Here is a 102337-nt window from a genome sequence, read left to right as displayed (position 1 = left end):
GGCGGTTCAGCCGTGTGTGGGTCGGCGACGTGCCCGTGCCGCCCCGGCCGTCGCCGGGGTCCGCTCGGTGTGCGGGGCGGTGCGGTACAGGCGGGACTTCCCTTCTGGCCGGCCTCGTCGCCGAACGGGTGCTTCGCCGTCAAGGGACCAGTGCCTTCGGCTTCGGGCGGGACCAGGCGCCCTGTTTCGACGACGAGGCAGCGGCTGACCGGCAGCGCCACACGGTGGGCCCGACAGAACCCGACTCCTTCTCGGGGCAGGCTCCCGGCAGCAAGGACGGAGGATCACTTCCGTGCGCGGGGCGGACGCCCGGCTCACTTCAACGGCATGGTCTGTCCGAGGAGTTGTCCAGCGGCTTCGGCGGGCCGATCGGCTGGTTCGGCGGGCCGGGTGGTGTGTCGCCGAGGGTCGAGGCGCGGGCCATCAGGGTGGGGCGCAGGCGGCGGGAGCGGCCCGGTTTGCCGTTCAGCATGTTCACCAGGGTGGTGGCGGCCACTTCGCCCATCCGGTACATCGGGGAGCGTACGGAGGTCAGTGGTACCGGGAGGGCTGCCGCGAGCGGGACGTCGTTGTAGCCGACGACCGCCACGTCCTGGCCGACGGTGAGGCCGGCGTCCCGGACGGCCGCCATCGTGCCGATCGCCGCGAAGTCGTTGACCGCGAAGACGGCCGTGGGACGCGGGCACAGGCCCAGCAGGTGGTCGGCGGCCGCGCGGCCACCGGGCACATCGAAGGTGGAGCCGATGACATGGCTCTTCGGTACAGGGAGGCCCGCCTCGGTGAAGGCGTCCAGGAAGCCCCGGGTGCGCTCCACACCGGTGCTGGCGTAGGGCTCTCCGGCCACCACCGCGACCCGCCGGTGGCCGAGGCCCAGCAGATGCTCTGCGGCCAGCCGTCCGCCGAGGGCGTCGTCGGTGGTCACCGACACCCGGCCGGGCAGCCTGCGTGACACCAGCACCAGTGGAATCCGCTGGCGGGCCAGCTCGGCCACGAGATCACAGTCGGAGCGGGCGTCGCCGAGCACCAGACCGTCGACGCGCCGGGCGAGCAGCGCGTCCGCCCGGCGCTGCTGCATCTCGGGGTCGTCGCCGGTGTTGGCGACGACGGTGTGATAGCCCGCGGCCGACGCGGCAGCGTCGATCCCTTCGTAGATGGTGGCCAGCACGATGTCGGTCAGTCGCGGGACGAGCACACCCAGCATCCGGGAGCGGCCGGTGCGCAGTGCCGCTCCGGCCGGGTCCCGCTGGTAGCCGAGTTCCTCGGCCAGCCCTCGGATGAGTGTGGCGGTCTCAGCGGCCACTCCGTCCCGCACGTCGTCGTCCAGGCTCAGTGCCCGTGACACCGTGGAGACGTGGACGCCCGCCTGCCGGGCTATCTGGGCGAGCGTGACCGGGGCACGACCGGTCTGTGTACCGGTTCCCACCCGTGCTCCCTGGCGTTGCACTCCCGCTACCCCTCTTCTCGAATCTGCTCGGCTTTTCGGGTCCTGTTGGGCCCTGGCCGGTTCTGCTCGAATTCGACAGCTGTTTACCGTCGTTGTGTTCCCGAGCCTCGCATACTCCCGACCCTCGGGCCAGACGAGTGTCCAACAACCATTGACCAAAGAGCAATCGTTTGCGTAGCCTCACCGCAATCGTTTGCGAAGAGGCGAAGAGAGGGTTCATGCGTCGAATCCAGGTCGTGGCCACCGGCGGCACCATTGCAAGCCGGGCCGGGGCGGAGGGCCGCCGGGCGACCGTGCTCGCGAAGGAACTGCTCGCGTCGGTCGGTCCACTGCCGGCGGACGCCGAGGTGAGCGCGCGGGACGTCGTCACCCGGGGCAGCTACGCCTTCGACACCGCGGACCTGCTGGCGCTGGCCCGCGAGGTGCGTGGCGCCCTGCGTGAGGGGGCCGACGCAGTGGTGATGACGCACGGCACCGACACGATGGAGGAGACCGCCTTCCTGTTCGATCTGGCATTCGACGACCCGCGGCCGATCGTGCTGACCGGTGCGCAGCGCCCGTTCGACGACCGTGCTGCCGACGGCCCGGCCAACTTGGGCGACGCCCTGGCCGTCGCCGCAGCCGACGCGGCCCGCGGGCACGGCCCCCTGCTCGTCTTCGACGGCTTCGCGTTCCCTGCCCGCGGGGTCCGCAAGAGCGACACCATGTCGGCGCATGCCTTCACCGCGCCCGGGCGCGGACCGGCGCTCCGCGTGATGGACCGGCTCGTGACACCGCTGTGGCAGCCGAGGCCCAGTCCCCGGCTCCCCCTCGATCTCGACCTCCCCCGGCTGCCCCGGGTGGACGTGGTGCCGGTCTACCCCGGTGCGGACGGGCTGTTCATCCGGTCCAGCCTGGCGGCCGGCGCCGCGGGAGTCGTGGTGGAGGCGGTCGGCGCGGGCAACGCGGGGCCGGAGCTGGTCGAGGCGGTCGCCGAGGCGGTGGCTGCGGGCCACCCGGTGCTCATCTGCTCACGGGTGCACTCCGGTCCGGTCGCCCCCCTCTACGCGGGGGGCGGAGCCGAACTGCAACGGGTCGGCGCCGTGTTCGCCGGCGACCTCAACCCCTGGCAGGCCCGGCTGCTGCTGGCCGTCGCGAGCGCCATCCCCGGCCGGTCGCCGGAGGCACTCGTCCGCGCCTGGCTCGCCGGAGAGGACCCACTGTCCGGCTCCGGAGCCTGATCACCACAGACCACCCACCGCCCGCCCCACACCAACTTACTGACACATCCACACCACCTGCACCACAGTCATCAAAGGAGATGTCGATGCCCAAGGAAATTCTCGTCGGCTTCGGAGTGGACGTCGACGCAGTCGGCGGCTGGCTCGGTTCCTACGGAGGCGAGGACTCGCCCGACGACATCTCCCGCGGCCTGTTCGCGGGTGAAGTCGGCGTGCCCCGCCTGCTGGAGCTGTTCCGACGCCGCGGCCTGACCCAGACGTTCTTCTGGCCCGGTCACTCCGTCGAGACCTTCCCGGAGGAGTTCGACGCCTGCGTCGCCGCCGGCCACGAGATCGGCGTGCACGGCTACAGCCACGAGAACCCGATCGCCATGAACCGTGAGCAGGAGGCCGCGGTCCTGGACCACTGCATCGAGCTGATCGAAACCCGCTCCGGCCGCCGTCCGACCGGCTATGTGGCGCCCTGGTGGGAGTTCAGTCCCGTCACCAACGAGCTCCTGCTGGAGCGGGGCATCAAGTACGACCACTCGCTGATGCACCGGGACTTCGAGCCGTACTACGTCCGGGTCGGCGACACCTGGACGAAGATCGACTACAGCGCACCGGCCGAGACCTGGATGAAACCCCTGGTGCGCGGCCAGGAGACGGACCTGATCGAGATCCCGGCCAACTGGTACCTCGACGACCTGCCTCCGATGATGTTCATCAAGGCCAGCCCGAACAGTCACGGCTTCGTCAGCCCCCGTGACATCGAGCAGATGTGGCGCGACCAGTTCGACTGGGTCTACCGGGAGATGGACCACGCGGCCTTCACCATGACCATCCACCCCGACGTGGCCGGACGCCCCCAGGTGCTGCTGATGCTGGAGCGGCTCATCGACCACATCAACTCCCACGAAGGCGTCCGCTGGGTGACCTTCGACCAGATCGCGGACGACTTCGCCGCCCGCAACCCGCGCCAGAAGGGTGACAGCAGATGACCACCGTGCAGCAGGACATAGCCCACGAGAACGAGTGGCCGCGCAGCGGAGCGCCCTCGGACGAGGTCCTCCTCAAGGGCCCCCCGACCCTCAGCCGGCGCACCATCACGACCACCACCGTGGTCTGTTTCCTGGCCTGGGTCTTCTCCGTCTACGACTTCGTGCTCTTCGGCACCCTGCTGCCGAAGATATCGGAGACGTTCGGCTGGACCACCGGGCAGGCCACGGCGATCGCGACCGGCGTGACCGTCGGCACCTTCGTCGTCTCGCTGTTGGTCGGTCCGATGCTGGACCGCTGGGGCCGCAAGCCGAGCCTGATCGTCACCACGGCGGGCGCGGCGCTCTCCTCCGGCCTCACCGCGCTGGTCGGCGGCGCCGCCTCGCTGATCGGAGTCCGGGCCATCTCCGGCCTCGGCTACTCCGAGGAGGTCGTCAACGGCGTCTACCTCAACGAGATGTACGGCAAGAGCCGGCGACGCGGCTTCATGTTCAGCCTCGTGCAGAGCGGCTGGCCGGTCGGCGCCCTTCTGGCGGCGGCGTTCGCCGCCGTGCTGCTGCCGGTCATGAGCTGGCGCTGGATCTTCCTCCTCGCCACCTTCCCGGTCATCGTCATCCTCATCGCCGGGTCCAGGCTCCGTGAGTCGCCCTCCTTCGTCGCCCTCAAGCGGACGCGGGAACTGCGCAAGGACGGACGCGACGCCGAGGCGGCCCAGCTGGCAAAGCTGTACGACCTCGACATCAGCCGGGACAACGAGTCCGGTCTGCGCCAGCTCTTCGCCCCGGACCTGCGTCGGCACACCCTGTGCCTGTCCGGAGCGTGGCTGTTCAACTGGATGGGCATCCAGGTCTTCTCGGTGCTGGGCACCACCATCCTCACCGACGGCAAGGGCGTCTCGTTCTCCAGCGCGCTGGTCGTGCTGATCCTGGCCAACATGGCCGGCTTCCTCGGCTACCTCTTCCACGGGTACCTCGGTGACCGGATCGGCCGGCGGACGACCATCATCGTCGGCTGGACCATCGGCGGCGTCGTGATGACGGCGATGCTCTTCGGTCCGGACAGCGCCGCGTACGTCATCCCGATGTACGCCCTGGGGCTCTTCTTCCTCCTCGGCCCGTACTCCGCCATGGTGTTCTACATGGGTGAGTCGTTCCCGGCCCGGGTCCGGGGCATCGGCTCCAACACCGCCCACGTGATGGGACCGGTGGGCGCGATCGTCGGCTCGGCGCTGCTCAGCGCGATCATCGGCCTCGGTGCGAACGCCACCACCGCCGCGTTCGTCGCGGGCGCCCTGGGGATGTTCATCTCCGGCGTGCTGATGCTCGGCGCCCACAAGGTCAGCCAGGACGAGGACGACGAGCCCGCACCCCTGGCCGCGGCACACTGAGCCGTCCCTCCCCTCTCCTACCCGGCGCGTGGCGTGCCCCGCCACGCGCCGGGTAGCCCATGAAAGGCAGGACATGTCTTCCAACGAACCCACCACACCGGTTCGCGACGACGGGCTGGCCGGCAAGGTCGCCGTCATCACCGGCGGCGCGAGCGGCATCGGCCGCGCTCTGGCCGTGGCGTACGCCCGTGCCGGGGCCGACAGCGTCGTCGGCTTCTACCCCAAGGACCCGCACAGCGCCGACGAGACGGTCCGGCTGGTCGAGGCCGCCGGTGGCCGCTGCACCGCGGTCGCGGTCGACGTCCGGGACAGCGGGCAGGTCGACGCCCTCGCCCGGGCGGCCGTCGAGACGTACGGACGGCTGGACATCGCCGTCGCCGGGGCCGGTGTGCTGCGCCGGGCCGCCCTGGCACAGCTCGACGACGACGCCTGGAACGACATGCTCTCGGTCGATCTGACCGGCGTACTGCGCACCTTCCGCTCGGCCGCCGCCGTGATGTCCGGCCCCGGCTCCATGGTGGCGGTCTCCTCCATCGCCGGCGGGGTGTACGGCTGGGACGACCACGCCCACTACGCCGCCGCCAAGAGCGGGGTGCTGGGGCTGTGCCGGTCGCTCGCGACCGAACTCGCCCCGCGCGGCATCCGGGTCAACACCGTCATCCCCGGACTGATCGAGACCCCGCAGTCGCTCGATGAGACCAACTCCCTGGGCCCGGCCGGGCTGGAGCGGGCCGGCCGGAGCATCCCGGCGGGCCGGGTGGGCCACGCCGACGAGGTGGCCCGTGCGATCCGCTTCCTCACCAGCGACGACGCCGCGTACATCACCGGCCAGGAGCTGATCGTGGACGGTGGCCTCACGGTCCGATGGCCGGAGTGACCGAGCGGCGACAATCCGAGCGGCGAAGAACCGAGCGGCGAAAGACCGACCGGCAGCACATCAGGCAGCAGTGAACAGAGCGGCAGCGGACAGCGCCGCGGCGAGAAAGGCGAACGGCATGGGAGTCCTCCAACAACAGGTCGCGCTGGTGACGGGCGCGGCGAGCGGCATCGGGTCGGCGATCGCCGACGCGTACGCGGCCGAGGGCGCGCGGCTCTTCCTGGCCGACCGCGACGCCGACCGGCTCACCGCCCTGGCCGAGCGCTACACGGCACAGGGCACGGAGGTGGCCACCGCGGTCGTCGATGTGGCCAACGCGGAGCAGACCCGCCAGATGGTGGAGAGTTGCGTGTCCGCACTGGGCGTGCCCGACATCCTGGTCAACTCCGCGGGGATCCTGACCGAGGTGCCCCTGGTCGACATGGACGTCGAGACCTGGGACCAGATGATCGCGATCGACCTCCGCAGCGTCTTCCTGTGCTGCCGGTGGACGGTTCCCCACATGGTCGCCCGCGGCAGCGGGCGGGTCATCAACATCGCCAGTCAACTGGGCATCAAGGGCGGCGAGGGACTGGTCCACTACTCGGCCGCCAAGGCCGGCGTCATCGGCCTGACCAAGGCGCTGGCCAGGGAGGTGGGCCCGAGCGGCGTGCTGGTCAACGCGATCGCGCCCGGCCCGGTGTTCACCCCGCTGGTGGACGGCATCAGCGCGGACTGGAAGAAGGCCAAGCAGGCCGAACTGCCCCTCGGCCGGTTCGGGGTCCCGGCGGAGGTCGCCCCCACCGCCGTACTGCTGGCCAGTGATCCGGGCGGCAACCTGTACGTGGGGCAGACTCTCGGCCCCAACAGCGGCGACGTCATGCCGTGAGGCACTGAGAGGGAGGAGAGGGAACCACGATGTGCGGAGCCTGTGGCACGGGACGTTCCCTACCCCGCTGGGAGGACATCCTGGCCCCGCCCACCCGGTCGGTGCTCGCCGCCCGAGCGGCGAGCACCGACCGGCTCCTGGACGGCGGGTCCGGACTGCAAGTCCGGTCCTGGCTGTCCGCGGGATACCTGCTCAGCGACCGGGTCGGCCGCACCACGCACGCGGCGGACCTGGACACGCTGTGGCGTGCGGCCGGGGAGCGCGGTGCCCGCCCCAAGGACTGGCGGCCACTGCGGGGCGCGGACACCACCACCGTGTCCGTCGAGGCACCCGGCGGCTGGGACCTGGCCACGGCCGCCGTCTGGTTCGCCGCCGTGGCCAGGTCCGAACCGGACACCTCACTGGAGATCACCCTGCCCGACCCCGGCGGAGCGCGCACCCTGCTGGTGACCATCGACTCCGGCGCTGTACGGGCCACCGTCGTGACCGATTCCGGGGACGGCCCGCCGCCCGAAGCGACAGCTGTGGTCAGCGGCGCCGGCGCTTCCATGGCGGCCCGGCACCTGGAGAAGTTCGGCGGACGCCGCCCGCGTCGACGGGCGTGAACATGCGGGCCGGACACTTCGGCCGCCGCGCGCCTTTCAGCAGACCCCGGACGGCATCGGGCGAAACCGCCCGGCCTTCTCGTCCACCGCCCGCAACGACCAGGCCACGTACTCCCTTTTGAGGACGACGTCGACCGCGCGGTGCAGCTGATGCACGGCAAGGCACTGCGCCGCCTGCCGGTCATCGACAACGGGCAGGCTGCGGGCATTGCCGCCCTGGGCGACCTGGCCGTCGAACGCGATCCCGACCCCGTCCTGGGTGGGGCACATCAGCGTTGCCGACCCCAACGCGTGAGAACGGCGCTGTCACGTTGTTGGGTGTGTGAGTGCCTGACGGTGTGCCGGGTGTGGTGGGGCCGGGCGGAAGTTTCGGGTCAGGCCGCGGCAGGCGGGCCGGCGAAGCCGGTGATCTGGTTCCAGACGGCGAAGCGGGTGGTCATCTCGGTGCGGTATTCGGTGGCGGTCATCAGGTGCCGCCGGGGCCGGAAGTGCGGTGAGATGCCGCTGAACGCGGCCAGGAACCGCTGGGCTGCGCCGACGGAGCGGAAGCCCTTCATGGCGCGCTCGCGCTGCCTCGTCGGCTGATGACTGTTCTCCGCCCGGTTGTTCAGGCCCTTGTGACAGCGGTGCTCGACGGAGGGCATGACCTCGCGGTGGGCGGCGCCGTAGGAGCGCAGCTTGTCCGTGACGACCACCCTCGGCGCCGAACACGTCTTCTTCATCAGGCGGCGGAAGAAGCACCGGGCCGCGGCGGTGTCCCGGCGGTCCTGCACGAGGATATCCAGCACGTTGCCGTCGGCGTCGACGGCCCGCCACAGGTACTTCCGTTCCCCGTTGATCTTGATGAAGACCTCGTCCAGATGCCATTTGCCGCCGGGCCGGGGCCGCCTCCGGCGCAGGCCGTTGGCGTAGGCCTGCCCGAACTTCGCACACCAACGCCGGACGGTCTCGTGGGAGACGAGCACGCCGCGCTGCAGCATCAGCTCCTCCACCTCACGGAACGACAGCGGGAAACGGAAGTACAGCCACACGCAGTGCGCTATCACCTCGACCGGGTACCGGTGCCCCTTGTACGACGGCGGCGCGGACGACACGAGCGAACCCCTCCCCGGCACGACCAACTCCAAGATCATCTCAGGTCGGTCCGCTAACGTGACAACGCCCTCCGGCTCGCTCAGCACTCTCGTGATTTCACCTGAACCCACGGATGCACAGACCTGAAGCACACCGCTGGACCCGTGGGTTCGCGCTGAATAGTCCTCGGTTTCCCTGAACCCGCGGGGATCTCGGCCCTGTACTCCCGAAGCTACGGCGAAGTGACAAGTAGCTCAAAGTGACGATCGCAACGCTCTGCAATGACGGCCTCTTGGCCCTCGGACCGCCGGCCCGGCTCGTGCGCGGCTGCCGTCACAGGCTCAGCAGCAGGTCCCGGACCGCTGCAGGCTGGGACAGGAACGGGTGGTGGCCGGCGTCGAGCTCGACGACGCTGCCGGCCCGGCGGGCGAACTCGCGCTGCAGCCGCGGTGGGGTGCCCCGGTCCTGAGCGCAGACGAGGTACGTTGAGGACAACTGCTGCCATGCGGCCGCCCCGACCGGCTGCCCGGTCACCTGCACGCTCTGCCGGGCGAGGTGGTCCGCCGCCTGCGCCTGGACCTCGGGGTCGCAGTCCTGCAGGAACGTGTCCACGAGCAGCTCGGGGCGGACCCCGAACGTTGCGTTTGCCGAATACCTCATCCATGCTGGTCAGGCCGCATGTTGGTACTCGTGGAGGGTGCCGCCAAGCCGCGCCCGCCGTCGTATGTCCAGACGGGCGATCCGGTCCGGGTCCTCGATCGGAGCGGGCAGCGGGTGGAGGGGGCGGGCGTTCGCAAGGCCCTGGTGCGGCCTGTGCTCGTTGTAGAACGTCTCGAACTCGCGCAGGGCGTACAGGAGGTGATGCTGATCCCAGATCAACACGCGGTCCAGCAGTTCTCGCCGGCAGGTCTGCGCCCACCGCTCCATGATCGAGTTCATTCTCGGCATCCGGACGCCGCTGAGCACGACCTCGATGTCCTCGTCCTGGAACACCTTGTCGAACAACCGCGGGAACTTCCCGTCCCGGTCCCTGATCAGATAGCGCGCCCGGCAGTCGGCGTCCTCGAGGTCCATGACAAGATTCCTCGCCGCCTGGACCACCCAGGACGCGGTCGGATGCGCGGTCGCGCCCAGGATCCGGATCCGCCGGTTCGCGTGCTCGATCGCGGCGAACACGTACAACCGTGCCCCTGACAGGGTGACCGTCTCGAAGAAGTCGCAGGCCAGTAGGGCGTCGGCCGAGGAGCGCAGGAAGTCCGCCCACGTGCTGCAAGCGCATGCGGGTGCCGGGTCGATTCCGGCCTCCTTCAAGATCTCCCAGACCGTGGATGCCGCCACCTTCACCCCGAGCGCGAGCAGCTCACCATGCACGCGCCGATAGCCCCAACTTGGATTTTCCCTGGCCAGGCGCAGCACCAGCCTTCGGATCGAGCGCACGGTGCGCGGCCGGCCCCCGCGCTTCGGCCGGGACCGGGCGGCGTGCCGGCCGGCGATGAGGTTACGGTGCCATCGCAGCAGCGTGTCCGGCCGCACCAACAGCCGCATCCCGCGCAGAACCTTCCGCGGCAGGCCCTGGAGCAACGCCGCCAGGAACGCCCGGTCGCTCGCGTGGAATCGGACCCGCTGCCCGTTCAGCTGCCGCTCCAGGAGCGCAATCTGATGGCGCAGGGCCAGGATTTCTACATCCTTCTCGCGGCCGCTCATCGGCAGCAGCCGCAGCATCGCGAACGTGTTCGTCATACCCAGGTACGCCAGTCTCAGCAGCACGACCGATCATCATGCCGCAACCACCGCCAACCGCGCGAGAGCGCCTACTCGGGCAACCACTGGCCGACACCCAAACCCGCTCCCACCTGCATGGATGAGGTATTCGGCAAGGGTAGGCTCCCTGGGCGGCATGAGGCACCGCCAGGGCGCCGCACGCCGCCCAGGGGCCGGGACGCGACAAGGGGCGCGCCTACGGTTGCGCCATCTGTGGACCGGTCTGCGTGGTGGCGTGGCCTGCGGTGGTCGGGGGTGTGGTCGGTGTCTTTAGACCAAGGCCGTGAAGTTACGGACTGATCGTCGGCGTCAAGATGTTGATGCTGAGGGTGGCCGTGTAGGTGCGTCGGTCGACCTTGAGGCTCTTGTACGCGTATCGGGACAGGGGTCGTTTCACTGCGCGGGGGCTGACGCGGAGGCGGCGGGCGGGCATGAGCTGGTCCAGGACGGCTCGGCCGATCGTTCCGACGAGGTCGATCACGGTGTCGGCGATGATGCCCGCGGCCTGAACGATCTGATCGCGGGCGCATCGGAGCGCGACGCTGAAACTGCCCCGGTCCGGATCCGCTCCGGGTGTGGTCTCGGTGGCGTCGGCGATCGCGATCCGCAGGACCTGGTAGGCACTCAGCAGTGCGTAGACCTCCTGGGCGATGCCGGCCCAGGTCTTCGAGCGCAGGACCCGTCGGCCCAGCATCGACTTCTTGATCGCGAAGTAGGCGGACTCCACTTCCCATCGCTCGTGATACAGGCTGACCAGGTCGGATGCCGGGTATCGGTGGGGGTCAAGGAGGTTGGTGGCCAGGCGGTAGAGCCCGGTCTGACGGCCCTGGCTGGTGGTGATGGTGATCTCGCACTCGATGATGCGGACCTCGACGCCGCCGAAGCGGGAGAGGTGGGAGCCGTCGTCGAAGCGGGCCAGGACCGGGGGTTTGCGGGCGGCCGAGACGCGCGCCAGGAAGGCGGCCTCGGTGGCGGCGACGGCAGCCAGGAACGTGTTGCTGGAGAAGCCCCGGTCCAGCAGGACGATCATTCCGGCGTGGAGGGAGCGTGTCAGTCGCTTGCCGTAGACGGTCTCGCCGCTGGAGCGGGGGCCGAAGGCGGCGTCCAGGACCGCGCGGGTGCCGCAGGCCACCAGCGCGGTCAGGCAGATCTGCGGGTAGCCGGAGGTCGCGTACTGGTTGGTGCTCTTGCCCAGGCGGGCTCGGTGCAGCGGGCTGTCGGGGACGTCGGAGGCAGGTGCCGTCGATCGCGACGGTCAGCAAGCCCTTGAAACGGGCGCCGACGGTCCGGATCGCCGTGGCCGGCCCGCGCAACAGGTCGAACAGGGCCCGCATGGGGCGGACCCCGAGACGGGTCCGGGCGTCCCAGAGTGCCGTGCCGGTGACCTTCGCGACCGGTATCGCCTCCAGCGCGGCGGTGAGCTTGCGCCAGACGGCCAGGTAGCCGCAGTCCTCGAACAGGGCTGCGGCCAGCAGCAGGTAGACCACCACCCGGGCCGGGATCTTCCGCAGCCGTTGCTGGACGGCACCGGTCTCGGTGAGGACCGCATCGACCATCTCGAACGGGACGATCTGGGTGAGTTCTCCCAGGTGCCCGGGGGCGAACAGGCCCTTGGCTACCGTGATTTCACGCGTGATGACACACTGATCGGACAGCGGAGCCTCCGGTGCTGTGAACGGCTGTCTTGGTCGACTGCCAGTTCTACCGGGGCTCCGCTTCTCACGTCCGAAGCCGCCGCAGATCAGAGCGCACTTGCCAACGTCCCCGGAGCCGTAACTTCACGGCCTTGGTCTTTAGACCCACTCGACCCGTTCGACAGTGTCGTTGTGGCCGGCGGGCTCTTCCATGGACTCGCCGGCCTTGAGGATCCGGGTGCCCTTGCTGCTGACCAGCTTCGCGTCACTTTGGGTCTTATTGACCCATGAGGACACGTTCTTCGTCATGCTGCCGCCGTCCGCGGGCAGCTCACTGAGGGACACCGTGTACCCGGCGCCGATGCCGTAGGCGGGGCCCTTGCGCCCGTAGTGCTTCCACAGCCCCAACGTCGCCGGAGGGCACTCGCTGTCCTCGATCATGACCACGCCGGCAGGCAGCCTTGTTCCTTGAGTCGTCATAACCCGTTCCCTTCTTCCGGCCCGCCGGCCTGGTGGCAGGCGGTGCCGCTCCCCATCTCAGTGGAAAGCAGCCCAAAGCGCATGTCGGCCAGGCAACAATCCGGAAGAGAGGAAGGAGAATTGAGGCCGATCGGTGGAAGGCCCGGCCTCCGCAGGGCTGCGGGCCGGCGCACCTGTGAGCGCTGCTGCGCAGGGCACGCACGCCCGACAGCATTCTGCGCGAGGTGCTGACCGCCCGCGCCCAGAGCACCGACGCCGTACCCCCGGGGAAGTCCTGAACGTCCTGTACCCCGCTCACTCATCGCGGCCCGGTGCCCCTTTCGAACCGTACGTCGTGCAGATGTGGACTCCGCGCCGTGTACCGAGCAGGGGACAGGGCGCCGTTGAGGGTGGGGCGCAGGTTGCCCCGTTCCGGTTGCCGGACCGGTGCCCAGTGGTGCCCGGCACAAGGTCACCCGTTCGGCGTAGCCGGTCGGGCGCTTCCTGCTGTGATCGCCCAGCATCGGTAAGGGACAGCCGCAGTGGTCACTCCCGTGTTCCACCGTGCTGAGAGGTGGTCGTGATGAGCCGGGGCTTGATCGTGGTGGATGTGCAGAACGACTTCTGCGAAGGGGGCAACGTTCCCGTTAAGGGTGGGGCGCGGATCGCCTCGGCGATCGCGGACCTGGTGGAGCGCAGTGCGGGGCGTGACTACCGGTACGTGGTGGCCACCCGGGATCATCACATCGATCCGGGCGGCCATTTCTCCCAGACCCCGGACTTCCGGGACAGCTTCCCCGTCCACTGCGTGGCAGGAGGCGAAGGAAGCGATTTCCATCCCCATTTCGCACCCGTCGTCACGGACGGCAAGGTGCACGCCGTTTTCTTCAAGGGCGCCCACAGCGCCTCCAAGAGCGGCTTCGAAGGCGCGGACGCGGAGGGAACGTCCCTGGCGGACTGGCTGCGCGCCCGCGGGGTCAAGGGCGTCGATGTGGTGGGCATCGCGACGGACCACTGTGTACGCGCGACCGCCCTGGACGCCGTCGCGGCAGGCTTTCGTACACGCGTACGCCTCGACTACTCGGTCGGGGTGGCCCCGGACACGACAGCTGCCGCCCTGAACGACTTCCGCCGGGCCGGCGTTGCGGTTTCCGGCAAGCCACCGGTACCGAAATAGTCCTGGCACCGGTGTTCCGGGATCATCCGTCGGCGGTTGAGGGGCACGCGTGGTGAAGCGTGCGCTGAGCCGTTGGCGTCCCGGACGTCTCTCAACTCTGTGTTGCTTCTACTGCTTGGCGAGCTGGTGCTGACTCTTGCTTCCCTGTCATAGGTGATCCTCATTCCGATGTCATTTGAGATGGCTCCGTGGCCCGCTAGATGTATGAGAGATGCGGGGTTGCTGTCAGACATGACATGAGAACTATTGATGTTGAATCGCCCCGGGTTCGGTAGAGACCTCAGATTGTGGTTGTGACCTGGGGTTTTGTGAGTTCCGTGTAGTAGTTGGTCTCGTACTCGACGGGTGGGACGTGGCCTATCTCACCGTGCAGTCGTCGGTGGCAGTACCAGTCGATCCACTCGGCGGTGGCCAGCTCGACCTGGGAGAGGGTCTTCCAGGGCCGCTGCGGCTTGATCAATTCGGTTTTGAACAGGCCGATCGTGCTCTCCATCAGGGCGTTGTCGTACGCATCTCCGACAGAGCCGATCGAGGCCGCGATGCCGGCCGCGTCCAGGTGCTCGGCCAGCCGGAAACTGGTGTACTGGCTGCCCACGTCGCTGTGATGTATCAACTCGCCGCGAACGTGGGGGTGTTCATCGCGGTCGCGCTGCCACAGTGCCATCTCCAGGGCGTCCAGGACGAGCCGGGTCTCCTTCGATGTCGCGGCGGACCAGCCGACGATCCGGCGGGAGAAGGTGTCCACGACGAAGGCGACGTAGACCACTCCGGCCCAGGTGGCCACGTGCGTGAAATCCGCGACCCAGCAGCGATTCGGCGCGCCGGCGACGAAGTCGCGGTCCACCCGGTCCGGTGCCCGCTCGGCCTGCTGGTCCGGAATCGTGGTGACCACCCTCTTGCCGCGGACGGCGCCGGCGATGCCCAGCTCGCGCATCAGCCGTTCGACGGTGCAGCGGGCCACCGTGTGACCCTGCCGGTTCAGCTCCCGCCAGATCTTCCGGGCCCCGTAGACACGGTAGTTGTCGGTGTGGACCTGGCGGATCAGCTCCTTGAGTTCCGCGTCCCGCACGGTACGGGCGGACGGGGCTGCCAGGCGTTTCTTGTGGGCGTAATAGGTGGAAGGGGCGATCTTGCAGTCGTGCTCGGTGAGGGTTCTGCAGATCGGCTCGACGCCGCCGAAGCGGTCCCGGTGCTCGTCGATGAACGCTACGAGCGTGTGTGTGGCCGGTCGAGCTCGGCCGCGAAGAAACTCGCCGCCGCCTTCAGGATCTCATTCGCCCGCTTCAGCTCGGCGTTCTCCTTCTTCAATGCCTTGAGCTGGGCGGACTCCTCCGTAGCCGTCCCCGGACGCGTCCCCGCGTCGATCTCGTGCTGCTTCACCCAGTTCCGCAGCGTCTCGCGGGACCCGATGCCGAGCTTGTCGGTGACCGCCTGCAGAGCGGCCGTCTCGTTCGGGTGGTCGCCGCGCACCTCGGCGACCATGCGCACCGCACGACGGCGGAGCTCAAGGGGGTAACGGGAGGGTCGTGCCATGACTCGATCCATTGAGCCCTTCCCGGTAAGCGGTGGTTGCTCGCTGTGATCGCGATGCCGGCACTGCGGCCCGTGGCATCCCCAAGTCCGGGCAGGCGTAAGGCCCCTGGTAGGAACGATCTTGCGACAGAAAGATCCGACCGAGGGGCCTTACGTGCCGACCAGTGTCACATACACCGCCGTACTCGATGTGAAGCGGTCCACCGCCGAGCACCTGGCCCGACTGCTGCACGACCACCGGATCGCGGCCAGGACCCGCAAGGGACGGCGTGCACTGGGCTGCTTCAAGCAGGCGGTGCTCATCCTGCGCTGGTTCACCGACGGCACCCGCCTGTCCCAACTCGCCTGCGACAACGGACTGTCGACCTCCACCGCCTACCGCTACCTCCATGAAGGACTGACCGTGCTGTCCGCCGGGGCGCCGGATCTCGCGACCGCGCTGGAGCGCGCGAAGGCGGCCGGGCTGACGCATCTCAACCTCGACGGCACCGTCATCCGCACCGACCGCGTCGCCGCCCCCGGCCCCAACGGCGCGGACCTGTGGTGGTCCGGGAAGCACAAGCACCACGGAGGAAACGTGCAGGTCATCGCCACCCCGGACGGCTGGCCGATCTGGGTCTCACCGGTCCGGCCCGGCCGCGAGCACGACACCACCTGCGCCCGCCGCCACGGCCTGATCGACGCCCTGGGTCGCATCGCCGCCGAACTGGACATGCCGACCCTGGTCGACCTCGGCTACCAGAACGCCGGCGACGGCTTCCGCCACCCGCACAAGAAGCCCGCGGGCGGCGAGCTGACCGCGGCCCAGCAGACCTACAACAAGGTCATCCGCGGTATCCACGGCGTCTGCGAGCGCGCCAACTCCCTGCTCAAGACCACCTTCAAGGCCCTGCGCAGGGTCAGCCTCGACCCCAGCCGGATCACACAGATCGCCGCCGCAGCCCTCGTCCTGCTCCAGCTCGAGTACGACCGCACCATCTGAACGATCACGCAACGTCATGATCCGTTACTGGCAAAGACTCATTCATGAAATCGAGCCTCCATTTGAGCCGGAACGGTTCAGCGACGGCTGTACTGTCTTGTGTCCTCGGCAACGGCACCGGCCAGGGCCACGTCAGCCCTCAGTCCCCAGCCGGGCCACGATGTCCTGGCGCAGCTGTGCCTTGTCCGTCTTGCCGACGGCGGTCAGGGGGAGTGCCGGAACCCCGACGAGCCGTTCGGGCAGCTTGAACCGGGCCAGTCCGCTGCCCTCCAGATACCCGCGGAGTTCCGGCAGGGACGGTGCTCCCTCGTCACCGCCCACGACGTACAGGCACACGGCCTCACCCAGTACACGATGGGGCATAGCGACGGCTGCGGCGGCCCGCACACCGGGGTGCGCCAGTACCAATGCCTCCAGTTCGTCCGCCGGGATCTTCTCTCCTCCCCGGTTGATCACGTCCTTGACCCGCCCGGCGACCACAAGGTTCCCGGACGCGTGGCGACGGACGAGGTCGCCGGTGCGGTAGAAGCCGTCGGGAGTGAATGACGCGGCTGCCGCGCCATCGTGGTACTCCGTGATGACACCCGGCCCCCTGACGAGAAGTTCGCCCATCTCGCCGTCGGCGACGGGCCGGCCCTCACCGTCCACCACGAGGATCTCGTCACCGGGCGAGGAGGGACGTCCCTGCGTGGTGAACGCCACCTCGGGCGGATCATCGAGCCGGGTGAAGTTCAGCAGTCCTTCACTCATGCCGTACACCTGCTGGATTCGGCAGTCGAAGGCACGGCTCAGTTGGGCGGCCGTGGATTCGTCCAGGCGCGCCCCGCCGACCTGCAGGACTTGCAGGCTCGACAGGTCAGGACCGCTGGAGGCGGCGCGGGCGAGAAGCCACTGCCGTGCGAGCGCGGGGGTGAGCGCACAGTGGGTGACGCGTTCTTGCTCGATCAGCGACATGGCGGCGGCCGCATCGTTCGGGTCGGAGAGTACGACCTTTCCGCCGCAGGCGAGCGTGCCGAGCACTCCTGGAGAGGCGAAGGTGAAACCGTGTGTCACCGGCAGGACGGCGAGGAACACGGATTCGGGTGTCAGCCCCGAGACCGCTGCCGCGCAACGGGTCATGTGGCCGATCGCCTCATGGGTTCGGGCGATGGCTTTGGGGGCGCCCGTGGTTCCACTCGACAGCAGGAAGAGGGCGGTGTCCGAGGGATGCCGGCCCGGATGGGCGGGAGGCGGGTCACCGGCCTCGAGGAGACGGTCGATGTCCACATGGCCGACAGCCCGGTCGCCGGCATCCGAGACGAGCAGGGTGCGCACCGACGGGTGCCGCTCACGGAGCTTCTCGGCGAGCCGCAGGTGGTCGAAGCGCTGATGCCGGGCTGGTACGGCCAGCGCGGTCGGCGCCAAGGCGGTGATCACCGTCTCGAGTTCGTGCTCGCGCAGGGCGGGAAGGGCGAGAACCGGGCGCGCACCGAGCCTGACCAGCGCGAGTGTGAGGATCAGGATCCGGGCCTGGTTGGGCAGTTGCACGAGTACGGTGTCGCCGGGCCGGATGCCCGTGTGCGCCAGCCGGGCGGCGCAGCCGGACACCGCCGCGTCGAGCCCGGCCCTGGTGAAGGTGTGCTCGGCGTCGACCACTGCCGCCCGGTGCCCCGCGTGCACGCGGGTGCTCAGAACGATGTCGTCCAGGAACTCTGGACGCCACCAGCCGCGGTCCCGGTACTCTCCGCAGGCCCCCGCACCGGGCCGGCGGTCGCCGATGACGTCGGCGAGTTGCCGCACGGTGAAGTCGTGCTCTGTCCAGAGATCGACGCGGGTGTCGAAGCGCTCGGTCAGGGCCAGCTGGATCTGCGTGAGGTCGACGGAATCGAGCCCGAGGTGCGCGCGCAGCTGCGCGTCCTGGCGCAGCAGCTCTTCCACGATTCCCAAATCACGAAGGATTTTTCGCACTTCTTCGATGCCCGTCAACCGGGCCTCCTTGCCTGAGGTCACGTGGCGAGAACCGGCCAATGCGACCGGTATGCCCAGTGCGTCTGACCGTGAGACCGGCGCACGGGAGCAGCGGGAGGTGCACGCGGCCACGGTGCATCCACGAAGTCAGCAGCCGCACCCCCGCGCGCCCTGCACTGTCCGTATTCACCGTGCGACGCTGTGGCATCACACTGATCGAGCCTCTGGAGTGTGATGAACCCATTGAACAGCGGGACGCTTGCAGTACCGGGCGCCAAGATCTACTTCGAGGTACGAGGTGAAGGGCCTTTCCTGCTCCTCATCGGGGGAGGAAACTCCGACGCGGCGGTGTTCAAACGCCTGGCCGACGTCCTGGCCGACAGCCACCGCGTCGTCACCTACGATCCGCGCGGGAACTCACGCAGCGTGCTCGACGGCCCCCCGGTGGACCAGAGGGTCGAGGAGCACGCCGACGACGCCTACCACCTGATCGAGCACCTCACCGACCCGGACGAACCCGTGTACGTCTTCGGAAGCTGCTCGGGCGGGCTCACCGCGCTGGAACTCACCATCCGCCACCCGGACGATGTCCGGCTGGTCGTCGCCCACGAGCCGCCTGTTCTGAGCATCCTTCCGGACGCCGACCAGCACTTGGCACTCCTCGACGACATCTGCGGGACCCATCTCCGTGAGGGCATGGCGCCGGCCCTCACCAAACTGCAGGCCCTCCACGGCGGCCGCCCCGCACCGGCCCTCCCCGAAGTGCACGACAACACCAACTTCTTCCTGACCCACTTCCTCCGGCCGTTCGCGCGCTTCACACCCGACCTCGCCGCGCTGGAGGAAGTGGCGGACAAAGTCGTGTGGGCCGGTGGCCATGCCTCACGCGAGGACCTGGTGCACCGCCCGACGCTCGCCCTCGCCGGCCGGCTCGGCCGCGACGTGGAACTCTTCCCCGGCGGGCACGTCGGCTACGCGAGGTACCCCGCCGACTTCGCCGAACGGCTCGTCGAGGTGCTCACCCCCGCGGTCGATGCGGTGCACGCCCGGCGGGGAAGCACCGGCGGAGGGCAGTGACGTGCGGATCGTGATGGGGGCGCAGAACTGCGGCTTCGGTCCGGTCTCCGAACTCGTCGCGGTCTCCCGGCCGCTTCATGAGCACGAGCGGGTGTTCGTCGGGGACGGCGTCGCTGCTGTCTTCGCCCGGCGCAACCCCGACGCCTTCGACGCCACGTACGACATCAGCGGGCTGTCGGAGAACGCCAGATCTGCAATGATCGACGACCTGCTGCGGAGCAGCGATCACGTGGTCTCGGTCATGGACGCCGAGTTGGTGCTCCGGTCCGTCGTGGCACGGCGGACCGTGACCATGGTGGACAGCCTGTTCAGTTTCTGGCAGATGACGCAACCGCTGACCGAGATCCGCGACTTGTGCACCGCCATGCCACGTTCCCGCTTCGCGGCCGCCGACCAGCACCTGTCAGGCCTTTCACCGCACGAGCGGATTGTCGCGGCTCACCTGCTCGCCACACACAGTGTCGTGCAGAACTTCCCCGGCGTCACCGAGCGCGCAGCCGGCTTCGCCGCCCTCGGTGAGGGGCCCCGAATACATGTGACCGGCTCGATCGTCGACGTCGAAGGCCTGCGGGACGTCGTGCGCACCGCCGAGCCGGAACACGACCTGTTGATCAACATCGGCGGGTTCAAGAACTTCCTCCTGGACTTCGACGTCAACAACGACTACCTACGCCTGCTTCACCGGTGGATTCCGGATCTGCTGCGTGACTGGCCCCGATTCCGTCGCGTACTCGTCTGCGGCGGCCCGTTCGGCGAGGGCCGGGAACAGACCATCCGGGCCGCGGGCGGCCGGGCCGAGTGCCGTCTCCTGCGCCAGCGTGAATTGCTCCAGGTGGCGGCGACCACCGCGGACTACCTGATGGCACCCGGGCTCACGGCACTCCACGAATCGATCACCCTGGGGCGGCTTCCCCTGGCGATCCACGAGCAGCACTACGCCCATGTCTTCACCATGCGGGCACTGGACGGCACATTGTTCGGCCGTTCCGGGGGCCGGTTCACGGATGTGGTTCCATGTCACCCGCTGCCGGAGGACGACTTCGCCGGGACCGCCGCCCTGGTCGAGCTGGCCGACCGTATCCGGGAGAACCAGGAACTTTACGCGAAGTATCGGCAGACATTCAACGAACGCATCGAGCAGTACCTCACTCTCACCCCACCGCAACGACAACACGGCATCGAGGAACTCGGGAAACTGCTGTACGGCATCCCGACCCACTCGGTGATGACCGAGATCCTGGGCATGCCGCACGTTACGTGATGTGGAGAAGACCCAGCCCAGGGCTCCGACCCCCTCTCACGCATTCGGCCTGCCTTCCCCAATGCTGCCGGCTCGCGCCGACCGCACGGCTACGCCCGCTTCCTGACCCAGGCCACGCCGGGACGACCCTGTGGGGCTCGTTTGTCCATCGCTGCAAGTGAGGACGCATCTCGGGCACCTTCAGGGGCGGTTGGGATCATGTACGAGTGATCGTGCCGTCGCTGTACAAGATGACCCGAAAGCTGCTGTCCGTCCCGACGGTGCTCCTGCGCCGCGACACGACCAAGGACGCGGAGCTGCTCGTGCTGCGGTACGAGAACGCGGTGCTGCGCCGGCAGCTCAAGGGGCCGGTGTGCTACGAGCCCGCGGAAGCGTCGTCGTAGCAGTCCTCGGGGGTGACGGTGCCCGGCTCGGGCAACGGGTCGCGCAGGGCGGCCAGTTCTTCCGTGACAGTGCTGGCCATGTACCTGCCCCGCCTTGACCTGGGCCATCGGGCAGTTTCTGTCAAAGGGCTCGCCACCGGGTTGACCGCACCCGAAACTTCGGCCTGATTTCGTCTGCAATAGAACGATCCGGCCAACATCCCATGGCTTTCCACCTTCCGGACAACCGAGCGTCCGGTCCGTTCCTCTCACAGCGCGGGCACGACAAGTGCCCGTCACTCTGCCTGCGCGGCGGCTTTCCTGGCCTGGCCGACAAGCCGAGCCGCCGACCGCCTGCTTCCTTTCCACAGCATCCGAAGGACGAGGGATCGATGACCAGAACGCGCAACATCCGGCCGCGGCGTCCGCTGCTCGCCGGCACCACGGCTGTCGCCGCCATGGCCGTGACGGCGGGGCTCGTGGCCGCCACTGCGGAGCCGGCGAAAGCAGCGACAGGGCCCAAGCTGAGCCTCATCGCCGCGACCACGTCGATCACGCTCACCTCTTGGAAGGAGGAGCCGGGCGTCTACCTCGACCTCGGTACCTACCTCACCGCCGAGGGGAGGCCGCTGGAGCTGAAGGTGACCCGGAAGTCCTACAAGGACCCGGTAACCATCACCCAGACCGTGTACGAGGGCGGCAAGGCCAAGGCCAAGGTGCTGCCCAAGGGCACAGTGAAGGACTTCTCCGGACTGCGGGACTTCGCGGAGATCACGGTCACGGACAAGGCGGGCAAGAAGGTCCTCAGCCGTAGCGAGGACTTCTGCCCGAACAACGCCAGCGGCCGGGTGCGACCCGACGCGCCCGCCACCTCGAAGTATCCGGAGAGCTGCCCCACCAATCCGTTCACCCTCGGTTCGGTATGGGGTGTCGAGAAGGGCTGGGCGGCCAACACCTACGCGGGTTCCTACACCGAGCCGGCCATGCTGGCAGCCGGCACCTACACCGCCAAGGTCGGGGTCGCCAAGAAGTACCGTGACCTGTTCGGCATCGCCAACAAGCCGGCCACAGTCAAGGTGACGGTGCAGGAGCGGAGCTACGAGGACGAGCAGAGCGCCACCGGGCCGGCGTCCCGGTCCTCCGCCTCGGGCGAGCACGCAGGTCACGGAGCCGCCCACCCGGCGCCGACCGCGCATACGGGCCACGGGCCGGGACACGCCCCGACGCCCGCCCAAGCCGCCGCGCCGGTCACGAGCGGCGCGGGCCCCTCGTACAACGTGGGCCACGGGCCGCTGAAGGCGGCGCCACCCACCCTGCCGTGGGCGCTGAAGAAGCAGCAGGCCGCGCGCTCGATGCGGGTCGGCGACACGGGCGGCCAGACCGACGGCTCGCGCAAGGCACCGGCGCTTCAGCCGCTGTCGAAGCGGCCCGCCGGCAAGCCCTCCGTCCCGGACGTCCCCAAGCCCGACCTGCGCTCGCTGCCGGCCTACGGCATCGTCGTCAGCGACGGCGAGAAGGACATCCCCGGCAAGGACTATCTGGCCTTCAGCGCCAACGTGTGGAACGCCGGTCCGGCGCAGCTGGTGGTGGACGGCTTCCGGTCGCCCGGCAAGGCCAAGATGGACGCCTACCAGTACTTCTACGACGCCAAGGGCAAGCAGGTCGGCTACACCCCGACCGGCACCATGGAATGGGACCCGCGTCCGGGCCATATGCACTGGCACTTCACGGACTTCGCCAGCTACCGGCTGCTGAAAGCGAACAAGAAGGAGGCCGTGCGCAGCGGCAAGGAGGCTTTCTGCCTCGCGAACACCGACGCGATCGACTACACGGTGAAGAACGCCAACTGGCATCCGTTCAACACTGATCTGGCCACCGCCTGCGGTGCGGAGAACTCGATCTCCGTCCGGGAGGTGTTGGACGTCGGCTCCGGTGACACGTACTCACAGGACCTGCCGGGCCAGTCCTTCGACATCACAGATGTGCCCAACGGCACGTACTACATCCAGGTGCTGGCCAACCCGGAGAAGCGGCTGAAGGAGACCAACGTCGACAACAACAGCGCTCTGCGGAAGATCGTGCTCGGTGGCAAGCCAGGTAAACGGACGGTGACCGTACCGGCACACGATCTGGTCAACGAGAACTGACCACACGTCGAGGCGTCGAGCCTGACCCAATGGCTGGCGAAGCGACAGAAGAATTGCTGACGCGGGCGTTGTCACGTTGGTGGGGTGTTGATCGGTTCAGGGCGCATCAGGTCGGGCGGGGGCCTGGGTCACGCTGCGGTGAGCGGGGCGGTGGCGCCGGTGATCTGGTCCCAGATCACGAAGCGGACGGTCATCTCGGTGCGGTGGGCGGGGGCGGTCATCCGGTGCCGGCGGGGCCGGAAGTGGGGTGAGATGCCGCTGAACGCGGCCAGGAATCTCTGGGCTCCGCCGACGCTGCGGAAGCCCTTCATGGCGCCTTCGCGCTGCCTCGTCGGCTGATGACTGTTCTCTGCCCGGTTGTTCAGGCCCTTGTGCGAGCGGTGCTCGACCGAGGGCATGACCTCGCGGTGGGCCGCGCCGTAGGAGCGGAACTTGTCGGTGACCAGCACCCGGGGCACTGCGCGGGTCGTCTTCAGCAGCCTGCGGAAGAAGCGCCTGGCCGCGGCCTTGTTGCGCCGGTTCTGGACGAGGATGTCCAGCACGTTGCCGTCCTGGTCGACCGCGCGCCACAGGTAGTGCCGCACCCCGTTGATCTTCACGAAGACCTCGTCCAGGTGCCACTTGTCACCGGGGCGGGGACGTCGGCGGCGCAGCGCGTTGGCGTAGGACTGTCCGAACTTCAGACACCACCGGCGGATCGTCTCGTAGGACACGATGACGCCGCGCTGCAGCATCAGCTCCTCCACCTCACGGAATGACAACGGGAAGCGGAAGTACAGCCACACGCAGTGGGAGATCACCTCGACCGGGTACCGGTGCCCCTTGTACGACGGCGGCGTACTGCCCACGGACAACCCCCTCCACCATGATCAACCCGAAGATCATCCCACCCGGTCAGCCAACGTGACAGTGCCCGGCTCGTGGCTGGTCGACCTGTCCCACGTCGACCTGTCCCGGGTGAAGGCCGGCAAGGACAAGTGGGCGGAGCTGGACGGCGGCCTGCTGCCCAGCCCGTTCACGCCCGGGGGTGAGCGGCCCGGGGGCCCGGCCTGGTACGCGACACCCACCGTCGCCTACGCGGTGGAGCTGGGCTACGAGGTGCGCCCGATCGAGGCCTACGTGCGCTATGACAACGGCCGCTACCTGGACGGCTGGTACCACCGGCTGCGCGACGCCTACCTCGCCACGATGGCCGACCTCGGCGTCGACGCCGACCTCGCGCCGGCGGACTTCCTCGCCGCGATGGACGGCTACAAGAGCCGCGACCCTCAGCTGGCGATCGTCGTCTCGGCGATCAAGGCGACGGTGAAGGGCGGCCTGGGCAAGCTGCGCGAGCGCCCGCGGGGGGAGGGCTGGCGGCCCGGTGAGCCGTGGCGGGCCCTGAAGCGGCCCACCTGGCGGCCGGACATCCGCGCAGCGCCCCCCAGAAGCTGGACCGCGACTGCGGACCGTCTCCGGCAGAGACCGCACGTCCGGGTGAGCCGTGATGGCGGGCAGAGCAGGATCCGGCGAGGGTGGAGTGGTGATCGATGTTGCAGTCGGCCGACCCCCTCTGTCGTTTTCCGAAGGAGCACCGTCATGTCCGGACGCAATACCTGGATCCGCAGCCTGCACGATGTAGGTCTGGCAGCCTGGTTCGGCGGCTCACTCATGGGCGCGGTCGGCCTCAACGGCGCGGCCAGAGGCGAAGGCGGAACCGACGAGACCAGTGCACGCATCGCATCGTCGGGCTGGGCGAAGTGGGCACCGGTCAACGCCGCCGCCATCGGCGCGCACCTGTTCGGCGGCGGTGGGTTGCTGGCCGTGAACGCCCACCGGGTCGCCACGCAGCAGGGCGTGGCCGCCTCCACCATGGCCAAGACCGGCGTCACCGCCGCGGCCCTGGCCGCCACCGCCTACGCCCGCGTCCTCGGCAAGAAGATCGAACTGGCCTCCTCCCAGGATTCTGAGGAGCACGAGAAGACGGCCCGGCACCCCGTCGACCTCGACCAGGCGCGGCGTCAGCTGGCCTGGGCCCAGTGGGCGGTGCCGGCGCTGACCGGATGCCTGGTCGTGCTCAACGCTCTCCACGGCGAACAGCAGCGTCCTGCCGAGCAGCTGCACGGCATGTGGGAGCGAGCCCGCTCCGCCTACCGGTGCTGACTAGCACAAACACCGAGCCGTGATACCGATCGGCACCACAACGGCCTGGCGATTCGAACGGTGCCGCATAGGGCATAGCGTCGTCGACGCGAGGATTCACGCCCGGACCAACGCGTGATCAGGATTTTTGACACAGCACCACCGCCGTCATCACCCGTTCAGCCCACGCCGCCTTCACCGCGGCGCCCACCCGGGGCCGCGGGGTCGGGCCGCCCCCGGAAGGTCTTCCCCACCTATTGCCTTGAGCCCCACAGGGGTGGCAGGCGGCAGGCATGAGGCGTCCCGGCCGGTCTTGGCCGTACCGGACGCGAACCGACCGCCGGGCAATCTTGCCGGGGGTCCCACAGGATGGTCCCTGGTTGCCAGCCCTCGGCAATGCCCGGCAGGCAGCCGATTCCCGAGGCGCGGCGAGCGTGGGCTGGCCGCCTGACCCCCACCCCAGGGAGAGCACCCCATGGCAGTGATGACGGACGCGCTCGTACCGGCGCTGGAAGACGCCCGTGAGGCGCATGAGGCGCTCGTCGACCGATTGCGGGCGGATGCGACGGTCACGCCGCCCGGCCCGTACCGGCAGATGCTCGAGCGCCAGGTGGACGACGTCCAAGACAGCCTCCAGCGCATCGATCACCACATGCGCGATCTGCGGCCCCGCAGCGGGCTTGTCGGCGACAGCATCGATATCGCGCGGTTCATCTCGCGCAGCGCCGTGCGCACCGCCATGCTGCCGCTGACGATCGGATCCACGCTCGTGACGGACATGCTGCGCGGCCGGCGGCCCAACGACGAGCGGCGGCTGCTGAAAAACGCCCAGGACGAGTACGCGGTCACAGCCAGGGCGCTGGCGGCCTGCCGGGCCGGGCAGAGCATCGCCGAAGAGGCCCACGACCAGGCCACCGCCGACCTGCTCGCCGCACTGCGCCACCAGAACGAGGAACTGCTCGAAAGACTGGAGGACAGCGTCGCCCAGAACGCCCGGGCCGTGGCGGCCGCGTCCAACGGCTTCATCCAGGAGAACGGCGGCGACTGGGCCGACGCGGCCGCCCGCGCCGTGCGGACCGCCGCCGACCGGGTGCAAGACGTCGCCCAGACCGGCAGCCAGCGGGCCCGGGATGCGGCCGGGGGCGCGGTGCGCGAGATGCCCGAGCCGACCCGCATGGCCGAAGAGGTCCAGGGTGCGGTGACACGGGAGGAGGAATTGCCGATCCCCCGCTTCAGCCAGCTCAGCGTCGACGAAATCCAGCAGCAGCTGCGCACACTCTCCCAGTCGGACCTGACGGTCATCGAGGGATACGAACGCACCCACTCCAACCGCCCCCCGGTCCTGGACGCCATCGAACAGCTGCGCGGCAGCGAACCCTGGCCCGGCTACGACACCATGAGCCGGGACGAGCTCACCACCCGGTTGCAGAACGTCCCCGCCGGCGTCGCCCACCAGGCCCAGGAGTACGAACGGCGCCACCGGCAGCGCCAGAAGGTCATCTCCGCCGCCGAAACACGCACCACCCCATGACGCCAACAGGGCGAAGGCTGCCTGATACGCGCCCTGGCCGACACAAAGGCACGACGGCGGTCGACCGGGACCCGGTACCGGCCGAAACACAGCAGAACCCCGCCCGCGACGAGGCGGCGGCCCTGCGAACCGAGCTGGGCCGGCTGCGCCACGAACCCGCCCTGGCGCTCGCCGACGAACAGCCCGCCCGTCAACTCGCCGAGGCCGAGGCCCGGCACCTCAAGGCGCGCCTGGACGAACGCGGCGCCCACATCGAGGATCTGCAGCGCGCCCTGGCGGCCCTGACCCCGGCCCCGGCCGAGCAGCCATTCCCCAGCCCGCACCGCCGTTCGAGGCGCCCGTCGTCCCTACACCGGCCCCGGCACCCATGGAGGCCGGGGAGACTGTGCACGGCTCCGCCGCGGGCAGGCGGCGCCGCTGGTGGCCACGCCGGGACTGATGAAGACCCTCAGCCGCCCACCAGCAGGAAGAAGAAGGGAGGGGGCGGGGCTGGACAGCGGTCGACTCGCCAGGGGTTCGGGAGGCCAGGGCATGGTGTTGCGCGTCGGCCGGGCGTGCTTGCCCGGCCATTGGAGCGGCCGGGCCGCGGGGAAGGAGGGGCGGAAGCCGGCGGTACCTCGGGTCGGACCGGCTGTGCCCAAAAGGGGTGTCCCAGGGGAGTGGTCGGTGCAGGCCGGGCCGGTGACGAGACCTTGATCGCGCAGGTCAGAGACGTCGGGCCAGTGCCGGACGGTGTCCTGGGCCAGCGAACCTTGACCGCTTGCCATCGAAGATTGAGCGGTGGGGGCCAGGCGCCCTCCGGCGAGCTGAGCCTGTCATCAGGCGTGACGGCTCGGTCTACCTGACCGGACCTTCATCTTCTCCTGGCTGTTCGTCAGGCATGTCCAGGATGGTCTCTCGGGCGTACCGGGGGCTCCCTGGGGTGGGGGCTACCCCAGGGGCCATGAGTTCGGTGAGGAGCCTGCTCGGGTCCTCCGTGGATAGCGCCAGGCCCAGGGTCTGCACGATGCGCAGAGCACAGTCCCGGATGGCCTGAGCGTCCTTCTCGGGCGCCGCCGTGCTCCTGATCTCGTCACACACTCGGCTGAACTGCTCAGCGCTGATCGTTGGCCGACTTACCGGTTGCGCCATGGTGCGCTCCTCCTAAAAGAACGGGCCGTTCCACCCGCTCTTCCAGGAAGCGCTGAGCACACCCCGACGGCAACTGGAGAGAGCCAGCGCGCAGGCGCTCGACCAGAGCCGCTCAGCGTTGGCAGGCGCGCAAGGTGCGCCGTCACAGGACACCAGTGTCTCGCGGACGTGACCTGGAGCCCAGCGACAACAGGAGGTGCGGAGCCGGCGTGTCATCCGTGCGGGCGGTGTTCGTCGGCAGTGGTTCCGGCCCGTGGGCCGCCTTTCGGGCGGCACGACCAGGTGTGATCGGCGGCCTACGTGCGGCGGCGAGCGGGAGGTAGGATTATGCGGATGGCGGGTCATGATGAGTTGTCATTGCGGATGGGAGGGGCGTCCGCGCGCTGGGCGACCGCGCTGTCCGCGACGGTCGCGGTCGCGGCGGGGGTTGCGGCAGGCCTCGGTGTGCCGGACGCCGAGAAGTGGGGGGTCCTTTCCGGGACCGTGGGTGTGGGGGCCGTCGGGTACGCACTCGGGGTGCTCAGGCGCCGGGTGGAGGCGGGCCCGGACGGGCTGCGGATCCGCGCAATGCTGCGTTGGCGGCGGCTGGAGTGGGACGAGATCCTCCGCCTGGAGGACCTGCCGATAGCTGCCGACCCCCGAGCCCGCAGCGGCCCCCGGCTGCGTGTCGCGGCCATGCTGCGCGACGGCTCCGTGGTCTGGCTGCCGGTGCCGTACGTTGGCGCCGCTGACGCGGGGGGCTTTGAGAAGCAGCTGACCCAGCTGCGTGCAGTGCACCGCCGTTACGCGCGAAGCACCCCGGGGTCGTAGCTCCGGGCGTTTGATGATCTGCGTCGGTTTGTCGGTGTGGTTTTGGCGTTGATGTGTCAGTGATCCGGGGTGGTGTCGGCCCTGGCCGGGATGGTGACGGCCGGTGTTGTGCCGCTGACATCGGTTGCAGATACAGCACTGACGTGTTTGATGAATTGTCAAGCCCCGGGTTTTGTGGATGGTGGGTTAGTGCGTTGTGGCAAAGGGAGTCCCTGTTCGATGAGCAGGGGCTTCTTCGTGTGCGGGGCATGATCGCCTTGGGGTAGGGGCAGGCAGCGGACGGCTTGTTATGGATCGAGGAGGGTGCGATGCCGTCGGTGCTGGGGTTGATGGAACAGCGTGAGGCGCGGGCGAGGCAGGATCTGGAGTCCTGGACGGAGGTCCTGGAGCAGGCTCAGGCGGAGGTGGATGCCGCGCGGGAGCGGGTCGAGCGGGCCCGGGTGGGGCGTGAGGAGCTTGTGTCGGTGCTGGCCGGGGAGAGCCCGGTGAATACGCCGGTTCCGGTGCCGTCCGGTGGTGAGATGGCTGCCGCCGTGGGATCGGGCGGCCCGGGCTCGGGGCATGGCGGGCGGCCGCCGGTGTGGCGGTCGGGCATGGGTGAGGAGGTGCTCAGCGGCCTGTATCGGGAGGTGTTCGCCGCGGTGGTGGCCGCTTCGGGGCCGGTGAACGGGGTGGAGCTGACGCGGGCGGTGGGCCGGGAGGCGGAGATCAAGAACGAGGTGGAGAAGATCCGTCACCGTGCCTATGTGCTGGAGAAGCGGGGCTGGCTGGTGCGGGCGAAGGACGGACGGTTCATGCCTGAGCCCGGAGCAGTCGGCCGGGACGCTTCTCCGGCCAGCGCGGAGCGTCTGCGGCCAGGCGCCGGGACAGTCTGATCACGGCGGCCCACCACACCATCTGGGCGTGGTGGTCGGGGCGGCGTTCGTGGTCGCGGTTGAGGCGGCGTGAGCGGGAGAGCCAGCTCAGCGTCCGCTCCACGACCCACCTGCGGGCCAGTACGACAAATCCGCGTTGTCCGTCGGAGCGGCGCACGACCTCGGTCCGGACTCCGTGACGGGCGAACGCCTTCGCCAGCGCCGGACCCTGGTAGGCACTGTCGACCCACACCAGTTTCAGCAGCCGGCCCGGCTGCTGCATGAACGTCTCCAGCAGTGCGGGGGCGGCCTTGGAGTCGTGCACATCGGCCGTGGTCACGGTCACTTCCAGGAGCAGGCCCTCGGTGTCGGTCAGGATGTGACGCTTGCGGCCGTCACGTGACTTGCCGCCGTCGTATCCGCGACTGTCCTCGCCGACGGTCTCGGAGGCGTCCACCGACTGACTGTCGATGACTCCCGCGCTGGGCTCGGCGTTGCGGCCGGCGCGCTCCTCGCCGAACGTCGCAGGCGTTCGTAGAGTTCACGCGCATAGTCGTAGGCCCGCCAGCGGCGGAAGAAGTCGTAGACCGCCCGCCAGCAAGGGAAATCGACCGGCAGAGCCGTCCACTTCACTCCGTTGTCGACCAGGTAGCGCACCGCGTCGAGCATTGTCCGGTGGCAGTACGCCTCGGGGCGCCCGCCCCGCTTCAGGAGCCAGGCCGGCACCGGCATCGCGGCGCGGACCTCGGCCCACTCCGCATCCGTCATGTCACTCGGATAGCAGCCTGCCCGCCGTCCCGGAGCGAGCGAACCGAACCGGTGCACGTAGCAGTCACACCCAGGGGTGACCGCGGTGGACGCATGCACAGAGATACTGCTCAACTGATCAGGCAACGGGCTTCCTTGGTCGTGCTGGTGTCGTAACCGCGTCACTACCAAGGGGCCCGTTCTCTCATGCCCGCGACCGCACCCGAACCTCCGTCCAGATGATCACCCGCTGCCGCTCGAACAAGATCCGGTTTGCCACAACGCACTTAGCTGGTTTTGAGGGAGAGTTCTGGGGCGGCCGGAACCTGTCAAAGCGATCAAGGCAGGTAGATCGTTCTAACGTTGTGCCGGGATCAGTGGGCCGTCTGGTGTCGGCTTGTTGATCCAGGCCACTTGGGGGAGTTTCGGCGGCTCCGGTAGCTTGCGGACGAAGCGTTCGGGGTGCTTCGCGTAGACCGCCCGGAGGACGTCGGCACGCATCTCGCGGAGCTGCCCGGCGAGACCGAAGTGCACGTCGTAGGGCGTGTGCAGGCCGATCCCGGAGTGCCGATGCTCCTCGTTGTACCAGGTGAAGAACTGGGTGCACCACGCCCGGGCGTCCTCGAGGGATCCGAAACGCTCGGGAAAGTCGTGCCGGTATTTCAGGGTCTTGTACTGGCTCTCGCTGTACGGGTTGTCGTTCGACGTCTTCGGCCGCGAATGCGACTTGGTGACGCCGAGACCGAGCAATGCTCAAGACCTGTGGATCGGCCTCGGGAGGGGTGCCTCGCGGAACGCGGAGGGCGTACCTTCCCGAGTGATCGATTGATGGTCACCGAGTAGACCCGCGTTGCTGCGCGGGTCGGGAAGGCACGCCCGTGCTCAGCGTAGTCAGCAACGACGGAACCACCGAGACCGGCTCCCTGATGGACGACATCGTCCGTGAGGGTGCCCGGCGGATGCTCGCCGCGGCCCTGGAAGCCGAAGTCAACCAGTACATAGCCGAGTTGGCCGGTGAGCGGGACGAGGCCGGCCGCCGTCTGGTGGTCCGCAACGGCCATCATCGCGAACGGACGGTGACCACCGCCGCCGGGCCGGTCGCGGTGAAGGCGCCCCGCGTGAACGACAAGCGCGTCGACGTGGAGACCGGTGAGCGCAAACGGTTCTCGTCGAAGATCCTCGCGCCGTGGTGCCGGAAGTCCCCGAAGATCAGCGAGGTGCTGCCCCTGCTCTACCTGCACGGACTGTCCTCCGGGGACTTCGTGCCCGCACTCGAGCAGTTCCTGGGCTCCTCGGCCGGCCTGTCGGCGGCGACGGTGACCCGGCTGACGAAGCAGTGGAGCGACGACCACGCCGCCTTCCAGGCCCGTGACCTGTCGGATTCCGACTACGTCTATGTGTGGGCCGACGGCGTCCACCCCAAGGTCCGTCTCGGCCAGGCCCACTCCTGCGTCCTGGTCCTCATGGGCGTGCGCGCGGACGGCCGCAAGGAACTCATCGCACTGGCCGAGGGGCTGCGCGAGTCGACCGAGTCGTGGGCGGATCTGCTGCGTGACTGCCGCCGGCGGGGCATGCGTGACCCCGAGCTCGTCGTCGGCGACGGCGCGATGGGCCTGTGGCGGGCCCTCGCGGAGGTGTTTCCGCAGGCCAGGCACCAGAGGTGCTGGGTTCACAGAAGCCGTAAAGAATCAAGGTGCTGCTTTACAGGGACAGGCTCGTTGTCAGGGTATGGCGGTTCCGGAGGAGATCTGTTCCCAACTCCAATGCAGGTTCTCGGTGTTGTTGCCGCACTTGAACGAGCGGCAGCGGCGGCTGGCCCTGGCTACCGAGGCCCGGCTGCTCGGGCACGGCGGCGTACGGGCGGTAGCGCGGATCGCGCAGGTCAGCGAGACGACCGTGCGTCGTGGAGTATCGGAGCTGGAAGCGGGTGCCGGGCCGCTGCCGGACGGCCGGGTGCGTGCACCCGGTGGAGGCCGCAAGCGGGCTGAAACCAACGATCCTGCCCTGCTCAAAACCTTGTTGGGCCTGGTCGAGCCGGACGAGCGGGGAGATCCTCAGTCTCCGCTGCGGTGGACGACGAAGTCGCTGCGCAACCTGGCCGAGGAGCTGACCCGGCAGGGGCACCCGGTGTCCGCGCCGACGGTGGGCCGGCTGCTCAAGCAGGAGGGCTTCAGCCTGCAGGCGAACGTCAAGACCCTCGAGGGTGCCCAGCATCCCGACCGGGATGCCCAGTTCCGCTACATCAACGAGCAGGTCAAGCAGCACCAGGCCGATGGCGAGCCGGTGGTCAGCGTGGATACGAAGAAGCGAGAGCAGATCGGACGGCTGCCCATGGCCGGCCGCGAGTGGCGGCCCAGGGGCGAGCCGGTCGAGGTGGAGGACCATCATTTCTTCTTCAGCGGCCCGGACGTTCAGCAGGCGATCCCGTACGGGATCTACGACATCGCCCGCAACACCGGCTGGGTCAACGTCGGTGTCGATCACGACACGTCGGTCTTCGCGGTCGAGTCCATCCGCCGCTGGTGGCGCTGTCGCGGCAGCCTCGACTACCCGAAGGCGTCACGACTGCTGATCACCTCGGACGCGGGCGGCTCCAACGGCTACCGCTACCGAGTCTGGAAGAGCGAACTGGCTGCCCTGGCCGCCGAGACGGGCCTGACAATTACGGTGTGTCACTTTCCTCCGGGCACAAGCAAGTGGAACAAAATCGAGCACCGGCTGTTCTCACACATCACCCACAACTGGCGAGGCAGGCCGCTGACCAGCCACGAAGTCGTAATCGAGACGATCGCCGCCACCCGCACCCGGGCTGGTCTGCGCGTCGAGGCCCACCTGGATCCCGGTGACTACCCCACCGGCATCGCGATCAGCAAGGACCGCTTCGCCGCGCTGCCGCTGGTCCGGCATGAGGTTCACGGCCAGTGGAACTACGCCCTGCTGCCCGAACCCTCTGCGCCGCAGGTGTCGCCCGCTGGCGAGGCACACGGCGTCGCCGACCGCCGCCGCGAGCTTGTCACCCGTCTCGCGGACCCACGCCTGACCGGGCTGAGTAGCACGGAACTCGCAGAACTATGCGCTGAGTTGGCCCCACTGCAGGCCGCCCGGACCCAGGAACGCTACAGCGAGCAGCGCGGTGGACGCGCCCGGCGCGCAACCGGAAACCAGCGGGCCAAGCCGCTGTTCGACGACGCCACCCGGGTGATGCTCACCCTCCTCTACCAGCGCCAGGTCTGCTCGATGAAGCTGCTGGGCGACATGCTGGAGGTGACCCCCACCTGCATCGGCCACCTCATCGCCGAGACCCGCCGGGTCCTGGAGGACCACGGCCACCAGCCCGGTTACGCCCCCAGCCGGTTCACCACGGCGCACACGCTGATGGCCTTCCTCGACACCGACAAGACCCCGCCGCGCACCCGGATCATGGAAAGCCTGTCCCATCCGCGGCTTACCGGCATGTCCCGCACGGAGCTGGATGCGCTCGCTCGCCGCCTCGCCCCACGCCAGGTCGCCCAGGTCGAACGTGCCTCCTACCAGCTCCGGGGTGCCGATCGCCAGCCGGGCAGCCGCGGCGGCGTCTTCCCGCAGAAGCTCGGCGACAGAGAACGCGTTGTCGTCGCCATCCTCTACCTGCGGAAACTGTGCACCCTGGACATCCTCGCCGACGTGCTGGGGGACGTGAGCAGGTCCTCGATCGGGAACGTCGTCCGCGAGATCCGGCCCCTGCTTACCGAAAGCGGACTTCTCCCACCTCCGGCCACCACCCGCTACCGCACCGCCACCGAACTCCTCGCCGCGGCGCATGAAGAAACCGACACACCGACAAATTGATTCTTTACGGCTTCACAAGGTCCGCAACGTCATGAATGCACTGCCGAAGTCGGCCCAGCCCGGCGCGAAGAGGGCCCTGCAGGAGATCTACAATGCCGAGGACCGCGACCACGCCGAGAAGGCGATCAAGGACTTCGAGCGCACCTACGGCGCGAAGTGGCCGAAAGCGGCCAAGAAGGTCACCGGCGAGGCCGACGAGCTCCTCGCGTTCTACGACTTCCCCGCCGAGCACTGGGTGCACCTGCGCACGACCAACCCCATCGAGTCCACCTTCAGCACCGTGAAACTCCGGACCAAGGTCACCCGCGGCGCCGGCAGCCCGGCAGCGGCCCTGGCGATGGTGTTCAAGCTCGTCGAGTCCGCCCAGGCCCGCTGGCGGGCGATCACCGGGGCCCATCTGGTCGCACTGGTCCGCGCCGGCGCCAGGTTCGAGAACGGCATCCTGGTCGAGCGGCAGGATCAGGCCGCGTGAATCACCACAACACTCCGCAGGAGGAGCCCGCCGAGCACCTCCGCTTCGCGGCCTACCTGAGCAAGCTGGAGCAGGTGACCGACGCCGACGAGGCCGGCCTGGTCAGCGAAGTCCTCACCGATCCGGACCAGACGATGGCGCAGTCTGCCGTCCTGCGGCACCTGGACCGCCGGGCCACCGACCTCCATCACGGACCCGCCTACGAACCGTGGACCGAGTCGATGACCCAGGCCACCATCCGCTACCCGCTCCTGACCCGACGGCTTCGGGAGTGGTCCCTCCTCCGCGCCATCACGCTGGGGCGGCCCTGGCACCAGGACGCCTTGCTCGAGTCATCCGACTGGCTCCAGCGTAAAGCGGCCGCTGCGTCGAACTCCGACGCCCTCGAAATCCTCGCTGAGCGCGGGCGCACCAAGCGGATCCGCAATACCGCGAGAATCACCCTCAAGCAGCAGCGCTCGCGCTGAGCCGCGAGTAAACCGATCCACAGGTCTTGACTATTGCTCCCGTCAGGTCAGGCCACACCGAGCCATCATCGTCGATGAGCAGAAATCCTGCGGCGTGCAGGGAATGCAGCGACTCAATGGCTTCGTCCTCGGTGATGCCCTCGTGAGAGGCCGTATCGGCGGCCATGCCAGAGATCCGTGCCAGTGTCTCCAGGTGGGTGGCCGCGGCTACGGGGATCTGCGTGCCGTAGATGTCCGCGTAACGCAGAAGCGTCCTCATCGTGTCGGCTACGCCGGAGTCAGAACCGAATTGGGCCTCAACCGCATCGACCGGACTGACACCAGCCATGCCCAGCGGCACAGTCAACCGGTCCCACTCGCGGTAGAAGGCACCGGGCGGGTTGAGGTCGTACAGCGACGCCAGCTTGCGCGGACGCGGTGCGCGCTTGGGGCGCGGACCGATGCGCTCAGCGGCCGCAGCGCGGCGCGTGGCCTCCCGAGCCCGCCGCTGTGCGGGGTCATTTCGTTTACGTGCCATGCCTGCGTAACTCCTGCTGAACACTGCCGGTTGCGCTCACACCACACGGATGGCTTACCGACCGCGCCCTGCCGCCGCTTCACCAGTCGGCGGCACCGCCTTCGTGTTCCAGCAGCTGCTCGCCGACCGCTGAACGACGGCGACAACGGAGCAGACGAGGCAAGCCGCACGCGATCCCGGCGTACGGCTGCGCGAGCGGCCCGGCGAGCGGCAGGGAAACCCGGAGTGTGGGCCCATACAGCTTCGCTAACTTGACCTGATGACACCTTCGATCCACTTCTGGTCCAAGGCGCCGCCCCGATCCGGCTGCACGGACGCAACGCCCTAGCGGACCGGGCGGGGCTCGCGCGGTTGATCAACGAAGCCGCGCCCCAGGCTGTGGCTGCCGGACTGCGGCTGCCGCCAGCCGACCTGCCCATGGACGACCAGGGGAAGCCGAGCGCCGACTTCCTCGTGCGTACAGGGATGTTCGTTCCGGTGGACGCATCGGCCACCTGGCGCCCGCTGTCGGAGCGCGGCGTGCAGGCATTTGCCGACGCGCTGAACAACTCCCCCCTGCACCACGCCCTGTTCTGCTGGTGCGCATCGATCGGCGAAGGCGGCATGAATCCCTTCCACCGGTCGGGCTTCAACCGGGCCCGCAAGGTCCGGCTGCTGTGGCAGGGCGGCCCGCACGGAGCGCCGGCCTTCCCGCTGGAGGCCGTGGCCAGGATCGACTTACCGGACGCCTACGGGGCTGCCGTCTCGCACTTGCAGGTCTCCTTGCAAGTCGTCGCGCGCTTCCGGCACACCCTCGGCCGCGCGGCGCCCCTGTCCATCGCCCGCCTGCACGAGCTGGTCGACGCCCTGACGGCCACGCTGGTCGATGACAAGGTCACCGGAGCGCTCGCCGCTCTGGCGGGTGTCGATCCTCTCGTGATGCCCCAGCCGCTCGGCCTGGACCTTCTCAGCAGCACGGATATGGCGGACCTGCTCGCCGGGAACGGACTGACCTCGGTGCCGGACGCTGGCACATCACGAGGGGCCAATCTGCTCGCCGACCCGGGCGTTGACCAGCGCGACCCTGCAGAGCGCCGTGCCCTCATCGACAGTTGGCTCCAGCAGATCAGCCAGGACGCCGGCCTGCTCGGTATGGAGAAGGTCCTGGAACAGCTCCACAGCACCTCCCCTGACCCTCAACCGCGACGTCTTCGCCGCACAGACGCCCTGTAAATGTCCGAGAGGCGGCGGGGCCGGGCAGGGTGTGCCGGCCCGGCGCCCCGCCGCCGGTTCAGCCGATCAGCTTGTGCAGCACGGGAACTTCCAGTGCCAGGATGAAGACCGATGGCACGCACTGGCCTAGCCTTGGCCCAGGTGCGCTTGCCGACCAGGCGCGGCGCCGGGGGAGGGCAAGGGCGCGTGTTCGACAAGTGGCTCAAGCCGCAGGACGTGGAGCAGCCGGACGGGCTGCTGGAGTACCAGCTGCTCGCCGACGGGGGGCTGATCGAGGACGGCGAGCTTGTCGAACGGCTGGGCCATGAGGTGATGCGTAACTACCTGGCTCCCGGCGAGCTCGCCAATGTCTTCGACGACCTGGGTGCGCCGGAGGTTGCGGGCTACTTGCGGAAGAACAAGCTTCCCGCGGACCGCAAGATCCGGCACGGGGACTTCGGGGAGATCGTCACAGGCGCGCTCTACCGCAGGGTGCGCCGGTGGTGCGTCCCAGTCCTGAAGCTGCGCTACAAGCAGACCCCGGCCCAGGCCGTGCAGGGCACGGACGTGCTGGCGTTCCGCTTCCGGCAGGATCCTCCGGCGATCGCCGTGCCGGAGGTGAAGACTCGCGCCTCCCGGGACAACAGGGTGGGGAACGAGGCGTACGACAGCCTGGAGAAGGTTCTGGACAGGCTGGACGAGAGCCTCCACTTCCTCATGGCGCGCTGCGCTGACCGCGGGCAGGTGTTTCTCGCACGCCGGCTCGGCGCGCTGCTGCGCGAGCCAGGGCGGCGCCGGGTGGAGCGGCACATGCTCTTCGTCCACGACGCCAAGTCGTGGAAAGAGGACATCGTGGCCGGGCTCGGCGCGATGGTGACCCAGCGCACCGAGCTGACCGTCGTCAAGATCGACGATCTCAAGGACTTCGTCGGCCGCGTCTACGAGGCGGCGGAGACGGCCCCCGGCAGTAGCGGCAAGGACAACGGAACGGCGGCGGGAACAGCGTGAGGGACGACGACGGGACCGTACGGCGCCTTGGCGACGAGGCACTGTCCACGGGAGAGGCATCCCCGGTTCTGCGCGGCCAGCTGCGCTCCCACGTCCTGGCCGAGCAGATCAGCACCGAAGGGGCAGCCGACTACACCTACGACCCCGATGCCCTGCGCCGAGGCCTCTCCCTTGCCCGGCTCGGGCAACTGGCCCGCACTCCGCGCGAGCGCCGCGCGGACCCAGGGCCCCTGCCGGACATCGCCCAGGCCTACGCCGACCTCGCCGCGCGGGCGAACGAGCCGGAGACACGGATTGAACTGCTGGCGATCTCGGCGACGATGTGGAGCCTGGCTGGCTACCAGGCCAACGCCACCGCCATTGCCCGCACCTTCCAGCAGGAAGTCGGGGAGCTGTTCACCTACGGGGACATGCCCGACACCGACGGGCTGACCGCAGTCGCCCCGCACCGGATCGCCGAGGCCGCCGGCGCGGTCCTGCGCCGCGACATCGACACCGCCGCCCGGCTCGGCGTCGCCGCAGCGAGCGAACTGCCGCGCCTCGGCCGCGCACTCACCGCCGCGCTCGCCGCGGGCCGGGCCGAGCAGGCGGACCTTGCCGTGGTGGCCGCCTACGGCCTGGTCGGCCGCTCGGCACGCTCCCTGGCCACCCTGTGGCGTACCGGCGACCGCGCGGCCGGGCGCGCGGCAGTTAGCGACCTGAAGCAGGCCGCTGCCATCCTCCTCCAGGCCTCCGTCGTAGACACCTGGACCCTGGTCGACTCCCTCGCCCACGCTGTCGAGGACATCGTCGCGACCTCCCCGTGGCTCCTGCTGCGCCGCGCCTCCAGCTGGTCGAGGACCTGGGAGCGCTATATCAAGTCCCTGATCGTCTCCGACCGCCCGCTCACCCAGGTCTGGCCCTCCCAGCGCACCGCCCTGGACGCCGGACTCCTTGACGCCCGGGCCCACAACTTCACGGTCACCATGCCCACCTCCGCGGGCAAGACCCACATCGCCGAGTGGGCCATCCTCCACGCCCTCGCCGACACCGGTGAGGCCGACGACAGCCCCCTCGGGCTGCTTCTGCGCTTCATGGACCCGCCGCTGGCCGTGTACGTGGTGCCCACCCGCGCGCTCGCCGCCCAGGTCGAACGGCACCTCGCCGCCAGCCTCGAACTCGTCGGCCTGCGCGTCTCCTCCCTCTTCGGCGGCGCCGAACACGTCCGCTACGAGAACCACCTCCTGGACTACACTGACGTCCTCGTCGTCACCACCGAGAAACTCGACTTGCTACTGCGCAACACCCCCGAACTCGCCGGCCGGCTGCGCCTGGTCCTCGTCGACGAAGGACACTCCATCGACCGGTCCGTGCGCGGGCTGCGCCTGGAGATGGTCCTCACCCGGATCCGCCGCACCACCCCGCAGGCGCGGATCGTCCTGCTGTCCGCGGTCCTGCCCAACGGCGAAGACATCGCCCGCTGGCTGGAGCCCACCGCCCACGGCACCAACCACGCGAAGATCGACTGGTCGCCCTCCCAGCTACGCACCGGGATCTTCTCCTGGCAGGGGCAGGAGAAGGACGGACAGACCGGCAGCATCCACTACGGCACCGCCCAAGGCAGAGACTTCTTCGTACCCAAGGTGCTCACCCGCCACCTCGTCCGAAAGCGATTGTCCCCGCGCGACGCCAAGGACGTCGCGGCCGCACTGACGCTGCACTTCGAACACCTCGGCCCGGTACTGATATCCACCACCCAGCCCGCCTACGCGCAGGCCACCGCGCGCGCCCTGCAAACGGCACTGAAGAAGACAGACACCCCGGTGCTCGGCGTGCGGAACCAGCGGGATCAACGCCTGGCACTCTCGGAGCGAATCGCCGAGCACCTCGGCGAGGAGCACGAACTCACCGTGATGGTGACCCAGGGCATCGCCTACCACCACGGCACGGTCCCGCAGCCCGTCCGGCACCTGCTGGAGCGCGCCCTACCGCGCCGGCGCACTGCGCGTGCTGTGCGCCACCAGCACCCTCTCCCAGGGCATGAACCTGCCGGTCAAGACTGTGCTGGTGCACAGCACCTGGCGGAACCAAGAGCAGATCGACGTCCGCGAGTTCTGGAACGCAGCCGGGCGCGCCGGCCGAGCCTTCCAGGAGACCGAGGGCCACGTCGTCCTCATCGCCAAGGACGCCGCGGACGCCCGAAAGCTTCAGCGCCGCTACCTCGACAAGGGCAACATCGAACCGGTCCTGTCCACCATCGGCGCGCTCTACCACCGCCTTGCCATCCCGAGACTGGGCGCCCGCCCCGCCTCGGGACAGAACCTGACGGACATCGAACTGCCCGACCCAGAAGAGGAAGAGCTGACCGACTGGGCGCAGGCGCTCGATCTCCAGCTCCTGACGATGCTCGCCGAAGAAGTCGTCGACACCCCCGACCAGCAGCTGCTGGAGGACGCGGCACACGACCTGCTCACTCACACCCTGGGCGGCCACCAGATTGGCGCCCAGGAGTGGTCCCTCAAGCCGCTCGCCCGGTTCACCGCCCGCCGCATCGCCGCTCTCGCCCGACAGCTCCCCGACCCGGCCGCCCGCGCGGCGATCCTGCGCACAGGACTGAGCCTACAAGGCGGCCTCGACGCGATCATCGCCGCCGAGCAGCTCGCGAACACCCTCACCGAGCACCCCGGGCTCTTTGCCTCCGCGACATGGCCGGCACTGCGCGACATCGTCCTGACCGCTGCCACCAAGATTCAGGAACTCCGCCGGAGCGCCACTGCCAAGGACCGGCCGATCGGGGCGGTCGTCCCTCTCGCTGGGGACTGGATTGCCGGCTGGACGCTCCAGGAGATCCACAGCCACTACGAGCTGCTCCTTGACGCCAAGGACATCACCGTCACCTCGGACTACATCGACAAGGTGATCGTCCAAGACCTGGCCTGGGCCGTCTCCTCGATCCTGCAGATCCTGGAGATCCGCCACGGCATCACACCCGAAGGCTCACTCGCCGCCCTGCCGGCCATGCTCAAGTACGGTGTTGACACCGCCCCTGCCTGCTACGCCGCCAGCCTGGGCATCCACCAGCGCAGCGAGGCAATCGACCTGGCCGCACGCTGCCCTGTCCCCGAGCCGTCCTTCTCTGATTTCACCGGCTGGCTCGGCAACCTCACCACCGACGAGATCACCGCCATCACCACCCCCAGCACCGCGTCCCTGCTCATCCGCAGTGCCGAGCGGCGCAGCCCCCGCACCGTCCAGAAGACCATCCTCAGCGGCCGCGGAACATTCACCACCCCCCTACGCGGCGTCCGGCACACCTACAGTGATGGGTACCTCGCCGGCCTGCCCGCGGGAACCGTCCTCGACCTCGTTCGCGATTACGACAACCCGACTGACCCAAACGCCATCCGGGTCGAGCACAACGGCCTCCCTCTCGGCTGGATCGCCAAGGGCACCGCCCGGCCGCTCGCGCTGGCCCTCGACGACCGGCCCGCCCCCTTGGTCACGGCCCTCCTGCACACCGACACCCGGTCCCTCGCTGACACCGCAGGCACCGACCAGCTGGCTGGCTACGATCAGGTCGATCTCACCATCACCATCAGTCCCGGGGCATAGGGTTCGGAGCCGTCACACGCATCACCTTGGCCGCTGGACGCTGTCGCAGACAGAGTGCTGATGTCCGCCCCCGCCACACCGCCGTCCGGCTCTGGGCCCGTGCAGATCACCCTGCACGGGCCCGCTGCTTGTCGCTACGACCACCGCATCCCGATCGCGGACAGCTGCTCCATCCGCTCCGGCGTCAGCGTCGCGGCCCTGCTCCGCTGATTGCCGATCCAGGCACCCAGCTTCAGCTCCCGCGCCTCCTGGTCCTCGCCGACGATCCGTTCGATGTGCTTCCTGGGGACCTGAAGGTGCCCCTCACGCTCGTAGTACTGCCGGGCGGCCTCGTAGTTGATCGCCCATTTGTCGGCCTGAGTGCGGCGCGGCTTCGGCTTCTCGTCCTCGGCTGCGGGCTCGATCCCGAGGATGTGCTCGCACATCCACTGCTGGACGGTGGTGAGGTTGTCCCAGCCGAGCCGGACCGAGCGCACCCACCGCCCGAGGTCCTCGCCCTGGTGCACGACGTCGCCCGGCGACGTGGGCAGCGGGCGGCCGGCCTCCAGGTGGAGCCGGACGAGGTGGAAGGCCCGCTGCCACGTCACCGGCCAGCTCGGGCACCACGACGGGTCGATGTCCTCGAGCTGCTCGCGCCGCTCGTCCGACAGCGCGCCGGCCGACGACCCCGCGGGCAGGCCCTCGGCACGCCGCTGCTCGACCTCCTGCGCCTTGCGGGCGGCGGCCCGCGCGTTCTTCAGCCAGATCCCCACCCGGTAGCCCTGGAAGGTGGCGTCCAGCGGCGCCAGCAGGTGCCCGTGCTCCTTGGCCCACCCGCGTGCCGCCGCGAGACCTTCCTCCCACGCGACGTCGAAGTGCGACCAGACCATGCCCAGCTTCTCCAGCTGGGCGACGCGGTCCTCGTCCATGTCACCGCGGGCGTAGAAACGCCGGTTGTCGGCGATCCACTGCCCCAGCGGGAATCCGGCGAGCGAGGCCGGCCACCCCTCGGACTCCACCGCCTGGTCCTTCCCGCCGGGCACCCGGTAGGTGAAGGGCGCCTTGAGGTCGCCGCGGGTGCGGGCGTAGATGACGGCCGCCTCCACGCCGCGCCGCCAGTGTTCGTGCTCGGGGTTCAGGACCCGCAGGTTGATGAACGCGGCCAGCTGCCCCGGGTCGCGCGGGGTGGAGAACTTCAGCAGCTTCCGCGCGGCCGCCGACGGCCCGCCGGACCCGTTCCCCTCGCCCAGGCTTTCCTGGTCTTGCTCGGCTTTCGAGGCGGGCTTGTAGGCGCTCGGGGCCTGCTGCTCGGCGAGCTGCTCCACTACCCGGGCGTCGTGCGCCCTGAGTGCCTCCAGCAGCTTGGCCAGCCCGCCGAACGCCCTGCTCGTGAGCATGTTGTCTGCCGTCTCGCCCGGCCCGAGCAGGACGGGCACGACGAGCGAGGCGACCTTGCCCTCACCGGGCTGCATGCGCAGCGCGCGGCCGACGGCTTGGACGAGGTCGGGCATGGAGCCGCGCACGTCGGCCCAGTACACGGAGTCACAGTTTTTGGTATCAACCCCCTCGCCCAGGACCTTCACCGAGCACAGGAAGCACTTCTCCACCACGGTGCCGTCCGTGGCAATCCCGGCCGCGAACTCGCCCAGCAGACGCCGCCGGTGGAGCGGCTTGTGATCCCCGCACAGCCAGTCCGCCCAGATCGCCTTGGGGTACAGCTCAGGGTCGCTGGCGTACAGCTGCGCGGCGACGTCGGGGAGGCCGGCCGCGAAGGCTTCGGCCTCCTTCACCATGTGGTGGAAGACCAGCGTGCGGCGGAAGCCCTCCTCAGCGGACGCTTTCACCAGGGCGGTCTGCAGTGCGGCGAGTCGTGCCCCGCGGACCTCTGCCGAGCGGCCCTCCGCGCCCAGGAGCTGTGCGGCCTGGAGCGCGGTGTCGGTGACGTCCACGCATACGACCTGGTAGGGGGCACAGATTCCCCTGTCGATGGCCTCCGAGAGCGTCAAAGTGAACGCCCTGCTGCCGAAGGGGCTCTCGGGGTCGTCTTCCATGCTCGCGACCAGCTCGCCGGGGGCGCCGGCCTCGTCCTCGTCCCCGAGCTGCCACAGCCGGGGCGTGGCCGTCATGTACAGACGGCGCAGGGACGGGATCTTCTGGTTGTCGTGCACGACCGCCCACGGCTTCCCGATCCGGCCCGAAACCCGGTGGGCCTCGTCCACGACGATCAGGTCCCAAGCCGACAAACCCGCAGCGTGCAAGTCTGTAGGGGAGTGTCAGTTGAGAATCGTCATTTGAGCGTCAGTGGTATGGGCCCGGTGACCTGGCGGTTGGCGCTGACGGATGGTGCTCATCTGGTGCTGACATGAGTGACGAACGGCCATGTCATTCTTGTGCAGACTGCTATAGCGGGTGGCGAGTTTGCGCTGGTCAGAGGCGTCCGATCGGGAGAGGCCATCTGTCCCCGCGGGCCTGTCACTTGTGCGCGCGGATGGTGTGGTGGTCGGCGGCCCAGGGGTATGCCGAGGAGGTCGCACGGCCAGGCCGGTTCGCGACGGGCTTCGATGTCTTCGTCGGCTGGGCAGGCCGCCTGTGCGGTCACTCCGGGAAGGTCACTGCGTGTTCCAGCCAGCCAACCGCCTTCAGGTCCCGGGCTAGCCAGCTGTAGGCGAGGTTGGTGGCCTGACGTTCCAGCCCTGTCGACAACTCCTCGTGATGCACTGCTGGGCGATGGAACACCCCTCTCTGTCAGCCTTGGGTGAGACGTCCCGCTTCGGCGGGTTAGCCTGAGAGGGCACGACAGGAGAACCACCCCCTCATGACCAGCAGCAAGTCCGCCGGATCCGACCCGGCTCCCCGGCCGAAGCGCCGCACTTTCAGCCCGGAGTACAAGCTGCGGATCGTGGCCGAGTACGACGCCGCCCCGCAGAACGAGAAGGGCGCGGTCCTGCGCCGCGAGCGGCTGTACCACTCGCATGTGAAGGAGTGGCGGGCCGCGCGGGATGCCGGGGCTCTGGAGAAGCTGGTCGACCAGCGTACCGGCCCGGCGAGGCCGAAGAAGTCTGCTGCCGAGGCGGAGAACGAGAAACTGCGCCGCCAGGTGGAGCGTCTGGAGAAGGAACTGGCGCGGAACAAGGCCGCGCTGGAGGTTATGGGAAAAGCTTCCGCGCTCTTGGAAATGATCTCCGAGGGCGCGGACTGAACGCTGCCGTCACCCCGGTGGCCGATGACGCGTTCACCGGCGTCGAGGGCGTGCTGGGTGTGACTGCGGCGTGCCGGCTGACCGGCCGCTCGCGGGCCACCCACTACCGCCGGCTGCGTCCGGCGCCACCACGCCGGCCCCGCAAGCCGCAGGTCCAGCCCTCGGCCCTGACGGCCGAAGAACGGTCTGCGGTAATGGAGTTGATGAACAGCGACGAGTACGCCGAACTGGCGCCCGCGCAGATCTGGGCCCGCGAGCTGGATGCCGGGCGCTACCACTGCTCGGTCTCCACGATGTACCGGATCCTGCGCGAGAAGGGCCAGTCCGGCGAGCGCCGAAGACAGGCCACCCACCCCGCCCAGGCGGTGCCCGAGCTGGTGGCCACCGCCCCGTCGCAGGTGTTCACCTGGGACATCACCAAGGCGGCCGGACCGGCAAAGGGCATCTGGTATCACGCCTACGTCATCATCGACATCTTCAGCCGCTACATCGTCGGCCACACCGTCGAGGCCGCTGAATCGGCCGAACGGGCCGAGGAGTTGATCCGCGAGACCATCGTCCGCAACGGGATCGTGCCCGAGACCGTGCACGCCGACCGCGGCACCTCGATGACGAGCAAGAAGGTCTCCCAGCTGCTGATCGACCTCGGGGTGACAAGGTCGCACTCGCGGCCGAAGGTCTCCAACGACAACCCCTACAGCGAGGCCCAGTTCAAGACCACGAAGTACATGTCGGACTATCCCGAACGGTTCGACTCGCTGGCCCACGCCCGCGAATGGTTCGACGCCTTCATCGCGTACTACAACCACGAGCACCGGCACTCGGGCATCGGCTGGCACACACCCGCCTCCGTCCACTTCGGGACCGCCGAGGAGGTCCGCGACCAGCGCGCGGTCACCCTCGCCGAGGCATACGCCCGCCACCCCGAACGCTTCGGCCGCCGCCCCCGACCACCCGAGATACCCCAGACGGCCTGGATCAACGACCCGTCCAAGCGCCGCGAACCCGCACCACAAACCTCATAGCATCACGACCGTCTCACTGGACTTGAAATCTTCCGCACCGAGGCGTGGTCCTCTTGCAGACTGCTCCACAGGGAGCTGGGGATGTTCGGCTCCTCGGCGAGGTCGAACTCCACTGCTGGCGCATCCTGCATACGAGATCCGGCATTAGTGCGCAGGGTGTAGGCAACGTTGGCGCTGTAGGCCTTGGTGTTACCTGGCTCCGGCATGATCACTAGGCCGTCGGCGCGGACCGGGAAGATGCTGTACAGGCCGAGCGCGGCCCCGAACCGGGGAAAGTTGTGCTGCACCAGGTCGCGGTAGCCGGCGAGGGCGTCGCGTACGACGTCCTGGGTGATGGATCGGGTCAGTTCGGGGGAGTAGGTCTGCCAGAGGTAGCGGCCTTCCCCTGGGCGGTCGGCGGGCGGGCGCGGATCGGTGAGCTTGTCCTCAGGCAGGTGCTGCAACTGGGCGTGGAGCCAGCGGACGTCGGCGGAGTCCACGGTGTATCTGCCCCACTGCCACCGCGACCATCGCGTTGTCTCGACATGCGCCATCAGCGCATCCACCTCCGGCCGGAGGTCCTCCAAGGAGATCTCCCGGCCGAGTCTGCCAGGCCGCCCCTTCCCCATGATCTGCTGAGCGAGGAACCATGCCCGTTCGGCCGCCAGGGGAGAGGCGGCGTCGACCGGGAGGGTGCGGTTCTTCACCCGGCGTGCCAACGGCTCACGCAGCCGGTTGCGGGACCATACCCAGCGAGTCAGGGGTGCGTCGGAGACGGCGAAGCTTTGGCGGTCATGGAATTGCGCCATGGGGAAGGACTGCCAGGGGTGGATGTCTGGCCGGACGACGAGATCGGCGTCCAGGACTCCCTCACGGGCCTGCGCGACGGTCATCCACCTGTCCTCCTGATCCATGAGTACACCCCACGGCGCGAGCGCGCCCTGATCATGCGGCGCCAACAACTTCCCCAGCTCGCCCAGCCCTTCAAGCCACGAGAGCGTCGCCTCACGCAGCCGGCCCCCTATCGCGAGAGCCGGCTCGGGGTCTTCGTCGCAGGCTCCGGCCGATCCGCCCGCCGGTCCGTTCGTGGAAGCCGGCGGCAGCGGGCCGGTGTCGTGATCAGATGTGGTCTCGTCAAGGACCCAGGATGCGGCTGCCGGGTTGGTGCAGGCCAGGCGGCTCAGGAACTCCTCCGCGTGGCCACTTGTCGCGGTCTCCACGGCGAACGCGATCGCGTATCGCCAGCGCGGGAAGTGTTCGGCTCCCGCAGCGGTTTCGAGCTGTGCCTCCTCGTCTTGCAGGGCCTGCGCGGCGAAGTGCTGCTCGAACAGGGGGAGAGCAAAGCGCAGCAGTCCGTCGTCGTGGACGACGAGCCCGGTCGCTTCCAGTTCCCAGATCACGTGCTGGCGGGCGAAAGCGCTCGCTGACACAGGGCTTTGCTGGTCCAGGATGCTGGCGGCGAGTCGGGGCAGGCTTGTCCATACCTCCGGTGAGGCTTCGGGGTGTTCGCGCTGGAGGATGGCGCGGGCGAGTCCTGACAGCAGTTCACGCGTGGAGACCTGCGTGTCGCCGCCGGCTCGCAGACGGCTGGCGAGGGCGTGGACTTGCAGGGGACTGGTCAGCAGCTGCTGCATCTCGTGCGTGTCCAAGCCGGGCACGTAGTCCTCGTTCAGCACGGTGTGCAGCAGGTCCCAGCCCCGCTGTACCGGCCATGCCGGCACGTCGAGGCGTTCTGCCGCATCCACGTTGCCCGCGCCCGGGCGGGTGGTCGCCAGGATGTGTACCTGGGGCCAGGTTGCCACGAGTCGGCGCGCGTCGGTGAGGAGTTGGTCGGCCCTTTTCGGGCTCACCGCGTCGAGGTTGTCCAGGACGATCCGGCAGTCGCGCACCGGATCGGCTCCCAGTGCCTCCTGCACGGTCCCGGCCAGCGTGGCTGCGACCTCCCGTGCCTCCAGCCACACAGGGATTTCGACCTGCGGATCCGTCCAGGCCTGGGTCAGTCCCTCGCTCCACCAGCGTTCCGCCTCCTCGCTCTTGCCGGCCCCCATGGGGGCTACCAGGACACGCAGCGCGCCAGCAGGCACCCCTACCACCGGATCGGCTTGCTCTGTCCTCCACTCCAGCGCTGCCTCTACTCGGTCGGCGGGGGTAGCGCGCAGGCGGACGACGGTGCGGGCACGGCTGCTGTTCGATGCCAGGGCCAGCGCCTCGGCGCGTGAGCGTGAGCGTGAGCGTGCCGAGAACGGCAGCAGAGCCGTCAGCCGCTCCAGGAGGTCGTCCGTGCCGAAGGACGCGGCGGCGACCTCGGCTGCTTCGGTGTCGCTCAGAGTCCGAGCCACAGCCTGGGAGTGCGTCTGGATCTGCTTCCTTTTCCAGGTGCGAAGGCGATCCGCCGGATAGTGCTCCGGCGTGGCGTCGATCTCGAAGGCATGCCGTCCGCACAGCGGGATGAGGTTGTTGAAGCTGCGGTTGTCTTCCTCGCTCATCTCGGGATCCCACCGAGGTCCGCCTTCGCTGCGGGCATGGATGTGCGCGACCTGGCTGTTGAGGACGCGCTGGCCGGTGGCCGGGTTCTCCCGGTACAGCGGCTCCCCGCAGTCGGGGCAACCACAGGTCAGTGCGGTGGCATACAGCTCCTTGAAGGTGCTCTCCGTGGGAGTGGCATGCCGGCGGGGAACACGGCCGGCAGACGGGACGTCGGAACCCATGTGCACAGTGTGACGGGCCCGCCGCCACCCGCGCAGACAGAACGCGCCGCGCTGCATCCGGCTTTACCTCAGGCTGATCCGGTCAGGATCTGGGCCGTGGCCCTCCCGGCTGGCTTCGTGGGCAGCGACGTCGGGCTCATGATCGAGCCACTGCTGGCACACAGTCCAGTGGATACGAGGACTGCCCGCGTTGCGGAGGAAGACATCGGCGACGAGGTCCCGCGAGCAGGACCTCGTGCCATGGGCACTGCATACATGGTCAGCGCGCTGCGGCTGCGGCCTGCTCCACCGGACGATCTGCACGATCCGTGACTTCATGCCTCGCACCGTAGCCGGGAGCGGCCACAGGAACAGGGTCGGATACACAACCCGCCCGTGCCAGGGCCGTCACGGACCGGTCGGGGGGTCCTTGTAGGCCGCTTCGATCGCGCCGGCATTGATCAGTGCGATCCGCAGCTGTTCATGTTCGGATGTGCCGTCCGCCGTGCTCTGGGCGAAGAGCCGGGCCGCATGCCCCTCAATCTCCCGCTGGTGGAACAGGTCCACTTGGGTGCCGAGCAGCGCTGCGGCAATACGCAGGGCATCAGCGGAGTCGGGGTGCCGGCCTGCGCGTTCAGCGACCTGGTAGGGCGCCTCCAGCGCCGGCTGCAGGGCCACGGTAAGGGCGGTCAACTCCAGCCAGGTGCGGTCGTCGAGACGGTCGGCATAGGCAAACCGCCCCGCCCCGGTGAGAGCAGCGGGCTCCAGCTGCGCATCGAGGGCACTCCGCCACAGCGCCGCGGCGCGTTCGGGCCACGGGCTTGTTTCTTCGCATTGGATCAGGGCTCCGGCGCTGCGGCACAGCACCTCGGACACGGCCTGGGGGCCGCCGTCCTGCGCGGCGAGTTCTGTCAGCAGTACGGTGGCCGGGCCCAGGGCCTCGGAGCCGTTGAGGAACGCCAGGATGATCTTGTCGATGGCGGGGATGCCGTCCGGGCCGGCCGCCGTTTGCAACAGGGCCGTGCGGTCCAGGCGTGCCAGGACGCCGGTGTGCGGGCGCCCGTGCCGCAGCCAGGTCGCGGCCAGTCGCCACGGGGCGTCAAGGGAGTAGAGCCGGTCGGCGTGCTCCTCGGCCCATGCCGCGTCGACATGCGTCAGTTGGCCGAGGCAGAAGCCGATCACCGCCAGGGCCTGGTCGTCGGGCTCGTCCTCCAGCAGCCGGGTCAGTAGCGTGCGGACCGGGTCGGCCAGGGTCTGGCCGGTGCGGTGAGCTTGCTTGACCGCCCGGGCGATCAGCGACAGCAGCCCTGCCCCGCCCGGCTGGTCGATGGCCGTCAGCAGCGGCTGCCGGGTGTCGGCGCGAGGCTGCGTCCAGTCGGTGACCAGGCCCTCCATCCACGCGACGGCACTGGCTTCCTCCCCTGATGCGGTGTCCAGCAGCAGATCGCTCTCCCACGCCCGGTGCAGCAGGTTGCAGATCACCCGCTGCAACTGCTCCGTGCCCGGGCCGTCTTGCCCGGCTGCCGGGCGGGCGGCGAAGGCGGCCAAGGCGATCGGAGCGAGCTCGCCGTCTGCGAGTTTTCCTTCACGGGCGGCCCGGTGCAGGGAGTTGAAGTAGGCGGCCAGCACGGTCGGGGCGCTGGCCGCAGCCGCCGCCACACCGTCCGGGTCGCGGGCCCACAGTGGCGGATCCTGGGCCACGAGGTCACTGATCAGACCGGCGCGAGCACCCTCGGCGTCGACGTCGGTGCGCTTGACGGGCGCGGCGACCAGCTGGCCGACCGCGGCGGCGGGCCCATCCTCTGCCGCCCGGGCAGCGAACACGTCCGCAGACAGCCCGCCGTGGCTCTCGACCCACGACGTGACCTGAAAGCGCGGAACGGGACGCGCCGGTGCGGCCCGCCCCGTCAAAGCGGTGAGCATCTCCAGCAGCGGCCGCCACGGCTCAAGTACCTGCGGGGCCAGGACCGAAGACAGCGCCCAGACGGTGTCCCAGGCATTCGGCAGCGGCTCGGACGCCGTCTCGTAAGCCTCCCTCCAGGCGGAGACCTCCTGAGCGGACGGTGCCTCCCCCAGACTCTGGACCAGCACCTCGTGCAAACCGCCACGGTGCTCGTCCGGGCAGGCGTCCTCGAGCAGGGCAAGGAAGTCCGCGACATCCGCGCGCGGGGATCCAGCAGCCGCCAGCCGACCCGCCAGCGGCAGGGCCTGGTCCCACCAGGTGGCGGACGACTCCGCATCGGCCCGGTCGTCGTCGTAGTTCTCCAGAAGGACGACCGCGCGCAGCCGGTCGGCCGCGGCGCCGGCCGGCAATTTGTTGTCCAGCACCCGCCACCGCTCGGACAGCGGGACGCCCAGCCGTGCGTCCTGCCGGGCCAGGTCGAGCACGGCACGCATCAGTGTGAACAGCACGTCGCGCGGCGGATCAGCGAGGGAAATCTCCCGCAGGTCGTTGACCAGGCTGGTCTGCCACGCATCGACCTCCGCCAGAGGCGCGGCGAGCACAGACGCCAGCACAGACCGGGTGATCACCCCCAACCGGTCCCCAGCCGGGCGCAGTTGTCCCTCCGGGTGGGCCGTCTGCACCAGGGCATGCGCCAGCTGCGCCGCCTCCCAGGACTCGTCGGTGCCGAAGGACGATGTGCGCAGCACCTCTTCGACGACGCGGACCCACTGCCCGCTACGGTCGGACATCGGGACGTCCCGGGCCCAGTAACTGATGCGCAGCAGCACATGGCGGTCCTCGTGCGTCCTTGCAATCTGCTGCAGCAGCGCACACGCCGTCATGCCCGCCTGGGCTACCAGGCTCACCGCCATACCGGTCGCGCCGCCACCACGCGCCTCGATCGCGGCGAGATGCTGCTGCACCCACGCGCACACCTGTGGTGCCTCGGCATCCAGCAGCCGCCGCAGATAGGGCAGGGCCGGCCAGCGAGAAGCCTCCGGCAGCAGCCGGTCCAGCGGCAGCAGGCCAAGCCAGCGCCGGCTCACCGCCGCGCGGAAGAAGTAGCCGCCGGCGCGCGGATCCGACATCGACGCGATCTCAGCGGCATCCTCCGGCGAGGGCTGCTCACTGAGCGCCAGCTGCCGCAACCGTTCGGCACGCTCGGGCAGCCCCAGGAAGAGCTGCTCGAAGGAGGCCACCACCCCCTCGAACCGCTCGCGGGACTCCTCTGGTGTGGCACCCGAACCGTGCAGGACACCAGAAGTGTCCCGATAGAAACGGGTCCAGGAGTTGCGCACGGCCTCCACCTCGGCCAGGCCCATCTCCTGGCGCGTCAGTTCCTGCACCAGGTGCCCGATCTGGCGGATGCGCCGCCCACCCGGATTGGCCTCCTCTGCCCGCAGCGCATCTACCGCGGCAGCGAGCTCGTCCAACAGCCATTCCGAGACCTGGTCGTGGGCGCGCCATGCCTCGACGGTGGACTTGGCGGTATCCGTGACCGCGCCCCTCGCTGCCTCGATGCCCTCGATGTCCCTCGGCGCCAGGTTGAGGATGCTGTCGATCGCTCCCCGGCAGCAGGACTGCGAGACCTCGTACGGTGCGTGCCACCGGCCGGGATCGGACAGGACCGCCGCCGCATCCCGCAGGAGGTTCAACGCCCGCTCACCGTGGGGCCCTTGAGCGGTCAACGCCGTGGACAGTTCAGCAGAGACAGCGAAGCCGGTCTGGCCGGCGTCGCCGCCCGGGGAGTCGTTCGCGACAGTCACCCTGTCACCGTAGCGGCCCTGCGACCACGGCAACGGCCTCGCATCCGGGCGGGCGGAATGGAGCAGCCCTCGGACCCCGCCGAGTGATGTCGTCGCCGGTCACGCCACGCTGAGCGCGGTGGGGTGGGTGTTGATCCACGATAGGCCGCCGAGGTCGAGTTGGTGGCGGGCACGGGTGACGGCGACGTAGGCGAGGCGGGCGTCGGTGTCGTTGACGGGTTCCGGAACGGGGCGGCCTTGGGCGTCGTGTTGGTCGGTGTCCTTGGGCGGGGGAAGTCGTCGCCGATTTTGACGGTGAGCCATTCGCGGCCTTTGGCGGTGTGGGCCGTGGAGACGGTCACGTCGGCCTGCTGTTCGTCGGTGAGCTGGTCGACGGCGGCGAGGATGGCGTCGGGGCCGTGGGTGTCGATGATGTCGGCGAAGGGTTGGACGTCGCGGCCGGCGGGGTCGTGTGCGGCGTAGTCCTGTAGTTCGCCCCAGGAGTTGAAGAGGACGAGTTCGGGGTGTGAGGTGCGGCGGCCGCCTTTGAGGTCGCGGGCGGCGAGAGCCAGTGCGGCCAACTGCTGCTTTCCCCGGGTGAGGGCGACACGGTGGCCGGCCGACAGCAGTCGCATGACTTCGGCCATGGCGCCGATGTTGGTGCGGCACAGCACCGCATCGGGGCAGTCGAGATCGCCGACTTCGGTGGGGATGGTCTCCGTGCCGGTCAGGCGGATGGGGGCGTCGGCCAGAGTGAGCCACCGGTTGGCCTCTTCGGCGATCAGCGGGCCGAAGTGGAAGGAGCGGGTCAGGGTGAGAGCCGTGGCGTCGAAGCCGGTCATCACGTCCTCGCCGTGCCAGCCGTAGATGGCCTGGGCGGAGTCGCCGACCATGACGAGCTGGGCGTGGCTGCGCTGGGCGTTGAAGACCTCCTCAAGGACGGGGTTGGCGTCCTGGGCTTCGTCGAGGAAGAGGAAGTCGGCTTCGAGTCTCGGCTCGGTCAGGGCCCACATTTTCAGGTAGTGGTCGTGTTCGAAGCGGACCGCACCGCGGTCAGGGCTGTGCAGCCGCAGAAGTTCGCTGGGTCGGTCGTTGTGGCGCTGAGAAGCGCGGTGCCCTTAACGGCTCAGGCCCTGACGGCATGCTCTTCGTGATCGGCTGGCACTGTTCAACCTTGCCGAATCGACGGATGAGCCAGCGCCAGCCGGGGTACGGTGTTGTCCAGTCAGGCCCGGGCCATCGTTCGCAGCTATGGCACCAGCCGACCCCATCAACTTCCTTTCCACCGCCCGGGGATGCGCTCGTACCGCGTCAACCAGCGGGTATCCCATTTCCGTGCCCGGCACGCCCGCCGTTCGGGCCGTGCACGGACATGCCATGTGGAGACTTCGCTATGACCGCATTGCCCCGTACAGCCCAGGCCGTCGACTTCCTGTGCGAGCACACCCCCAGCAAGAGCCGCGTGATGGCCCTGCTTGACCACGACCACGGCCCCCGTTCCCTGGCCGCGGTCCTGACCTGCAAGGAACCCGACCACGCGCACGAGGCTGTCGACATCCTGCGCCGTGTCCTGGCCAGGCGCGAGGCCACGTGCGCCGACGACGAACTGCGGGCATTGACCGCCGTCATGCCCGACGCGCCGGCCGGCTCGCTGCGCCAGGCCGTCACCCACGCCGCGACCGGCACCTGGCCGACCGGCCCTGGAGTGCTCTACGAAGTCGTCGAACCCGAAGACCTCGAATCCGACGGTGCGCAGGATGCCGCGCCCGTGCCGTTCGAGCCGTCCAGCCACCCGCGGCTCAAAGACCTGCCGGGGAAGGTCGTGCGGATCGCCCGCCTGTATGAGTTCCATGTCACCGACGAGGACGCCCTGATCCGGGCCGCCACCGATCGCGGATGGGAGCCTTTGCCGGCAACCGACCTGGGAGACGACGACCCGCGTGACCTCGTCGGCGCCGTCATGACGCTCACCGACGATCTGAATGTCCCCGGCGCACAGACCCTGGAGGACCAGAGCGTCGCCGAAGTCCTCAGCCCCGAGGACGGGGACGAACTCGCCGACTGGAACCCGTCCCCGGTGGCGATCCGGTTCCACCACGGATGGCGGCTGCGCTACGAGCGCAGCCGCCCCGCTGCCAAGACGCCGACACCGAACTTCGCGGCGCTGTTCCCAATCCGCGAGTGCGACTGCGCCGGCGAGTCGGAAGACTGCGAGAGCTGCGGATGGCAGCTGACCCCTCGCACTGCTGCCCTGCTGAGCACAGCCCTGTCCGTCCTCGCAGACCAGGCCTTCGACGACGCCGCGCGGCTGGGCGATCAGTACCTGCCGGACACTCACTCCACCGGCTGGGCCGTCTTCGACCGTCTCCCCCCGCTGACCCGGTCCGCTGATCACCGCTGGCGTCGGCGGATGGCCAGGGCCTTCGACGACCTCGCTGACGACCTGAACAAGGGTCGCTGGCCCGAACCCACCTGCACCGCCGAGGAAATAGCCCTCCACCTGGCCATCGAGGACGCCCCCACCTACCTTGAGGACCGGCTCGCGGACGATGAACACCACACCCTGCCCCGGCACGAGGACGACTACAGCTGGGATGGCTGCTCCGACCTCCTCTTCCAAGACCACGACGTATTGATGCTCTTTGACGCCTCCCTTGCCGGGATCGAGGAGCCCGGCAACCCGGCGAACCAGCGCCTGGGAGCGGGGGACCTGCGTGTGGACTCCTGGTTTGAGCCCTTCGACAACGGTGTGGCCCGCAACCCGCAACGAGGCTTTCGCCGATAGCAGACCCGCAGTTTTCTCCGGCCTCCAGCCCGTTTCCAGCCCCGCCGCAGCCGGCCGCACCGGTCCTGTCGCGGTGGCATGCCGCCACCGGTGGCCGCGCGCATGCATCGCTTCCGTGGGTCATCCGGTGGCGTCGTCGCTGTCCCAGTCGATGGTGCGCCGGTATTCGGGGTGGTTTTTGTCCATCTGGATGGCGGCGTGGATGGGCAGGGGGTGGCGGGTGCGGTGTTCCCAGGCCAGGGCGTGGTTGCACAGCCTCGCGGCGGTCAGGGCGTAGGGGAGGGCTTTCGCGTTGTCGGGGTGGTGGATGACAGCGATCTCGGTCGCGGTGAGGTTGAACCAGGTCTCGGCCTGCTGCTCCTTGTCGTCGCACGCCCAGCGCCCCTGCGTGCGGCCTGACTTGGCCGAGGGGGTCTTGCCGTCCATCTGGTGCGGGCGGCGGCTCATGAGGAACGTTGTGGCGGTGGCGTCGAGTTGGAACAGTGCGTTGCTGGTCTTGTCGCCGTCGCTGACGTTGCCGTCCTCGTCGATCTCGTGGAAGAGCGCAGGCAGCGGGATGCTCGGGTCGGCGCTGGAGGTGGTGCGGATGACCGCTTGCGGCCGGTGCTCGGGAGCGAGGGTGGCGCCGGGCAGTGCCGGCCTGCCGTTGGCCAGACCGTCGTTGTCGGGGAGCAGGTCGGCGTTCTTGTTCGCCAGCAGCGGCCAGACGGGCCGGGTGGAGTCTCCTGAGACGTAGAGGACGTAGCCGCACTCGAGGTGCCGGCTCAGCTCGTACAGGGCGTGGTCGATGCGGCGGGGCAGGGTGTCGTCGCCGCGGCTGCCCTCGGGGATGGGGTGGCTGCGCGACAGCGCCTGAGCGCGGGCGTAGTTGAACCAGCCGCCGCTGCCGCCTCGATGGGCGGGCAGGTAGGCCAGCGCCTTCCAGTGCCCGCCGACCGGCACGAACGCGGTGAGGATCCACATGAGCTTGGGTTCCTCGGTGCGGTTGACGTGCCTGTCGCCGAGCTGGGCGCGCATGTGCAGGCCGAGGTGGGCGACGCGGTCCTTGAGGCCGCCTCCGGTGGAGATCGCGCGGGTCAGGCGGGGGTGGACCAGGCCGGCGGAGCGCAGCATGTCGCCGATGGCGTGGTGGCCGGGGAAGTCCGCGGCCAGTTCCATGCCGAGGGCCTCCAGCGGGGATGCGGCCTCGCGCTCCTTCTTCTTCGAGCGCCGCTTTCTGGTTTCGGGGGTGAGGAACTGGGCGAGTACGCCGTGACGGGCCAGATGCCGGGAGACCTCCGGCTTGGCATCCAGTGCGTAGGGGTCGACGGCGCCTTCCTCCTCGCGGCGCGCGGCGCGTCGCCGGCGGCCCCACTCCTTGGCGTCGTACTCGGTCTCGGCCAGGGCCACGACCCCGGTGTCCTCGGCTTCGAGACCGGGCAGGGCGTCAGTGAGCTCACCGCGACGGTCATGGTGCTCGCTGTGGCACAGCAGCTGAGGGGCCCGGTGCAGCAGCACCTCGGTGTGGCAGCCGAGTTGAACGATCTCGTCGTCGGGCATGCCGTCTGCGAGGTCGGGCCGGCCGAAGTGGTAGGCCAGCAGACGCTGCATGCGGGTGCGCATCTCCTGGTGCTGGTACAGGGCCAGGACGCGCAGCTTCGAGCAGCCCGCGGCGGCCATGATGTCCTTGAGATCGGTGTCGTCGAGCAGCGTGGCGTCCCGGCCGTACTCGGTCTTGCGGGGAGCCACCGAGAGGACCTTGGCGACCTGGGTGCCGCTGACGAGGTCCTGGCCGGTGACGGCGGACAAGTGCTCGGCGAGGGCGGTGACGGTGTGCAGGCCGACGCCCTTGCCGAGAGGGAACGATTTTGAGAAGGGGATGAGCGCACGGAAGTCGCCGGGTTCGCCGGACAGATCCATGGCGCTGACGGGCAGGAACTCGGTGTCCTTGGGGCCGCGGGGGAATACCGGCTCGTCCATCAGCCGCACCCACGCGTCGAGAGCCAGACGGCTGGTGTGCTCGAGGTGGGTGTACTTGCCTTTGCCGCCCAGGTTCAGGCAGAGCAGCGGGCGGCTGGGGGAACGAGGCGCCCACCACGCGGTGCGAGCGCTGTTGATCTGATTGCTCAGCCGGGAAACCCGAGGCGTCATGACCACCAGCGGTACAGGAAGCGAGTGCAGCGACTTCATCGCTACCTCCACCCGCAGCGCGGCGTAGTGCCGCCGGATCTTCCACTCCTCCGGCTCCTGGGCCTCCTCGGCATCCCTCTCGAGGCTGTCGTTCTTCTTGTCCTTGGCGGGGCGGGCGTCGAGCCAGTTGTTCGACCACAGGTGCTCGGCGTCCCAGACCATGACGTTGTTCTCGGTGTCCGGGCGCAGCGCGATGGTGCGGCCGTCGACCGCTAGGCCGGTCCCGGCCACCACCGAGGCAAGGTTCCAGCCGGCCGCGTCCCACACCCAGCCGTCCGCGTCCACGGCGTGCGGGCCGAGGCGTACGTGGTCCCACACCGCCACCTCTTCGGGCTCCACCGAGGCGAACAGATCGGCGAGGTCACTGTTGTACGCCAGAGAGATCTCGTCTGCCGGTGTCTGCAGCAGGGCTTGCTCCCACAAGGCCACCGCGGCCCGCAGATGCGCCGGTGACAGCCTCTGGGACAGGGCGAGGAACTGGGGCGGCTTGCTCTTGCTGGTCGGGTTGAGTGTTGCGCTGGTGGCACCGCTGGCGCGCAGCACCATCAGCAGTCCGGCATAGGGCAGGTTGGCCTGCGACCCGGTCTTGCCGCGGTAGACGGCACGCAGCCTCTTCCACTCGTGCTCGATCTTGTCCGGGAAGCGGTACAGCCACACGGTGCCCATCAGCGAACTGGTCAACGGCGCGGCCAGCATGGACATGCGGGTGTCATTCGACGGCATTACTGGGGTCCTTGAGCATCCGGGGTCGGGGCGGGGATGAGAGTGACGGGGTTGGGCAGCAGGTCCTCGCTGTGGGCGAGGTCGAGCCAGGCGGTGAGGGTGGAGCCGTAGACGCGGCGCAGGATGTCCTGCTCGTCCTCATCGAGCTGGCCGTAGTAGGAGCGCAGTAGCCGGGGGAAGTCGCAGCCCAACTGCTGGTTGAAGAAGGCGTGGTCGACCAGGTAGAGCTCGACGGGGGTGCCGCCGCGGCGTGCGCGCCCGGCCAGCTGGATGAGTTCGACGAGGATGCCCGCCAGGATCTCGGTCTTGAGGAACTTCGGCATGCGGGAGAACCGCGGGTCGGTGCGCAGCAGCAGCTCCCGCTGGCGGACGGCGGCGGTGCGCTGGGAGGCGAGCATGCCGGCGGGGTCGGCGCTGACGGTGCCGGAGGCGATGCCGCAGGCGTTGATGCTCGCGTACATGACGGCCGGCTCGTGCAGGTGCGTGAGGGGGCGCACGCCCACCCACACGGAGGCGAGCGCTGAGCGGTCGGTGTGGGGGATGAGGATGTTCAGGCCGCGGGAGACCACCGACAGCGGTGCGCAGATCACCTTCACCCGTGGGTGGGTGGCGGGCAGGTCCTCGAGTTCGTCGATGGTCACCCGCACCACGCCCTCGGGCAGATTCACGGCCTTCCCGGAGGGGGTCTGGTTGCTGCTGACGAGGACGGCGACCCATTCGGGGCGGCCGCACGCGGCCGCGATCCCGGCGGCCATCACCGCCGCGTGGAAGTAGGAGTTCCCGGCCAGCAGGGCCAGCTCCCGCGGCGGGTCGTTGCGGGCGATCTTCTCCAGGTGTGACGACATCTGGGTGTGCCACAGCCGTTCGGCCAGCTTGCGCAGCTCGGAGGGTTTGCGTTTTTCCTCCACGCCGCCGATCGAGATGGGCTGCCAGCCGAGATCGGTGGACGACACGCTCCCGGCGTGGGCGGTGACCGCGCCGGGAGCGGCGTCGGTCATCACGTAGGCGGGCAGGGTGTGCACGTGCTGCAGGGCGGCCTTGGGGAAGAACGCGGTGGCGGACAGGCCCAGGACGCTGCGCCGTACTCCGGCGGTGGCCAGCGCGACGGTGTCGCCGAGGCGGACGGTGGAGGTGTGCGGGTCGCTGCCCAGGGACTGCAGCGAGAGGCGGCCGGTGCCGCTGGCGTTCTTGTCGAGCTTGAATCCGTACAGGTTCTGTCCGAGCGGCCCGTAGGGGATCGGCTCGTCGCGAGGGAGCAGCCCCATGGTGGAGACCAGGTCGGTGGCCGCGTTCAGCTGCCCGAGCAGCGGCAGGATCGACCACTTCAGTGTGTGGAGCTCGTTGTGGAGCGCACCGAGCCAGGCCCGCACGAGGAGATCGTTGACCACAGCGGCGCGTTTGGAGGCGGGCACGTTGAACGGCGCGTCGGCCAGGATGCGGGCGATGGAGTCCTTGAAGACCGCGAGCTTTCTGCTGCGGCGGGTGCCTTTAACCTTGCCAGCCAGGGCCTGGCGGATCTGATCGGCGAGCGGCTGCCAGCCCGCCAGCAGCTCGGCACCGGACCGTTCGCCCGGGAAGAGGGCCAGGTAGGCCTGGTGCACCGCTTCGGTGATCTCAGCGTCCGCAGAGGCGCCGGTTAGGAAACGGCACAGCTCGGCATCCTTCTTGCCCACCATGTACCAGCCGGAGCCCGGGCGATTGTGGCGCTCTTGCTCGGAGTCCAGGTAGAGGTGCCCGGTAAGGACGTTGTCCAGGAAGGTTTCGCTGAGCCGGCGCGCCTCCATCAACGGGCCGGTCACCAGCAGGTTCTCCAGCGCCGACAGGCCGCCTCGGTGCCGGTCGACCTCTTCCAGCCGCCCGGCGTGGCCCCGGCCGCGGCTGATGAGGGTGAACTCCTGCGCGCCCTGCGTGCACCAGGTCGACTGGAAGGCGTCGACCTCGTCGATGATGACGACGCGGCAGCGCCGCAGCACGAACTCCAGCACGCTCATGTCATGGACGGTCCGCTCGCCGTCCACCTCGACGGGCACCTTGCAGCGTCCACGGATCAGGTTGTGGTGGTTGGTGACGATGATGTCGGCATCGGCGGCCTGCCGGATGTGCTCGAAGCGCCGACAGACGCCCATGCGCGGGCACAGGTGCTTGCCGGCGTGCTCCGGCTCGACGGGACCATCGACCCACTCCAACTGGGCGCAGGGAAGCCTGGTGCGGTCCAGCCGTGGGCCGTCCACCTGCCAGCCGGTCATCTCGCAGCCGCCGGCGAATTGCTCGAAGCGGTCCTCGCGGCCCTGGGCGAAGGCGAGCGCTGCCTGGTCGTCGTGGCGTGAGGACGCCACCCACGACACCACCCGCAGCGGCTTGCCGGCCCGCTCGGCAGCGTCCCGTACAGCGGTGGCCGTCTCCTCGACCAGCCCATGGTCTGCGGCCAACTGTTCGGCGGTCCCCAGGCCTTCACGGATGCGGCCCACCACGATGAGGACCGGGCCCTGGCCGCTGGCGGCCAGTAGGTGCGCCGCATCCCGCATCAGCACGCTCTTGCCCACTCCGGTGGGCGCATTCAGCAGCGTCATCGGCCCCGCGGGCAGCCGCAACTCTGCCGCCGTGCGCCCGTACGCGTCGGTGAGCCGGTCGAAGAACCCCTGAAGCAGACCGGGTTTCCACCCGAACTTCTCCGGCAGGGCAGTTGCCTGGCCCACCACGCGGTCCATCACCGCTTCCCGCGGCAGCCTCACCTCCTCAAGGAACGGCTCGGTGCGCAACCGGACCGGGGCCACGAAGGCGTCCTTCTCGCTGGCAGGAATCTCCACCGTGTACAGACGGTCCCGCCCGAAGGTCCACAGGCCCTCGCCGGCCGTCGGCAGTGCCCTCTGGAGCATGGCCCGGTACTCCTCGGCCTCCTGGACGAGATGCTCGGCCAGGACGAGGGGCTCTTGCGCGTGGCAGGCCACCAACCAGTGGGTCTCGTCTGCGTTCGACTCCCCCGGAATCCGGAACAGCGCAGTGGGAGCCACCGCGTATTCCAGGGCCGCCTCGCGGAACGTGTCCGGCTGGGCCAGGTCCCCCTCCTGCTTGAGCGCCTGCCACAGCCGGCCCACCAGCTCGTACTTGGCGCGCGGCAGCGACAGCCACCGTCCCCATGCATCGGTGCGCCGGGCGGCGAACATCTGCGCGAAGTCCAGCGGCACACCGCGACGGCCATCGACGGTCCCGAATGCGAAGTACTGCTCGGACAGGGCGAGATACGCCGCAATGGCGCAACGCTGCAACGCCTCACGGACATCGCCGCTCTTCACGACTTACCCCGGCACCAGCGAAGAACCTTGGCGACGAAGTCCTTGTCGGTCATCACTTCAAGGTCCGGCCGCCCGGCAAGGCGCGCCTGCAGCAGCGGAAGGTCGGACCGCTGCCGGTAGGGGACCACGATCGTCAGCGGCACCGCTGCGCCCAGCACGGGACGCTCCAGCAGGGCATCGGCCAGGGCCCCGAAGGACCGCCACGCCTTCGCATCCACCCGCCACTGCCTGGCCACCAGCGGCTCGGCGGCCGTGATGCGCAGGTCGTAGCGGTCACCGTCCGGGTACATGAGGACGTCGAGACCGGCGATCCCTGCCAGCGCATCCCGGATCGCGAATTCCATGCGCCCCGGCAGGGTCACATACCGCCACACCGTCCGGGAGACCGCCAAGTAGTCGCCAGCAGCGGGGAAGCCCTCCACGCGACGGGCTGAGCCACCGCCGCCCTCCAGGACCGGAGGGCCACTGCCGCCCCGCACCTGGCGGTAGGTGTACTGCACCCCCTCCAGCAGATGGGCGTCGCACGCCACGGCGAAGACCCCCTGCCCGGCGGGCTGCGCGCGCATCGGCCAGGCACAGACAGGACACGGGAAGCACCAGCCCGCCGCGTTGCACCACGGCCAGGACGAGACCGGCTCGAAGAACCCGAATCGCCCCCACAGCCCGTCCCACTTCTCCCAGAGCACGCCCTGCTCCGCCACCGGATCACTCGCCAGCAGTTCGCGCACCTTCGCGTAATCGTCCGGCGGAAGGCGCCGGATCTCCGCGTACAGCTGCTGCTCCTCCTGCTCGGCACGCAAGCGCGCCCAGGGCCAGTACTCCATCAACGCCTGTTGAGGCACGAGGTGTTCGCGGCCCAGGTCCTCCACTGCGTCACACAGCAGACCATCCTGGTCCAGCAGCTTCACCTCGCCGAGCGGGTCACCGTCCTCGCAGCAGGCGGGCAGGAGAGGCGCGAGCCCGTGGCGCAAGCCGCGCCGCAGCGCGCGCATATCCACGGCGGCGGCTGCGCCGGCGCCGTGTGCCGAGCGCAGAACTCCCAGACAGTCGATGAGGCGAGCTGCTCGCTGGTCCGGATCGCCTGTGCGGTCCGCTTCCGCGACGGCGGCGGCGCAGCACGCGGTCAGCGCCAGGTCACGGCGCCATCGGAGGGTGTTCCGTTCTACGAGACCCATAACAGTTAAATAAGCGAAAAAAAGAACAAACCTCGCATACAGTGCCGATGGTGATCGCCAAGACCGCCCCATCGGCCCAGCAGGACGCCCCCTCACGCGAGACCACCGAGCACTGGCTATGGGCCGCCGCCCCGGACACCTCCCTGACCGAGGACGACCACCCCTGGAGCGGCAAGTGGCTCTGGTTCACCCCGCTCAGCCTCCTTGACCGCTCCTGGGCCACGATCCGCACCGCAACCGAAGACGGCCTTCTCGGCTACCGCAGCAAGGCGGCCACGCTCCTCAACACCCGCACAAAGAGCGACGACACCCGCCGCCCCATCTGCGTCTATACCCGAGACTGGCGCAACATCGACGACGTCCAACGCGTCCTGACCAACCTGCGGGCCCTCGGCATCGTCGACGTCCTGCTCTACAAGACCGACAGCGACACCCGCAAAGGCCGCTACGGCACCGGCGCCAGCACCTTCGTAGCGCTTGCCACCAAGATGAAACTGGTCATCCCCAAACGCACCCGTGAAGCGCTCGAGCACCAGCACGCTGCACGAGCCCAGGCCCGCAGGACTGCCGCGGCGCGCAGAAGGGTTCCAGTGCCGAAGTGCACCTGAGCAGGCGGCCTGTGCTTCCGTGTTGAGAGAACAGGCGTCGCGCCAGGGGCCGGCCACACAGCGGGCGAAGCCTCCGACATCACCTGCATCAGCGCTGCCGTTTCCCTGGTGCGCAGGGCGGGTGCTTCGGTACACGCAGCTCAAGGGACGAGGACGCCGGCGGGCAGGGACAGGTCGAGCCGGGGCAGGCGTCCGGCGTGCGCGCGCAGATGCCGGGCTTCGGCGACCATGACGGGGGCGAACATGCCGTCCTCGGGCGGGTGGGGTGCCAGACGGTGGTGGGCGCGGGCGGCGGCCAGCAGCGGGCGTGCCCAGGCAGGGATGGCGTGCAGAGGGCAGTACCGATGGCCGACTCCGTGGAGCTTGATGGCGGAGATGTCGCTGGTGATGTCGAGGTCGCGGGTGAAGCGCAGGCTGCCCGGGCCGGCCCGGATGAAGGCCAGCACGCTCAGGGCTCCGGCGATGAGCGGGTGTGCGAGAGCGGCCAGAGCGGCGGCCTCCGCGGACGCGATCACGAGGGCAGGGGCGGCCTGGACCAGCCGCGCTGTTGCCATCGCGCCGGTGCAAGGGTGAGCCGGCCGCCCGGGCCTCAGCGACGCCGCCCGCGTCTCCTGCGGCTGCCGGGCGGGTGACTGCCCCGCAGCCACCGCGGTTGGCCCTGCCATCGGTGCAGCGGTAGGGAAGAACGGGCGTGCGGGTATCGGTCCCGGCTCGGCGAGGAGCGCCTCGAACTTCTCCCGGCCGCTGATCCGGCGCTCCACGCGGGCCAGCGCCGGCGGCAGTGCGCGCGGCGGCTTTTGCCACAGCAGGGTCAGTTGAGCCCCCGTTGACTTGCGCCAGGCGAGCAGTTGGTCGATGCGCCGGATGGTCAGCAGATGGGCCCGGGGGACCACAACGTGCCGCACCCCGGTCGCGACACCCCAGGCCGCCGCGGCGAGCCAGGCCGCGTTCACCGAGTCCAGCCACACGTCAGGGGAGTTGGGGCCGGGGGCCAGCCGCTTGCCCAGCGCATACAGCATGTCGTGCGCCAGCGCGGCCGGGCTGCCGCTGGCCGGCGTCGGCTGCACGGTGATGCGGCCTTCCTCGGGCCGGTGGGCCTGCAGCGCCGCCTGGGTGTAGAACAGGTCGTCCCGTTCGTCCACCACGATGGTCACGTCGCCGTAGACCAGTGTCATCGCCTCCCTTCCGGCCGCGCCACCGCACAGACTGGTCCCGGATGCGGAGACACCAGCGCGGGTCTGTACGGCGTGCGAGGTTGTCGGCGGCGGCCCGTGCTTCCCGGGCCGCCGCCAGGTGCGGCCGCTGCTACATGCCGCCGAGCTTGCTGTACACCCAGTTGACGAGATCCTGGCTGACCTCGGTCAGGCCTTTCTTCTTCATGCCGTTGAGCGTGTGCTTGGTGATGGTGGCCCAGTTGCGGAAGTTGCCGTGGGCCGCGGCCCGGTCGATGTTGCGGATCATCTGCGGGGCAACCTTGGCCCACAGGGAGTGGAACGCCGGCAGCGTGGCGACGACTTCGGCCTCGGGCATGCGCGTGAACTTCTGCCAGATGAAGATCCGTGACGCCAGCATCGGTTCACGCTTGAGGACCTTGTAGCAGTTGTCGCCTCCGGCGAAGATCACCGCGATGTCGGTGTTGCGGTCGTCCCACAGGTGGCGCCAGTACTCGAACGAGCTGCGGCCCATCCACTGGGCCTCGTCGCACACCAGCACGCGGAACGTCTGCGACAGCGTCTCCTTCAGGAGGGTGTCGAATTCGATCGGCCGGGTCGGCGGTTCCCCGGGCAGCCCCAGGGCGTGGAACAGTCCGTGGCGGATGTCGCGGGGGGTCGGGCCCGAGCGCAGCTCCAGGCGGTAAGTGTTGTCGGGGGCGATCTTGCGCAATGCCGAGTTCACCGACATCGTCTTGCCGTATCCGGCCGCTCCGTAGGCGACCATCATAGCCTTGGCGTCGATCGTCGCCTGGACGTCGTCCAGTGTCGTCATGAGCGTGTCGGTGGCCACCAGATGCGCATCGAGGCGGTGGAAGTGGTCCTCGTCCTCTGCGGGCAGCCTGCCGTAGTCCATGTCGCCGCTCACGCGTTCTCCTCGGGGGTGTCGTTTTCCGGCCCGTCCGCGGCCGGTGGGACCGGGCGTGCCCAGCCATCCGGGACGGGCTGGTGCGGGATGTAGCCGGGATCGGCCCGCCGCAGGTCCGTGGCGTCCGATTCGGCAAGTTCTGCCTCGGCCTCCGCCTCGGTCAGCGCACCCAGGCGCTCGGGCGGGGTGGCGGTGGTGACGGCCTCGAAGCGCTCGCGGCGCAGCCGTGCAGCGGCCTTCATGTCCGCGCGAAGCCGCCGCGCCTTGGCGGTGCGGGCTTTGCGGACCTTGTTGAGCTGCTCCTCGCTGGCCGCCTCGGCCAGTACGGCGCTGCCCAGGTGTGCGCCGTCCAGGCCGAAGACCTCGATGGTCATGTCGTGGTGGGGCAGGTGGCGCACCGCGACACGGACGCCGACCTGGCCGACCATCCAGGGGGCGATGTAGTGGCGGTTGCGCCACCGGACGCCCTGTGTGGTGATGGTGCGGGTGCGTCCGTCGTCCTGGAGCCCGAAATGGGCCAGCTGTTCGGCGGCAACGTCGTGCAGGGGAGTGGGGTCGCACGACCACGCCTGCATTGGGGTGCGGCCGCCCAGAGCCCTGGGCTGGTGCTCGGTGTTCCACCAGTGCACCCACTTCAGCAGCAGCTCCACGAACGCCTCGAAGGAGAGCGCGGGTTCGTCCGGATCCGCGGTGCGGCCGCCGGTGAGCGTTTGCCGGTGCACGTAGCGCGGCATGGAGACGAACAGCATGTCCTCGACCGCACCATTGAGCGCCTCGATGGTGCCCTTCAGATGGGGGCTATAGGCCGGGAGATCGACGACGGGCACGGCGAAGGCCCCCAGGGCCGAGGCCACGGTGGCACACAGGAACTCTTTGCCGCGGTCCACCCTGATCAGGCCCGGCAGGCCGCCGGCCGGCCCGAAGGGCTCGGCTCGGTCCAGGGCCATCCGCAGGGCCGCCAGCACCGCATCCGCGCTGGGTGAGTGGGGCGTCACGGCCACCCCTGTGATGACTTTGGTGTGGCAGTCGATGAACCAGGTCACCCAGGGCTGCACGAGCTGGTCCTCGAGCAACACCCCCACAGGCGCACACTTGTGGTCGCCCTCCCAGGCAGCATTGCGGTGCGTGGCAGGGCGCTGCCCGAACACATCGAAGGCCCGCCGGGCGGCCTCCCCCCTTGCGAGCCCGGCCCGCTCCCCGGGCGTCAGGTCCCGCCGCAGCGCCCGGTGAATCGTCGACAGCGACGGGGCCGCAGGCAGCCGAGGATCGGCCAGAGCCCGCTGCTTCAGCTCACGGTGCACGGCGGAGGCGTTGCCTCCCCACACCACCAGCAGCCGCCGCAGCTCCGGGGTGACGCTGAACCGTGTCCGGGACGCGGCACCGACGCGGCCGGTGGCGCGCGCCTTGGCGACCCACCGCCACACCGCCCGCTCCGAGCGGCCCACGGCTGTGGCGACCAGCCGCACGTGCGCACTGGTCAACTCGCCGCTCCGGTCGAGCGACAGCAGCCGCGGCAGCGCGGCCAGCCGTCCCGAGCGGGCGGTGAAAACCGTTGTGCTGGCACCCTGCGTGCTGGCAGAAGAGTCACTCATGCGGTCTGCTCCTTACAGGGATACGAAGCATGGAAGGGGCACAAGTGCCCTGCCTCTGTGGGGTATTGGCGGCCGTTCGGAAAGGACGGCGCGGGCGGTCCGCGGTGGCGCCGTCAGAGCCGTGACGCGCCGTCATGCCAGAGAGGGCGGGCACGGCGGAGCCGTGAGCCCGCGCCGGGTGCGGGCGTCAGTAACTTCGCTGGGAAGAGGCGTGTCCGCCGACGGCCCGACTGCCCCCTAGGAGCACCCCTGCGTCCGGATACCGGGGAGGAGCGGCACCGGCTGTCCTGCCACGGTTCCGCCGGGCGGACGGTTGCGGGTCGGCGCCGAGCCAGCCCTTGTCAGCGCCGGGCTGTCGTGCAGGGGTACCCTGTGACGGGGCGGGAAGGAAGTACCGGGCCTGCCGGTCGCCGCACGGGGCAGTCACCAGCGTCCGAAGAGGACGTCCGGGGCCGGGAGACGGGCTCCTCGGCAACTGTGAGGGCCGGCCCGGTAACTGCTCAGGTGTGTTCCAGCAGGCGCCGGACCCCGTCACGGATGACTGCGGTGCGCTCCTGCTCCGTCAGCCAGGCGGCCGTGGAACCCCCGGCGGTCTTGTCGACGAACAGCACGTCATCGACGGCTTCGGCCACCGGATACAGGTGGCTGATGACCGCGACCGTCTTGTCCCGGGTCACACTGCTGCGCAGCACGGAAAGGGTGTCGTCCAGGCGGTCGGAGTCCAGCGAGCCGAACCCTTCGTCCAGGAACAGGCTCTCCAGCTTGCTGTTGCTGCGGCTATGCAGTTCCACGAGGGCCAGCGCCAGCGCGAGTGAGGTTTGGAATTTCTCCCCGCCGGAGAGAGTCTCCGGGCCGCGCGTGAGATTCGTGGCTGACTCCACGATCTTGAAGTCCTCGGTGAACGCATAGAGCCCAGTGGAGATCTGCTGGAGGATACGGCTGCCGTGACGGAGCAGCGAATGGGTGCGCTGTTTGGTCAGATAGGTGAGGAACTTCGTGTCGGTGAGCTGTTCGCTCACCCTCCGCCACACCACGGCCTGCTCGTCCGCAGCGGTGATGGCAGCGTCCAGAGCCTCGGCGTAGGGGATTTGGGACTGCGCGGTACGCAGGTCGGACTTGGCCTTGTCGTGCGCTGCTTCCGCATCGCTCGTCTTGCGGCTGAGCGGGTCGAGAACGGCGGGTGCCAGCAGGTCGCTCTTTTCCGGTACTGGGAAGCCCGGGTCAGGGTCGGTTTCGTCGTGGGCGGCGTCGGCTTGGAGGGTGAGTTCCTTCCCGAACGCGTGGATCTCGTCGGCGGCCCGCTGCCGGGCTTGCTTCAGTGCGCCTGTCAGTTGCTGGCTCAGCGAGGACAGGGCCAGATGGTAGGCGTCGGCCATGGCCAGGTCGGCCCCGTCCGGGGTCGGAGGCAGTTCGTTGGACGTCTCGCCGCCGAGGAGGCTTTCGGCATCGGTGGCGGTGTCCGCCCAACGCTCCAGTTTCTTGAGGAGAGTCCGGACGGGAATCTCAACCTTGCGCTGGCGCCGTCCCTCCAGGGCCTGCCGGTGCTCGGCGTGCTCGGTGAGGGCCTGCTGTGCTTCGTCGTGAGCCTGGGCCGTCTGCTCGAGCCGTGCGAGGCGCTGGCCGGCCGTCTCCAGCGATGAGGCGATGTCCGTCGAGGAGGGCAGGGCCTGCGGCGTTTCCTGGGCGGGTCGGATCGAGGCCGGGAGGTTGGTGACCTCGGTCAGCAGGGTCTGCAGGTCACTCTCGTACTGCAGTCGGGCCTTCTCCAGCCGTCTGCGTTCACGCTGCAAGCGGCCGCGCTGGCGTTTGAGGCCGGACTGGGCCGCCTCTTTCTCGGCCTGTGCCGTCGCCAGCCCTGCCTGGGCGCCCGTGTGGGCGGCGAGCGCTTCTGCTTCGGCGTCGCGCAAGGGCTGCACGAGTGCTTTGACCGCACGGGTGATGTGGGCCCGGCTCTTGGGGGCGCTGCCCGTGAGGACACGCGCCTGGGCGGCCGTCTGCCGGCTGAGCGTGTCCAGAGCGGTGGCCGCGCCGGGCACGACGTCCGGTCGCATCGCGTCCACCAGCTCCTGCAGCTGGAGCAGTGCAGCGTCCATGCGTTCGAGAGCGGCCAGGTGCGCACGCTGATGCTTCTGAGCCGTGTGCCCGGCCGTGCTCAGCTGGGCTGTTGCCTCCGCCGCGGCGGTCACAGCCGTGTTCACGGCCTTCGAGTATTTGGTGACCTCACGTTTGGCCTTCCCAAGGGCCTTGCCGTCCAACGGAGACGGGGGAGTGAAGTCGCTCGGGACGGGCCGGGTGCAGACCGTGCAGGCATCCCCCGGCACCAGAGCCGAACCTGCCGTGTGGGCGGCATCGCCGCGCTCCAGCGCGGCTAGGGCGTCCTGGGCCGCGTCCCGTGCCCCGCGCACTTCACACAGCTCGGCTTCCAGCCTGTCGACGCGGCCGCGTTGCTCCTCGGCCGCTTCGAGCGTCGTGTTGGCCGACTGTAGATGTGTCGCCGCAGCGGCGGCTTCCTGCAGCGCACCCCGGACGGCTTCTTGGACCTGGTCGGTGTGCGCGCGGGTCTGAGTCACGGTGTGCTGCGCCAGGCCGGCGTCCTCGACGAGGGCCGCCAAGCGCTCCTCGCGTTCGGCCAGCTCCTGCTGTGCTTGCTCGTGCTCCTGCTCATGTTCGCTGTGCTGTAGTTGCTCCAGTTCAAGCTGCTGCGCCACGGCGTCCAACCCAGATGCGCGGCCCGGCAGGCCGGACAGCACAGTCACCGCGCCGGACAGGGATCGGACCGTGTCACCGGCCTGCGCGGCCGTGTCCAGGGCAGCCTGCGCCGCGCCGAGCTCCATGCTCAGATCGCGCCCGGCCGCTTCCTGCACTGCGGCTTCGGCATCGAGTTCCGTCGTCACCTTGGCCAGCGTGGCCAGTGTGACAACCGCATCCGGAACGCTGCGCTCACGCAGCAGCCGCGCGGCCTTGTCCAGACCGGCTTTGCGGTGCTTGTGCCCGACGGCCTGCCCCTGTGCCGAGCGCAGAGCGGCCAGCCGCTCGCGCCGGCTGGCCGCGATGCCACGCGTACGCTCCACATCCAGCGCCGCTTGTGTGGCGACAGCATGGGGATTCCGCAGGAGCTCCGCCCGGGCGCTCCTGGCGTCGAGGATGCTCGCGCTCAGGCGATCCAGCCGAACGCCGGCGTGCCTGCGGACACGTTCCAGTTCGTTGATGCCGAAGACGTGCCGCAGGATGCCGGCACGGTCGCCCCTGTTCGCCTTGAGCAGGGTGTCGAACTTCCCCTGAGGCAGCAGGACCGTACTGACAAAACCCTTCCAGTCCAGCCCGATGAGCTGGGTGACGGCTTCCGTCACCGCGCGCATGTTGTCGACCCGCAGGTCGGTGCCGTCCTCGGCCATGGACTCCAGAAGGGCCTGCGGCTTTTTGCGGTTCGCATACAGAGTGCGCCGCACCCGCCACGGGCGGCCGTTCGCCGAGAACTCGAACGTCACGTGCATGCTGGGGCAGCCGTTGGCGATCAGTTCGTAGGCTTCCTCGGGTTTGTTCGACCACGAGTTCGCCCCGTACAAGGCGAAGATGATCGCCTCGAGGAGAGTGGACTTGCCGGCCCCGGTGGGGCCCAGGATGGCGAGCAGACGCTTCCCGGTGAAGTCGATGGTGCAGGTACCGGGGTAACTGCGCATTCCGCTGACGATGAGCCGGCTGGGCTTCACGAGGCCTCCGTCCAGATGTCTTCCAGCGCAGCGCGGAGCATTTCCTCGGCGTGTACCGGGGGCAGCGTCTCGTCGTCGAGCTCGTTGAGAAGGTGGGTGAATGCGGTGACGGTGGATTCCGCAACGGTGCCGATCAGCCCCTCGCGTGCCAGATAGGCGCGGAAGGCGTCGGGGAGCTCCGGCTCCTCGCCGGGGTCACTGTCCATGACCGTGTCGTCGTCCGCTTCGCGTGCCGGTGCGGGGTTGATGAGGATCGCGTGCGGGACAACCTCGGCGATCTTGTGGCTGAGGAGCATGTCGGGTTCCTCGCCGACGATCACCGGTTTGAGGAAGGTCCCGTCGTACTGGGCCGCTGACACCCTGAGTTCGTCGAGGGTTCCGGTGAACTGCGTCAGGCGCCGTCCGCTCGAGAGCCGGCGAGGCAGGGCCCGCACCGGCCGTCCGGGTTCGGCGTCGACGATCACGACGCTCTTGAAATGGTCGGCTTCACCGAAGTCGATGGCGAGCGGACTGCCGGCGTAGCGGGCGGTGGACTTGGCGCCCCGCACCGGTTGCGGGCGGTGGATGTGTCCGAGAGCGGCGTAGGAGACCTCCGGAAGATTCTCGGGGCCGGTCTCGAAGTCGTCGTCCACGGCCCGTTCGCCCGGGGAGCGTGTGGCGCCGGTGACGTACACATGGGCTGCGAACAGCAGGATGTCCCGGTCGGGGTCGTACCCCTCGTGCATGGCCGTCATCAGTCCCGCCTGCAGCCCGCGCATCCCCTCCGCGTAGTCGGCGTACGACGTGTCGGTCGCGGAACGCTGCCAGAACCGGTTCGGATGCACGAACGGCAGGACCGCCAGGCGGATTCGCTGCTCACCACCGCAGGCGTCGAAGGTGAGGACGCCGCCCTCGTGCGCCGGGCGGAACTGGTCGGCGAAGAACAGGCCCCGGCCCCGGGAGGGGCCGGTCATGGAACCGAAGAACTCGAAGTACGCGGGGGAGTCGTGGTTGCCGGCCAGGACCACAGTGGGGGCGACGGCGGCGAGCTCGCTCAGCGTGCCCATGGCGCGCGTCATCGCCCGGATGCCGGGACGGGAGTGGTGGAACAGATCGCCGCTGTGGACGATCAGGTCCGGCCGGCTCTCCTGGGCGATGGCCACGATCTCGGCCAGGACGGCGTCGAAGTCCTCGTCGCGTGGATGCCCGTGAAAGACGTGGCCTAAATGCCAGTCGGAGGTGTGGAGCAGTCTCATGCCCGTGCGCCCTTCTGGGAAGCGAGGCGTAGGAGGGCACCGGTGGTGCCTTACGAGCCCGGGACACTACACCAAAAACACAGGAAGAAAACTGGTCGTCATGGGTCACTGCTAGCATGCGGGCATGGACGAGCATCTGGTCGCTCTCGAGAAACGCATGCAGCAGCTGCAGGAAGCGATCCGGCAAGCGCTCGCGGAGCACGACAAAACCCAAGCGAGCCTCCTGAGACAGGAGCTGACGCGCACTCAACGCGCCTGGGACGTGCTGTGCGGTCTGGACGACGGCCCGGACAAGACAGAGGCCGAGCCCGCAGCGCCGGCATCCCCAGAGCACGATGACAGTGCCCTGCCGGTGCGCGACCAGATCCAGCAGGCGCTCACTCTCCTCACCGTCCCCGCCGCACCCAAACTGCTCAGCCAGGTCCACCAGGCGTTCTTCTCCGGCCCGCTGAACACGGCCCGCCTGACCACCCTGCGCCGCGACGAGGAACGCTCCTTCCGATCCGCTCCCTACGCACGCCCCTACTACATCTGCGCCGCTGTGACCTCCGACCTGCTCTCACCGGCCCGCGCCCTGCTCGCCCTGAGCACCTGGCCGCTGGAACAGCGCCTGGTGGGGCCGCTCACCCAGCGAGTCCACTTCCTCACCTCGGCTCTGCGGCTCGCCGACGCCGCCGAACACCTCCCCGGCGAACCCCAACCGTCGCCGCACGTTCAGCAACTCCTCCAGCACTACAGCCGCAACATCCACGGCTACACCACCCGCGGCCCGCTCGATCTGGACGCGCTGCGCCAGGCAGCCGCAGCCGAACTGGAAATCCACGCCGACGACGACGCTGACACCCGCGCCGAAGCGGCCCGGCGAGCACGCCAGCAACTCGGCGACGCGGAGCAGCTCTTCGGCAACACCCTGCGCAACGTCACCCGCATGCGCCGCACCGCCTAACCAGCCCCGCAACCCGCACGGCTGTGCTCTGCCCTCCAAGGAACCAAGTGACCTCGCTCGACGCACGACTGGGCGCATTACGCGGAACCGCACCGCCCCTCCCGCACAACGCACGCACCCTGGCAGCGCTGACCACCAATCCGAGCTGCGACCGCCGCTCCCTGCTGGACGCGGCAGGCATCGACAAAGACGCCCTCGCCGCCCACCTGGGCCTGCCGCGGCCACTGAGGAAATCCCGGCTCGCCCTCGACTACGGCCTCGCCTTCGAACACAAGGTCACCGCCCAAGCAGGAGCCCCCCTGGTACCGCTGCTCCGCCACGCCCTGGGCCTGACCCCGTCCGAGGTGTCCTACGAGGACATCAACAGCGTCGGCAGCGACGACGACAGGTCCCCCCTGGCACTGCGCCGCGCCCACACTCGCTCCCGCATCCTCAGCGCAGCACACCGCAGGTCAGACACCCCTCGCACCCTGCTCGACCACCCCGTACTGCGTCTGACCGTCGCCGGCCACCAGGTCTACCTCGAGCCGGACGTCATCGCCTTCCAGCGCGACGGCCTCTTCCACATCGTGGAGATCAAATCCTTCCCCGTCATCCACGGACAGCCCGACCCCATCAAGGCCAACGCAGCACTGACCCAGGCCGCCGCCTACGTCCTTGCCCTGCGAGAACTCCTCGCCGACGACGGCCTCCCGCCAGACTGCGTCTCCGACACCGTGATCCTGGTCAACCCGCGCAACTTCACCCGCCACCCCACCGCCACGCCCTTCAGCGCCCACAAACAGATCAAGAACCTCAGCCGCCACCTCGGCAGACTGAGGCGCCTGCCCGAACTGCTGGACAGGCTTCCCCCCAACACCACCTTCGACCTGGCGCCCGGCCCCGACCAGAGGCCGACCCGGCCCCGCGACGAACTCGCGGACGCGCTCGCCACCGCGCGGCCGCACTACACCCCCAGCTGCCGCAACCACTGCGACCTGGCCTTCCACTGCCGCACCGAAGCCCGAAACCAGAGCAGGACCGCCGCCCTGGGCACCGCAGTCCGCGACGACCTCGCGGGAATCGACACCATCGCCACGGCCCTGGCCCTCACCGACGGGCACCTGCACCCCTCACAGGACCAGCACGACATCACCCGGGCCCTGCGCCACGCACAGCGCGTCCACGCAGACCTCCGGACGGACACCGCATGATCCGGCTCACCTCACTCCTGCGGATGCGCGCCGCCCACACCGGCCACGCCCAACGCACCAGCCAACTGCGCCACCTCCACCTCAGCGACCAGCCGCTGATGCTGCTGGCGCTGAAACGCACCGGCCCCGCTGCACGTCCGCTGGCCGTCATGCTCGGCACCGACCCGCACCGCCCCCAGCTCCTGCTCGCGCCACCCTCGGGCAGCACCGCCCCCATGCTCGCCGCCCTGGCAGACGCCGTCACCGCCTACATCGAAGCCTGCCAGCGGCACAGCGAACACCTGCCCGCCACCTCCAGCAGACCAGCCCGCCGGCGCTATACCGACGCCCCCCAGATCCTCGTCCCCAACCCCCAGACCGTGCAGCACCTCAAAGACCTCGGAGACGACCTGAGGTTCCGCAGCGTCGACGACCAGACTCCCGGCTCCCGAGCCGTCCAGCGGCTGGGACACTGGCTCACCTATCTCACCGACCGCGCCGACCTGGCCGGCTCAGCCGCCCTCATCCCCATGACCGGCTTCCTCACCATGCACTGGGCCAGCGGCCAGAGCCCCCAGGAAGACGAGGACCTGGCCACCCTGCTGGCCTGGATCGACCCGCCCCGCCATGCAGCCTCGGGACGCGACGCCGCACGCACGGCAGAAGACCTGGCCACCCACCGCCCGGCAGGACCAGCCACCGACGCAGCCTTCGACAACGACCACCTGGCACCCCTGTTCGACGCCTACACCCGCGCCCGGCGACGGGACTCGGGCCAGGAGCAGACTTGCCCCCTGCAAGAACTCGACCGCCTGCTGACCGCCCACCTGCACCCCACCTGGGAGCTCATGTGGCAGGCTTACGCGCTCCTGCAGGCCCTTCCCGAAGCCAGGGGCACCGCACGCCGCTGGGGCCACGAACGCACCGCCTTCACCGACGAATGCCTCCACCTGGCCCAGGACGGACGCCCCCGGCCGGCCCGCGACCACGCCGTCGCCGCCGCGGTCCGCCTGACCCGCATGGAACACGCAGCCGCCGCCTTCGCCGCCGACCGCGCCACCGACGACCCCTTCGTACGGGCCGAACTGCGCACCACCGGCGAAGCCTTCGGCGGCCCCGTCACCACCGTCGACCCGGAGCACACCCTGCGCGGACCCACCGGACGGACCCTATGGCGGCCCCGGCTCACCGTGTCCACCGCGGACCCCGTGCCCATGGAACCCGGCCGGCTCCTTGCCTGCCACACCCACCCCAACACCCGCTACAAGATCTGCAAGGTCACCCCCGGCGACGGCGACACCCTCGTCGAACTCGAGATCACCGCCGGCATGGGCACCGTGGCCCGCCCCAACCACGCCGTCCTGCCCGAAGCCGGTGCCTTCCTCGTGTTCACCCTCGCACCCGCCCCCTACCGGATGCCGGAATTCCCTACACGAGACCAGACACCCTGGACCCACGGCGGGCCTCCTGCCGACCAGCCGGACCACAGCGACGGCGACGGGGACGAGGAGAAACAGTGACACCGCCCCACCCGCCGCAGCAGACGGCCCAGACCGCCCGCACCGTCCTGGAGCAGCTGCCCACCCTCACCCACCGCGCACTCGTCGTGGACTCCCCGCCCGGCGCCGGAAAATCCACCCTGGTCGCCCAGGCCGCCGACGCCCTCACGCGACCCGGCGCCCCCTGTATCGTCATCGCCCAGACCAACACCCAGGTCGACCACCTCGTGCGGCGATTCACCCGGCACCACCCGCACCTGCGGACCGCCCGGCTCACCGCAACGGATCACACCCTCCCGCACGACCTGCAGACACATCCCAGCATCCGGATCGCCACCCGCATCGAACCCCTCGAGACGACGGCCGACGTCATCGTAGGAACCGCCATGAAATGGGCCACGGTCACCGGCCGCCAATGGCCATGGGCGATCATCGACGAGGCCTACCAGATGCGCTCCGACACGCTCTTGCTGACCGCAGGCCTCTTCGACCGGGCCCTTTTCGTTGGAGACCCCGGTCAGCTCGACCCCTTCTCCGAAGCCGACACCGACCGCTTCCACGGCCTGCCCCACGACCCGGTGAACAGTGCGATCGCCGTCCTGCTCGCCAACAACCCCGACCTGCCCGTCCACTGCCTGCCCGTGTCCTGGCGCCTGCCCCCCTCGGCCGTCCCCCCGATCAGCAACGCCTTCTACCCCTCCACGCCCTTCCACGCCGCAAGCCGCGAAGCCGACCGCACCCTCACGTTCTCCCCCCTCGACATCCGCACCCCCACCGACGAGGTCATCGAACACGCCGCCCGAACCGGATGGGCACTGTTCGAACTACCGGCCCGCATCACCGGCCGGCACGACGCCCATGCCTTCCACGCCACCCTCGACATCGCCGAACGGATGCTGACCCGGCGCGCCATCACCACCTGCGAGGAAAACCCCGAAGGCCACACCCTGCAGCCCGGCGACATCGCCATCGGCACCGCCCACCGCAGCCAGACCCACGACATCCGCGCGCTCCTGGCCCGCCACTACCCCCGACTCCACGGCATCACCGTCGACACCGCCAACCGGCTCCAAGGCTGCGAATTCCGCGTCACCATCGCCCTGCACCCCCTCTCCGGCCGCGGCGACGCCTCCGCCTTCCACCTGGAAGCCGGCCGCCTGTGCGTCCTCACCTCACGCCACCGCCACGCCTGCATCGTCGTGGCCCGCGCCGGCATCGCCGAACTCCTCGACGCCCACCCCTCCAACGCCCCCGCACACCCCGGAGCTGCCTCCAAAGCCGCTGACGGCTGGGAGGCCAACCACGCAGTCCTGGACCACCTGGCCGACCACACCATCGGTTCCCAGGCGCAGCCCGGCCGCCGACGCGGATGAGCAGCATCCGGCACCACGCACGCGATGTGCGCGCTGGCCGGGCCGCAGACACCTGCGGCGTGCCAGCCAGGCGGTAGCTGTGGAAGGCCTCGTGGATCTGTTCATGCAGACGCTCCAGCAGCCCCCGCCAGCCCGGCCCCACCGCGTGGATCCGCACGGGGAGGCCAGGGGTGGCGGGGTCGTCAGCCATTGCCTCGTCCTCACCCACAACGTGTTCCTGTAGGCCCCGCCCACGCGGTGCTCAGTCCTCGTCGTCGTGGGTGGCGTCGCCTTCGGCTGCTGACATGTGGTGGATGCTGACGCCTGTTCGGCAGCGGGAGGCACCGATCGTGTCCTGCAAGCGGGTAAATAGGTCAGGTCGGATGAGCAAGTCCGCTCCTGCGACCACGGGCAGGAGAGGCTCGTAGCTTCCGTCGTGGACGAGGTGACCGTGCCACTGACGACAGATCAGTGCTTCACCGGCGGTGTCGCTGAGGCTGAACCCGCAGATGCCGTTCGTGGGTTCAAGGTCGAGTGCGGCCACGACGCTGGCGGCGGGGGCAAGTATGAAAGGAGGTAGGCCGAGGCCGCTTCGGCGGCTGGGCGCGTCGACCATGCTGGTGCTGCCGGCGGTGGTGAGCGCCATGAGCGCCTGGTCCGCGGCGCTGATGTGCGCGGCTGCCGACTCGGCCCGCGGGAAGCCGAGTCCCAGCCGCCGCCACGGACGGGTCCACAGCTGCCGGGGGGCCTGGGAGACGGGCAGCGTGCCAGGCGGTGGATCGCCGTTGAGGGCCTCCAGGCCGACGATGATCTGTAGTTGGCGGGCCGGCCGATCTGGATGGCGGCGTGCAGGGGTGCGCTGCCGCTCGAAGAGCCCGATCTGTACCCAGCTTGCATGAGGGCCGTCGTCCACGCGAGCAAGGGCTGCCGTGCCGCCCGGCAGGAAGCGCAGGCCTGTGAGCGAAGCGAAGCCGGGCGTCGGCCACGGTTTGTCCGCTTGATGGCTGTCGCTGAACCAGGGTGCTGGATCGAGCGAGCACACCAGCGCCTCGGGACGGGTCAGGGGGCGGGGAACGCGGGCGAGTTCGGCCCGCAGGGCTGCCCGGGGGTCGTCACGCAGTCGCGCGGCCGCGTGATGTTCGAAGTTTTGGGCATTGCCGAGCTGTCCGGCTTGGGCGAGCGCGGCGCGCAGGCCGGCGGCGGCGTGCTGCAGGGCGTCTTCGGCGGCGGCGTGGTCGGAGAGGTAAGCATCGGGAAGTTGGCTGCGGTGTCCATTGGTCAGCAGGTTCAGCTGAGTTCCCATCAGCGTTTCGACGTCGGGGAAGGCATCGGCTACGAGGTCGATGACGGCCTCACGAAGCCCGGGTGGGTTGCCGGCGGCATCGAGGCGATCACCCAGATAGTTGTCGACGAGGTCGGCCGCGTATTGCCGCGGGTCGTTCATGCGCTCTCCTCGGGGTCGGAGAGGGCGGCGACGGCGCGTACGAGTATCGGATGGGCCGCAGTCGCTGGCGGGGAGGGCGGCTGGTGGCCGGCGCGGGCCAAGACGGCGGAGGCCTCGGCGCGGACAGACAGCATGTCACTGCCACACAGCGCCACGAGCTGGTCGAGGAGGGCGGCATCCAAGGGCCCGTCAGGCAGGTGGCTGTGCAGGACGGTCAGGAGCCAAGTCAGCGGGCCAGCGCCGAGGCTGAAGGAGAGGACGTGTGCGAGTGCGGCCTGGGCGGGGCCGGGGCGGCCGGCCAGGAGAATCGTCGCTGCGATCAGGGCGCGGCGTTTGTCGCCGCGTTCGGGCAGGGCGAGCGTGGCCAACGTTAGCCGGCACAGCGCCGTGTCGATGTCGTGCTGGGTCGTCTGCTCGGGCACCGGGAGGTAGGCGCCGTGGTCGAGGCGGGCGCGGCCGGGCAGGCGGTGGGCGATGACCTCGTACGCCGCGTCCCAGCAGGCGAGGGCGCTGGCAGCCGGGGGCGAAGCGTGCGGGGGCTGCACGGCGAAGGCCGAGACCAGGGCCAGGCTGACGCCGATCGTGCGGTGGTAGGACCCCTCGGTAACGGCGTGGGCCACCTGGTCTGCGAGATTGCGGGCTGCGGTGTCGGCGTCTGCGGCATGCGCCTGCCGCCACAGATCCAGCCGGTCATTGCCGGCGAAGGAGCGCCAGCCACCGCCGCCGCGCGTCTTGGTGTATGCGAGCATGCCCGCCGTGGCCGCGAGCGGCCCCAGGACATCGGGGTCGGTGTCCTGGCGCAGCTGGAATCCCCAGGCGAGGTCGGCCAAGAGCTCAAGGGGGCTGGAGGGGGTCATCTCGTCGGCGATCCGGTGCAGGAGCTGGATGGCGGCTTCGGCTCCCTGGCCATCAAGGATCTCCAGTAGCCGCCAGCCGACCGCATTGGCCAGGGCGTCCCTCGACCACCGCGGGCCCAAGGGGGCGTCGTATGCCTTGCTGTTGCGGTCGCGGACTGCGGCAAGTACGCCGGCGGCACCTCCCGGCAGCGTCGGGCGCTGCTGGGCGTGCAGATAGGCGCCTGTGGTAGGGCGCTTCTCGGGGCCCGACCAGTTGCGGGAATTGTTGGTGGGCGCGGGACGGGGTGCCCAGGGCGGGCCGCCTTCGCCGCCACAGCGCTGTGCCGCCGTGCGCAGCGCAGCGGTGGGCTCGGCTCCGGCATTGTGCGACACGGCGAACAGGGTCTGGTCGTCGTAGGTGGAAGTGATCGCGTTGGCCAGCACCGGCAGGAGACGCAGTGTGTGTGCCGCGTCGTCTGCAGGCAGGTCGGCGAGCCGAGTGAGTAGGGCGATGTCCTGGTCGATACTGCAGCCGCCGGTCCCTGCCGCGATGCGGAGCGCGGCCAGGACGACAGGATCGGCCTTGTCCGCCTGGGTGGCCAGCATCTGGTGGTGGGCCGCGTCCACCCAGCTATCGGGCAGTCCGGGCTCGGTCAACAGTACCTGGGCGCCCAACTGCGAGGCAGCCTGCGGATCCAGGCGCGTCAGCAAGCGCCACCACTCGGCAGGCGTTCCCGCCGTCCCCCGCCCGTCGGTGCGGTCCGCAACGAGATAGACAAGAGGCTGCGTACGCGCCAGCCGCACACGCGCCTGGACGGGATCGGCTTGCATCAGCTGAGGCAGCGGATCGAGGAGCTCCTCGATCGTGATGTCCTTGTGGCTGCCGTAGGCGCCCAGGTCGCGGGCGGCGCGTTCCCAGCAGCGTTGCGCCTCGTGCGGGTCGTCGCAGGCGAGACTCACGCGGGCCATCTCAAGCTCGAAGTCGGCGTCCTCCGCGTACAACGCTCGGCTCTTGGCTTGTGCTGTGCGCAGCGTGCCCATGAGCTCGCGCACGACATCGGCCCCGGCCTGGCCGACGCTCGCCGTGAGCAGGGACAGCAGCTCCGTAGTGATCAGAGGGCCGGTTCCGGCCATGCCCATGAGGGAGGTGGTGGTGCCGCGGCTGACGGTCTGCAGGGAGGTGATGCCGAGCGCGACGTCGTTGCCCCGCAGCAGCGCGACACCGTCGTTCAGTACTTGCCGCACCTGCCGATGGATGTCCGCAAGATCGCAGGCCCGCGGCTGGCCCGTGAACGCGTGCGCGTGCTGGGCCAGTTGCTCAAGTGCTACACGCACGGTGGCGGACGCGGGTTCGGCCGCAAGGGCACCCGCCCCGACGTCACGGTGCAAGCCGACAGTGGCGATAGTGAAGCGCAGCCAGGCACGGTAGAAACCTTCGCCGCCCAGAAGGGGGAGCAGCCGGACGGACGCCTGCGGATCGGCTGCGTGCGCCACCGTGAGCAGTGCCAGCCACCTGCTCACTGGCTCCGACAGGCCGCTGGCCCGGTCGGTCAGCACTTCGCGAGTTGCCTCAGTGAGAACAGCGCTGATATCTCCGGAAAAGACGTCCTCGGCCAGGTCCGCCGCTGTCAGACCATGACGGAGCAGACGCCGTGGGTCGCATGGGCCGCTTGCCCAGGCCGCCGTGGCCAGCGTGCGCGCCGAGGGCAGTTCGCCGTCGGCGCTGTCGCGGGCATCGGCCAGATACAGCAGAAGTGCGGTGCGCCGGTCGGAACGGCCGATGAGCTCGACGCTCTCCACCAGCGGAACGAAACCAAGACAGTCCAGCAGCACATCGAGCGCAGGCTCCAACGGCGGCGGGTTCTCCTGGTCAAGGAATTCAGCCACCCGCCGCGCGAGCGGGCGTTCAGGGGCAGAACGGTCGGTACCGTGGCCCGGCAGCCGGATTCGTCCGCGCAACTCCGCAAGGAAGACGGACTCGTCGCTGGCGGAACCGTAGTGGGTACTCTCATCCTTGCCTGCCTCGTCCCAGGCCGTCAGGTACGCCTCCCACGGGGCGGCGTAACCCGCCCGGTCGACCGCCGCACACAGCTGCAGGCCCCACCGCGCCGCCATCGTGGTCACACCCTCGTACATCAGGCTTGCCGCCACGCGGTCGGCTCCCGACAGCGCCACCAGCACATCCGCATACGGCACCAGGGAGCCCGGCAGGCCCTCGTCCTCGTAGGTCGCCCGCGCCCGGGTCAGTTCGATACAACGCACCAGCGTGGGCCAGTCGTTGCGGGCCGCCGCCCGCCGTGCGGCCACGGTCAGGGTGTGGACGACGGCCTGCGGGGGCTGCAGCCCGGCAATTGCGCGGGAGAGGAAATCGGGCCCGACCAGCAGAGCGAGTTCGTCGTCGCGGCCCAGAGCGGACAGAAGTTCGGGCAGGTGCCGGAAGGCGCGAGGGTCCGTGAAAAACCCGCGCTCGGAGAGCCACTCCGCAGCCCGGATCCGTACCTGATCGACCCACCCATGGTCACCGTCGATCCGCCGGATGAAGCGGCTGAAACTCTCATGATGGATCTTCAGTCCGCCGATGCCCGGCTGCTGCGCGACGATCGGCGCCACGCTGTTCAGCGCGGCACCGAGTTGCATTCCGGGCAGCGGGAAGATCTCCTCGAGCTCCGATGCGGTCACAGCGAAGTCGCAGACCGCGAGCATGCTGACAGCAGAACGCTGCCCGGGGGTCAGACCGGCCAGCAGATAGGCGTAGTAGTCGTCGAGGTCGTGCGCCGACGACGGCACCGTCCGCAACCTCTCCAGAGGATTGCCGACACCATCCGGCGCCGGCGCCGTTCCCAGGCTCGGGGCAGGACCAACGGCCTGCCGGCACAAATACGTGGCGTACAGGGCGTTGCCTCGAGAGCGTTCCTCGATCAGTGCGACCGCGGCCTCCGCCCGCGCAGCGGGATCGAGCCCGTCACCGGCAGGGGAGGACGCCATGGCCGTCAACACGCCCAGACGGTCCGCCAGAGCATGCAGTTCGGCGCGGTTGAGCGGGGCAACGGTGAGACGGGAGGCACCGGCGTCGACGGCCTCGAGGTGAGGGCCGGGCTGACTGGCCAGGACGAGCACGACACCGGGCGGCAGTTCCAGGGCGGAGAGGTCCGCGACCAGCGAGGCCGCCGGGTCCACCCGCGGACGAAAGGCGCTGCCGGTGGTGGATCCAAGAACCCGGCTGACATGGTCGATACCGTCCACGATCAGCGCGATCGGCTGGTCCGGTGCCAGGCCGCGCGCGGCAGTGACCGCGGCCGTGAGCGTCTCCGGCGTGGCCGCGTAGCGTGGCCTGACCTGCGTCAGCGCCTCCGGAACGGCCGTCCCCAGCTGCTTTAGCAGGCTGCCGATCACGACCTCGGTCAGCACACGCTGCTCACGGTCGATGTCCGCAGCGCCGAGCCAGCAGTGATGCCGCACCGCCAGCCAGGTCTCCCGCAGCGCATCCCCGAGCTGCTCGCACAACCACGACTTGCCGATGCCGGGAGCACCGGTGACCACCACGACACCCCCCTGCTGAGAAGCGTCCTTCACGGCCGCGACCACACCCGTGAGCACCGTAGGACGGCTCACCTCGGTGGCACGGTCCACGGGGTGCCCCTCACGGACCGCTCCGAAGTCGACCTCCAGACTCAGACGAGGAAGCAGGTTCTCGACCATCACGGTCCCTGCCCGGCTGCGCGCCGCTTTGGCCGCCTCGATCAGGGCCAGCGCCACCTCCTCGGGCATGCGGTGCCGGTTCGGCGGCCGTCCGGCACCGAGTTCTTCGGTGATGCGGTGCAGCAAGGCCGCCTCGGCTGGCCCGGGCTCGCGAATGTTGAGCGAACAAGCCGGAAGATCCGTGTCGACGACCAGGGATGCGCAAGCGCGGTTGAGCAGGTCATCACTGACCTGGGCGAGCATCTCCTTCCACGGAGCGTGTGCACGCAGCGCAGCGGCGTCGAAACGGAACCGTTTGCTGCTCAAGCCGTGCAGTGCAGGTCCGGGGTCGGTGCTCGCGTGGACCGGGCGCAGCACCCGGGTCAGCTCGGGATCCTCCGGTTCCGTGTCGCGCACCACGAGGCGGTGCGAGACACCCGGATCCGAGGTGAAGTCGTGGTCCATGGAGGAGAAGAGCAGATCCAGGCGTAGGCCTCGCTTGTCCTTCGTGAAACTCTCCAGCGACAACGCGCGGTCGTGATCCGTGTGCTTGATCTGCAGCCGTTCGCGGCTGCCGGTGCCCCACTCGCACGTGATGTCATCGAACCGGTCCCCGATGAACATCTTCGTGTCGACGAGCAGGGAATTCACACGTCCCACCGCCAGGTCCACCAGCCGCAGCGCGGTGAGCAGGTCCTGGTAGGCGTAACCAAGGTGTGTCGGGCGCAGCCCCATGCTCACCTCCAGCGTGCCTTGCTCACTTGGCACCCCCATGGGGCGCGTCGCGGTCACCCTAACCTCCCTGACGTACCGGGATAGAACGGAAACCCAAGAGGAGATCGTGGGTGCAAGATCCAGCTCCTGGGAACACCTGGCAGGTTGGGCACCAGCAGCGGCTCTCGCACGCGAGATCGACGGCGACAGCCGCGACTACCTGGCCGTCGACGGCTTCGCGTACCAGACAGGGGGCGTCAGGCTTCGACATTGATGCCGTAGTCGGTGGCCAGGCCCGCGAGACCGGTGTTGTAGCCCTGCCCGACAGCGCGGGCCTTCCACCCGACCGTGTGGCGGTAGAGCTCCACCGCGACGGTGACGGTCTCGCCTGAGAAGAACGGCCCCGGCGCGAAGGCCAGTTGGGCGCCGGAAGACTGGGTGATGTCTGCGTGCCACTGGGTGCGCTGGTCGAAGACGCTGGTGGGTTGGGCCTCGAGGTCGATGCTGACGACGACGGCGATGGAGGTGATGTCGTCGGGGATGAGACTCAGATCGGCGGTGACGGTGTCTCCTCCGACACTGACCCCGTCGTGACTGGGGTGGTTGTAGAAGACGAGGTCGTGGTCGTTGCGTACCTTGCCGTTGCGGGCGAGGAGTACAGCGGAGACATCGACGGGTGCGCCGGTGCAGGTGATGCGGACCGTCGTCGGCTCCGTGGCCACAGCCGTGTTGGCACCCTTGGCCAGCAACTGCCCAGCAGAGTTTTCTCCTTTACGGGCCGGGACGGCGGGGGAGAGGGGTGAGATCAGCGGCAGGCTGGTACCAGTAAGAGCCGCGATGACATGCTGGAGGATCGGCCAGCCTTCGGTCTCCCCGCCAGGCCAGGGCCAGGTCAGCCGCTGAGCGCCGAACTCCTTGGCGGTCGGCGGCCGCCCGAGTGCTTCCTGTAGTTGAAGGTGGCGCAGGCTTTCGGTGGCCAGGCGGCTGAGCTGCCACTGCCGTTGGGTTTCCTCTGGGCTGTTCACCCATGTGTCGCGGTCGACGGGCTTGCCGCCCAGCTCCTGGTACACCCGGCGGGCGAAGTCGTAGCCGTCGCCGACCAGCAGGCGGGCGGGCCGCTCCTGCGGGGAAGACGCCGGCTCGCCGATGGCCGTGTACAGCGCCCCCAGGTCGCCGCCCGTCCAGTGGTTGGCTGCCGTGGTCGCGAACCGCGCGAACTGGGGCAGCGTGGGGGGACGCCCCTTGGCGGCGACGAAGCGGTGATGCTGGTGGGCGACCTCCTCCAACTGGGAGCGCCAGCGGCCCTCCACGAAGGCACCGAGATACTGCTCGGCCCAGGCCCGCCGGTGTCGTGTGATGAGATCCCGTACCCGCTCGAAGCCGTCCCGGCGGGCGCCGTGACTCATGCTAGAGGTGAACGTCACCTGCCCGTACGGAGTCTCGACCGTACTGTCCTCGCTGTCCGTGATCTCCTCCTCCGGCCCCAGGAGTTGTTCGGCGGCTTGCAGTTCGCGAAAGAAAGCGGTGTCGACCGGGCATCCGGCCGCGCGCAGGGCGGCCAGCGGCCTGCTGTAGTAGCGGTCGACGCGGTCCAAGGTGGTGCGGGAGTACGGCCCTTCGCACACGAACCAGGCGGTCAGGCCAACGCCGTGCCAGAACTCGGCCGCGGGACCGAGAGCTTCGGCCATGGTTTGGTGCGGGCGCGGGTTGCTGACGATGCTGCCGGGATACCGCGGGAGCGTCACCGTCTCCCACAGCCGCTCCACCCGTTCGAGGACATCGGCGGGCAGACGTTGCCGGTACAACTGGGGGGTCGGCCCCTGCTCGGTCTGGTTCAGACTCATCAGATCCTGATCGACCAGCCCCCACAACGACGGCATTCCCCGTGACTGGCCGGCATGCGCATGGTCGAAGCCCGCCCACCAGCCGCGCAGGGCCGCAGCCCGCTCCTCCACCGGAGACAGAGAGCTGCCGCCGCCGAGGAAGGCCGCGAGCATCGCATGGACCTCGTCCTCCGCGATGCCCGCCTCGGCCGCCATGTCGGCCGTCTGCGTGGCCATGCCGACGTACAGACGCGGTTCGGGCAGAGCGGTGATGATCTCCTCATCCGGGTGAGGGGGAGCCTGAAGGTAATCCAGCACAGCCAGCCAGTCGCCCCCGAAGTACGCGGAGACGACCGGCTGCAGCTCTTTGGTGAGCACCCGGCGCGCCAGGGCTGTTCCCGTCCTGGCCTTCTTGGCGAAACCAGCCATCAGCCCTTGCAACCGCTGCATCCGGTGACGTGCGGCAAGCTGCACGAGGTCGGCGGCGGCAAGGGTGTCCAGCAAACGAAGGCGGGCCTGCTGCTGTCCCGCACGGTCCAGCTGGTGCCAGCCGCCGCCGAAGCGGAAGGCTTCCAGCGCGCTCTCGTCGATGCCCAGCAGCCGGTAACGCTCCTCGATGAGTGTCCAGAAACGCTGCTGCTCCGTGCGAGGGAAGATCTCTCCTGCCGCCCGCAGCCGGATGGGCTGAAGCAGTGTCTCGAACAGCGGCACCATCAGCGCCCACAGCAGCACCGTGTCCCAGTCCTCCACAGCGGTGAGGCGGGCGGTGTCATCGGCGGCCAGCGTCAGGGCGTGAGCGGGGCGTTCACGCAGCAGATACGGCAGGTTGACTGCCCCTGCCTTGACCGAGATTTTCTGGGGCAGGTACCACGCCCCGAGCCGCTGCTGCTCCTGGACCCCGAAGGCGTTGGCGCAGAAGGCTTCCTCTTCCCGGCTGAGGGCCGTCACCTTGGCGGTGTCCGGTGTGTGGCGTCCTCGGCCGGGGACGACGGTGGCCATCGACTGTCCGGCAAGCCCTGTGGCCAGCAGTCTGGCCGCCAGGGCGTCGATGTCGGCGAACCGTTGCTGCTGCCCGGCCGCCTGCTCCAGGGCGAGTGCCTGTTCGGGACTACATCCCACGGTCGGCTGCCACCAGCGTGTCGGGTCACTGGCCACCAGTCAGCCTCCGCATGTACTCGACGAACTGCTCAAACGGCACCGGCGCAGCGGTGTTCTGCGCATAGACGGCGTAGCGCTGGGCCATCAGCTGCATCTCCCGCTCCGTCCTTCGGGCCTCCACACGGTCCAACTCGTGGACCACGCGCTGCTCGACGCGTCCCCGCTCGTACAGCACGAACGCGTCCACCCCGCTCAGCCCCCCACCGGCCCCCTCCGCGGCGCCGTCGGGGCCGGGGAGTTCCCCTTCCATGACGGTGGCGTCGATCAGCGGGACATCCAGGAGCACAGCGGGATCCATGTCGTTGTCCGCGCACATGGCCTCCAGATGCTCCTCCAAGCCGAGTTCGGCATGGCAGACCACGTCCAGGTACTGCTGGTCGGCATGCACCACGGTCTGGCGCAGGACGCGGACACCGCGGCCGACGAACTGGTAGAACTCGCCGAAGCTGCCATAGGGGCGCAGCGGCACGACCACGGTGATGGGCGGGAAGTCGTAGCCCTGGCCGAGCATCCGCAGCTGCACGATGCCCTGCAGATCCCCGGCGTCGGACTCGAAGCGCCGCCGGGTGGAGGCGATCGCGGAGGCGGGCATGCTGTGGTGCAGCGTGGCACTGGGGATCCCGTACTCCTCGGCGATCCGCGCGATCTGTTCAGCATGTGCCTGGCCCATCGCTGCGAACAGCACCCTCGGCTTGACGGGTGCAAGCAGCTTGGCCTGCGCATCCAGACACGCCCGCGTCACGGCCATCACCTGGCGGATCGGCGCCTCGGACTGTGCGGTGACGCGTGCCATCTTCCGCTCGTCGCCCAGCGTGGCCAGCAAAGCATCACGGCCCACAATCTGCTCGCGCCGCCCGTCCGGCCACACCGCCTCATACACCGTCGACGCCACCTCGGGATCGAACCGGTGCACCCGCAGGTTTTTCGCCGACCCGTCCGCGACGGAGTCCACCAGCCGGTAGCGGTAGACGACGTCGGCGTCGATCGGCTTGCCGTCCAAGCGCTGGAAGCACGCCGACATCAGCAGTGTGCGCGCACCCTGGAAGTGGGCGAACAGCCGCTGGTAGGAGGCGCTGGCCGCGATGTGCGCCTCGTCGACGACGATGAAGTCGATGTCCTCCGGCTCCAGCTTGGCCAGCAGGTCTCTGCCACTGTCACCCGTGCCCAGCGCATGGAAGTTGGTGACCAGGATGTCCGCGTCCAGAAGCCGCTCACGGCTGACCTGGCTGATCTGGCCGTCGTCCGCGTCCAGGACGAGCGTGGCCGGCGGGCGAGCGCCGGGCAGCAGCGGCCCGCCCGCCAGCCCATACAGGACGTTGCCCGGCATCCCCGCATCGAGGGCCTTGGCGAAGGTACCGCGGATGACCGAGCCCGGGGTCACGACCAACGCCCGCCGTCTGCTGAACGACAATGCGGCCGCGACCCCCAAGGCCGTCTTGCCCGACCCCACCGCCATCACTGCAGCCGCATGTCGGCCGCCGGAGGCGTAGTAGTTCGACAACGCGGCCAACGCCTCGTCCTGGCACTCCCGCAACGGCGCCCGGTCCACCATGGGCCGCACACCGGCGAAGTACGCGCCAGCCGAAGGCAGTTCGGCACCGCAAGGTGGATCGGCCGCCCGCATCGGATCGCCGGCCATGTCCGGGACCTCGATGCGCGGCACGGCAGTCACCAGCGGCGCCAGGAGCGGATCCTGCCGCAGCATTGCCTGCAACTGGGCCACACAGCGCGCCGTGTCCGTACGCACCGCGTCGTAGGAGAACCGCAGCACCGTCAGACCGGTCGCGGCCAGATCGTTCTGTCGCAGCCGGTCGTAGGTGAACGCGGCCCGGTCACTGTGAAAGGCGAACCCGTCGAGCTCGACGGCCAACTGCAGCGCCTCACCCGCGATCAGGTAGTCCAGCCGGTAAGCGCGCTCGTTGACGGTGACCGGGTGCTGACTGTGCACCCGCGCAACGATCGACGCGTCCACGGCCGGCGTGAGCACCCACCGCAAGAACGCCTCCTCCAAGTAGGAGGCAGCCGGGATCAGTCGCTCCAGACCTGCACTCATGACGATCCACCCTGTGCCGCAGCCTCGGCAACCAGAGCCTGGGCTTTCTCCGACAGCCGGGCCGCCACATCCTCGCCCTGCTCGAAACGGGCCAACCGCCGCGCCAGCCCAAGTGCTTCGGTGAAGGCGCCTTCGCGTTCCAACAGGCCGATCAACCGTGGCACCGAGGACACCCGCACAAACGCCGCCGGAGCGTCAGTGGTGTCGAAGGACACCGCGTGCGGGATTGCTTCCATCAACTCCAAGTCCAGCAGGGCGAACACCTCAAGCGCGGCGAGGGACTCAGGCTCCGCACGACGTGTACTCCACAGCCGATCGACCGCGCTCTGTAGAACAAAGTGGTAGTCCCTGGCCGAGCCCGGAAGCTCCAGCGCCTCCCAGACACGGGCGATCAGCTCAGCGCCGCGCGCGTCGAAGGGCACGTGCCGGCTGGCCGGTGTCGCAGACGTACTCCCCTCGGCGGTCGGCCACATCGGCGAGCCGTACGACTCGTCCGGACGAATCCCTGCGCCCGGCAGCGTCTCCCGCGTGACATCCGGGCTCCCGGCAAAAGCAAGGCCAGGGACAGCCGCCATGCGCTCAAACCACGCCCCCACGTTCCCCCTTCACGCAAAGAGGCTGCACCCTCACCTACAGCGAAGTCGCCCCACCCGCCCCCCGCGGTGCTTCATTGTCGCAGCCACACACTCTCTGCACCCCGAAAGCGGATATGTACCCCGTTCTCCGTCACCCGCCACGGCGGGCTGCTGCCAGCCAAAGAACAGGAACCAGCCGCCCTTGTCTCCCACTCGACCTCGTTCCCTGGGTCGGGAATTCCGTTTCGTATGCCTCTCGGCCAGCTGCACCAGGGACGGTGCAGGCCCTGGACGATTTCGGGTCAACCCGATTTTCCAGGTGGTCTGAGCAGGGACGAACGACGTACCGGAGTTTCACGACGGTGAACACGTCAGTCTGAACGGGCGCCGATCAGGCTGGCCTTGAGAGCGTCGGCGAGGGAACCTTGAGGCATCGACGGCGGGATACGCCTCGCACCAATCCCTTCCCGAATTACCCGGCTTGGGTGTCTCACCCCTACCTTCCTGGAGCTGTTCATGTCCGTCCTCCCCCTGCCCGGCGCCAGCCCCGAGCCGCCGGCGTTCTGCGCCAGCCACCTCCCTGCCCGCACCCAGCCGAGTCGGCTGGGCATCCCCGAGGTCGTGGTCATCGTCGTGGTCGTCCTGGCATCGGCCGGACTGGCCGCCGGTGACAGGCCCGTGCCGGCCGCGCTGGTCGTGGTGGCCGCCGCAGTGGCCGACCTGATCACCGGCCGCCGCTCCAGCGACGTTGCCAAGCCCTCCCGCCGCCGCAGCCGGTGAAGATGGGCCGCCCCACCAAACCTGTCGCCGCCGGCATCAGCCCCCGGCTGCGGGCCCTGGCCGTCTACCTGCGCCAGCTCAAGGACGAGACCCGTACCACCTACGCCACACTGTCCGAGCGCACCGGCCCACCGAACGCGCCCGGGTATCGCGGAGCCTCCACCCTCAGCCAGGTCGCCCGCGGCACCCACTTGCCCCCGCTCGAGACCGTCCTCGCCTACGCCCGCGCTGCTGGCGATCCCGGCAGCCACTCCACGCAGCGGCGGGAAGCGACAGCTCTGAGCCTGTGGAAGGCAGCTGCGATCGAGAAGGCCCGCCCGCACCTGGCCGGCCGAGGCCGACGGACCCGGCAGATCCGCACCCCCGCCTCTCTGGGCCAGGAACTGACGCGACTGCGCCTGAGGGCCGGCCGGCCCTCTTACAGCGCCATCGAGAAGGCGACCAAGGCCGACGGGCACCGTGTACCGCGTTCGACAGCCCACCTGATCCTCAACGGGAAGGTCCTGCCCAGCCGAGAGCAGCTATCCGTGCTCCTGAAAGCCTTCGACGTGAGCGTCGTGGACGCCGCCCAGTGGCATGCGGTCCTCGACCGCATCGAGGACCGCCGGCGACCGCCCGAACCGCCCCGGCGAGGCAGAGGGTACGCGTGCGCGGACGCCGACCCGGCCGTGCAGGAGTACCTCGAACGCCGCGAGCGCGACGAGGAGATCAAGCGACGCACCGGACAGATCCATCCGGACGAGACGTACGAGGACTACGAGGATCGGATACGCGATCGGCAGTCCAGGGACGACTGGCTGTACGAGGACTACGACGAATTCGAGGGCGAAGGCGAGCCGGAAGACGAGGCTGAAAGGCAAGCGCGGGCCGCCGAGCAGGCCGCCTTCCGTGCCCAGTTGAAGGCCGTGGCAGAGCGCGCCACTCCCACGGGGCGCGGTGCCGATCACGCCTGACACCTCCCGGACCACCTGCCTGCCATCCTCCTGGGCAGGACCGGGCGTGAGCATCCACGACGTCAACCGTGGCGTTACATAACTTGGGGCAACGTTATGTAACGTCAGCTAGACTGGGGTGCCAGCGTTACATTTTTGTGGCGCGGTCGTTCCGCATCTGCTGGCGGCCGCTCCCGAGCCGACTGCCCGAACTTCCCCTCACAACCCGCTTGCCGCTTCTGCTTTTGGAGTCCCCGGGTGTCTTCCTCGCATTCATTCCATACCGCCGATGAGGCGTCTTCCGGCGCGGCCGTGCCGGACAACCCCGCCCCCACTGCCCCGCCTGCAGCCTCAACGGAGGAGCCGTCCGACCCGGCTCCGCGCTGGGCGGGCAACTGGCCCCTGAGTTTCCCGACGCCTCCCACTTCGTCCGCAGCGACCACGACAGTCTCCGAAGACGCCGGCCGCCGACACGGCGAGAACACTCCCGAGTCAGTCGAAGGCATGTTGGAGGCCCCGGGAACAACTCCCACCGCCCCTGACGCGGAAACACCACACACCCTGGCGCGCACCGGCCCAGCGACGCTGCACGAGGCCCGCAGCACACTCAAGCAGTTGATCGACGCAGCCATCCAAGGGCAACCCACGCCCCTGACGCGCGGCCCGCACCACGCACTGCTCACCACCCCCGCCCACGCAGCCAAACTGGGCTGGAACCTCACTCAAGCCCCGACCCACAGCTTCGCGGACGCCCGCAAAAAGCTCGGGGACCTGATCCAGTACGGCGCCGAGGGCCACCCCCAGGTGCTGCGCCGCCACAAGACCCCCGTCGCCGTCCTGCTCGCCGCAGCCGCGGACGGCACTCCCATCCCGCCCGCACTTCAAGCCGAGCCCGCACCCGACACCGCGGCTCCGGCTGCAACGGCAGCCCCAGACTCCGCCGCAACACCCCCTGAGGGCCAGCAAGCAGTCCAGAACCCCCTCCCGACCACAGCAGCCGAAGTCGAAGCAGCCAAAGACCTCGCGTCCGCGCCGACAACTCCTCCTGCCGAAGCGACTGCTGCACCCACCACGCCTTCGGAGCCACGGTCGGAACCGGCACCAGCAGCCCAAGACACCCCTGCACCTGCCCAGACGCCCCCTGCCTCACCCGGTTCCACCCCAGCCACATCGGCCCCGCCCGAGCCGGGTCCGTCGGCCCCCACTCCCGCGACGCCCGGTACCGGCCACGAGACCGGCATCCCGGCCAGCGGCCCGCCAGCCGTCACTGCGCCGCGCACCCTGCGGCGTCTAGCCGCACTTGCGCAAGCCCTGGACACCGTCCTCCCGACCACCGGCCCCACCGGTGAAACCACCACCCCCACACCCCTGATGGGCCTGCCGACGGGCATCCGCGCCCTCGACGACGCCCTCGGCGGCCTCCAGCCCGGCCGCTTCTATCTCATTGCCGCCGCCCCCGGCGCCGGATCCAGCCTGATCGCCACCGCTGCCGCACGCACCAGCGCCCTCGAGCAGCACCAGCCCGTCCTGTACGCCGCCTCCGGACTCACCCGAGCCGACATCGCCGCACGCATCGTCGCCGCGCACCTGCCCGTCGACTACCACCGCCTGCGAGCCGGCCGCCTCACCCCCACCGAGCAGGACGACACCGCAGCCCTCCACCACCACCTGGCCCAAGCCCCGCTGTACATCGACGACGGCACCGACCTGACCACCGACGCGATCACCGAAAGCGTCCCGGACCTGCCCGGCCTCGCCCTGATCGTCGTCGACCGCCTGCAAACCACCGAAGACCCCCGGCTGCCACTGTCCGGCCCGTCCCAGATCACCGACGCCGCCCAGGCCCTCGCCCACCTGGCCCGCACTCACGAGCTGCCCGTCCTCGCCGCCGTCGACACCGACGACCCTCAGCTGATCGCCGCGCTCAGTCTCGACATCACCATCACCCTGGCCCGCGACGCCGACCAGATCCACGCCACCATCACCGAACGCGATCTCGGCCCGCAGGCCACCCTCACCCTCCACGCCGACCTCGCCCACGCCCGCATCACCGACCCCTACGCCAGTCCCACTGCCACCACCTCAGCACCACAGACACCACCCCCAGCCGCGCCCCCGTACGCTCCCGCACCGACCACGCAGACGCCTCCCCAAGCCCCCACCAGCCCATCCCCGGACCCCACGCCCACTCAGCCCGCCCCACCCAGGCCATCGCCCCGCCGCACCACACCGCCCCCGTCCCAGAACGGCTATGCCAACCGGGACTACAGCTACTTCACCGGCATGATCACCCGCGCCGTCGACGAAGCCCTCCACGACCACGACGGCGACATCGCAGCCGCAACCGAAGCCCTCGTGAAAAAGGCCGTACCGAACGCAATGGCCCTATTTGAAGCGACTCGCGTCGGCGGAAATTACGAACACACCGTCTACCCGGAAACCCTCGAATTCCTCCGAAAGAAAACCAAGGACGGCGCCGACGAAATCTGGGAAGGCCGCCACAACTGGACCAACACCCACCTCATGGACGCCCTCCAAAACGGCACCCACCCCCCGATCACCGTCAACGCCCTCGACACCAACGCCAGCTTCCTGTCCGCCTTCAAGACCCACCTGCCCATCGGCGCCCTGATCCACGACCCCCACGGCGGCTTCGACCCCAAACGCTCCGGCATCTACCGCCTCCCCACCCGCCCCACCTGGCACCACCCCAACCTGCCCGACCCCATCGGCAACCGCCGCGAAGACGGCCCCGTCCTCCTCGACGACGCCACCATCCGCCTCCTCATCCGCTGCGCCCGCCTCGGCCTGTGCGAACCCCCGCACATCACCGAATGCTGGACCTCCGGCGCCAGCGAAGGCCTCCTCGAAAAATTCCGCCGCGTCCTGACCGAGGCCCGCACCGACGCCCTCAAAACCGACGACACAGTGACCGTTGAATACATCAAATCCATGTACTCGAAATTCACCTCCACCATCGGAGAATCAAGCGTCAACCGCGAAATCCGCCGACCCGACTGGATGCACATCATCCGCTCTCAGGCATTCGCCAACCTCTGGTACAAATCCCACCGGGCCCACAACAACAGCCTGACCGTCGTTCGCGTCCGCGGCACCGACGAACTCCACGTCACCGGCGACTGGCGCACGGTATTCACCGAAGGACGCCTCACCACCCAGATGAAACAAAAAGACCAGTACCATCTCCCGAGGAAGAGCGCCCGATAAATGTCGACCGACGGATGGAAGAACTTCGGAAACTACGGCGCAGACCGCGATCCCGGAAACGTCCACGGCAAAATCGCCCTCGCCCGTGCCCTCGAAGACGCCCTCGAGCGCATGATCATCGACGGCGGAATCAAATCCCCGGTCGACACCCGCCGAGGCCTGAAAGCCCGCATGCGCTATCTCACCACCACCAAAGGCGGCCCCCAAGCCCTGACCGACGCCGGCATCCACGCCGCCCCCACAACGATCCGCGCCTGGACCCGCGGCACCCAACGCCCGCGCCCGGCCAACCTCGAAGCGATCGACACCGCCTACTGGAACCTTCGAGCCCACAACGTGCTCACCAACCCCGGCGCCCTCAAGCAACACCTCAACCGCAACGGCCGCGGCACGCGCATCGAGATCCACCCAGTCGACCAGACCGCCGTCGACGAGCCACGCCGCCGAGACAACCTGAGGATCCAGCATCGGCAAGTCCGCTACATCTGGGACGCCGCCGTCGACGCCCTCGTCGCCAGCGACCTGGACACCATGGAAGACCTCTGGGACGACGTCATCGCCGAACTCGACTCCGACTGGGGCGCCTACACCTACGTCTCCTACATCGGCATCGGCGCCTAACACGACCGCCGACGATCTGCGGGGCAGTATCAGTCGAACGTCGTTGTCCGACGTCAGTGGCGCAAGCACGGCGATCTGGTCATTGACGCTGACAGGTAGTGCTCACTTCTTTGCTGGTATGAGTGACGAAGAGCCATGTCATTCTCACGCCGATCGCCAAGCGGGTCCCGGTCTTGCTGCTCGTCCACCCGCCGCGCGCCGTGGCGAGGCCCTACGACGGTGTCGTCCGCTGCGCCCCGGCGGAGCGGACGACGAGGTGACCCGCCGGCCGTACGGTAGGCAACCCCCATCCAGCCCCTGACGGGCCGTCGGGTGAGATCGCGCAGGTCGCAGTCGGTTGGATCGGAAAGACCGTCAACTCGCGTGCTGCGCCCGCTCGGACGGGCGTACTCTTGTGCCATCGTCGCCGCCGAGGGCGGCCTGTTGCGCAGCCGGTGGACACCGCGGTATCCACCGGCAAGACCTGAGTACGCCGCCTGCACGTCACGGGGCGGGTACCCCGGATCCGCCTGCGGGTCACCGAAGCGACGCCGGGTCAGCCCAGCGACGGACCGCGGTCCTCACCGGGCGGGCACGGGTGCGTTGCGCTCCGATGGCGCTCTGCTCGCGTACGCCGGTCACCGGCCGCGAGCCCGCCTCGCGCCGGCCCATTCGATTGAGGCCCTGTGAGCACCATCGACATCCCTGACGAGCACGACGACATCGACGGTATCGAGGTCATTGACATCCGCTCCGGCGATCGCTCGACACCGTTCGAGCACCGCGTCGAGCCGGTCAGCAAGACCACCAAGGCGATCAAGTTCCTCGAGAGTCACCCCGACGTCCAGATCTCCCCCGCCGCAGTCCGCCGGATCGCGTTCGGAGCGGTCGAGCCCGGACTCCTCGAAGGCGCCCGCCTGGAGCGCCACCGCGTGGAGACCGGCTGGCTGAGCGTCCTCACCTACCGCGCGTACACGCTGCTGCTGTCCCCCGCGATTGAGAACGACCGGCTCCTCGACGAGGCCCATTACGCGGCCGACCCGGACACCAGCGACCAGCAGCGGGTCCTGTCCATGCCCACCGCGCACGACACCGACGCCACCCTCGTCTACGCCGACGCCATGGACGACCTCCTCGCCGCCATCGACCGGGCGTCCAAGAGTGTGAGGAAGAACAACCCGCAGGAAGTCGGCCGACGCATCGTGGAGCGGCCCCTGACAGCCGTCCCCGCCACCTTCCTCAACCCCGGACGCCACCCCGACGACGACCTGAGCCTCGTCGACGGCAACAGCCGCTGGGCGTCCTGCACCGCCGACATCAAGGTCCCGGCCAGCTCGATCCGCCCCACCAACGCCAAGGACCCCGACAGTCTGCTTCCGTCCCACCTCATGCGGCTTCCCCTCGCCGAGCGGCGGGATCTCGTCCGGGAGATCGTCAAGAACGCCCACCGCGACATCAATGCCAACACCGGCACGAGCAGGGCCGCCCGTGCCAAGCGCGACCAGGCCGCCAGGCTCCTCAACGCGATGACCGTCCCGGTGCAGGTCATCGTCGGCTACACCGACGACCACCCGACCATGGGCATGGGACGCTTCCCTGTCGCGGTCCGCTCGCTGCTGATGCGCATGAACATCGGAGTGAGGGAGTTCAAGGAGCCCTCGAAGAACGGCGTCACCGCCGAGGAGATCGTCACCGCCCTGTTCGACGCCGGCGAACTCGGTGACAATGCCCAGGTCGTGAGGGACGTCCTCCTCGGCCGCACCGACGTCACCGACGCCATGAAGTCCCTCGGACTCAACCCCGCCCTCCGCGACCTGCGGTTCACGTTCGTCGTCCAGCAGCTCACCCGCAAGGAGCCCCGGCTGAACGCGGTCATGGCGGCGAAGCTCGACAAGCGCAGCCTCCAGGTCACCCACCGCAGCGGCCCGATCGTCGAACTCGGCCTGCGCTCGTACTCCAGCCTCCCCAAGGAGAAGCTGGCGCCTGTGCGCACCGCGCTGGACACCGGCTGCCTGTGGCAGGCCCTCGCCGACCACGAGTGGCCCGTCGAGAACATCGACAACGACAAGGCCGTGGACGACCTCCTGGAGCGCGCCGACAACGACGACATCCCTGCCCGGCTACTCCTCGGCGTGCTTGCCATGGTCACCCTCGTCACCAGCGGCTACCTCCTCGCGCCCGGCGGCTCCGCCGAGCAGATCGTCGGCAACATCAAGGTCATGCGCGCTGGCGTCGGCACGGTCATCAAGACCGTCCTCGACACGAAGGAGGGCCGGCAGGTGCTCGCCGACGCGATCAAGCGGATCCGGGCTGGCCTGCACCCGCAGTGGTGGGCCGACGGCCACCTCGTCGAGCAAGACGGCTGGAAGGGCAGCGACTTCAACGCCCACCTGCGCCTCGCCGCCAACCACGGGTTCGCCCGCGAGGGCTACCAAAACGATCCCACCGCCACCGAACTGGAGGACAAGGCCCTCACAGCCTTCCAGACGTCCCTCACCGCGGCCAGCGCCGACCTCGACGACCTGATCGCCCTGCGCAAGATGAACGGCACCACCACCGAACTCTCCTGGACCGTCGTGGAGCCGTCCTTCAAACAGCTCAGTTTCATGGGCAACGACCTCGCCCGCATCGCCGAGGGTGAGCCGCGCTGATGACCGACACCACCTGGGCCGGCGTCGTCACCGTCACCGACGAGCGGTACACCATGCTCGCCCGGCTCGCGGGCCAGTGGCTTGTCGAACCACAGCCCGAGCCGATCCCCATCGGCGAGGACTCCGGGTACGAGGACAAGGCCATCTACATCGCGGTCAACCGCAACGGCAACGCCTGCTACTGCGGGAAGACCGCCCCCACCCGGGCCCTGAACCGGGGAGCCGCCGCGACCAGGCTCAGCCAGCACATCAACACCAGCGCGTCGAAGCGGGACGAGTGGGTCGAGTACTGGGTGATCCCGCTGCGTGCCGCCACCCCCGGCCACGTCGTCTCCGCCCTGGAAAGAACCGTGGCAGCCCGCCTCGGTATCCCCCTCGTGCACCGGACACGCATGCCGCGCCGGCGCACCTGACCCCCGGCCGGCCGAAACCACAGCCGGCACCGGAAACACACATGGGCCCCCGGCACCGTCCTTCCGGTGCCGGGGGCCCATGTGTGTTTCCGGTGCCAGGGCCAACGGCCCCGGGCCCGCACCCGAGAGACCAGGGTTCCGAAAGGGCCCGGCCTTACCCCGCAACCGGCCCCGACAGGGGGCACGCCCCCGCCGGCCAACGGCCGGCCTCTATCCCCGATCGAAGTGCTGCTCCCCGTCCGCCCCTTGCCGCGACTGCGCACCAACCTGACCTTTCACGCACGCGCCCATGCGAGAGCGTGCGGCTGTTCGGCGACGCCCGCCATCTGCCGCGCCCCGGACCAGGCCGTACAGCCGGGTCCCGAATGGGACCCGGCTGTGACGAGCACCAGCTGGCCGTGTCGTACGACCGCCTCGCCTCGCGGTGCGCGCCGGAAGCGGGCAGGGCGGTGTCGGCGGCCGACGCGGGGGAGAGGAGCGGCAGGCAGGCAGGCCGGGCGGATCCGCCATAGCCGGTCCGCCGGTGGTGGCCAGCGGGTCTACGGTGCGGGAATGAGCGACGAGGTGGCGCCAGCCGGCGCGAGCGTGCTGCCCGAGGTCGACGACGTCCTCGCGGACGCCCTGACGGCGCAGGGGGAGGCGGGCGTACGGGCGTTGGAGCTGCTGCGGGACGCCCACCGGGTCCTGGCCGGGGCGGGTTTCGTACGGCCGTCTGAGGTGGCCGCGGCGTGTGTGCGGTCCGCAGCGGACGCGCTGCTGGGCCTGCCCGGCGCCCCGGTCACGGTGGGACTGAAGCCCGCAGCGGAAGGCTTGCTGGCCGCAGTGGATGCCGTCGCGCCCTCCGCCATCGAGGCTTCCGGGTCGGCCAGCGCCACGCCCTCGGTCGGTGAGGCCTTCCCGCCCGACGGGCCGCCCGCCGAAGCCGGTTCGGCCGGCACCGCCGCCGCCGACGACGCAGCTGGTGGCGCGTCCGCCGGGGAGAGCGCGGCGTGGGAGCGAGTGACGGCCGCCGCGGACGTGCTGCGCGACGAGCTCAACCGCCCGGGCCGGTATCACCAGGCGCGGGCGCGGGGCATCGTCGAGCGGCTGATGAAGGTGGAGCTCGGTGCGGCGCAGGAGACGGCGCTGGATGTGTGGGGGACCGTCTACGGGGTGGCCTCGGGGATCCTGCACGGCCGTGCGGCCCACGCTGGCGAGGCCGCCGTCCTGTACGCGGACATCCTCGGCGCGGCCCGCAACCTGCTGGTACCGCTCCCGGACCGTGCAGCCCGGGTGCTGGAGCTGGTCGCCCTCCAACACCCGGAAGCCACCGAGGCGAAGGAGCTCGCCGGCTGGGCGGACCCGCGCGCCACCGACTTCTTCTTCCGCTCCGGCCCGGCCACGGCGTGGCTGAATGTGCTGCAGGAGCACGCGCCGCACCTGCTGATGCCGGACAGGGCGGCCAGCGGACGGTGGCCGGCCGCCCCGTTCCTCGACCACGTCGCCGCCGCAGACTCGGATGTCGTCCGCACCTGGCTGAGCGAACCAGCCGACCAGGGTGCTCCCGGTGTCCTGCGGGCCCAGCAGATCGCCGCCACCGGCCGCCTCGCCCTGGACGCGCTGCTGGGCCTGGCTGTAGGCCACTGGGACGCTGTCGATGCCGTCCAGCTCCAAGCCGTGTTGGCCAGCCCCGGTGCCCGGGACGGGGGCGGTCTGGAGGTGGGGGCGACCCTGCGCCGGGCCGCGAGGTGGGCCCGCGTGGTTCCGCGCGCCGAGCGGACGGGGCCGTGGATTGGTGTGGTGGAAGGGCTGCTGACCGGCGCGATCGAGGACGAGCACACCGGCCACCTGGCACTGCGGACCGTCGCCGAACGCGCCGCCGCCGAGACACAGACCCCCGGCGCCGCTGCAGGGGAGCCTGCGGCGGCCGGTGTGGTGGACGAGAAGGAGATGCGCGAGCTGGCCGCCCTGGAGGGCGCGTCCCGTCTACCCGACCACGACGTCGCCATGCTGGTACGGGAGTTGGCGTGCACCGCCTACCCGGCCGGCCGCCGCGGCCCCGCGCACCGCAACATCGGCGCCGTCCGGGTGGTCCTGGCCAAACTGCTCGCCCAAGATGTCGAGTTGACCGCCGAGGAGGCCCGGCCGGTCGTCTTCCACGCCGACCTGGACCGGGTACGCGTCGGTGACACCGCGGCGTTCGGCGGGCCGCGGCTGGCGCGCGCCGTGCTGGACGTGGCCGCGGCGGACGCGGACGCCGGCACCGGCCTGGCCCAGCGCACCCGCCAGTTCCGGCGGGTGGCCAGCCTCGATGCCCGCCTCCACACCCGCCTGATGGCCGCGCACCTCGCCCACCGTCCACCGGCCGCTGGCGCCCTGGACGGCCAGGAATGGTGGCAGGAAGGCCTTGCGCTCGTCCCGCAGGCCCTGGCCGCCGGTCCCGACCCGGAGCCGGCCCGCCTCGTCGAGCTGGTACTCGCCGCCTGCCCGCCCGAGCACACAGCGCAGCTGGAGACGGACGTCCGTACGGCCCTGGGCACCCCGCCGCCCGCCGCCCTGGTCGAGGAGGTGCTGCCCGCCGACGCCGACCAGGTTGACGGGAGGGCCGAGCCGCTCGCCAGCTGGCTGCGGGTGTGGGACTGGTCGTCCGTCCTGACCTCCACGGTCCTTCAGGGCTGGGAGCCGTTCCTTCAGGCGCTGCGCCGCCTTGAGCCCGCCGGCCCGTCCGACCCACGCGCCCAGGCCGTGCTGGAACCGAGCAAGACCACCACGGCCCTTCAGGCCGAGAACCTGGTGGAACTGGCGGCCGGACAAGGGCCGGTGGCCACCGCGGCCCGGATCGCCGCCGCCCCGGACGCCGGCGTCGACGGGTACGCGATGGTGCTGCACCGCCTCGTCGCCGCCGACCCGGCCGCCTGGACGACCGACGTGCCCGCCGTCCTGGCCGCCCTTCAGCGGCCGGAGCTCGCCGCGTTCTACCTCGCCGCGGCAGCTGCCCACGCCGACCGCCCCGGCGCCTTCCCGGACGGTGCGCTGCCAGCGGCCGTCGCTGCAGCGCTCGAGGTACGCCGCGGCCTCGGCGAGATCGCCCCCACCGTCGGCTCCGACGGCGTACGGCGCCGGCCCGCCGGGGTGTTCTTCGCCGACCAGGCGCTGTTCGACCTGCTCACCGCTGCCTGGCGCGCCGATGCCCTCGCCGGTGACCAGGACAAGGAAGCCATGGCGTACCTGAAGGCACTGGTCGCCCCGCTCACCCGTCCCGCCGGGGCCACCGTCCCCGCCACGGAGACCAAGAACGGCACCACCACCTCGGTCGCCGCTACCCCGATCGACAGCCCGGGCGCCGCTGCTTCGGGAACCGCAGGAGAGGCGACGACGCCGACGCTGGTGGGATCGGATCCGGAAGTCCGGGCGCTGGGCTGCCTGCTGGAGTACGCCGTCCACCGGGCCCGTACCGCCAGCGAGATGCCCCAGGACGTCCTGGACACGGTCGCCGATGTCCTGACGCACGCTGGCCAGGAGGCGGTGGCCACCGCGATCGGGGTGCACCTGCCAGCCCTGCACCGATACGCGCCCGCGTTCGCCGCCGCCCACCGCATCCCCCTCTACAGGATCGAGCCCGGCCAGCCGTCGCCAGCCGCCTCCTGGCTGCGCTGGGGAGGCCTCGACGGGCAGCTCCTCGCCGCCCTGGACCGCGCCGAGCTCCTCGCCGCACTGCGCGCCGCCGTGCCCGGCACCGCCGAGCACCTCGCGAACGCTCTCCTGGACGACCCCGCCCTCTTGGGCGAACCCCCCGCCTGGTGGACCGAGTTGGTGGCCGGCCCCGGCGGCGGCGTGGCCACGGTCTCCCGCCTGCTGGAGGCGATCGCCGCCCGCACGCCGCACACCGGCGATGGCCCGCTCCTGCCGGCCGAGCAGGCGCGGGTGGGGTCGGCGGTGGACCTGTGGCGGGCCGCGCTGGCAGCCCGCCTGCCAGCGGGCACGCTCGCCGGCGCGGGCGCCTTCGCGGACGCGGCCATGGAGGAGATGCTGTGGCTTGAGCTGATGCGGGCGAGCGCCGAGCACTCCCCGGCCCTGACCGACGCCGACCTCGTCGCCGACCGCGCTGCCGCCCTCCCCGATCACGCCGACGCCCTGCTCCTGGCGGCGCTGCTGGTCGCCCAAGCGCCCGGAACGTGGAGGGAGACGGCTATACGACGCAACGCCCGCACCCTGCTGGACGCCGCAATCGCCCTGCCCCCCAGCGAACGCCCCTGCGGGGTGCAGGAGCTGAGGACGGCGCTGGTCAACGCTGGCGACGTCGGCGCTGCTGCTCTCCGGTGAGCCACCCGGCGTCGCGCTCGGCCCACCACGGCGCCAGCCCATAGCAGTTCACGAGCACGAGTCTGAAGGGGCCGATATGCTGGGAATCCGCGTCCACATCAACGGGCCTGCCGGACAGAAGATCGACGCCGAACCGAGGAAGGCGTACGACGTGGAAACGCTGCTCCGGGACAGATCCGGCCCCCGGTGACGTGATGTCACCGGGGGCCGGATCGTGGTAGCGGGGGCGGGATTTGAACCTGCGACCTCTGGGTTATGAGCCCAGCGAGCTACCGAGCTGCTCCACCCCGCGTCGGTCTGACCAGGATAGTGGACGCCAGCGGGACCGGCAGGGTATTTCGCGCTGCGGCGCGGCGGAAGCTGCGTAGCGCGGTGCCGGCGGCGAGGGCATGGGCCGTGTCACGACCGCTCTCCTCGGCGGCGCCCTAGTACAGGCATCCGGCCGGGATAGCGGATTTGAGGACGTTGCTGGAGGTTCTGGACATCGCCCGGGTCTGAACGGTCGTACCGACGGCACCGGGCATCTGCTCCCGCTCTGATGGTCTGCGGGGCCGCGTCAGCCGAACGTCGTCGTCCGAGCGTTAGTGGTGCAGGCACGGCGATCTGGTCATTCAAACTGACGGGTAGCGCGAAACCCGAGCACAAGAATATCGAGCTCCGAATTAGATCCTGATATTCTGCTTCGTGACATAATGATTCCCCCTTTGGAGAACATCCTCTGGAGAGAATCGGTGCAGAATACCCAACACCCCACCAGAAGGCAGATAATGTAACACGAGTGAATACACCAGAAATGTGTACCGCTCTCTCGGCGAGTTACATAATTCCTCAAGCGTTTCGCAAGAGGTCCAGACCACTATTACCAACACGAAGAGTAGCCGTTACGTAAATTATGTACCGACCTCGAGAGCGTTACATAATGACACACATCAGGTGAAGGAGAGGTGCCCGGAGGGCGCTTCAACGCAAGTCACCCCCCTCGCCGCTAGCAGTCGTCGAGCAGCCAAGAGGTAAAAGAGCATTTCAAAGGCGTATGAGAGGCACCAAAACCCAACGATGCCGCTACTCGAATTATGTAACGGTCTAGCGTGGCCGGCCCCGGTCTCCTCTAGCTGCCTGTAACGCTGCGGAGCAGCGTTACAAATCGTCGCGGAGCGACGTGCAACTCTCCGTCACGTAGTGACGGCGCGTC

General features: G+C 69.5%; 68 protein-coding genes, 1 tRNA gene and 7 pseudogenes. 41 read left to right on the top strand and 35 right to left on the bottom strand.

Features of this window, described 5'->3' with window-relative positions; all coding sequences use genetic code 11:
- Positions 1 to 319: 319 nt before the first annotated feature.
- Complete coding sequence (locus tag V4Y04_RS37585; RefSeq protein ID WP_332433226.1) at positions 320 to 1423, bottom strand: LacI family DNA-binding transcriptional regulator; 1104 nt, start codon at positions 1421 to 1423, stop codon at positions 320 to 322.
- A 239-nt stretch (positions 1424 to 1662) separates the two neighbouring features.
- Between V4Y04_RS37585 and V4Y04_RS37580 the strand changes: the two genes are divergently transcribed.
- The 6 genes from V4Y04_RS37580 to V4Y04_RS37555 all read left to right on the top strand — a co-directional run bounded on the left by V4Y04_RS37580 (position 1663) and on the right by V4Y04_RS37555 (position 7379).
- On the top strand, positions 1663 to 2664 hold the full coding sequence (locus tag V4Y04_RS37580; RefSeq protein ID WP_332433225.1) for an asparaginase: 1002 nt from the start codon (positions 1663 to 1665) through the stop codon (positions 2662 to 2664).
- An 86-nt stretch (positions 2665 to 2750) separates the two neighbouring features.
- Entirely contained in the window at positions 2751 to 3644 is an 894-nt protein-coding gene (locus V4Y04_RS37575; protein WP_332433224.1) for a polysaccharide deacetylase family protein, read from the top strand.
- Positions 3641 to 5029 carry an MFS transporter gene (locus V4Y04_RS37570; RefSeq protein WP_332433223.1) on the top strand — a complete coding sequence of 463 codons (1389 nt, stop codon included), beginning with the start codon at positions 3641 to 3643 and terminating at the stop codon, positions 5027 to 5029. The genes V4Y04_RS37575 and V4Y04_RS37570 overlap by 4 nt, the downstream gene beginning before the upstream one ends.
- Before the next feature lie 73 nt (positions 5030 to 5102).
- The gene (locus V4Y04_RS37565; RefSeq protein WP_332433222.1) at positions 5103 to 5906 is read left to right on the top strand and encodes an SDR family NAD(P)-dependent oxidoreductase; all 804 of its coding nucleotides are present in this window, start codon (positions 5103 to 5105) and stop codon (positions 5904 to 5906) included.
- A gap of 118 nt (positions 5907 to 6024) precedes the next feature.
- Positions 6025 to 6774: an SDR family NAD(P)-dependent oxidoreductase gene (locus V4Y04_RS37560; RefSeq protein ID WP_332433221.1), complete on the top strand. Its 750-nt coding sequence runs from the start codon at positions 6025 to 6027 to the stop codon at positions 6772 to 6774.
- A 29-nt stretch (positions 6775 to 6803) separates the two neighbouring features.
- Positions 6804 to 7379: a hypothetical protein gene (locus tag V4Y04_RS37555; protein WP_332433220.1), complete on the top strand. Its 576-nt coding sequence runs from the start codon at positions 6804 to 6806 to the stop codon at positions 7377 to 7379.
- Between the two features lie 36 nt (positions 7380 to 7415).
- Here the strand turns inward: V4Y04_RS37555 and V4Y04_RS37550 are convergent, their stop codons facing one another.
- From V4Y04_RS37550 to V4Y04_RS37520, 7 genes and pseudogenes are all read right to left on the bottom strand, one after another.
- Positions 7416 to 7649, bottom strand: coding sequence for a hypothetical protein (locus V4Y04_RS37550; RefSeq protein ID WP_332433219.1), 234 nt, complete (start codon positions 7647 to 7649; stop codon positions 7416 to 7418).
- A 104-nt stretch (positions 7650 to 7753) separates the two neighbouring features.
- The gene (locus V4Y04_RS37545) at positions 7754 to 8512 is read right to left on the bottom strand and encodes an IS6 family transposase (protein WP_332433218.1); all 759 of its coding nucleotides are present in this window, start codon (positions 8510 to 8512) and stop codon (positions 7754 to 7756) included.
- Between the two features lie 274 nt (positions 8513 to 8786).
- On the bottom strand, positions 8787 to 9113 hold the full coding sequence (locus V4Y04_RS37540) for an alpha/beta hydrolase (RefSeq protein ID WP_332433217.1): 327 nt from the start codon (positions 9111 to 9113) through the stop codon (positions 8787 to 8789).
- Positions 9114 to 9122: 9 nt separating this feature from the next.
- On the bottom strand, positions 9123 to 10220 hold the full coding sequence (locus tag V4Y04_RS37535) for an integrase core domain-containing protein (protein ID WP_332433216.1): 1098 nt from the start codon (positions 10218 to 10220) through the stop codon (positions 9123 to 9125).
- A gap of 283 nt (positions 10221 to 10503) precedes the next feature.
- Positions 10504 to 11346, bottom strand: a complete 843-nt coding sequence (locus tag V4Y04_RS37530) for a transposase (protein WP_332433215.1) — start codon at positions 11344 to 11346, stop codon at positions 10504 to 10506.
- A 244-nt stretch (positions 11347 to 11590) separates the two neighbouring features.
- Positions 11591 to 11770: pseudogene (locus V4Y04_RS37525) on the bottom strand (transposase domain-containing protein); the annotation flags it as partial.
- Positions 11771 to 12007: 237 nt separating this feature from the next.
- Positions 12008 to 12328 (bottom strand): peptidase inhibitor family I36 protein, encoded by a 321-nt coding sequence (locus V4Y04_RS37520; protein ID WP_332433214.1) that lies wholly within the window; start codon positions 12326 to 12328, stop codon positions 12008 to 12010.
- Positions 12329 to 12890: 562 nt separating this feature from the next.
- On the opposite strand from V4Y04_RS37520, the gene V4Y04_RS37515 reads away from it, so the two are divergent.
- Positions 12891 to 13484: an isochorismatase family protein gene (locus V4Y04_RS37515; protein WP_332433213.1), complete on the top strand. Its 594-nt coding sequence runs from the start codon at positions 12891 to 12893 to the stop codon at positions 13482 to 13484.
- Between the two features lie 280 nt (positions 13485 to 13764).
- On the opposite strand, the gene V4Y04_RS37510 is transcribed toward V4Y04_RS37515, so the two are convergent.
- A protein-coding gene (locus tag V4Y04_RS37510; RefSeq protein ID WP_332433212.1) for an IS3 family transposase occupies positions 13765 to 15017 on the bottom strand; the annotation gives its coding sequence in 2 pieces (ribosomal slippage) (positions 13765 to 14735 and positions 14735 to 15017; 1254 coding nt in all).
- Between the two features lie 154 nt (positions 15018 to 15171).
- Here V4Y04_RS37510 and V4Y04_RS37505 point away from each other — a divergent pair.
- Positions 15172 to 15999 (top strand): HARBI1 family protein, encoded by an 828-nt coding sequence (locus V4Y04_RS37505; RefSeq protein ID WP_332433211.1) that lies wholly within the window; start codon positions 15172 to 15174, stop codon positions 15997 to 15999.
- A gap of 132 nt (positions 16000 to 16131) precedes the next feature.
- Here V4Y04_RS37505 and V4Y04_RS37500 read toward each other — a convergent pair whose 3' ends face one another.
- Positions 16132 to 17916, bottom strand: coding sequence for an AMP-binding protein (locus tag V4Y04_RS37500; RefSeq protein ID WP_332433229.1), 1785 nt, complete (start codon positions 17914 to 17916; stop codon positions 16132 to 16134).
- Positions 17917 to 18180: 264 nt separating this feature from the next.
- Between V4Y04_RS37500 and V4Y04_RS37495 the strand changes: the two genes are divergently transcribed.
- The 4 genes from V4Y04_RS37495 (at position 18181) to V4Y04_RS37480 (ending at position 22793) form a co-directional block, all read left to right on the top strand.
- Entirely contained in the window at positions 18181 to 19023 is an 843-nt protein-coding gene (locus V4Y04_RS37495) for an alpha/beta fold hydrolase (RefSeq protein WP_332433210.1), read from the top strand.
- A 1-nt stretch (position 19024) separates the two neighbouring features.
- Positions 19025 to 20284 (top strand): hypothetical protein, encoded by a 1260-nt coding sequence (locus V4Y04_RS37490; protein WP_332433209.1) that lies wholly within the window; start codon positions 19025 to 19027, stop codon positions 20282 to 20284.
- Between the two features lie 206 nt (positions 20285 to 20490).
- Positions 20491 to 20667: a hypothetical protein gene (locus V4Y04_RS37485; protein WP_443080229.1), complete on the top strand. Its 177-nt coding sequence runs from the start codon at positions 20491 to 20493 to the stop codon at positions 20665 to 20667.
- Between the two features lie 371 nt (positions 20668 to 21038).
- A complete protein-coding gene (locus V4Y04_RS37480; RefSeq protein WP_332433208.1) occupies positions 21039 to 22793 on the top strand; it encodes a lysyl oxidase family protein in 1755 nt (584 codons plus the stop codon).
- A gap of 128 nt (positions 22794 to 22921) precedes the next feature.
- Here the strand turns inward: V4Y04_RS37480 and V4Y04_RS37475 are convergent, their stop codons facing one another.
- Entirely contained in the window at positions 22922 to 23641 is a 720-nt protein-coding gene (locus tag V4Y04_RS37475; RefSeq protein ID WP_443080228.1) for an IS6 family transposase, read from the bottom strand.
- Between the two features lie 61 nt (positions 23642 to 23702).
- Between V4Y04_RS37475 and V4Y04_RS37470 the strand changes: the two are divergent.
- The 5 genes and pseudogenes from V4Y04_RS37470 to V4Y04_RS37450 form a co-directional block, all read left to right on the top strand.
- Positions 23703 to 24212 (top strand): annotated as a pseudogene (locus V4Y04_RS37470) (telomere-associated protein Tap); the annotation flags it as partial.
- Positions 24213 to 24371: 159 nt separating this feature from the next.
- Positions 24372 to 24935 (top strand): hypothetical protein, encoded by a 564-nt coding sequence (locus V4Y04_RS37465; RefSeq protein WP_332433228.1) that lies wholly within the window; start codon positions 24372 to 24374, stop codon positions 24933 to 24935.
- 454 nt (positions 24936 to 25389) lie between these two features.
- Positions 25390 to 26445: a hypothetical protein gene (locus V4Y04_RS37460; RefSeq protein ID WP_332433206.1), complete on the top strand. Its 1056-nt coding sequence runs from the start codon at positions 25390 to 25392 to the stop codon at positions 26443 to 26445.
- Positions 26446 to 27909: 1464 nt separating this feature from the next.
- Entirely contained in the window at positions 27910 to 28386 is a 477-nt protein-coding gene (locus V4Y04_RS37455) for a hypothetical protein (RefSeq protein WP_332433205.1), read from the top strand.
- A gap of 308 nt (positions 28387 to 28694) precedes the next feature.
- Positions 28695 to 29261 carry a hypothetical protein gene (locus V4Y04_RS37450; protein WP_332432107.1) on the top strand — a complete coding sequence of 189 codons (567 nt, stop codon included), beginning with the start codon at positions 28695 to 28697 and terminating at the stop codon, positions 29259 to 29261.
- On the opposite strand, the gene V4Y04_RS37445 is transcribed toward V4Y04_RS37450, so the two are convergent.
- The 3 genes and pseudogenes from V4Y04_RS37445 to V4Y04_RS37435 all read right to left on the bottom strand — a co-directional run.
- Positions 29179 to 29697, bottom strand: a complete 519-nt coding sequence (locus V4Y04_RS37445; protein ID WP_332433204.1) for an IS5 family transposase — start codon at positions 29695 to 29697, stop codon at positions 29179 to 29181. The genes V4Y04_RS37450 and V4Y04_RS37445 overlap by 83 nt on opposite strands.
- A complete protein-coding gene (locus V4Y04_RS37440) occupies positions 29613 to 29972 on the bottom strand; it encodes a transposase (protein ID WP_332433227.1) in 360 nt (119 codons plus the stop codon). The genes V4Y04_RS37445 and V4Y04_RS37440 overlap by 85 nt, the downstream gene beginning before the upstream one ends.
- Before the next feature lie 372 nt (positions 29973 to 30344).
- Positions 30345 to 30728, bottom strand: a pseudogene (locus V4Y04_RS37435) (integrase core domain-containing protein); the annotation flags it as partial.
- A 137-nt stretch (positions 30729 to 30865) separates the two neighbouring features.
- On the opposite strand from V4Y04_RS37435, the pseudogene V4Y04_RS37430 reads away from it, so the two are divergent.
- The 4 genes and pseudogenes from V4Y04_RS37430 to V4Y04_RS37415 all read left to right on the top strand — a co-directional run.
- Positions 30866 to 31663 (top strand): annotated as a pseudogene (locus tag V4Y04_RS37430) (IS256 family transposase); the annotation flags it as partial.
- 52 nt (positions 31664 to 31715) lie between these two features.
- On the top strand, positions 31716 to 33815 hold the full coding sequence (locus tag V4Y04_RS37425) for an ISAzo13 family transposase (protein ID WP_332433203.1): 2100 nt from the start codon (positions 31716 to 31718) through the stop codon (positions 33813 to 33815).
- A 13-nt stretch (positions 33816 to 33828) separates the two neighbouring features.
- Positions 33829 to 34287, top strand: a pseudogene (locus V4Y04_RS37420) (transposase); the annotation flags it as partial.
- Entirely contained in the window at positions 34284 to 34754 is a 471-nt protein-coding gene (locus V4Y04_RS37415; protein WP_332433202.1) for a hypothetical protein, read from the top strand. The pseudogene V4Y04_RS37420 and the gene V4Y04_RS37415, both read left to right, overlap by 4 nt.
- On the opposite strand, the gene V4Y04_RS37410 is transcribed toward V4Y04_RS37415, so the two are convergent.
- On the bottom strand, positions 34732 to 35271 hold the full coding sequence (locus V4Y04_RS37410) for a hypothetical protein (protein WP_332433201.1): 540 nt from the start codon (positions 35269 to 35271) through the stop codon (positions 34732 to 34734). The genes V4Y04_RS37415 and V4Y04_RS37410 overlap by 23 nt on opposite strands.
- A 351-nt stretch (positions 35272 to 35622) precedes the next feature.
- On the opposite strand from V4Y04_RS37410, the gene V4Y04_RS37405 reads away from it, so the two are divergent.
- The 3 genes and pseudogenes from V4Y04_RS37405 to V4Y04_RS38010 form a co-directional block, all read left to right on the top strand.
- Positions 35623 to 36483: a hypothetical protein gene (locus tag V4Y04_RS37405; RefSeq protein ID WP_332433200.1), complete on the top strand. Its 861-nt coding sequence runs from the start codon at positions 35623 to 35625 to the stop codon at positions 36481 to 36483.
- A gap of 186 nt (positions 36484 to 36669) precedes the next feature.
- On the top strand, positions 36670 to 37470 hold the full coding sequence (locus V4Y04_RS37400) for a Hachiman antiphage defense system protein HamA (protein WP_332433199.1): 801 nt from the start codon (positions 36670 to 36672) through the stop codon (positions 37468 to 37470).
- 320 nt (positions 37471 to 37790) lie between these two features.
- Positions 37791 to 38852, top strand: a pseudogene (locus tag V4Y04_RS38010) (DEAD/DEAH box helicase); the annotation flags it as partial.
- Here the strand turns inward: V4Y04_RS38010 and V4Y04_RS37390 are convergent.
- Positions 38742 to 38963, bottom strand: a complete 222-nt coding sequence (locus V4Y04_RS37390; protein ID WP_332433197.1) for a hypothetical protein — start codon at positions 38961 to 38963, stop codon at positions 38742 to 38744. The pseudogene V4Y04_RS38010 and the gene V4Y04_RS37390 overlap by 111 nt on opposite strands.
- A 27-nt stretch (positions 38964 to 38990) precedes the next feature.
- Positions 38991 to 39392 carry a hypothetical protein gene (locus tag V4Y04_RS37385; RefSeq protein ID WP_332433196.1) on the bottom strand — a complete coding sequence of 134 codons (402 nt, stop codon included), beginning with the start codon at positions 39390 to 39392 and terminating at the stop codon, positions 38991 to 38993.
- A gap of 97 nt (positions 39393 to 39489) precedes the next feature.
- Between V4Y04_RS37385 and V4Y04_RS37380 the strand changes: the two genes are divergently transcribed.
- Positions 39490 to 41061, top strand: coding sequence for an HIRAN domain-containing protein (locus V4Y04_RS37380; RefSeq protein ID WP_332433195.1), 1572 nt, complete (start codon positions 39490 to 39492; stop codon positions 41059 to 41061).
- Between the two features lie 134 nt (positions 41062 to 41195).
- Here V4Y04_RS37380 and V4Y04_RS37375 read toward each other — a convergent pair whose 3' ends face one another.
- Positions 41196 to 43283 (bottom strand): helicase associated domain-containing protein, encoded by a 2088-nt coding sequence (locus tag V4Y04_RS37375; RefSeq protein ID WP_332433194.1) that lies wholly within the window; start codon positions 43281 to 43283, stop codon positions 41196 to 41198.
- A gap of 572 nt (positions 43284 to 43855) precedes the next feature.
- Here V4Y04_RS37375 and V4Y04_RS37370 point away from each other — a divergent pair.
- Both V4Y04_RS37370 and V4Y04_RS37365 read left to right on the top strand, forming a co-directional pair.
- Complete coding sequence (locus V4Y04_RS37370; protein ID WP_109383656.1) at positions 43856 to 44239, top strand: transposase; 384 nt, start codon at positions 43856 to 43858, stop codon at positions 44237 to 44239.
- 17 nt (positions 44240 to 44256) lie between these two features.
- Positions 44257 to 45264 carry an IS3 family transposase gene (locus tag V4Y04_RS37365; protein ID WP_332425518.1) on the top strand — a complete coding sequence of 336 codons (1008 nt, stop codon included), beginning with the start codon at positions 44257 to 44259 and terminating at the stop codon, positions 45262 to 45264.
- 2 nt (positions 45265 to 45266) lie between these two features.
- On the opposite strand, the gene V4Y04_RS37360 is transcribed toward V4Y04_RS37365, so the two are convergent.
- The 3 genes and pseudogenes from V4Y04_RS37360 to V4Y04_RS37350 form a co-directional block, all read right to left on the bottom strand.
- The gene (locus V4Y04_RS37360; RefSeq protein ID WP_332433193.1) at positions 45267 to 47951 is read right to left on the bottom strand and encodes a hypothetical protein; all 2685 of its coding nucleotides are present in this window, start codon (positions 47949 to 47951) and stop codon (positions 45267 to 45269) included.
- A 387-nt stretch (positions 47952 to 48338) separates the two neighbouring features.
- Complete coding sequence (locus tag V4Y04_RS37355; RefSeq protein ID WP_332433192.1) at positions 48339 to 51641, bottom strand: hypothetical protein; 3303 nt, start codon at positions 51639 to 51641, stop codon at positions 48339 to 48341.
- 99 nt (positions 51642 to 51740) lie between these two features.
- A pseudogene (locus V4Y04_RS37350) lies at positions 51741 to 52687 on the bottom strand (UvrD-helicase domain-containing protein); the annotation flags it as partial.
- A gap of 326 nt (positions 52688 to 53013) precedes the next feature.
- Between V4Y04_RS37350 and V4Y04_RS37345 the strand changes: the two are divergent.
- Positions 53014 to 54405 (top strand): hypothetical protein, encoded by a 1392-nt coding sequence (locus V4Y04_RS37345; RefSeq protein WP_332433191.1) that lies wholly within the window; start codon positions 53014 to 53016, stop codon positions 54403 to 54405.
- A 120-nt stretch (positions 54406 to 54525) separates the two neighbouring features.
- On the opposite strand, the gene V4Y04_RS37340 is transcribed toward V4Y04_RS37345, so the two are convergent.
- From V4Y04_RS37340 to V4Y04_RS37330, 3 genes are read right to left on the bottom strand one after another with little or no spacing between them, the layout of a single operon-like run.
- Positions 54526 to 57297: an RNaseH domain-containing protein gene (locus V4Y04_RS37340; RefSeq protein ID WP_332433190.1), complete on the bottom strand. Its 2772-nt coding sequence runs from the start codon at positions 57295 to 57297 to the stop codon at positions 54526 to 54528.
- Complete coding sequence (locus tag V4Y04_RS37335; RefSeq protein WP_332433189.1) at positions 57297 to 60590, bottom strand: hypothetical protein; 3294 nt, start codon at positions 60588 to 60590, stop codon at positions 57297 to 57299. Before V4Y04_RS37335 ends, V4Y04_RS37340 begins: the two co-directional genes overlap by 1 nt.
- Entirely contained in the window at positions 60587 to 61765 is a 1179-nt protein-coding gene (locus V4Y04_RS37330; RefSeq protein ID WP_332433188.1) for a restriction endonuclease-related protein, read from the bottom strand. The genes V4Y04_RS37335 and V4Y04_RS37330 overlap by 4 nt, the downstream gene beginning before the upstream one ends.
- A 50-nt stretch (positions 61766 to 61815) precedes the next feature.
- Between V4Y04_RS37330 and V4Y04_RS37325 the strand changes: the two genes are divergently transcribed.
- Positions 61816 to 62373, top strand: coding sequence for a putative phosphothreonine lyase domain-containing protein (locus tag V4Y04_RS37325; RefSeq protein ID WP_332433187.1), 558 nt, complete (start codon positions 61816 to 61818; stop codon positions 62371 to 62373).
- Positions 62374 to 62513: 140 nt separating this feature from the next.
- On the opposite strand, the gene V4Y04_RS37320 is transcribed toward V4Y04_RS37325, so the two are convergent.
- From V4Y04_RS37320 to V4Y04_RS37300, 5 genes are all read right to left on the bottom strand, one after another.
- Complete coding sequence (locus V4Y04_RS37320) at positions 62514 to 63548, bottom strand: hypothetical protein (RefSeq protein WP_332433186.1); 1035 nt, start codon at positions 63546 to 63548, stop codon at positions 62514 to 62516.
- Positions 63549 to 63678: 130 nt separating this feature from the next.
- Positions 63679 to 64452 (bottom strand): ATP-binding protein, encoded by a 774-nt coding sequence (locus tag V4Y04_RS37315; RefSeq protein WP_332433185.1) that lies wholly within the window; start codon positions 64450 to 64452, stop codon positions 63679 to 63681.
- Positions 64449 to 66044, bottom strand: coding sequence for a Mu transposase C-terminal domain-containing protein (locus tag V4Y04_RS37310; protein ID WP_332433184.1), 1596 nt, complete (start codon positions 66042 to 66044; stop codon positions 64449 to 64451). Before V4Y04_RS37310 ends, V4Y04_RS37315 begins: the two co-directional genes overlap by 4 nt.
- 500 nt (positions 66045 to 66544) lie before the next feature.
- On the bottom strand, positions 66545 to 69754 hold the full coding sequence (locus V4Y04_RS37305; RefSeq protein WP_332433183.1) for an SMC family ATPase: 3210 nt from the start codon (positions 69752 to 69754) through the stop codon (positions 66545 to 66547).
- Positions 69751 to 70989 (bottom strand): metallophosphoesterase family protein, encoded by a 1239-nt coding sequence (locus tag V4Y04_RS37300; RefSeq protein WP_332433182.1) that lies wholly within the window; start codon positions 70987 to 70989, stop codon positions 69751 to 69753. The genes V4Y04_RS37305 and V4Y04_RS37300 overlap by 4 nt, the downstream gene beginning before the upstream one ends.
- 124 nt (positions 70990 to 71113) lie before the next feature.
- Here V4Y04_RS37300 and V4Y04_RS37295 point away from each other — a divergent pair, with 124 nt between their 5' ends.
- The 4 genes from V4Y04_RS37295 to V4Y04_RS37280 are packed head-to-tail and all read left to right on the top strand — an operon-like array spanning position 71114 to position 75979.
- Positions 71114 to 71935, top strand: a complete 822-nt coding sequence (locus tag V4Y04_RS37295) for a hypothetical protein (protein ID WP_332433181.1) — start codon at positions 71114 to 71116, stop codon at positions 71933 to 71935.
- Between the two features lie 47 nt (positions 71936 to 71982).
- Entirely contained in the window at positions 71983 to 73128 is a 1146-nt protein-coding gene (locus V4Y04_RS37290; RefSeq protein ID WP_332433180.1) for a hypothetical protein, read from the top strand.
- Positions 73125 to 74627 carry a hypothetical protein gene (locus V4Y04_RS37285; RefSeq protein WP_332433179.1) on the top strand — a complete coding sequence of 501 codons (1503 nt, stop codon included), beginning with the start codon at positions 73125 to 73127 and terminating at the stop codon, positions 74625 to 74627. The genes V4Y04_RS37290 and V4Y04_RS37285 overlap by 4 nt, the downstream gene beginning before the upstream one ends.
- Positions 74624 to 75979, top strand: a complete 1356-nt coding sequence (locus V4Y04_RS37280; protein WP_332433178.1) for an AAA family ATPase — start codon at positions 74624 to 74626, stop codon at positions 75977 to 75979. Before V4Y04_RS37285 ends, V4Y04_RS37280 begins: the two co-directional genes overlap by 4 nt.
- 241 nt (positions 75980 to 76220) lie before the next feature.
- On the opposite strand, the gene V4Y04_RS37275 is transcribed toward V4Y04_RS37280, so the two are convergent.
- The 5 genes from V4Y04_RS37275 to V4Y04_RS37255 form a co-directional block, all read right to left on the bottom strand.
- Positions 76221 to 77402, bottom strand: a complete 1182-nt coding sequence (locus V4Y04_RS37275; RefSeq protein WP_332433177.1) for a hypothetical protein — start codon at positions 77400 to 77402, stop codon at positions 76221 to 76223.
- Positions 77399 to 82708, bottom strand: coding sequence for an AAA family ATPase (locus V4Y04_RS37270; protein ID WP_332433176.1), 5310 nt, complete (start codon positions 82706 to 82708; stop codon positions 77399 to 77401). The genes V4Y04_RS37275 and V4Y04_RS37270 overlap by 4 nt, the downstream gene beginning before the upstream one ends.
- 179 nt (positions 82709 to 82887) lie before the next feature.
- The gene (locus V4Y04_RS37265; protein ID WP_332433175.1) at positions 82888 to 85608 is read right to left on the bottom strand and encodes a TerD family protein; all 2721 of its coding nucleotides are present in this window, start codon (positions 85606 to 85608) and stop codon (positions 82888 to 82890) included.
- A complete protein-coding gene (locus V4Y04_RS37260) occupies positions 85598 to 87664 on the bottom strand; it encodes a DEAD/DEAH box helicase family protein (RefSeq protein WP_332433174.1) in 2067 nt (688 codons plus the stop codon). Before V4Y04_RS37260 ends, V4Y04_RS37265 begins: the two co-directional genes overlap by 11 nt.
- Positions 87661 to 88239, bottom strand: a complete 579-nt coding sequence (locus V4Y04_RS37255) for a hypothetical protein (protein WP_332433173.1) — start codon at positions 88237 to 88239, stop codon at positions 87661 to 87663. Before V4Y04_RS37255 ends, V4Y04_RS37260 begins: the two co-directional genes overlap by 4 nt.
- 516 nt (positions 88240 to 88755) lie before the next feature.
- Between V4Y04_RS37255 and V4Y04_RS37250 the strand changes: the two genes are divergently transcribed.
- The 8 genes from V4Y04_RS37250 to V4Y04_RS37215 all read left to right on the top strand — a co-directional run bounded on the left by V4Y04_RS37250 (position 88756) and on the right by V4Y04_RS37215 (position 101145).
- Positions 88756 to 89019, top strand: coding sequence for a hypothetical protein (locus tag V4Y04_RS37250; protein ID WP_332433172.1), 264 nt, complete (start codon positions 88756 to 88758; stop codon positions 89017 to 89019).
- A gap of 2 nt (positions 89020 to 89021) precedes the next feature.
- Positions 89022 to 89972, top strand: coding sequence for a helix-turn-helix domain-containing protein (locus tag V4Y04_RS37245; protein ID WP_332433171.1), 951 nt, complete (start codon positions 89022 to 89024; stop codon positions 89970 to 89972).
- A 594-nt stretch (positions 89973 to 90566) separates the two neighbouring features.
- A complete protein-coding gene (locus V4Y04_RS37240; RefSeq protein ID WP_332433170.1) occupies positions 90567 to 93179 on the top strand; it encodes a DnaB-like helicase C-terminal domain-containing protein in 2613 nt (870 codons plus the stop codon).
- On the top strand, positions 93180 to 93800 hold the full coding sequence (locus V4Y04_RS37235) for a hypothetical protein (protein WP_332433169.1): 621 nt from the start codon (positions 93180 to 93182) through the stop codon (positions 93798 to 93800). It begins immediately after the preceding gene.
- Between the two features lie 122 nt (positions 93801 to 93922).
- Positions 93923 to 94060, top strand: coding sequence for a hypothetical protein (locus tag V4Y04_RS37230; RefSeq protein WP_332433168.1), 138 nt, complete (start codon positions 93923 to 93925; stop codon positions 94058 to 94060).
- Between the two features lie 405 nt (positions 94061 to 94465).
- The gene (locus tag V4Y04_RS37225) at positions 94466 to 96430 is read left to right on the top strand and encodes a hypothetical protein (protein WP_332433167.1); all 1965 of its coding nucleotides are present in this window, start codon (positions 94466 to 94468) and stop codon (positions 96428 to 96430) included.
- Complete coding sequence (locus tag V4Y04_RS37220) at positions 96430 to 96843, top strand: hypothetical protein (protein WP_332433166.1); 414 nt, start codon at positions 96430 to 96432, stop codon at positions 96841 to 96843. The genes V4Y04_RS37225 and V4Y04_RS37220 overlap by 1 nt, the downstream gene beginning before the upstream one ends.
- Before the next feature lie 552 nt (positions 96844 to 97395).
- On the top strand, positions 97396 to 101145 hold the full coding sequence (locus tag V4Y04_RS37215; protein WP_332433165.1) for a hypothetical protein: 3750 nt from the start codon (positions 97396 to 97398) through the stop codon (positions 101143 to 101145).
- A 215-nt stretch (positions 101146 to 101360) separates the two neighbouring features.
- Here V4Y04_RS37215 and V4Y04_RS37210 read toward each other — a convergent pair.
- Positions 101361 to 101437: transfer RNA gene (locus V4Y04_RS37210), tRNA-Met, on the bottom strand.
- Positions 101438 to 102337: the final 900 nt, after the last annotated feature.

Source organism: Streptomyces sp. P9-A2, from assembly GCF_036634175.1.
Taxonomy (GTDB): domain Bacteria; phylum Actinomycetota; class Actinomycetes; order Streptomycetales; family Streptomycetaceae; genus Streptomyces; species Streptomyces pratens.
The sequence above is the reverse complement of the archived record's forward strand: the minus strand, read 5'-3'. Positions and strand labels throughout refer to the sequence as shown.

What these genes read in the sequence shown, in the direction of transcription:
- V4Y04_RS37455 (WP_332433205.1), top strand. Translation starts at nt 27,910, where the DNA reads ATGGCGGGTCATGATGAGTTGTCATTGCGGATGGGAGGGGCGTCCGCG.
- V4Y04_RS37460 (WP_332433206.1), top strand. Translation starts at nt 25,390, where the DNA reads ATGGCAGTGATGACGGACGCGCTCGTACCGGCGCTGGAAGACGCCCGT.
- V4Y04_RS37465 (WP_332433228.1), top strand. Translation starts at nt 24,372, where the DNA reads ATGTCCGGACGCAATACCTGGATCCGCAGCCTGCACGATGTAGGTCTG.
- V4Y04_RS37380 (WP_332433195.1), top strand. Translation starts at nt 39,490, where the DNA reads ATGAACCTGCCGGTCAAGACTGTGCTGGTGCACAGCACCTGGCGGAAC.
- V4Y04_RS37370 (WP_109383656.1), top strand. Translation starts at nt 43,856, where the DNA reads ATGACCAGCAGCAAGTCCGCCGGATCCGACCCGGCTCCCCGGCCGAAG.
- V4Y04_RS37320 (WP_332433186.1), bottom strand. Translation starts at nt 63,548, where the DNA reads ATGACACTGGTCTACGGCGACGTGACCATCGTGGTGGACGAACGGGAC.
- V4Y04_RS37330 (WP_332433188.1), bottom strand. Translation starts at nt 61,765, where the DNA reads ATGGGTCTCGTAGAACGGAACACCCTCCGATGGCGCCGTGACCTGGCG.
- V4Y04_RS37480 (WP_332433208.1), top strand. Translation starts at nt 21,039, where the DNA reads ATGACCAGAACGCGCAACATCCGGCCGCGGCGTCCGCTGCTCGCCGGC.
- V4Y04_RS37295 (WP_332433181.1), top strand. Translation starts at nt 71,114, where the DNA reads ATGGACGAGCATCTGGTCGCTCTCGAGAAACGCATGCAGCAGCTGCAG.
- V4Y04_RS37450 (WP_332432107.1), top strand. Translation starts at nt 28,695, where the DNA reads ATGCCGTCGGTGCTGGGGTTGATGGAACAGCGTGAGGCGCGGGCGAGG.
- V4Y04_RS37560 (WP_332433221.1), top strand. Translation starts at nt 6,025, where the DNA reads ATGGGAGTCCTCCAACAACAGGTCGCGCTGGTGACGGGCGCGGCGAGC.
- V4Y04_RS37215 (WP_332433165.1), top strand. Translation starts at nt 97,396, where the DNA reads ATGAGCGACGAGGTGGCGCCAGCCGGCGCGAGCGTGCTGCCCGAGGTC.
- V4Y04_RS37515 (WP_332433213.1), top strand. Translation starts at nt 12,891, where the DNA reads ATGAGCCGGGGCTTGATCGTGGTGGATGTGCAGAACGACTTCTGCGAA.
- V4Y04_RS37565 (WP_332433222.1), top strand. Translation starts at nt 5,103, where the DNA reads ATGTCTTCCAACGAACCCACCACACCGGTTCGCGACGACGGGCTGGCC.
- V4Y04_RS37245 (WP_332433171.1), top strand. Translation starts at nt 89,022, where the DNA reads ATGGGCCGCCCCACCAAACCTGTCGCCGCCGGCATCAGCCCCCGGCTG.
- V4Y04_RS37520 (WP_332433214.1), bottom strand. Translation starts at nt 12,328, where the DNA reads ATGACGACTCAAGGAACAAGGCTGCCTGCCGGCGTGGTCATGATCGAG.
- V4Y04_RS37425 (WP_332433203.1), top strand. Translation starts at nt 31,716, where the DNA reads ATGGCGGTTCCGGAGGAGATCTGTTCCCAACTCCAATGCAGGTTCTCG.
- V4Y04_RS37235 (WP_332433169.1), top strand. Translation starts at nt 93,180, where the DNA reads ATGTCGACCGACGGATGGAAGAACTTCGGAAACTACGGCGCAGACCGC.
- V4Y04_RS37360 (WP_332433193.1), bottom strand. Translation starts at nt 47,951, where the DNA reads ATGGGTTCCGACGTCCCGTCTGCCGGCCGTGTTCCCCGCCGGCATGCC.
- V4Y04_RS37285 (WP_332433179.1), top strand. Translation starts at nt 73,125, where the DNA reads ATGATCCGGCTCACCTCACTCCTGCGGATGCGCGCCGCCCACACCGGC.
- V4Y04_RS37340 (WP_332433190.1), bottom strand. Translation starts at nt 57,297, where the DNA reads ATGCCGTCGAATGACACCCGCATGTCCATGCTGGCCGCGCCGTTGACC.
- V4Y04_RS37345 (WP_332433191.1), top strand. Translation starts at nt 53,014, where the DNA reads ATGACCGCATTGCCCCGTACAGCCCAGGCCGTCGACTTCCTGTGCGAG.
- V4Y04_RS37310 (WP_332433184.1), bottom strand. Translation starts at nt 66,044, where the DNA reads ATGAGTGACTCTTCTGCCAGCACGCAGGGTGCCAGCACAACGGTTTTC.
- V4Y04_RS37540 (WP_332433217.1), bottom strand. Translation starts at nt 9,113, where the DNA reads ATGAGGTATTCGGCAAACGCAACGTTCGGGGTCCGCCCCGAGCTGCTC.
- V4Y04_RS37495 (WP_332433210.1), top strand. Translation starts at nt 18,181, where the DNA reads ATGAACCCATTGAACAGCGGGACGCTTGCAGTACCGGGCGCCAAGATC.
- V4Y04_RS37250 (WP_332433172.1), top strand. Translation starts at nt 88,756, where the DNA reads ATGTCCGTCCTCCCCCTGCCCGGCGCCAGCCCCGAGCCGCCGGCGTTC.
- V4Y04_RS37545 (WP_332433218.1), bottom strand. Translation starts at nt 8,512, where the DNA reads ATGATCTTGGAGTTGGTCGTGCCGGGGAGGGGTTCGCTCGTGTCGTCC.
- V4Y04_RS37300 (WP_332433182.1), bottom strand. Translation starts at nt 70,989, where the DNA reads ATGAGACTGCTCCACACCTCCGACTGGCATTTAGGCCACGTCTTTCAC.
- V4Y04_RS37555 (WP_332433220.1), top strand. Translation starts at nt 6,804, where the DNA reads ATGTGCGGAGCCTGTGGCACGGGACGTTCCCTACCCCGCTGGGAGGAC.
- V4Y04_RS37410 (WP_332433201.1), bottom strand. Translation starts at nt 35,271, where the DNA reads ATGGCACGTAAACGAAATGACCCCGCACAGCGGCGGGCTCGGGAGGCC.
- V4Y04_RS37220 (WP_332433166.1), top strand. Translation starts at nt 96,430, where the DNA reads ATGACCGACACCACCTGGGCCGGCGTCGTCACCGTCACCGACGAGCGG.
- V4Y04_RS37440 (WP_332433227.1), bottom strand. Translation starts at nt 29,972, where the DNA reads ATGCCGGTGCCGGCCTGGCTCCTGAAGCGGGGCGGGCGCCCCGAGGCG.
- V4Y04_RS37260 (WP_332433174.1), bottom strand. Translation starts at nt 87,664, where the DNA reads ATGAGTGCAGGTCTGGAGCGACTGATCCCGGCTGCCTCCTACTTGGAG.
- V4Y04_RS37550 (WP_332433219.1), bottom strand. Translation starts at nt 7,649, where the DNA reads ATGTGCCCCACCCAGGACGGGGTCGGGATCGCGTTCGACGGCCAGGTC.
- V4Y04_RS37275 (WP_332433177.1), bottom strand. Translation starts at nt 77,402, where the DNA reads ATGAACGACCCGCGGCAATACGCGGCCGACCTCGTCGACAACTATCTG.
- V4Y04_RS37570 (WP_332433223.1), top strand. Translation starts at nt 3,641, where the DNA reads ATGACCACCGTGCAGCAGGACATAGCCCACGAGAACGAGTGGCCGCGC.
- V4Y04_RS37580 (WP_332433225.1), top strand. Translation starts at nt 1,663, where the DNA reads ATGCGTCGAATCCAGGTCGTGGCCACCGGCGGCACCATTGCAAGCCGG.
- V4Y04_RS37255 (WP_332433173.1), bottom strand. Translation starts at nt 88,239, where the DNA reads ATGGCGGCTGTCCCTGGCCTTGCTTTTGCCGGGAGCCCGGATGTCACG.
- V4Y04_RS37575 (WP_332433224.1), top strand. Translation starts at nt 2,751, where the DNA reads ATGCCCAAGGAAATTCTCGTCGGCTTCGGAGTGGACGTCGACGCAGTC.